86 protein-coding genes, 2 tRNA genes and 1 pseudogene (1 of these 89 running past the window's edge) are annotated in these 115343 nt (G+C 45.6%); 52 read left to right on the top strand and 37 right to left on the bottom strand.

All coding sequences use genetic code 11. The features are described 5' to 3' along the window. The 5 genes from QUA34_RS11505 to QUA34_RS11485 form a co-directional block, all read right to left on the bottom strand. Positions 1-470 carry the 5' end (the start) of a hypothetical protein gene (locus QUA34_RS11505; RefSeq protein ID WP_333386649.1) on the bottom strand. It extends 595 nt beyond the left edge of the window, so only the first 470 of its 1065 coding nucleotides appear in the window; it begins with the start codon at positions 468-470; the stop codon falls past the left edge of the window. A gap of 111 nt (positions 471-581) precedes the next feature. Further along, positions 582-1754 (bottom strand): RNA-guided endonuclease TnpB family protein, encoded by a 1173-nt coding sequence (locus QUA34_RS11500; protein ID WP_333386646.1) that lies wholly within the window; start codon positions 1752-1754, stop codon positions 582-584. A 326-nt stretch (positions 1755-2080) separates the two neighbouring features. Then, entirely contained in the window at positions 2081-2827 is a 747-nt protein-coding gene (locus QUA34_RS11495) for a hypothetical protein (RefSeq protein WP_333325481.1), read from the bottom strand. A gap of 208 nt (positions 2828-3035) precedes the next feature. Then, positions 3036-4061 carry an ABC transporter permease gene (locus tag QUA34_RS11490; RefSeq protein ID WP_333325476.1) on the bottom strand — a complete coding sequence of 342 codons (1026 nt, stop codon included), beginning with the start codon at positions 4059-4061 and terminating at the stop codon, positions 3036-3038. 222 nt (positions 4062-4283) lie between these two features. Beyond that, positions 4284-4628 carry a hypothetical protein gene (locus QUA34_RS11485; RefSeq protein ID WP_333386643.1) on the bottom strand — a complete coding sequence of 115 codons (345 nt, stop codon included), beginning with the start codon at positions 4626-4628 and terminating at the stop codon, positions 4284-4286. Positions 4629-5250: 622 nt separating this feature from the next. Between QUA34_RS11485 and QUA34_RS11480 the strand changes: the two genes are divergently transcribed. Next, the gene (locus QUA34_RS11480) at positions 5251-8664 is read left to right on the top strand and encodes a PAS domain S-box protein (protein WP_333386675.1); all 3414 of its coding nucleotides are present in this window, start codon (positions 5251-5253) and stop codon (positions 8662-8664) included. Between the two features lie 55 nt (positions 8665-8719). On the opposite strand, the gene QUA34_RS11475 is transcribed toward QUA34_RS11480, so the two are convergent. Then, positions 8720-9787: an ABC transporter permease gene (locus QUA34_RS11475; RefSeq protein ID WP_333386640.1), complete on the bottom strand. Its 1068-nt coding sequence runs from the start codon at positions 9785-9787 to the stop codon at positions 8720-8722. Positions 9788-9949: 162 nt separating this feature from the next. After that, positions 9950-11083: an AI-2E family transporter gene (locus tag QUA34_RS11470; protein WP_333386637.1), complete on the bottom strand. Its 1134-nt coding sequence runs from the start codon at positions 11081-11083 to the stop codon at positions 9950-9952. Between the two features lie 411 nt (positions 11084-11494). Here QUA34_RS11470 and QUA34_RS11465 point away from each other — a divergent pair, with 411 nt between their 5' ends. Next, positions 11495-13288 (top strand): efflux RND transporter periplasmic adaptor subunit, encoded by a 1794-nt coding sequence (locus tag QUA34_RS11465; RefSeq protein WP_333386634.1) that lies wholly within the window; start codon positions 11495-11497, stop codon positions 13286-13288. 693 nt (positions 13289-13981) lie between these two features. On the opposite strand, the gene QUA34_RS11460 is transcribed toward QUA34_RS11465, so the two are convergent. After that, positions 13982-17740 carry a chemotaxis protein CheB gene (locus QUA34_RS11460; RefSeq protein ID WP_333386631.1) on the bottom strand — a complete coding sequence of 1253 codons (3759 nt, stop codon included), beginning with the start codon at positions 17738-17740 and terminating at the stop codon, positions 13982-13984. Between the two features lie 829 nt (positions 17741-18569). On the opposite strand from QUA34_RS11460, the gene QUA34_RS11455 reads away from it, so the two are divergent. From QUA34_RS11455 to QUA34_RS11405, 11 genes are all read left to right on the top strand, one after another. Beyond that, complete coding sequence (locus QUA34_RS11455; RefSeq protein WP_333386629.1) at positions 18570-18779, top strand: hypothetical protein; 210 nt, start codon at positions 18570-18572, stop codon at positions 18777-18779. Positions 18780-18781: 2 nt separating this feature from the next. Beyond that, on the top strand, positions 18782-18985 hold the full coding sequence (locus QUA34_RS11450) for a hypothetical protein (protein WP_333386626.1): 204 nt from the start codon (positions 18782-18784) through the stop codon (positions 18983-18985). A 62-nt stretch (positions 18986-19047) separates the two neighbouring features. After that, positions 19048-19119: transfer RNA gene (locus QUA34_RS11445), tRNA-Gly, on the top strand. Between the two features lie 36 nt (positions 19120-19155). After that, positions 19156-20121, top strand: a complete 966-nt coding sequence (gene trhO / locus QUA34_RS11440) for an oxygen-dependent tRNA uridine(34) hydroxylase TrhO (RefSeq protein ID WP_445242815.1) — start codon at positions 19156-19158, stop codon at positions 20119-20121. Positions 20122-20345: 224 nt separating this feature from the next. Beyond that, complete coding sequence (locus QUA34_RS11435) at positions 20346-21002, top strand: glutathione S-transferase (RefSeq protein ID WP_333386623.1); 657 nt, start codon at positions 20346-20348, stop codon at positions 21000-21002. Between the two features lie 134 nt (positions 21003-21136). Continuing rightward, positions 21137-24535 carry a protein DpdE gene (dpdE, locus tag QUA34_RS11430; RefSeq protein WP_333386620.1) on the top strand — a complete coding sequence of 1133 codons (3399 nt, stop codon included), beginning with the start codon at positions 21137-21139 and terminating at the stop codon, positions 24533-24535. Between the two features lie 445 nt (positions 24536-24980). Then, entirely contained in the window at positions 24981-26885 is a 1905-nt protein-coding gene (locus QUA34_RS11425) for a response regulator (RefSeq protein WP_333386617.1), read from the top strand. A gap of 74 nt (positions 26886-26959) precedes the next feature. After that, the gene (locus QUA34_RS11420; RefSeq protein WP_333386614.1) at positions 26960-30394 is read left to right on the top strand and encodes a PAS domain S-box protein; all 3435 of its coding nucleotides are present in this window, start codon (positions 26960-26962) and stop codon (positions 30392-30394) included. Between the two features lie 57 nt (positions 30395-30451). After that, complete coding sequence (locus QUA34_RS11415; protein WP_333386611.1) at positions 30452-30832, top strand: response regulator; 381 nt, start codon at positions 30452-30454, stop codon at positions 30830-30832. 116 nt (positions 30833-30948) lie between these two features. Further along, positions 30949-31407 (top strand): hypothetical protein, encoded by a 459-nt coding sequence (locus tag QUA34_RS11410; RefSeq protein WP_333386609.1) that lies wholly within the window; start codon positions 30949-30951, stop codon positions 31405-31407. Between the two features lie 100 nt (positions 31408-31507). Beyond that, positions 31508-31888 (top strand): response regulator, encoded by a 381-nt coding sequence (locus QUA34_RS11405; protein ID WP_333386668.1) that lies wholly within the window; start codon positions 31508-31510, stop codon positions 31886-31888. A 536-nt stretch (positions 31889-32424) separates the two neighbouring features. Here QUA34_RS11405 and QUA34_RS11400 read toward each other — a convergent pair. The 5 genes from QUA34_RS11400 to gatB form a co-directional block, all read right to left on the bottom strand. Further along, entirely contained in the window at positions 32425-33657 is a 1233-nt protein-coding gene (locus QUA34_RS11400; RefSeq protein WP_333386606.1) for a pentapeptide repeat-containing protein, read from the bottom strand. Positions 33658-33765: 108 nt separating this feature from the next. Then, positions 33766-34404: a Uma2 family endonuclease gene (locus QUA34_RS11395; RefSeq protein ID WP_333331945.1), complete on the bottom strand. Its 639-nt coding sequence runs from the start codon at positions 34402-34404 to the stop codon at positions 33766-33768. Between the two features lie 81 nt (positions 34405-34485). Continuing rightward, complete coding sequence (locus QUA34_RS11390; protein ID WP_333331942.1) at positions 34486-35061, bottom strand: Uma2 family endonuclease; 576 nt, start codon at positions 35059-35061, stop codon at positions 34486-34488. Positions 35062-35104: 43 nt separating this feature from the next. Then, complete coding sequence (locus QUA34_RS11385; RefSeq protein ID WP_333386601.1) at positions 35105-36271, bottom strand: pentapeptide repeat-containing protein; 1167 nt, start codon at positions 36269-36271, stop codon at positions 35105-35107. 364 nt (positions 36272-36635) lie between these two features. After that, positions 36636-38138, bottom strand: coding sequence for an Asp-tRNA(Asn)/Glu-tRNA(Gln) amidotransferase subunit GatB (gatB, locus tag QUA34_RS11380; RefSeq protein WP_333080220.1), 1503 nt, complete (start codon positions 38136-38138; stop codon positions 36636-36638). Between the two features lie 542 nt (positions 38139-38680). Here gatB and QUA34_RS11375 point away from each other — a divergent pair. The 4 genes from QUA34_RS11375 to QUA34_RS11360 all read left to right on the top strand — a co-directional run bounded on the left by QUA34_RS11375 (position 38681) and on the right by QUA34_RS11360 (position 47881). Beyond that, positions 38681-41956, top strand: a complete 3276-nt coding sequence (locus tag QUA34_RS11375; RefSeq protein WP_333386597.1) for a PAS domain S-box protein — start codon at positions 38681-38683, stop codon at positions 41954-41956. Between the two features lie 363 nt (positions 41957-42319). Then, entirely contained in the window at positions 42320-45529 is a 3210-nt protein-coding gene (locus tag QUA34_RS11370; RefSeq protein WP_333386595.1) for an EAL domain-containing protein, read from the top strand. 546 nt (positions 45530-46075) lie between these two features. Further along, a complete protein-coding gene (locus tag QUA34_RS11365; protein ID WP_333080216.1) occupies positions 46076-47665 on the top strand; it encodes a glycoside hydrolase family 57 protein in 1590 nt (529 codons plus the stop codon). A 54-nt stretch (positions 47666-47719) separates the two neighbouring features. After that, positions 47720-47881 carry a hypothetical protein gene (locus QUA34_RS11360; RefSeq protein ID WP_333386592.1) on the top strand — a complete coding sequence of 54 codons (162 nt, stop codon included), beginning with the start codon at positions 47720-47722 and terminating at the stop codon, positions 47879-47881. A gap of 42 nt (positions 47882-47923) precedes the next feature. Here QUA34_RS11360 and QUA34_RS11355 read toward each other — a convergent pair whose 3' ends face one another. Further along, the gene (locus tag QUA34_RS11355; protein WP_333161268.1) at positions 47924-48256 is read right to left on the bottom strand and encodes a type II toxin-antitoxin system PemK/MazF family toxin; all 333 of its coding nucleotides are present in this window, start codon (positions 48254-48256) and stop codon (positions 47924-47926) included. Next, positions 48241-48435, bottom strand: a complete 195-nt coding sequence (locus tag QUA34_RS11350; RefSeq protein ID WP_333386589.1) for a hypothetical protein — start codon at positions 48433-48435, stop codon at positions 48241-48243. The genes QUA34_RS11355 and QUA34_RS11350 overlap by 16 nt, the downstream gene beginning before the upstream one ends. Before the next feature lie 89 nt (positions 48436-48524). Here QUA34_RS11350 and QUA34_RS11345 point away from each other — a divergent pair, with 89 nt between their 5' ends. Continuing rightward, positions 48525-48725, top strand: coding sequence for a hypothetical protein (locus tag QUA34_RS11345; RefSeq protein ID WP_333212265.1), 201 nt, complete (start codon positions 48525-48527; stop codon positions 48723-48725). Positions 48726-49335: 610 nt separating this feature from the next. Here the strand turns inward: QUA34_RS11345 and QUA34_RS11340 are convergent. Then, a complete protein-coding gene (locus tag QUA34_RS11340; RefSeq protein ID WP_333386586.1) occupies positions 49336-50409 on the bottom strand; it encodes a radical SAM protein in 1074 nt (357 codons plus the stop codon). Between the two features lie 447 nt (positions 50410-50856). On the opposite strand from QUA34_RS11340, the gene QUA34_RS11335 reads away from it, so the two are divergent. From QUA34_RS11335 to QUA34_RS11325, 3 genes are all read left to right on the top strand, one after another. Continuing rightward, the gene (locus tag QUA34_RS11335) at positions 50857-51651 is read left to right on the top strand and encodes an ABC transporter permease (protein WP_445242814.1); all 795 of its coding nucleotides are present in this window, start codon (positions 50857-50859) and stop codon (positions 51649-51651) included. A gap of 225 nt (positions 51652-51876) precedes the next feature. Then, complete coding sequence (locus QUA34_RS11330; RefSeq protein WP_333386583.1) at positions 51877-52740, top strand: aldo/keto reductase; 864 nt, start codon at positions 51877-51879, stop codon at positions 52738-52740. Positions 52741-52882: 142 nt separating this feature from the next. Continuing rightward, positions 52883-53560 (top strand): GIY-YIG nuclease family protein, encoded by a 678-nt coding sequence (locus QUA34_RS11325; RefSeq protein ID WP_333386580.1) that lies wholly within the window; start codon positions 52883-52885, stop codon positions 53558-53560. Between the two features lie 146 nt (positions 53561-53706). Here the strand turns inward: QUA34_RS11325 and QUA34_RS11320 are convergent, their stop codons facing one another. Beyond that, complete coding sequence (locus tag QUA34_RS11320; RefSeq protein WP_333386578.1) at positions 53707-54555, bottom strand: DUF3598 family protein; 849 nt, start codon at positions 54553-54555, stop codon at positions 53707-53709. 18 nt (positions 54556-54573) lie between these two features. Between QUA34_RS11320 and QUA34_RS11315 the strand changes: the two genes are divergently transcribed. Then, a complete protein-coding gene (locus QUA34_RS11315; RefSeq protein ID WP_333386576.1) occupies positions 54574-55383 on the top strand; it encodes an SAM-dependent chlorinase/fluorinase in 810 nt (269 codons plus the stop codon). Between the two features lie 211 nt (positions 55384-55594). Here the strand turns inward: QUA34_RS11315 and leuS are convergent, their stop codons facing one another. From leuS to aat, 3 genes and pseudogenes are all read right to left on the bottom strand, one after another. Further along, positions 55595-58153: a leucine--tRNA ligase gene (leuS, locus tag QUA34_RS11310; protein WP_333386573.1), complete on the bottom strand. Its 2559-nt coding sequence runs from the start codon at positions 58151-58153 to the stop codon at positions 55595-55597. A 249-nt stretch (positions 58154-58402) separates the two neighbouring features. Next, positions 58403-59125: pseudogene (locus QUA34_RS11305) on the bottom strand (Uma2 family endonuclease). A 100-nt stretch (positions 59126-59225) separates the two neighbouring features. After that, entirely contained in the window at positions 59226-59822 is a 597-nt protein-coding gene (gene aat / locus QUA34_RS11300; protein ID WP_445242813.1) for a leucyl/phenylalanyl-tRNA--protein transferase, read from the bottom strand. A 46-nt stretch (positions 59823-59868) separates the two neighbouring features. Here aat and QUA34_RS11295 point away from each other — a divergent pair, with 46 nt between their 5' ends. After that, complete coding sequence (locus tag QUA34_RS11295; protein WP_190740107.1) at positions 59869-60198, top strand: hypothetical protein; 330 nt, start codon at positions 59869-59871, stop codon at positions 60196-60198. A gap of 132 nt (positions 60199-60330) precedes the next feature. Here the strand turns inward: QUA34_RS11295 and rpsN are convergent, their stop codons facing one another. From rpsN to QUA34_RS11275, 4 genes are all read right to left on the bottom strand, one after another. Continuing rightward, a complete protein-coding gene (rpsN, locus tag QUA34_RS11290; protein ID WP_006633844.1) occupies positions 60331-60633 on the bottom strand; it encodes a 30S ribosomal protein S14 in 303 nt (100 codons plus the stop codon). A gap of 413 nt (positions 60634-61046) precedes the next feature. Beyond that, entirely contained in the window at positions 61047-61709 is a 663-nt protein-coding gene (nth, locus tag QUA34_RS11285) for an endonuclease III (protein ID WP_333386570.1), read from the bottom strand. 211 nt (positions 61710-61920) lie between these two features. After that, entirely contained in the window at positions 61921-63015 is a 1095-nt protein-coding gene (gene rseP / locus QUA34_RS11280; RefSeq protein ID WP_333386567.1) for an RIP metalloprotease RseP, read from the bottom strand. Between the two features lie 35 nt (positions 63016-63050). Beyond that, positions 63051-63212, bottom strand: coding sequence for a hypothetical protein (locus QUA34_RS11275; protein ID WP_333386564.1), 162 nt, complete (start codon positions 63210-63212; stop codon positions 63051-63053). A gap of 57 nt (positions 63213-63269) precedes the next feature. Here QUA34_RS11275 and QUA34_RS11270 point away from each other — a divergent pair, with 57 nt between their 5' ends. From QUA34_RS11270 to QUA34_RS11250, 5 genes are all read left to right on the top strand, one after another. Beyond that, complete coding sequence (locus tag QUA34_RS11270) at positions 63270-63947, top strand: ATP-dependent Zn protease (protein WP_333386562.1); 678 nt, start codon at positions 63270-63272, stop codon at positions 63945-63947. A 118-nt stretch (positions 63948-64065) separates the two neighbouring features. After that, positions 64066-64620, top strand: a complete 555-nt coding sequence (locus QUA34_RS11265; protein WP_333325260.1) for a hypothetical protein — start codon at positions 64066-64068, stop codon at positions 64618-64620. A 66-nt stretch (positions 64621-64686) separates the two neighbouring features. Beyond that, entirely contained in the window at positions 64687-65244 is a 558-nt protein-coding gene (locus QUA34_RS11260; protein ID WP_333386559.1) for a Uma2 family endonuclease, read from the top strand. 212 nt (positions 65245-65456) lie between these two features. After that, the gene (locus QUA34_RS11255; RefSeq protein WP_333386556.1) at positions 65457-66887 is read left to right on the top strand and encodes an MFS transporter; all 1431 of its coding nucleotides are present in this window, start codon (positions 65457-65459) and stop codon (positions 66885-66887) included. Between the two features lie 1039 nt (positions 66888-67926). Next, positions 67927-70284 (top strand): polysaccharide biosynthesis tyrosine autokinase, encoded by a 2358-nt coding sequence (locus QUA34_RS11250; protein ID WP_333325269.1) that lies wholly within the window; start codon positions 67927-67929, stop codon positions 70282-70284. 237 nt (positions 70285-70521) lie between these two features. Here the strand turns inward: QUA34_RS11250 and QUA34_RS11245 are convergent, their stop codons facing one another. After that, on the bottom strand, positions 70522-72981 hold the full coding sequence (locus QUA34_RS11245) for a CBS domain-containing protein (RefSeq protein WP_333386553.1): 2460 nt from the start codon (positions 72979-72981) through the stop codon (positions 70522-70524). Positions 72982-73248: 267 nt separating this feature from the next. On the opposite strand from QUA34_RS11245, the gene QUA34_RS11240 reads away from it, so the two are divergent. Then, positions 73249-73923, top strand: a complete 675-nt coding sequence (locus QUA34_RS11240; protein WP_333386550.1) for a HEAT repeat domain-containing protein — start codon at positions 73249-73251, stop codon at positions 73921-73923. A gap of 90 nt (positions 73924-74013) precedes the next feature. Here the strand turns inward: QUA34_RS11240 and QUA34_RS11235 are convergent, their stop codons facing one another. Genes QUA34_RS11235 through QUA34_RS11225 form a run of 3 tightly spaced genes read right to left on the bottom strand, consistent with a single transcriptional unit; the run spans position 74014 to position 74655 of the window. Continuing rightward, complete coding sequence (locus QUA34_RS11235) at positions 74014-74157, bottom strand: hypothetical protein (RefSeq protein WP_333386547.1); 144 nt, start codon at positions 74155-74157, stop codon at positions 74014-74016. Continuing rightward, positions 74144-74428 carry a PIN domain-containing protein gene (locus QUA34_RS11230; protein ID WP_333386544.1) on the bottom strand — a complete coding sequence of 95 codons (285 nt, stop codon included), beginning with the start codon at positions 74426-74428 and terminating at the stop codon, positions 74144-74146. Before QUA34_RS11230 ends, QUA34_RS11235 begins: the two co-directional genes overlap by 14 nt. Continuing rightward, on the bottom strand, positions 74428-74655 hold the full coding sequence (locus QUA34_RS11225; protein ID WP_194067282.1) for a hypothetical protein: 228 nt from the start codon (positions 74653-74655) through the stop codon (positions 74428-74430). The genes QUA34_RS11230 and QUA34_RS11225 overlap by 1 nt, the downstream gene beginning before the upstream one ends. A gap of 327 nt (positions 74656-74982) precedes the next feature. Here QUA34_RS11225 and QUA34_RS11220 point away from each other — a divergent pair, with 327 nt between their 5' ends. The 14 genes from QUA34_RS11220 (at position 74983) to QUA34_RS11155 (ending at position 87834) form a co-directional block, all read left to right on the top strand. Beyond that, positions 74983-75237 carry a hypothetical protein gene (locus QUA34_RS11220; protein ID WP_333080186.1) on the top strand — a complete coding sequence of 85 codons (255 nt, stop codon included), beginning with the start codon at positions 74983-74985 and terminating at the stop codon, positions 75235-75237. A 229-nt stretch (positions 75238-75466) separates the two neighbouring features. Beyond that, entirely contained in the window at positions 75467-76582 is a 1116-nt protein-coding gene (locus QUA34_RS11215; protein ID WP_333386541.1) for an inorganic phosphate transporter, read from the top strand. Positions 76583-76721: 139 nt separating this feature from the next. Continuing rightward, positions 76722-77063 carry a metalloregulator ArsR/SmtB family transcription factor gene (locus QUA34_RS11210; RefSeq protein ID WP_333386536.1) on the top strand — a complete coding sequence of 114 codons (342 nt, stop codon included), beginning with the start codon at positions 76722-76724 and terminating at the stop codon, positions 77061-77063. Positions 77064-77179: 116 nt separating this feature from the next. Next, a complete protein-coding gene (locus QUA34_RS11205; protein WP_333386533.1) occupies positions 77180-78208 on the top strand; it encodes a PstS family phosphate ABC transporter substrate-binding protein in 1029 nt (342 codons plus the stop codon). Positions 78209-78245: 37 nt separating this feature from the next. Further along, complete coding sequence (gene arsB / locus QUA34_RS11200) at positions 78246-79397, top strand: ACR3 family arsenite efflux transporter (protein ID WP_333386530.1); 1152 nt, start codon at positions 78246-78248, stop codon at positions 79395-79397. A gap of 6 nt (positions 79398-79403) precedes the next feature. Further along, positions 79404-80063 (top strand): arsenical resistance protein ArsH, encoded by a 660-nt coding sequence (arsH, locus tag QUA34_RS11195; protein ID WP_333325296.1) that lies wholly within the window; start codon positions 79404-79406, stop codon positions 80061-80063. Between the two features lie 64 nt (positions 80064-80127). Continuing rightward, complete coding sequence (arsC, locus tag QUA34_RS11190) at positions 80128-80523, top strand: arsenate reductase, glutathione/glutaredoxin type (RefSeq protein WP_190732266.1); 396 nt, start codon at positions 80128-80130, stop codon at positions 80521-80523. A 301-nt stretch (positions 80524-80824) separates the two neighbouring features. Then, complete coding sequence (gene arsS, locus QUA34_RS11185; protein ID WP_333325298.1) at positions 80825-81811, top strand: arsenosugar biosynthesis radical SAM (seleno)protein ArsS; 987 nt, start codon at positions 80825-80827, stop codon at positions 81809-81811. Beyond that, entirely contained in the window at positions 81808-82035 is a 228-nt protein-coding gene (locus tag QUA34_RS11180) for a hypothetical protein (RefSeq protein WP_333325301.1), read from the top strand. The genes arsS and QUA34_RS11180 overlap by 4 nt, the downstream gene beginning before the upstream one ends. After that, positions 82035-82760 (top strand): TVP38/TMEM64 family protein, encoded by a 726-nt coding sequence (locus QUA34_RS11175; RefSeq protein WP_333310074.1) that lies wholly within the window; start codon positions 82035-82037, stop codon positions 82758-82760. The genes QUA34_RS11180 and QUA34_RS11175 overlap by 1 nt, the downstream gene beginning before the upstream one ends. 295 nt (positions 82761-83055) lie before the next feature. Beyond that, a complete protein-coding gene (locus QUA34_RS11170) occupies positions 83056-85614 on the top strand; it encodes an ATP-binding protein (protein WP_333386525.1) in 2559 nt (852 codons plus the stop codon). 248 nt (positions 85615-85862) lie between these two features. Then, positions 85863-86762 carry a methyltransferase domain-containing protein gene (locus QUA34_RS11165; protein WP_333386522.1) on the top strand — a complete coding sequence of 300 codons (900 nt, stop codon included), beginning with the start codon at positions 85863-85865 and terminating at the stop codon, positions 86760-86762. A gap of 150 nt (positions 86763-86912) precedes the next feature. After that, positions 86913-87641, top strand: a complete 729-nt coding sequence (locus QUA34_RS11160) for an HAD family phosphatase (RefSeq protein ID WP_333386519.1) — start codon at positions 86913-86915, stop codon at positions 87639-87641. A 120-nt stretch (positions 87642-87761) separates the two neighbouring features. Further along, positions 87762-87834, top strand: a tRNA-Ala gene (locus QUA34_RS11155). Positions 87835-87850: 16 nt separating this feature from the next. Here QUA34_RS11155 and QUA34_RS11150 read toward each other — a convergent pair. Next, positions 87851-88027, bottom strand: a complete 177-nt coding sequence (locus QUA34_RS11150; RefSeq protein ID WP_333386516.1) for a hypothetical protein — start codon at positions 88025-88027, stop codon at positions 87851-87853. Positions 88028-88359: 332 nt separating this feature from the next. Here QUA34_RS11150 and urtA point away from each other — a divergent pair, with 332 nt between their 5' ends. The 6 genes from urtA to urtE all read left to right on the top strand — a co-directional run bounded on the left by urtA (position 88360) and on the right by urtE (position 94947). After that, the gene (urtA, locus tag QUA34_RS11145) at positions 88360-89679 is read left to right on the top strand and encodes an urea ABC transporter substrate-binding protein (protein ID WP_333080168.1); all 1320 of its coding nucleotides are present in this window, start codon (positions 88360-88362) and stop codon (positions 89677-89679) included. Positions 89680-89998: 319 nt separating this feature from the next. Further along, positions 89999-91153: an ABC transporter permease subunit gene (locus tag QUA34_RS11140; RefSeq protein WP_333386514.1), complete on the top strand. Its 1155-nt coding sequence runs from the start codon at positions 89999-90001 to the stop codon at positions 91151-91153. A gap of 27 nt (positions 91154-91180) precedes the next feature. Next, positions 91181-92323, top strand: a complete 1143-nt coding sequence (urtC, locus tag QUA34_RS11135) for an urea ABC transporter permease subunit UrtC (RefSeq protein WP_333386512.1) — start codon at positions 91181-91183, stop codon at positions 92321-92323. A 188-nt stretch (positions 92324-92511) separates the two neighbouring features. After that, positions 92512-93240, top strand: coding sequence for a TIGR00266 family protein (locus tag QUA34_RS11130; RefSeq protein WP_333080163.1), 729 nt, complete (start codon positions 92512-92514; stop codon positions 93238-93240). Positions 93241-93368: 128 nt separating this feature from the next. Further along, the gene (urtD, locus tag QUA34_RS11125) at positions 93369-94115 is read left to right on the top strand and encodes an urea ABC transporter ATP-binding protein UrtD (protein ID WP_333140587.1); all 747 of its coding nucleotides are present in this window, start codon (positions 93369-93371) and stop codon (positions 94113-94115) included. Between the two features lie 133 nt (positions 94116-94248). Further along, positions 94249-94947 carry an urea ABC transporter ATP-binding subunit UrtE gene (gene urtE, locus QUA34_RS11120; protein ID WP_333386509.1) on the top strand — a complete coding sequence of 233 codons (699 nt, stop codon included), beginning with the start codon at positions 94249-94251 and terminating at the stop codon, positions 94945-94947. A 288-nt stretch (positions 94948-95235) separates the two neighbouring features. On the opposite strand, the gene QUA34_RS11115 is transcribed toward urtE, so the two are convergent. From QUA34_RS11115 to QUA34_RS11090, 6 genes are all read right to left on the bottom strand, one after another. Next, the gene (locus QUA34_RS11115) at positions 95236-95973 is read right to left on the bottom strand and encodes a pentapeptide repeat-containing protein (RefSeq protein ID WP_333386507.1); all 738 of its coding nucleotides are present in this window, start codon (positions 95971-95973) and stop codon (positions 95236-95238) included. Between the two features lie 66 nt (positions 95974-96039). Further along, positions 96040-96516, bottom strand: coding sequence for a chemotaxis protein CheW (locus tag QUA34_RS11110; RefSeq protein WP_333386504.1), 477 nt, complete (start codon positions 96514-96516; stop codon positions 96040-96042). Positions 96517-96745: 229 nt separating this feature from the next. Beyond that, entirely contained in the window at positions 96746-99601 is a 2856-nt protein-coding gene (locus QUA34_RS11105; RefSeq protein ID WP_333386501.1) for a hybrid sensor histidine kinase/response regulator, read from the bottom strand. A gap of 332 nt (positions 99602-99933) precedes the next feature. Beyond that, positions 99934-105726, bottom strand: coding sequence for a PAS domain S-box protein (locus tag QUA34_RS11100; protein WP_333386498.1), 5793 nt, complete (start codon positions 105724-105726; stop codon positions 99934-99936). A gap of 90 nt (positions 105727-105816) precedes the next feature. Then, positions 105817-106320: a chemotaxis protein CheW gene (locus QUA34_RS11095; protein WP_333080154.1), complete on the bottom strand. Its 504-nt coding sequence runs from the start codon at positions 106318-106320 to the stop codon at positions 105817-105819. A gap of 254 nt (positions 106321-106574) precedes the next feature. Beyond that, entirely contained in the window at positions 106575-106940 is a 366-nt protein-coding gene (locus QUA34_RS11090; RefSeq protein WP_333080153.1) for a response regulator, read from the bottom strand. Positions 106941-107873: 933 nt separating this feature from the next. Between QUA34_RS11090 and QUA34_RS11085 the strand changes: the two genes are divergently transcribed. Together QUA34_RS11085 and QUA34_RS11080 are read left to right on the top strand one after the other, a co-directional pair. Next, entirely contained in the window at positions 107874-108608 is a 735-nt protein-coding gene (locus tag QUA34_RS11085) for a phosphoadenylyl-sulfate reductase (protein ID WP_333080152.1), read from the top strand. 294 nt (positions 108609-108902) lie between these two features. Next, positions 108903-109880: a class II fructose-bisphosphate aldolase gene (locus QUA34_RS11080; protein WP_333325330.1), complete on the top strand. Its 978-nt coding sequence runs from the start codon at positions 108903-108905 to the stop codon at positions 109878-109880. 55 nt (positions 109881-109935) lie between these two features. Here QUA34_RS11080 and QUA34_RS11075 read toward each other — a convergent pair whose 3' ends face one another. Then, positions 109936-110775, bottom strand: a complete 840-nt coding sequence (locus tag QUA34_RS11075) for a Uma2 family endonuclease (RefSeq protein WP_333325332.1) — start codon at positions 110773-110775, stop codon at positions 109936-109938. A 161-nt stretch (positions 110776-110936) separates the two neighbouring features. Between QUA34_RS11075 and QUA34_RS11070 the strand changes: the two genes are divergently transcribed. Continuing rightward, on the top strand, positions 110937-113147 hold the full coding sequence (locus QUA34_RS11070; RefSeq protein ID WP_333080147.1) for a Tex family protein: 2211 nt from the start codon (positions 110937-110939) through the stop codon (positions 113145-113147). Between the two features lie 274 nt (positions 113148-113421). On the opposite strand, the gene QUA34_RS11065 is transcribed toward QUA34_RS11070, so the two are convergent. Continuing rightward, positions 113422-114669 carry an MFS transporter gene (locus QUA34_RS11065; RefSeq protein ID WP_333080146.1) on the bottom strand — a complete coding sequence of 416 codons (1248 nt, stop codon included), beginning with the start codon at positions 114667-114669 and terminating at the stop codon, positions 113422-113424. Between the last annotated feature and the right edge of the window lie 674 nt (positions 114670-115343).

The following is a 115343-nucleotide window of genomic DNA, read 5'->3' as shown; positions in this document are numbered from 1 at the left end:
ATCAAACCGGCGGCGATACCGAAAGGAAGGGCATTTGTCAGGTGGCGAACAACTGGTTTGGTTGTTAGTTGAGATAGCGTTTGCTGCCAATTTTCACCAGTTTGTCGATCGGCATTCCCGCCATCGAGACAGGCCAATAAACCTAAACTTTCCGGCTGTTCGAGCAGACTTTGAACAGTTTTCCCTTCGCCGACGTAGAGATTTCTAGTTTCTGTGTCTAAAAGCAGCCAGTAGCGATCGCCCTCGCCGAGGTTGTACTCTTGTACCACAGGATCGACTAAATCGTGCTGCAAAAACACCAGCCAAGCCATATTATTGCCAGTGCCGACTGTTTTGCCGTCGCTGGAAATAAGTTGGTCGATGTCGGGTTCCCAGCGCCAAGCTACCCAGCGACTATCTCCTCGATAGCCCAGGGATTTTTCTAGTTGCGGATGAGCGGTTATTTGTAAGCGTTGAACTAAGTTTGACACTCTTATGTCCTCCTCAAGTGCGATCGGCTCTAGAGCAATTTTGTGGCAATTTAAAACAAATATTTTGCTCTTGACATCCTCCCGGCCGTGAACGACGGGGATTCCTAAACCTCACGATTTAGGTTTCTGTTTCTTAGCAGTCGCCTTCACAGATTTACTCTGTTGGGGTCTTACACTCGCTCCACAGACTGACACCGCAAGCCCTGCGGCCAAAATGTTTTTACTCGCGTTAATGTCACGGTCATGGTGAGTTCCGCACTCTGGACATTCCCATTCTCTAACACTTAACGGCAATTCACGGGCAATATGCCCACAATTACTGCACCGCTTAGAACTAGGAAACCATCTATCTATCTCAATATAGGTTCTCCCATACCAACGGCATTTGTAAGCTAATTGACGGGTTATTTCTCCCCAACTTACATCTGATATAGATTGGGCTAAATTGGGATTTTTGACCAGGTTTTTCACCGCTAAATTCTCAACTACAATCGTTTGGTTTTCACGAACTAATTGAGTCGTTAGCTTATGTAAATGGTCTTTTCTGCTATCGGTTATTTGAGCGTGAACCTTAGCTACCTTAATTCTTGCTTTTTCTCTATTTTTTGACCCTTTCTGTTTGCGATCAAGAGTTTTTTGGACTTTACGCAATCTTCGGTAATGTTTCTTAAAGTGTTTAGGATTAGCGACTTTATCCCCGTCGCTAGTAATCATAAGACTACTAATTCCTAAGTCAATTCCTATCACTTTGTCGCTAACAGGTAAGGGTTTAATAGTTGGATCATCAAATCTAATTGAGATATGCCAACGTCCTGATGGATGTAATCTAACCGTTACCGTACTAGGTTCACAATATGAGGGTATTTGTCTTGACCATCGAATAGGTAAAGGGTCTAAACATTTAGCTAAATAAATTTGTCCGTTTTTAAAATTAAAAGCAGACTTGATAAATTCTACACTTCCTCCTTGATGTTTTTTCTTAAAGTTAGGATACCTAGCACTACCAGCAAAGAAATTAGTAAAAGCTGTTTGTAAATGTCTCAAGCCTTGCTGTAAAGGAACACAACTAACTTCATTTAAAAAGTCTAATTCTTCTTGCTTTTTCCAAGACGTTAACATTGAGGAAGTTTGACTGTATCCTATTCTTTCTTGCCTTTCGTACCATGCTTGAGTTCTTTCGTGGAGAGCTTTATTGTAAACCAATCTTACACAGCCGACGGTACGCCGCAATAGCGACTCTTGTTCTGGCGTTGGGTAAAATCGGTAACTGTGAGCTTTTTCCATACCTCACATTTTAGCATATATTTGGTGAAATGTTAAAATTAAATACTAAAGCCGTCCTCGAACGACGAGGTTTGGGACCCCAAATTTTCGATGACTGCTTCTACCTGGTTGTCCAGTTTTAAAAGAGTGCTTGGCTAATAGCGTCTACAAGTTCTTAGCTTAACTTTTATTTTGCTACTCTGCTACAAAATATGCCGATCACACCTGACATCAATATTAAGCAGGCAAATAAATATTCCGGCTTTCTCGCGGGTGAACAATCCCTGAAAAAGAGACGGTTTTAGAGAAACCCGGTTTCTGTGATGAAAGTTCTGACACTTCGCCGATTATTGGCGGGGGCCATCAATCGCATCTCTAGTCGGTGCAAGGCCTCCGGGGCTAAAGGAACTCGGCGGCACTCTCGGAAGATTGAGATTGGGATTGGGAACTAAATCGCTGTTGCTATCACCAGCATTTCCACCCGTGGGAGACGCACTATTATTGGGATTGGTACTCGGTGAACTTCCCGGATTGAGATTATTGGGATTGGTATTCGGCGAAGTTCCCAGATTGGGATTATTGGGAGTGGTATAGGGCGAACTTCCCGGATTGAGATTATTGGGATTGGTACTCGGTGAAGTTCCCGGATTGGCATTGGGAGTACCTGCGGGCGAAGTTCCCGGATTGGCATTGGGAGTACCTGCGGGCGAAGTTCCCGGATTGGCATTGTTGGGATTGTTGGGATTTGCCGTGCCTGTAGGAGTAGTTATCGGCGTGCCGACAGCATCTCTGGTGAGGGCGTTGGGGTTCGGGGGAGGAGGCGGAGCAGCCCCATTGGGGTTATTTGCAGGAGCATTGGCGGGGTTGCCCGCAACCGGAGCAGGGTTTTGGGGAGCAGCATTGCTGCCACACAAGCTGACTAAATCAAAAGTTGTGCCGCCTCGGGTTTCGATGAAGCAAACCGGCACATTTACATCGGGGTTTGAGGCTCTGGGAAAATCGGCTGTTCCCGGCATGGGACGGCTAAAGGCAGCTTCAGCCATCAGTGGGGTCAAGGCCGCCGATAGAGCGGCGATTGTTCGCAATAATCTCATCAGCGTTTCCTCAAATGTATAATTTTATTTTCTCCAGTATTGCCCATAAATTGCCAAGTGTCGTCACTCTAAAAGCCGATCGATCTTTTTGACAACTGCTTCTACAGGCCCACCGCTGGCTGCAATATCTCGCGCAGACAGAAAGTACAGGTAGAAAAAGGCGAAAGTGCAACAGTCGCGCATCCGTTGCCCTTCTTCCTTGATATTTTTAGTACCGAATTCGCGGGTCAACGTAAGCGTTCAAAATATCAATTACAATGCTGGCAATTACGACAATTGCCGCAAAAAACACCACAATACCTTGAACAGTTGGATAATCCCGCAAGCTAATCGCTTCGTAAAGACGATTTGCCAACCCCGGCCAAGAAAAAGTAACCTCTGTTAAAATAGCACCGCCCAACAGTGCAGCAAAAGTCAATCCTAAGACAGTAATCACCGGAATTAGTGCATTTTTCAGAGCGTGAGCCCATAAAATCTGGAATTCTGGAATGCCGCGAGCTCTAGCTGCTTCGACATAATCTGCTTGCAAAGTTTGCTTGAGATTCACCCTGACAATGCGCTCGAAAATGCCGCTCAAAAGAATCCCCAACGTCAAACTCGGAAGTGCTAAATAATGCAAAGATGTGAGAAACTGACCAGGGTTAGCGCTCAGGAGACTGTCAATAGTGTATAGTCCTGTGTAGCCTTCGGGGGCGGGGAATGTGACGGGAAAGCGAGTTCCCAAGGGAAACCATCCCAACTGCACCGCGAAAATTAATTGCAAAACCATGCCGGCCCAAAAAGCGGGCAGCGAGTAAGTGATAATGCCAAACAAACGGCCGACAGCATCGAAAATAGTGTTGGGGCGGGATGCTGCCAGGGAACCGATACTGATGCCGACAATTAAAGCTATGGCCATGCTACAAAATGCTAATTCCACTGTAGCGGGGAAATAATCTCCGATAATTTGCCACACGGTTTGTCCGCGAGTGGTGATTGAGGTTCCCAAGTCGAAGCTCAACAAGTCTTTCATGTATTTGAGATATTGCTGCCACAGGGGTGCGTCGAGGCCGAGTTGAGTTCGCATTGCTTCTTTGGCCGCTGCGGGAGCTCGTGAGCCGAGAATGGCATCTATGGGGTCGCCTGGAGTAGCCCGCAACAATAAAAATACTGCTGTGGTGATTGTCCACAACATTAGCGGTGCCAGAAGCAAGCGGAGAAAAATATAAGATTGCAGGGCTTTGGAACGAGACATAATATTTGGGAATTGAGAATTGGAAATTGAAAATAGACAGTTGACTGGATTTTACTTATATCTTGCACTATTCTCAAGAACAGGAAAGATGCCTGTTCCACAACAGATAAATTTTATTTTAAACCGTTGCTCCTCGCCCGCCATGAAAGGATGATTGAGAATGGCGGAAGATATCAGTTTTAGCGAAAAAGTCGATCGACTTTTTCGCAATTCCCGATTTTCTTATTCCCCTAGCAGCGATTCAAATGCAGCTTGCAAAGACTTGATATCGCCTACTCTGGCTACTAACAAGTTTTCGCTGCCGGCATCCTGCAGCCTGTGTCTCCAATACTGGATGCTATCGGAGTTGTTCATCCAGAAACTAATCACGGTGTCTACAACTCGATCGACATCCCAGCCGCGGTTAGGAGAAACTGTCTCTACGGATGCCACAAACGCATCGAGAGTGCACTTTCGGTTTGCCAAGTATTCTACACCGGACGGCTGCTGTTGTTGCAGCAATTCCTGCTGCTGGTTGAAAAACGTTAAAGTTGGAGATACGCCCAGGAGTTCAAATGTATAGTTCATGTCATCCTCCAGAAGTATTATTTTGCCAAAATGTACATCGTCCAAAAAAGCCAACAACGCTTTACTTGGCTGGCGTTGATGAAATGCAGATGCTTCAATTATCCTCTTTGTAGTCGAGCGGGATTTTGGCGGCTTATCTTATTAATAGCAAATTTTTCAACACCAGATTGTCACAGAATTTACATTTGTCCTTGCACGGTAGAAAAAATTAAAATTAAATATTTATTAACCCGGCGTAAGGAAGACAATGCCCACCCGGAGAAATTGAGCTTATTTTAGATTTAAAAGTTTAGATTAAAAAATTGAATAATTGGCAATGACTGATGACAAGCAGGGTGTGGATCACGGGCATAAAATTGCTTTTTTTACCGGGTGTGACGTTTTGACAGCGAGTCCCCAGAGCGATCGCCACATTCAGGCAAGTAGTGGCATGATTAATGTTACAAGTTTTTACAGTAGCGGTGGAAACCTCAGCCCTGTTTTGACTTGCCGACCACTGCACTTCACTATTTGTGTACAACCTTGTAACTTATATCGAGGATCTCTTTTAAGCGACAAAGGATACGCAAACCTGGTAGGTGTCAAAATATTGATGTTATTGAAAAGTCTGAGCATTTGTGTGATGAAAAGCTCGCCCAAGATGTCACTAAGCCTAGTTTTGTTGATACCGCTGGTGGTGCAAATCTCCGTAGCAGTCGGCGTGACTGGATGGCTTTCGTTTCGCAACGGCCAGAAAGCTGTCAATGACCTTGCTACGAGGTTAAGCTTGGAAGTTGCAGCGAGGACGAAAGAAAATTTCCGCAATTTTGGGGATGTGTCTCATTTATTCCTGCAAATGAATACTGCTGCGATCACATCTGGCAACTTAGATCCGCAAGACTTCCCCAACTTAGAGCGCTATTTGTGGAACCAGACCAAGCTGAGCGATCGAAATACAACCATCTACTACGGCGACGAACAGGGCAGATTCCTATTGCTCAAGCGAGAAGCAGAACACTTAGTATACATCAGAGACGAATCAACGGCTCCAAACCGCCAAATTTATCGCCTAGATAGCCAAGGAAATCGCACTGAGCTAATCAAAACCGTCCCCTATGACCCCCGTACTAGACCGTGGTACAAAGCTGCCAAACAGTCAGGCAAAGCCACTTGGTCTCCTATCTACACCTTCGCAGCACCGCCAGTGCTCGGCATTACGCCGGTGATGCCCATCTACAGCCAAACGGGCAGCCTGCAGGGGGTATTGGCAATTGACCTGACTCTTTCTCAAATCAGCGATTTTCTCAAAAGCATCAAAATTAGCCCGTCGGGACAAGTTTTTGCGATCGAACGCAGCGGGGAAATAGTCGCCAGTTCCACAGACGAATTGCCCTTTGTCACCGACAAAGACGGACAAAAACGGCTGTTGGCGACTAGGAGCAAAAATTTGCTAATTCGATCGTCTTCCACATACTTGCAAAAACGATTTGGTAGTTTTGAAGAAATTGACAGCAAAGGACAGTTTACCTTCGAGATAGACGGCAAACGTCAATTCATTACCGTTGTTCCCCTGCAAGACGGTCGCGGCCTCGATTGGCTGATTGTAGTCGCCATCCCGGAAGCCGACTTTATGAAGCAAATTAACGCCAACACTCGCACAACTATCTTATTGTGCTTTTTTGCCTTCGTACTGGCGATCGGACTCGGAATTTTCACCTCTCGCTGGGTTGTCAAACCGATTACCCGATTGCTACAAGCTTCCAAAGCTTTAACAAAAATGTCCGAATCATCCGGCTTCACCTCCGCAGAATTAAACGGCGAAGTCGAAGTTCAAGGAGTCAAAGAACTGGGTCTCCTAGCTCACTCTTTCAACCAAATGGCGCGACAATTGCGATCGTCTTTTGTTGCCCTAGAACAAACCAACTCTAGTTTAGAACAGCGAGTAGCAGAGCGGACTGCCGAACTCGAAGCGGCAGAAGCGGAATTGCGGGCTTTGTTTGCAGCTATGAATGAATTAATTATAGTTTTCGACGCCAGCGGTCGCTATTTAAAAATCGCGCCCACAAATCTTTCTCTGCTCTACAAACCAATCGAAGAATTAGTTGGCAAAACAGTCACAGATGTGTTTCCGCAAGCTACATCAGACAATTTTCTCAAGCACATCCGAGCAGCTTTAGATACTCAGCAAACTGTCAGCATCGAGTACGATTTAACCATTAGCGACCGCGAAGTTTGTTTTGCAGCCAGCATTTCACCGCTTTCAGCAGAATCCGTCATTGTGGTAGCCCGCGACATTACCGAACAGAAGCGAGCCGAATCAGCGCGACGCCACAGGCAAAAACAATTGCTCAAACAAAATACGGTTTTGGTAGAATTGGCAAGAAATAAAGCGCTGTATCGAGGCGATTTGCAAGTAGCTTTGAGGCAAATCACCGAAGCAGCAGCTCATACCCTACAGACAGAAAAAGCTGGCGCGTGGCTATACGATGAGAGTCGATCGAAACTGCAATGTCTCGACCAATTTAGGCGCAGCAACCACCAGCATTCCCAAGGTAATGAACTCGCAGCAGCAGACTATCCAGCTTATTTTCAAGCTTTGGAAGAACACCGGACGATCGCAGCCGAGGACGCTCTCTCAGATATTAGAACCAGAGAATTTGCCGAATCTTACTTTGCAAAAGTGGGTACTACATCAACCTTAGATGCGCCGGTGCGACTGGGAGGACAAACAGTGGGAGTCATCTGTATCGAACAAGTGGGAACTACTCGCAACTGGACATTAGAAGAACAAAATTTTGCTGCTTCCCTGGCAGATTTGGTATCATTGGCGATCGAAGCCAGCGAGCGCGATCGTACACAAAGCGCTTTGCGTCAAGCAGAACAAAAATATCGTAGCATCTTTGAAAATGCCGTCGAAGGCATTTTTCAAAGAACCCCTCAAGGCCACTTCTTGAGCGTAAATCCAGCTTTAGCCCGCATCTATGGCTACGCCACTCCCGAAGAATTAACATCAAATCTCACAAACATCAGACAGCAAGCTTACGTCAATCCTCAGCAGGGCGACAAGTTTATGCAGGTGATGGAAGAATTCGGAGAAGTTTCGGGGTTTGAGTCACAAGTTTACCGCGTTGACGGCAAGGTAATTTGGATTTCCGAAAGCGCGCGTGCAGTGTGCGACGCCAACGGCGAGGTACTTTATTATGAAGGCAGCGTCGAGGATATTAGCGATCGAAAAGTCTTTGAATCCGCCTTGCAACTCGCCCTAGAAGCAGCCGAAGCAGCTTCCACCGCAAAAAGCGCCTTTTTGGCAAACATGAGCCACGAACTGCGAACACCTCTGAATGCCATCATCGGCTACAGCGAAATGCTCCAAGAAGAAACCGCAGAATTGGGTTACGATGAACTCACCCCAGATTTAGACAAAATTCGCACTTCCGGCCGACACTTGCTATCGCTAATTAACGACATTCTCGACATTTCTAAAATCGAAGCCGGCCGCATGGATCTTTACTTAGAAACCTTCGACATCGCCGCCTTGATTGAAGAAGTAGCATCTACTGCCACGCCGCTAATTGAGAAAAACGGCAACACTCTAAACTTGGATCAAATTACGAATATCGGCACGATGCACGGTGACATTACCAAAGTGCAGCAGATTTTATTAAATTTGCTGAGCAATGCCGCCAAATTCACTCAAAACGGTACAATTACCCTCACAGCCAGCCGAGAAAAATTTGCGCGCGACAGCAGCGAAGCAAAACAAGAAAACACTTCTGAACCTGCGGCAAGTTCTCAATCTTCAATTGCTAGTAAAGAATTTTTAGTTGTTAATTGTACAGATACAGGAATTGGGATGACTCCCGACCAGTTGCAGCACATTTTCCAACCCTTTACCCAAGCCGACGCTTCCACCACCCGCAAGTACGGTGGCACCGGTTTGGGACTGGCAATCAGCCAGCGTTTTTGCCTCATGATGGGCGGCAATATTTCAGTAAAAAGTCAGGAGGGTGTTGGTTCTACTTTTACCATTCGCTTACCTGTTAATCCGCCCAATTAGGGGGCGTAACTGTTACACCTGCTCTCCCTGGGAACTAGAAATTAATAACTCCCAATTACCTTTGAATGCTTCTCGGATCGAGAGCATCCCGCAACCCATCCCCCAATAAATTAAACGCCAAAACAGTCAAAATAATCAGTATCGCCGGAGGCCAAACCAACCAAGGCTGCAACACTAAAATCGAAGCATTAGTAGACAGGGATAGTAAATTTCCCCAAGAAGGATCTGGCTGTTGAATTCCCAAGCCAATTAAACTCAAAACCGACTCCGCCACAATAAAACCCGGAACAGCCAAAGTAGCAGAAATAATTACATAAGTAGCAGTTTGTGGCAACACGTGGCGGACAATAATATAAATTGGATTAGCGCCCATTGCCCGCGCCGCTTGCACAAATTCTCGTTGTTTAATTGACAGTACCTGACCGCGAATTACCCGCGCCAAACCCGCCCAATTGATAAATGAAGTAATCAGCACAATCAATATAAATCGCTGAGCACTTGTCAATCCTGGTGGCAATACTGCTGCTAGCGCTACTAATAAATAAAGACCGGGAATCGTCATCAATACTTCGGCGAAGCGCATTAAAATACTGTCAATCCAACTGCCGAAATAACCAGATATGCCTCCGATTAACAATCCCAATGGAAAAGAAATTGCTATTCCTACTAAACCGATGCTGAGGCTAATGCGGCTGCCGTGTACTAAGCGACTGAATTGATCGCGAGCTTGTTCGTCCGTGCCTAAAATGTTAATTTGACCTTCTCCTCTAGTACCAAACAGGTGCCTGTCTAATGGCAAAACTCCTAAAAATTTATAGGGGGAAGCTTTGACAAACAAACCGATAGCAGAGGGTTTTTGCCAGTCTACAATTACCTCACGAGCGCCGGTATTAGCATCCACTGGCCCCTGAGTAGTCGGATAAACGTGAGGCCCGATAAAGCGCCCGTCTTGGGTGCTTAAATAAATCTGAGTCGGCGGCAGCAATGAACCGTTTAATTGAGAGTCATAGGGGTCGTAAGGTGCCACAAATTCGGCAAAAAGTGCGACTGTGTAAAAAATTAACAGTAGCACGGCTCCTAACCGAGCTAGAGGATTTTTTCTAAGATTTTGCCACCATTTCATAAGTTTTGAGGTTTGAGATTTCAAGTGGGTTAGTAATCAAGACTAAAGTTCTTAAAGTTCTTTGTAGAAACTTTAGTTTTTTCTTAAGGGACTCAGCAGCCAAAAGTTAATCCCTGACTTATAAAAGTTTTCATTACTGAATTACTTACTACAAAAATTAGACTACTTTTGTTCATCTGCGACCAAGATTATTCTAGTTTCCTCTTCTGGTATTTTCCCCAATTCCTCGCCGCTAAAAGGATTGTAGAAAAACGAGCCTGTTTGGGGCGGCAATTTGGGATTGAGTACAATTTCTACTATACTTTTTACAACCCCAGTCAGCGGAATTGCCAGGATAACTCCCAACAATCCTCCCACTCTACCTCCTAAAAGCAAAGCTGTAAAAATAACTACCGGGCTCAATCCGGTGAGATTGCCCATGATTCGGGGAGCTACTAAATTATCCTTGATTTGCTGGAGACCGATCGCCACTACCAACACTTGCAGCGCCAGCCACCAATCAATAAACGCTACAATTATACTAACAGTGCCAATTCCCAAAGTTGCTCCAATAAACGGAATTATTTCCGTCAATCCTATAAACACGGCAAACAACAGAAAAAACGGAACTTGCAGCCACCAAAAAGCCAGAGTCAACGAGATGGCCATCAAGAGTCCCAGCAATAACTGTCCCGATACAAATCGCTGGAGGTTTCGCTGCAAAGTCTCTGTTAAAACATAGCGAATGTCTGGGGAAAAAATACTGGTCAAACCCTGCCAAACTCTTTGCCCGTCTAGGAGCATATAAAAGGAAATTACCACAATAAAAATCAAGTCCAAAAACCAGTTAACAGTACCGACAACTAAGCCTAAACTCGTACCGGCGAGCGCCTGCACTTGTTCCTGCACTTTCGCTGATAACTGCTGCTCCAATATTTGCACGTTAAACGGCAAATTGCGCTCGGCACTCCAGGCTTGAAATTCACCTAGCTGCAGCCGCCCCGACTCCAGCAATTCCGGCAACCTCACCCCCAACTGGCTCGCTTGGTTGAACACCGGCGGCACAATAGTTAAACCGATTACTACTACTATCACACCCGCAGTTAAATAAACCAGCCCCGCAGCTACTCCCCGTGGCAAAAATACTTGCAGTCTTTTTACTGCATAATTTAATAAAAATGCAATGAGTCCCGCTGTTACTAAAATGCTCACGAGTTCCCCAACATAACTGACAGCAGTCAGGGTAAACCATCCCGTCACTAGCACTAGCAGCCAAGTAATTAAAAACTGTTGGAGGGGAGAAAAGAGACTATTCATTTTGATTTTTTTTAAATAAAGTGGCACAAATTTTTTAGCAGATGTGCCGTATTATACAGTAAACACATGAGAGTATAGATTAGGAATAATCAGTTCAAGATTAGACTGACTTTTCTGAGCATTGATAGATAGGTGACGGCTAAGCCAGTTGGGGAGACACAATGCCAGCCCGATCGACCCCACGATCAGAAATCACGCTCATATTCAGTATGCCTCAGAGGCAGATCAAATTAAATGTCGATCGTACAAACTCGGATCAATTCGCCATTGTAAGGTGAAAGGGCACCACACTCACCCAAAAGGGGGACGCGGGACTGCTGAGGCTATCCGCTAAAATGAATCAAATATAAAAACCGCAATCTTTCTTTACAATAAAAAAACCAAAGGCTAATAGCGGCGAGAGGAACTACCGTGACCAATCAAGTTTTTTCAGAAGCGGAAGAAAAGCAACCCCTTCCCCCCGTGCAGAGCGGACGCGACAAGAACTCAGCAGTGGATGTACCTGAAAGTGGGGTCTCAGAAAACTCTCGCTGGTCATTCTCCGGTGAGGAAGATGAACGAGAAGTTGCCCTAGAATCTCCAGAAATGGAGGGGGAACAATCAGAAGTGTGGGAACCAGAAGCAACTGAAGTTGGGCCCCGTAAAGAAATCAGGTGGCCTGCCTTGTTGGCGGGCGCAGGGATTGGCGTGGCTGCAACGTTGCTAGCAGTAAACTTGACTGGGGGCAAACAGAGTTCGCGTCCCGCAGCTCCAATTCCCTCGGCAACTCAGCAGGCGACGGCTCAGACTGTGACAGTGGCGCCTGTGGAATCTGCCGAGGTGGGTGAAACTCTGGAAGCGACGGGTACCGTGGTGGCCTACGACTTGCTGCCAGTGCTGCCACAAGCCAACGGTTTGCAAATTAAGCAGGTGTTGGTGGCCGAGGGAGAGGCGGTAGAAAAAGGTCAGACGATGGCGGTTTTGGACGATTCGGTGCTACGATCGCAAATTGCCGAAGCGCTTGCGGGAGTACAATCGGCCAATTCTACGGTAGAACAAGCCCAAGCTCAGGTAGAGCAAGCCGAGTCAGCCCAACAAGAAGCCCAAGCCGGCGTTGCTCAAGCCCAAGCTGGCGTTGAAAAAGCCATCGCTGACGCAGCGCAAGCCCAAACAGGCGTCGGGCAGGCAAGGGCCGGTGTGGAACAAGCTAAAGCCGGTGTCACTCAAGCTAAAGCGGGCATTGCCTCCGCTCAGGCTAAATTAGATCAAGCTCAAAGAGAAGTAAATCGCACCCAAGATTTGGCTGCTCAGGGAGTAATTAGTCGGCAAGATTTGGAAAGGCGAAAGACGGAACGGCAGACTGCTGTTCAAGACTTGAACAAAGCTAAAGCTGACTTGAATACAGCTTTGCAAGAACAGAATAAAGCAGCGGAAGAAGTGCAATCTTCTATTGCTAAAGTAGCTACTGCGGAAGCTAATATCAGTACGGCTAGAGCGGCCCTCAGCAGCGCTCGTGCTAAAGTGAATACGGCCGGAGCGAGTGTCAGCAGTGCGAAAGCAAATGTCGGAAATAACGCAGCAAGTGTCCGCAGCAATGATGCACAAGTCAAACAGTTACAAACTCAACTAGAACAAACTATTGTTCGAGCGCCCGATAGTGGCACTGTGGCTGAAAGAATTGGTCGAGTTGGCGATGTTTCTTCGGGAAGTCAAAAACTATTTTCGATTATTCGGGGAAACAAGCTGGAACTGCAATTGAAAGTGCCGGAAACTCAGATTTCGCAAGTGCGGCCGGGAACAGCAGTGCAAATTACTTCGGATTCTGACAAGCGGATTAAGTTGTCAGGAACTGTGCGAGAAATTTCGCCGGTAGTTGACCCGCAAAATCGGCAAGCTACTGTGAAGATTGATTTGCCGGCAAGCGAGTTTTTGCGATCGGGAATGTTTTTGCGCGCATCCATTTCAACGGCAACGGCTCAAGGTTTGAAAGTCCCCGCTAAAGCTATTTTACCGCAACCTGACGGCAGTTCTATTGTTTATAAACTTGTCGGCGAGGACAAGGTGCAGGCTCAACCCGTGGAACTTGGGGAAATTTCCGGGGGTGCGGTGGGCGATTTGACTGCTGCTAAGGTGGTGGTTAAAAAAGGTTTGAAGGCGGGCGATCGGGTGGTTGTTTCGGGGACTGGTTTTCTTAAGGATGGCGCTGAGGTTAAGGTTGCTAAATAGGTTATTTAGAGTTAGGGTTATGTAAAGATTATTGCCTTTTTTTTACCGCAGATGAAGGCAGATAAACGCTGATGAACGCAGATAACCACTTTCAATATTTCGATTACGTAGGTCTACGGGCATTGCATAATTAAAGCGATGATATTGAGGTTAATCACCGCCTGATAGTGGATCTACTGATAACCAATCCTGGCTATAGAACTCATTTAGGATCTTAGCTCATACTCATTTTTTATGAGGCTGCATAGAATCTGATCCCCCCTAACCCCCCTTAATAAGGGGAGTAGGGGGTGGGACAAGATTCTTCTCAAAGTCCCCCTTCTTAAGGGGGATTTAGGGGGATCGAGATATGTGCAACTTCACCTTAAATGGGTATCAGGAGATAAGATTAGAAATAATATCAATTGCAGTTGCGCCGGAATGCTATCAAATCCGCGCTTCATCGTCCTGATTAAGTCGAATTAAGCTGCCAACAAATAACTCGCGCAATTTTCATTTTTTTGACTCACAGTCAACAGTCATACCAATTTTTTATGAGGTTGCATAGAATCCGATCCCCCCTAGCCCCCCTTAATAAGGGGGGGACAAGATTCTTCTCAAAGTCCCCCAACAACCAGGGGGATTTAGGGGGATCGAGATATGTGCAACTTCACATTAAATTGGTATCAACAGTCAACTATCAACAGTCAACTATCATGAGATATCTGTTCGTAGGGGCAACCTCACGGTAAACGTTGCCCCTTGTTCCTCACCCGCACTTGTGGCACTAACAGTACCGCCGTGGAGTTCTACTAAATGACGGACGATCGACAATCCTAGCCCCAATCCAGAGTCTCTGCGAGAGTAGCTACTATCTGCCTGACGGAAGCGATCGAACACATAGGGGAGAAAATCAGGCTTAATGCCTTTACCAGTATCGCTAACTTGGATTTGAGCCATGCCATCTATGTAGTCTAATGCGATGTCAATTCTGCCTCCGGCTGGGGTGAATTTAATCGCGTTTGAAAGTAGATTCCACACTACCTGTTGTAAACGGTCTGGATCGCCCAACACGCTTGGTTTTAAAGGACTTAGCCTGGATTCAATTTGAATATTTTTGGCTTCTGCTGCGAAACGAATTACCCCGATCGCATTTTCAACCAGTGGAGGGATCTCAATTTCAGAAGCATTGAGCCGAAATTGGCCTGTGGTAATCCGCGAAACGTCTAAGATGTCATCGATGAGCTGGTTTTGTGCTTTGGCGGCGCGCTCGATCGTTTTTAGCGCCTCCTCGGTTTTAGCCTCGTCAAATTTTTTTAGGCGCAGCAACTGTGCCCAGCCAATCATCGCATTGAGGGGCGTCCGCAGTTCGTGAGAGAGGATGGACAAAAACTCATCTTTGATGCGGTTGGCCTCCTCAGCAGTCGCACGAGCCGATTGTTCTTGCATCCGAAGGCTGCGTTCTATCTCGAACTGTTTTTGCTCCGTGATATCCTCGATCGCCAGCAGAATCATCTGTGTATCACCGATCGGAGGCATTTTGCGGGCATTGAGCAGCATTATTTTATGCCCGATGTGCTCAAAGTCATGCTCGACCTCAAAATCTTGAAACTTGGGATTGCCTGCCAGAATTTCTTTGAGGAGCGATCGCAACTGGGGAATATTCCACTGTCCATTACCCAGATCGAACAATGAGCGATGCTCAGTTTCGCTCTGCCTCACCTGAAACGTCTCGTAGAAAGAACGATTGGCAGTGATCGCCCGCAGGTCGAGATCTAACACTAGCAATGGTTCCCGCACGGTTTCCACGATTGTTTCGGCGTAATTTTTCGCTTCCATCAAATGCTGGGCGCTCACTTTTAGCTGGTTGATATCCACCAACATCAGCACAGCCCCATCAATCTTGTTGTCGATCGTCCGGTAGGGTCGAAGATGCAGATCGTACCAATGACCGTCTCGATCTTGAACCTCCTGAACTTTCAAATTGAGCGTGCGGATCACCTCTAAAATCAGTTGCTCTAAGTCCGGCACTATCAACTTGTGAGTGATGTCGCTCAAAGACCGCCCGACATCGCTAGAAATCAAGCTGAAGATACCTGCGATTGCGGGAGTAAACCGACGGATTCGCAGGTCGCCTCCCAGCATCAGGATCGGAATATTGATGCTGGCGAGCAGATTCTCTAAATCGTTGCTCACCTGAGTCGATTCAACATTGCGCCGCTGCAATTCGTCATTAATCGTGTTGAGTTCTTCATTGGTTGCCTGAATCTCTTCTTTCGCCGTTTCGAGTTCCTCATTCATGCTTTGCAACTCTTCGTTGCTCGACAAAATCTCTTCGTTGGCGGCTCTCAAATCTTGATTAGCAGCTTGATGTTCTTGGACGATCGCTCCGAGATGTTCTTTTGTAGTTTTCAGTTCCTCTAGCAGCCTTGCAATCTCCAGGCTTTCAGCCTGTGAAGCATCAGAGTTGACTCTACCATCGTCAGCAGCAGGCAGTGCACATATCGGGCACTCCTCTTTAAACAACACTAAAAAATAGTCTTTTGCCACAGCGCCGGCTTGGAATGGAATCACATTAATTCCGACCTGCCGGAGGATCTCGCCCTCTTTAAGTTCCAACCCTGCCCGTGCGATCGATTGCTTCTGGTGTGAGGCTTCTTGAATTGCAGTTTGCAGTTCCACGCGCAATCCTTCTTTTGCCATTCTCAGCAAGTTAAAGCTCGCTCTACCGGGAGCCAGTTCTAGGTAGGGATTCGTCTGTCCTCGAAATTGCAGAATCTCGCTGGCTGTGTTAATCACAACCCCGGCAGGGGCATATTGATTCAAAACAATGCGATCTGCCTCTTTCTCCATTTCGATTTCGTCCAATCTTTCCGTCTGCAGCGGTGGAGGGTTGGGGGGTGTCAGAGGATAGTTGCTAGCATTTAAATCCATGCTGAGCCAATGCGATAACAGCTTTTTAGTATAAATTTTATTCTTTTTGTCGAATAGCGCAAACAATTCTGAAAACTCACCAACCGTTTCCGAACTGCCTAACACCAAAAAGCCGGCGGGCCCAAGCCCATAGTGGAACAGTGGCAGCAGTTTTTTCTGCAACTGGGGCCCCAGATAGATCAGCACGTTCCGACAGGTAATCAAATCCATCCGGGAAAATGGCGGATCGGCGATCAGGTTTTGTCTAGCAAAGACGCAGAGTTCCCGCACGGGCTTAGTGATTTGGTATCCGCCCTCGACTTGGACAAAGAACCGATGTAGGCGTTCGGGTGAAACATCCGCGACTTGGGCGTGGGTATAAAAGCCAGTGCGGGCGATCGCGATCGCATTTTCGCTGATGTCTGTGGCATAAATCTGAATCGGCAGGTTAGTAGATCGAGCTGCTAAAAACTCTAGCAAGCAGATGGCCATCGAGTAAGCTTCTTCACCCGTTGAACAGCCGGCAATCCAAATTCGGATTGGTTTTTTCGGCGATTTATCTTTGACTATTGCAGGAAAAACAGTGCTGCTTAAGGCATCAAAGCTTTCGGGGTCGCGGAAAAAGCTGGTGACATGAATTAAGACATCGTGATACAGCGCCGTTACTTCTGCCGGGGTGTTTTGGAGATATTCGGCATAATCTTCGATGCGTTCCAGCTTGTAGAGCAACATCCGCCGATGCATCCGCCGCTTCAAGGTGGTTTGCTTGTAGTTAGTAAAGTCAACTCCTGTAGCCGCCCGCAGCAAACTGTAGATAATGGCGATCGCATCTTTACCTTTACTTGTGAGCGCATCTTCACTTGTGCTCGCATTTTCGGTGGTTGTCAATTCTGTCGAAGGCCGATCGGCAATGTAGGGATGACGGCCGATCTCTGCTATTTTCTGAGCAATTTTTTCCGGTGTCAAGATAAAGTCTACCTGACCCGTAGCCACCGCAGTATTCGGCATACTGCTGACTTGTGCCGATTCTTGACATTGGGCAAAAGTAATACCGCCGGCGGCCTTAATCGCTTTTAACCCTTGGGCACCATCGCTGTCGCCCCCGGACAAAATGACGCCGATGGCTTTGTTCCCCCGTTCTTCGGCGAGGGAAAACAGAAAAGTATCGACGGACATGAATACCCCCTTTCCTCTGCCGCGAGGCGTTAGCTTCAGCACTGAACGCTCGATGGTCATGCTGAAATTCGGGGGGATAACGTAGACCTGATTCGGTGCTATGAGCATCCCATCTGTCACCTCATGCACGGGCATCAGGGTCGATCGAGCCAGAATCACACTCAACGTACTTTCCTGATGCGGCAACATATGCTGAATTATGACAAACGCCATGCCGGTATCGATCGGCAAATGGCTCAGTAATTGCATAAAGGCTTCCAATCCACCTGCAGATGCTCCCATTCCGACTACAGGAAATAAGTCGTTTGGATTGTTTGGCTGCTTTCGATCAGCTTTGATACCAGCTTTAGGTTGAGATTTCTTGGAATACTTATTATGACTCATTTTTTTTACCAGATATATTGCTGGCAACGTATTATAGTGAGATTGCTATTTATATTTAATATATATATATATATATATATATATATATATATCAAAATGAATAATGAGTCATCTACCTGCCGATATAATCTCTACGCGAACTCAGCCAGTGCGCTCCAGCGATTTTAAAATCATTATTTTGGAGTTCTCCCTTTCCTAGGGGGGGACAAGATTGCAACGGGAAATCCCTTAAAAATTATACTAAATTGTACTGTTAAGAGTGGAGAATCAGTGAACTTTCCAGATTCTGCGATTGTCGCAATTCTATGAATGTTTGCGATCGAGTGGAGTTCACTAAATGCCCCAAGTCATCAATAAACTTCCAACCGGAATCTTTTGGGCCCTTCTCAAGCAGTGGGGCTAGGGAGAATCTGCGGGGAAAGAAAACAGTACAATTAAGTAGATAAACCTAAACAAACAGAACACCCTACATAACCGTAATTAATCTCGTTTTTATGCAGGTTGTGGCGATTAAGAGCGGGATAGCTTCGCTTCACGCAAATTCGCTAGCGCCGCGTCGATATAAACTCTCTCTGGATTATTTTTTTTAACTGCTTCATAACTTCTTGCTGGGGCATTTTTACCTTTTGAGTCATTTCCAGAGTATCGTCGATTAGCGGTTGCCAATATTGCTCAAATTCTCCAATTACTTTCTGAACTTTTTCTGGTGTGGAAGTTTGATGCTGTTAATTTGCAGACACAATCTAATAACTGAGTTTTTTATTTTGCCACAATCCGGCACTTTTTGCTAAATTATTAAATAAAAGTAACAAAAATATATTTTAATGGGGTGAGGGAAATTAGGGAAATCCAAGCAGCGCTGCAAAGTTCGGATTCTCAAGACAGGCTGCTGGGGGTAAGGGCTGTGAGAAAGGGCGATTCTGCGGTGGCGCTACCGATGTTGCCGAGGAAAGTGAAGGATGGGGAGTTTATGGTGCGATGTTCGTGGCGATGGGATGGCGGCAGACTCAAACTGCGGAAGCTTTGGCCGCGGTGTTAAAAATGATGCAGTTCGTTGATCGCGATCAGAATGTGCGCGCAGAAGCCGCTAACTCTTTGTCAAGGTTCGGGCAAGCTTTTCGTCGCGATGACAATTTGCTCGTCCGCCGTAGTTCATGGCTCCGCTGTGCGATCGGCTGCCGCCCAAAATTGATTGTCAAAATGCTATACTCAAAATCTGAAAATAGTTGTACAATGTTTTTCTAGTGGTTTTTTACCGATCGGCCTCCAAAGTGAAAGAAGGTGAAAGCAAGTAAAAAACACTAAGCGCGGGCGTAATTCAGTGGTAGAATGTCAGCTTCCCATGCTGAACGTCGTGGGTTCGAGTCCCACCGTCCGCTTTGACTGAATTTTCATATAATTATGAAAATTAATTAGTGCTATCAATTCAATCTATGGCTTATTTCTTAACCGCTGCTTTATATAAGTTCGTTGAACTACCTGATTTTGCTGAGCTGAAAGCACCGCTACTCAATTGTTGCAACAACAACAACGTTAAAGGCACTATCTTGCTGGCCCAAGAAGGCATTAATGGCACGATTGCGGGCTCATCTGAGGGCGTACACGCAGTGCTGGCATTCTTGCGTAGTGACCCGCGTTTTGCGGATCTGGTACACAAGGAATCTTTCTCGGAAAAAGCACCTTTTTACCGCCTGAAAATACGCTTGAAGCGCGAAATAGTCACGATGGGTGTACCAGACATTAATCCCCGCCTCATGGCTGGCAAATATGTTAAGCCTGATGAGTGGAATAAGCTGCTTGACGATCCCGATGTTGTTGTGGTTGATGTGCGTAACGACTTCGAGGTATCTATGGGTACTTTTGAAGGCGCTATTAATCCCAAAACAAAAAGCTTTTCTGAGTTACCTGAATGGGTGCTGCGGGAAACTGCTTTACGCAATAAACCCAAGGTGGCAATGTTTTGCACGGGTGGTATTCGCTGCGAAAAATCTACTGCTTTTTTGCGTACTCAAGGTTTTGAGGAAGTCTATCATCTCGAAGGCGGAATTTTAAAATATTTGGAAACAGTGCCGGAAGCAGAAAGTCGTTGGGAAGGTGAATGTTTTGTCTTTGATGAACGGGTTTCTGTTGGTCAGGACTTAAAGCCGGGAAACTATGAACTTTGTCGCGGTTGTCGTCACCCGATTAGTCAGGAAGATAAGGCTTCTGAATTATTTGTACTTGGTGTGAGTTGTCCTCATTGTCATGACTCAAAAACGGAAACCAAAAAAGAAGCTTTATATGAACGTCAACGTCAGATTGAGCTTGCTAAGCGTCGCAACCAAGTACATATAGGCGCGCGCTACGATGCGAAGGAAAAAGTCGATGGTGCGATCGACTAATAGTATTATTTACTAAGCTCAAAGAAACCCGGTTTCTACGAAAAATCTTGTTTGGCGACGAGAAATATCGAAAGAAACCGGGTTTCTGACCCGAAAAACCCGATCGCGCGGTCGACTAATTATATCGTTCCCGGTGCCATCGGCATAATAAAATCGAGTCAACAGTCAACAGTCACCAGTCAACAGTCAACAATCACAGACGGTGCAACCGGAATTGATATTATATGTCAGCAACATACCCGATTTTGTATTCCTTTCGCCGCTGTCCCTATGCTATGCGGGCGCGCTTGGCCTTGATGGTTAGCAATCGGGTGTGTGAGTTGCGGGAAGTTGTTTTGCGAGACAAACCACCAGAGATGTTGGAGGTATCTGCCAAAGGTACAGTACCAATATTGATTGATGTTGACGGGCGCGTACTCGATCAAAGTATCGATATCATGTTGTGGGCATTGAGGCAAAATGATCCTGAAAAATGGTTGATACCACAGCAAGGTTCTGTTGCAGAAATGCTAGAACTAATCGCTCTATTTGATGATAGGTTTAAATATCATCTTGACCGTTATAAGTACCCCGATCGTTATCCCGGTGTTGATGCCCAAGTACATCGTTATGAAGGTTCTTTATTCCTCGACAAACTCAATGCACAGTTAAGCGCCACTAAATATTTATTTGGTAACAATGTAGCATTGGCTGATATGGCGATCGCACCTTTTGTCCGTCAATTCGCTCATACCGATCTAAATTGGTTTAACGAACAGCCTTGGCCTCCGCTACAAGCTTGGTTAGCAGGGTTTACAGACTCAGAAATTTATACCAGTGTTATGCAGAAATACCCGAAATGGGAATCCGGTAATCCAGGCGTTATTTTTCCTGCCTCGTAATTACTTATTCTTATTCGCTGCTAGCATATTTATTCAATTACCAAAATGTTATTTGCCATGCTAAACTTATTGTTTTCAGAATACTAGATTGACTGTCACTGAACTAGAAAAGTGACGCAGCAAAAAATCGCATTTTGCTAAAATTTTTAACTGGAAAAGGTTTACTGTATTCTAGTAAGTATTGTCAGGCTGAAATTATGATTGATGTTGGTTCGTTAGTTCGATCGCCCAGAAACGATTTGGGAGTCGGAAAAGTTGTCGAGGTATCGCGTACCGATGCGGTAGTTGAATATTTTTGCTCAGTTAAAAACCGCATCCGCAAAACTGTGCCATTGGGTTTGCTGCAAGAAGCGAGACTTCAGCGCCAAACCCGCTGCTACCTCTGGAGTACCACTCAGGAAAGATGGATAATCGGTCGAGTTTATGACTGGGATGAAGATAAATTAGAGTACGAAATTGACCTCCCCGACAGCCAAAGTTTGCAAGCTGTTGAAAGCGAACTTTACGTTCGCTGCAATATCCCGATCGCCGATCCGATCGACATTTTAGCAGTCAAAGGTCAAGAAACGCCGTATTTTCACGATCGCCGATTGGCATTCGTTCAATCTGCGATCGAACAGCGGGCCGTCAGCCGCGGCATGACGGGTTTAATTTCTGCTAACATAGACCTCTATCCGCACCAAGTTGAAGTCGTCCGGCGCGTCCTAGAAGACCCAATCGTGCGCTATTTATTAGCCGACGAACCAGGACTAGGAAAAACAGTAGAAGCCGGGACAATTCTCCGCCAATTTCTGCTAGATGAACCCAACGGACGCGCTGTGGTGCTGGTTCCGAAATACCTGCTCGAACAGTGGCGGCAGGAGTTGGAAAATAAATTCTATTTGTCTCATTTTGCTGACAGAGTGCAGCTTGTTGCTGTTAGCGAAATCAATCAAGTTAGCCGCAATGCTAACCTAGATTTTCTGATTGTGGATGAAGCGCATGATGTGGCAGCAATGGCAAATTCGAGCGATCGGGCTCAGCAGCAGTCCTTTGAACTCTGTCAGAAACTAGCTCAAAAAAGCAAAAATGTATTGTTATTATCTGCAACGCCAGTTCTCGGCCACGAGCAAGATTTTCTAACGATGCTGCACTTGCTAGACCCGACAACCTACCGTCTTGATGACCTGGAAAATTTCAAAGAACAGGTACAAAACCGTCAAGAAATCGGTCGCGCTTTGCTAGATTTTCGAGAAAATGCCAAGCCTGCTGTTTTGGAAACAAAACTCGCTCAACTCCGTACTATTTTTGCCAAAGATGATTATTTAATCGGATTAGCAACAGAGTTAGAAAGTTGTTTGAAAACTAAAGAAACAGCAGAACAGGCTGGGCTTGTCCGAACTATTCGCACTCACGTTAGAGATACCTACCGCCTGCACCGCCGCATCCTTCGCAACCGCCGGGATGCGGTTGAGGATGTGATTTTCGACCGAGATGCTGTCCCAAAAACTGAGTATGATCTGAATGATGAACAGTGGTCGGAAATTCAAACCGTACTCGATAAATGGCGCACAGTCGCTCCTAAGTCGAGCGAATATCAGAGAATTTTTCTGCTGTTTTTCCGCGCTTCTGGTACTTGGCTGAATGTTTTAGAACGGGTTGTCAAAGCTCGCTTGCAGAAAAAATCTACTCCAGAACTCGATCGCGAATTTGGACAAAATGACACAGCAATTTTGACCAAAACGGAGCTGTTTCCCGAAGAAAGGGAAATGCTGGAAACCTTGCTCAACACCCTGGAAAAGCCCCAGGAAGGACTCGATCGACTGAGTTTGTTACGAATCGCCATTCTCCGATTTTTGGCAGTTGCTTTGAAGGTTCCGCGCGAGTATCACAGCAAACCTCGCGATTTGCTGTCGAGAATTCAACAGCAAATTAAACGGCCGATTCCAGGCGAGCGTTTTCCGAAAATTGTGATCTTTACCAGTTTTACTGCAACTTGTAAAGAGATTGCGGAAAATTTAACTAAAATCTTTGGTAAAAATGCGATCGCCAGCCATGACACGACAAAATCGGCTGATGAGGTTGAGGCTAGTCTCAAGCGATTTAAGACTGAACCCCATTGTTTTATCTTAGTGTGCGATCGATCGGCAGAAGCAGGGGTAAATCTGCAATTGACAGATTGGTTAGTTCACTTCGATTTGCCGTGGTTTCCCCATCAGTTAGAACAAAGACTCGGCAGAGTCGATCGCATTGGTAGCAAAATGGGAGTGCAATTTTGTTTGTTTGCAGGCCCGGATATGCCGGAGAGTCCCCACGAAGCTTGGTTCCAAGTTTTAAAAGATGGGTTTGATATCTTCAACAAATCTATTGCCAGCCTTCAGTTTTATGCTGAGGAAAAACTTCTCAAACTTGAAGAAAAGTTGTTTGCTGAGGGAGGCAAGGGCTTATCCAGCGAAATTGAAGCGATTAAAACTGAAATCGAACAAGAGAAAATCAAAATTGATGAACAGTACGTTCTCGATGAAATTGATACTCTTGATGACAGCGCATCTCAGTATTTTGAATCTCTCGATAACTGCGATGCTAAGCATAAAGAAATGCAGCGGGCTACTGAAGGTTGGATTTGTCAAGCTCTTCACTTCAAACAAATAGAACATCCGAGTGTATCGGGGTTGATGCGTTATAAACCTACTCAAAAAACGTTAATTCCCTCGAACGATTTGATGACCAGATTGGTTCCTTATTGCCAGCAATATGGTAGTTACAATCGCCGGATTGCTTATCAGAATGCGGATGTCGCTCTTTACCGAATTGGTGAGGGATTGATCGATGCACTTGGCTCTTATATTCGCTGGGACGATCGCGGTCAAGCTTTTGCTATGTGGCGGCATGATGAAAGTTGGGATGCGGAGCCCGGGAAGGAGTGGTTCGGCTTTCAGTTTAATTATTCCATCCAGACTGATGTGCAGCCGGCCGAGCAAGTTTTGCAAGCACAAAATATCGAAAATTACAACTTGAAAGCTTTGCAGCGCCGCGCTGATGCTCTGTTTCTGCCCATTTTTGAAACTGTGTTTGTAGATGCTCGCAGCGAAGAAATGTCACTGGTGGAAGATGCGGAAATTCTAGCGATTTTGCAGCGGGCTTATAAGGGGAAAGGCGGGCCGAATCGGGATTACAATTTGTCGAAAAATCGCACATCGCTGATTGACAGTTTTGTCGATCCGCTAGAATGGGATGATTTTTGTCAAAAGGGACGGGTGGTATCGGAGAAATTGTTGCGCGGGCGATCGGCTTTTGTGGAAATGTGCAATAGTTTCGCTGTCACTGCTGCAATCCAACTCGAAAACCGGGTGAATCAATTGCAGTTGCGCTTGAATCGACTTTCTAAATCCGAACAACTTTTAGAATCGGTTTTGGCTGATGAAATCAATACCGAAAGTTTGTTGAGTCAAGCGGTTTTAGCTGGTATTCGCCGCCCGCACATGACTCTTGAGTCTGTGGGATTTATTGTGATTTCTGGGCGTCCTCCTGTAAAGTCGGAGGATGAAGGATAGTTTGTTTTTGAGGGCGATCGCTCTTTTTGGGGGCGATTCCCTACCCTTCGGGATAGCTTCGCTTCACGCTTTTTTGAACCGCAGATGCAGGCAGATAAACGGGGATGAACGCAGATGAATGAAGGGGCGATCGGTTTTATCTCAATACGCTTGGGTTAAAACTATTTATTCCTCGGAGATCCCCCTAAATCCCCCTTAAGAATGGGGACTTGGAGTAAGCTCTTGTCCCCCCCCTTTTTAAGGGGGGCTAGGGGGGATATAGCTTAACTTAACCGTATTGTGTTTTATGTAACCTGGGGAAGTGACAGCAATTTTTAGGTGATGGGACTGCAAAAATGCTAAGATAAAAGCAGTAGTAATGAGTAGCATTGATTTAGTTAAAAGCCACGCTTCGGCCTGACATTAAAGCGCGTCGATCGCATGGGAATTGAACCGCACAGCCAAAATGAAGAAGTCTCCGATAAAAATTCTGCTCGTAGAGGACGATGGAGGGCTGAGTGCAACACTGGCACAGGTGTTGGAAGCAAATCATTACGGGTTTGATAGGGCAAATGATGGACAAGCGGGCCTAGACTTGGCAGCGGCAATTGAGTATGACCTGATTTTGTTAGATGTGCAGGTTCCCAAGCCAGATGGAATTAGTCTATGTCGGCAATTGCGATCGCAAGGCTGCTGCAAACCGATCCTGTTAATGACGGCAAAGGATTCAGATGCGGAGGTGGTGGCTCTTTTCGATGCGGGAGCCGATGATTACATCAGCAAGCCTTTTGCTACGGAAGTATTACTGGCAAGAATCCGAACTTTGTTGCGACGGAGTAAAGCACTTTCCCCAGGAGATTCTACTCATAATTTAGCGGCTAATACATTGACTTGGGGAAATCTTTGTTTAGATTTAGAGTCTGGTAGAGTGACTTTTTCCGAAGAAATAATTTCACTGACAGCGACAGAATATAATCTGCTGGAATTATTACTCCGAAATCCCGATCGCATCTTTAGCCGCAGTACCATTTTGGATCGTCTGTGGGGATTTGATGACGCACCCACCGATCGCGCCATTATCACTCATATTAAGGATGTCAGAAAGAAATTGAAGGCAGGTGGCTTAACTGAAGAAATCATTGAAACAGTTTATGGCATGGGCTATCGACTTAAACCGTACCCCCAATCTGCGTCGTCTAGTTCAAATAATCCTCGGATTGCTCGCACCCAAAAATATCAATCTCGTGGGGTAGATAAGTCCGAGAGCGACAAAATTTTAGAGCGGTTTCGGGGAGGCTTCAACCAACAAATTGCTGTATTGGAACAGGCAAAAACTGCTCTATTAGCAGGAAATTTAGAAACAGAATTACAGCAAGCGGCAAAACATGAAGCTCATAAATTGGCAGGCTCTCTGGGATCTTTTGGTTATCCAGAAGGCTCGAAATTGGCACGCTCGGCAGAGCATTTGCTAATCAAATATCCCTCTTTCACTGCTGAGGAAATTACCGAATTCTCGGAATTGGTGACAGGATTACAGCAGGAATTAGCCCAAACACCGATTACACCAACGGCTGTACCAGTTTCTACTATTTCAACTTTCAACGATCGGGTTTTGGTAGTTGATGATGATGCTGCATTAACGGAGCGATTGAAAGTAGAATCCGAAGCTTGGGGATTGCGGATGAAAATTGCGCCGAATATTACTGCTGCCCGATCGCGTCTTGCTTTGTCAATGCCCGATGTGATGTTACTAGATTTAAGCTTTGCAGAGACAGAGGAAGATGGATTGACGCTACTGCGAGAATTGACCGAGCGATCGCCTACTCTTCCTATAATTGTTTTTACGGGACGAGATAGCCTTGCCGATCGCTTGGCTGTATCGCGCTTAGGTGCTAAGCAATTTCTCCAGAAACCTGCAACCACCGAGCAAATTTTTCGAGCCATCGCCCGTGTTCTACCCAGTCCCAAAACTTCAGAAGCCAAAGTCTTAATCGTAGATGATGACCCTGTGATGCTGGTTAAATTATCAGCGTTACTGACTCCTTGGGGACTTGAGGTGACAACTCTCAAAGAACCACAGCAATTTTGGGAGGTGTTAATTAGCACTGAACCCGATTTAGTAGTGCTGGATCTAGAAATGCCGATCGTCAGTGGCTTAGAATTGTGTCAGGTCGTCCGACAGGATATCCAATGGGAAAATTTACCGATTTTGGTGGTGACAGCCCATACCGCTCCAGAATCTCTCCAACAAGCCTTTGCAGCCGGAGCGGATGATTTTATTACCAAGCCGGTACTAGGGCCTGAATTAGTCACGCGGGTACTCAGCCGAATCAAGCGCTCTCGTCCTTTACTTAATCCTGGGAATAGTTAAATAGAACTTACGCACGAAGGCTAAAAACCCGCTTTCTGCCTCAATCTAAAAAATGTAATTAAGTAAGTAGATTAATGATAGAACATACTGATGAAAATTATGGGAAATGGCAACAACAGCCACAGCAAGTCCTGGCTAAAACAGCACTTTCTCTCTCCGCATCCCTCAAACTAGAAGATATTCTCAACACTACGGTCACGGATCTCAGAAACATTCTGCAATGCGATCGCGTAATTATCTTGCAATTTGCTCCAGACTGGAGCGGAAATGTGGTGGTAGAGTCAGTTGGTTCAGAATGGACAGCAATCTTATCCACTCAGATCCACGATCCTTGCTTGGGTGAAAGCTATATCAAACCCTTCAAACAAGGCTTATTCACCTCTAAATCAGATATTTATACTGCCGGGATTGATACTTGTCACCGGGAATTCCTGGCATATTTTCAAGTTAGAGCTAACCTGGTTATTCCTATCCTTAAGGGAGAAGAACTTTGGGGATTATTGATTGCCCATCACTGTGCAGCACCTCGCGAATGGCAAGCTTCAGAAATTGAACTCATGGGACAGCTAGCAACTCAAGTTGGAATTGCCATTCAGCAAGCTGATTTATTTCCTCAAGTACAAACGGAACTGAGGGAGCGCCAACAAGCAGGAATTTCCCTACAACAACTCCATACTGAACTCGAACAACAAGTCATAGAAGGGACAGCAGAACTCAGTGAAGTCAACCATAGCTTGCAACCCTATATCAATCAAGTTGAAGACCTCTATAATAATGCTCCCTGTGGCTATCATTCCCTAGATGCAGCAGGAACAATAATTATGATTAATGATACGGAACTGAAGTGGTTAGGCTATACCCGCGATGAAATCGTGCATAAAAAGAAATATGTTGATTTAATGACACTTGAAAGTCAAAATATTTTTTATCAAAATTTTTCCCTATTTAAAAAACAAGGCTGGATTAACAATTTAGAACTTCAGATTTTGAATAAAAACGGAAAAATCATTTGGATAAACTTAAATGCTACAGCAATTTATGATGAAGCAGGTAATTTCATAATGAGTCGTTCTAGCGTATTTGATATCACCGATCGCAAATGTACTGAAGCAGCATTCCGCCAATATGAACGCATCGTATTCAATACAAGAGATGGGATTGCGCTGATGAATATTAACTATATTTATCAAATAGCCAATCAAGGTTATTTGACTTGGTGCAACAAAACTGAAAGCGAAGTTATCGGAAATTCTGTTAGGAATATCCTGGGTGCAGAGTTGTTTGATAACTTCATCAAGCCTCGCTTAGATAGATGTTTGGCGGGAGAAACAATTCAGTATGAAAAGTGGTTTGACTCTCCCAATTTAGTACCGCAATTTTTGAGCGTTACCTATACGCCTTTCCGTGATGCAGGTGAAAATATTTCCGGCGTCCTCGTCAGTCTGCGCGATCTGACTAAACTCAAACAAACCGAACAAATGCTGGAGCTTCAGGCTGTTATTACCCGCAACATGGCGGAAGGAATTTGCTTAGTAAGAGCAGAGAATGCAGTTATTGTCTATGCCAATCCTAAATTTGAGCAGATGTTTGGCTATGACTTTGGCGAACTCAACGGTCAGCACGTTTCGATTCTCAACTATGGCAACGAATCGGTCAGTCCTGAAGATGTAAATCAAGCCATTCGGTCTGCCGTTTTACAAAGGGGTGAATTTAGCTATGAAGTTCAGAATGTCAAGAAAGATGGGACTCCATTTTGGTGCAGTGCAACTTGCTGTGTGTTCAATCATTCCGACTATGGCGATGTTCTAGTGGCCGTTCATCAAGATATTACCGTAGCGAAACACCTCGAAGAAGTTCGACAAGAGGCGGAAGCAGCCTTACTACAGAAATCCCGAAAGGAACATTTGCTATGGAGGATTACTCAAGGGATTCGCCAATCTTTGGATCTGAATGCGGTTCTAAATACTGCTGTTACTGAAATTAGGCAGACATTACAAACTGATCGCACTGTCATTTACCGCTTTAATCCTGATTGGAGTGGTGATTTTGTCGTGGAGTCAGTTGGTGAGGATTGGGTAAAACTGATAGGGAGCGATATTCAAAAAAATTGTGTAGATACCTATCTGCAAGAAACTGACGGCGGTCGATTCCGCAATCATGAAATTTTGGTTATTAATAATATTTACAGTGCTGAACTTCAACCCTGTCATATCGAGCTAGTGGAACAATTTCAAGCAAAAAGTTATGCAGTTTTCCCGATATTTTTGAGAGAAAATCTATGGGGTTTGTTAGCTATCTACCAAAATACAGCACCTCGTCAATGGCAATCGTGGGAAATAGAATTACTTGAACAGATTGCCAGCCAATTGTCGATCGCCATTCAGCAATCCAAACTCTACCGACAACTTCAGGTCGAACTGCAAGAACGTAAGCAAGCCGAAGCCACGATCCGAGAAGCCGAACGACGCTGGCGATCGCTCTTGGATAACGTGCAGTTGATTGTTGTCGGACTTGATATAGAGGCAAATGTCAATTACGTTAATCCTTTCTTCTTAAAAATTACGGGATATACTCACCTAGAAGTTATCGGAAAAAATTGGTTTAAAAAATTCTTGCCTTCTTCTAATCAAGAATCGGTTCAAGTTGTTTTTTCGGAAGTTTTAGCCCACAACTATCATCCATATTATCAAAATTTTATCTTGACAAAATCGGGTGAAGAACGATTTATTGCCTGGAACAATACCATGCTGCAAGATTCAGAGGGGAACATTATTGGCACGATCAGCATTGGGGAAGATATTACCGAACGACAAAAAATCGAACACATTAAAGATGAGTTCATTGGCATTGTCAGCCATGAACTTCGCACTCCTTTGGCAGGAATTCAAATGTCATTGGGACTAATAAAAAGTGGAGTTTATGATAAAAAGCCCGAAAAATCTAGACGGATGATTGAAATTGCCTTCCTCGATACCAATCGATTAGTGAATCTGGTCAATGATATTTTAGATTTGGAGCGCCTAGACTCCGGGCGGGGAATTATGGATAAAACCGTTTGCAAAGCCGCCGATTTGATGCAGCAAGCAGTAGATAGCACTCAGGCGCTGGCTACTCAACAGCAGATCTCATTAATCGTTACCCCCACCGCTGCCGAAGTCTGGGCAACAGGAGATGCGATCGTCCAAACCTTAACAAATTTGCTCAGTAATGCAATTAAATTCTCGCCTGCCGATTCCACAATTCATCTGAGTGCCCAAAACCAGACAGACTTTGTGCTGTTCCAAGTTAGCGATCGCGGGCGAGGCATTCCTGCCGATAAACTAGAACTCATTTTTGGGCGATTTCAGCAAGTCGATGCCTCCGACTCCCGTGAAAAAGGAGGCACCGGTTTAGGTTTAGCAATCTGTCGTAGTATTGTTGAACAGCATGGCGGCAAAATCTGGGCCGAAAGTATCTTAGGTGAAGGCAGCACATTTTGCTTCACCCTACCCTTAGCAATCATTGAATAACGCTGAGATTAATCTGTAGCATCAATCCCAAATCCAAAATCTCGAATCCAAAATCCCATGACTGACAGACAAATTCTAGTTGTTGACGATGAAGAACACCTTCGGGAACTTGTGCAGGCTTGCTTAGAAGATTTAGGCGGATGGGAAACAGTGGGGGCAGGATCGGGAGAGGAATGTTTACAAATACTGCAAATAGAACAACCCAACGCCATTTTGCTGGATGTATCTATGCCGGGGATGGATGGGTTTGCTGTGTACGAGCTCCTGCAGTCCGATCCGATTACCCGATCGATTCCAGTGATTCTGCTGACAGCGAAAGTCTTGCCCAGCGATCGGGCTAAATTTGCCCAGATGGCGGTAGCTGGGGTAATTGCCAAACCGATCCAACCCATCACCCTGACGGAAGAAGTAGCAGAGATTTTGGGATGGGATGAATAACTTTCACCATTTTTGTGAAGTTTTGTAACAATAACGGAATCTTTACCAATTCCTTACCGTTGTTATTTAGTCTTCTGTTATGCAGTTAAAAGTTCTTTGCATTAGGAGGAGAGTCAATGAATGCTTTTCAGGCTTTGAATGATATAAATCAGGATCTCGCAGGTTCCTTTTTCGGTTTGCCCACTGATTGTCAGCAATCCACACTTTGGATTGCTCATACAGAGGAAAAACCGATCGCAGGTATTAAAATTCAAGAAAAGGATGTGACACTGATACTTAAAGTTCACATTTATGACATTCATCTTGTCAAATTGAATCTCCACATCACTCCAGAAACTGTTTTAATTAAAGGTCAACCTACCAAAGCTGCAGGAGTAGAAGGTTATTTCCTTCCTAGTGGATTTCAAAGTCTCATCCCGTTGCCCCACCGCGTACATCCTGAAACCTATGAAACTGAAATACACCAGGATGGTTTAACAATTCAGCTTGCTAAAGAGTTGAGAGTTCAGCCATCCCAAGTTCGGATTCAACTCTCAACTGCCAATTTTAGCGATTGCTTAAAGATGTGTATTTGAGACCCAATTGGCAACCGAAAAATTGATTTATAATCAACAAAAAAAAATGAACGCTTTGCAAGTAGCTAATTATGATCGCAGTCTCCTGCCCGAAAACAAGATGAAAGGGAAACAAATTCTCATCGTTGATGACCAAGAACACCTCCGCGAACTGGTACAGTTGTGCCTGGAAGACCTCGCGGGATGGGACACCCTGGTGGCCGAATCAGGACAAGAATGTTTACAAATCCTACAAACAGAACGACCTAACGCTATTTTGCTGGATATATCAATGCCGGGAATGGATGGGTTTGCTGTGTACGATCGCCTCCAATCCAATCCCATAACTCGATCAATTCCAGTGATTCTGCTGACAGCAAGAGTTATGTCAAGCGATATGGCTAACTTTGCCGAAATGGGTGTTGCTGGGGTAATTCGCAAACCATTTGAAGCCACTACCCTGCCGGGAAAAGTGGCAGAAATTTTGGGATGGGATGATTGACACTCCCCGGTATGGCAGACGCAGGATTCTTAAGACTTTACAATCTTAATATCCTCTCTGGAAATCTGGGGATTGTTGGATACAATTTCTCTCAGTTATTGCTATTTTTACGAAATATTTCGATTTGCCTCAATTCCTTAACAAGCTTGTATTCTTTACCAAATCTTTACTTCTTACCTCTACATTCATAGAGTTGCTGCTTCCAGCCAGCTTACAGCGCTTGGCAACAAGAGACAAATACACTTTCCTATAAAAAAGAGGTTTTTATGACAGGCTGTCCTTGCTGCACGAATCAAATGCTGCGTCACGTTCGTCAAAGTCAAGTATACTGGTTTTGCCGTCAGTGTTGGCAAGAAATGCCTGTTTACAGTCTTAACAGCTACGGTTCATCGCCATCTATAAATGTAGTTAGAGAGTTAAGGATTAAGAAGCAACTTTTTTCATAGGCGATAGTTTAAAGGTGAAATTCCATCGCACAGGCGACACGCCCGTGCCACGATGGATGCAGATGGAGGAAAGGGATTCGCACTTACGGGCTAAACCTCTTCAAAAATTGCGCCTCGCTGCTGTAAACTCACCTGCATCTCCTCATCGATTCCTGAATTGTTCCCGAATCTGGCTGACTCGACTTTCGCACCACTGAAATTAGTATTTGTTAAGTTCACTTCCAGCAGATTGGCGCCGCTCAAATTGGCACCGCTGAGGTTAGCTAAAGCTAGACTTGCTTTGTGCAAATCTGCACCGCTTAAATCAGCATTTCCTAAGAAAGCCCCACTCAAATCTGCACCGCCGAATTTGGCATTTTGCAGGTTGGCGTCGCTGAAATCGGCATCGTTTAAGGTTGCACCCCGGAAATTTACCCGATCGAGATTTGCGCTGCTAAAATCCACTGCACTTAAAGTCGTTCCACGCAAGCTACCACCTGCGAAATCTAGTGCTGGGTTGAGATTGGCAATTTTTGCCAACTCCACAAAGTTGTCGGTTTCAGCGGAAATAATGCGATCGACCATTTCCTGCAATTCCGATTCAGCTTCCGGGATAATTTCCACTTCGCGCGGTTCAACCGGAGGTAAATTGTAGGATAATAGCGCCCAACTGAGAGCCGGTTTGAGTTTATTTTCTTGCAGGTATACAGTCAGGATTCTTTCTAAAACCGAATGTTGATTGGGCGTAATTTCGTGCGGCCACAAACCCTCAGCATCTGTGAGATTAATATCTTCTTTAGCCACTTCAAAAGCCGCCGCCATCCGAAATTCTTTGGCAGTAATTTCTCCCAGCTTAGCACTTTTTAGCAAACCTTTTAATACTGATTTGCCTTGTTCTACTGCAAAAATCCAAGCTGGCGTTGTATCATCGCCGATTGTGGAAACCTGACAAAATATGCTCTCTGTCTCCTTAGTTTTTTCCGCCTTTTCCCCGCCCTGAACTCCCGGCTGACTTTCGGTTACTAAAATTTCTGCACTGCTTTGAATAGCCAGGGTTTCTCCTATTGGCAAAAGCTTGAAAGAACCGACTAACTGACGTGATGCTACGGGTATTTCGCAGTTTTCTAGATAGAGTTTGAGCGTTCCGCCTTGCAGACCAAATTTGACGCGACCACCTAGCAGGGGTTCCCAATGCTCGTTAAAATTCAGGCTCAAGTGAATGTCGAGCTGCTGGGTTTGGGGTGCAACCGATGGAACTGGAATTGCTTCAAATTGCATCCACAAGCAATCTGGGTATTTGTTGTGAGACTCTAGCGATCGCATATCGGGTAGAATTGCTGGCACTCCCAGCCTGTAATTGATATTTAAATTAGTTTATCATCTCTATTTTATCACAACACAGCTTTTTTCCCTGGGGTAAAATTGTAAACTTTGTTTAATTTGATCCGCCAGTCATTGATTTGGCTTAATTTGGCTTTTTACCCAATTCCGAAATGCTTTCACTAATTCCAAATACTCCATTGTTTCTGCTTGTTCCAAAAATATGACAATCTCTAATATCGGTAAGCTGGGAAATGCTAAACTGATCTCGCACTCAACGTATTCTCCATTTTCCAATCTGTTGATTCTGAGTCGCGATCCATTATAAATCCAAACTTCCGGCACTCCCAAATCCGCATAAACCTGCAAGCTATTTTCCGAACGGCTGGTAATATCAATTTCCACCACTAAATCCGGTGGCGGATCTTGATTCATGTCCAGTCTTTTTTTGCCTTTAACTGCACTAACATTTTGGATGTAAAAACATTCATCAGGTTCTACACCGCTAAGTTCAGGACGCTTGAAAGTTGTGGAACCCCGGGGGGCAATGTTGAGTTCCAATTCTTCTGCTAGGGTTTCAACAAATCGACCCATTACTTTTTTGTAAAGTTCGTGTTCTGGAGAAGGTACCATAATTTTCAAATTGCCACGATTATATGTCAGTCGAATTTGCCGATCGCCGATTTCGGCAAGCAAAGCTTCGTAGGTTTGCCAACTGATACCCGATAGCTGGACAATTTGTTCCGGTGGAGCGAGAGTTTGAGCAGTCATAGTGCTACTTTGGTGAAGAGTTCGTAGGCGCAAGCCGGGGTGTAGCCATCGCAATGAGTGCATTATATCATCGAAGGAAGCCTAGACTGGAAATACGGAAGACAAATCCAGAGATAACTCTGGAAAACCCGGAATTATCACCGTCTGATTTGGCAAAACAACTCGTTGCAATTGATAACTATAACTCCCGTTTTGTTTCTGATAAGGTTCGCTGTGCATTTCCAGTTGATTGTCAACCAAATTAAATATCCAATAATTAGAAATCCCAGTCTCAGCATAGAGAGACAACTTGGTTGTGCGATCGTACTTCAACGTAGAATCGGAAACCTCAATTACCAACAAAATATCAGCAGGCTGCGGGTGAGAAGATAAATAACGATCGGCTCGATTGCGGGCAATCACAACATCAGGCTCTGGTTCGCTATCATCAGACAAAATAATCGGCTCTTGTACGCGCAAGCGAGCGCGTCTTGCCAGTAAAATGACTAACTCCTCAAGTAAAAGACTGTTGCAAACAGAGTGAAGCCTACCTTTAGCAGCCATAATGATAATTTCTCCGCGAATCAATTCAACTCGCTCATCGGGGGCGAAAAATCCCAGTTCTCCCAAACGGTGATATTCGGCGATCGAGAATCGTTTTGCAGTTACGGCAGTCATAGCTTTTCTTACCCTCTACAATTACCAACCTTTCCAATTAATTCTACTCAAAAATCCCGCCCCGTGCCATCAATTCAACCTTCACGGCTTCCGAAATTCCGACACAACCATAAAAATTCGCCTTTTTAACCACCGTATTTTTCAAATCAGCGCGGCTCAAATCAGCACCGTTTAAATTCGCGCCACTCAAATTAACACCGCTTAAATCAGCATTTTTTAAATCAGTATTTGTCAAATTTGCATTTACTAAAATCGCATTCGGTAAATAAGCACTGCTCAAATTAGCGCCGGTTAAATTTGCACCGCTCAAATTCGCACGGGGCAGCTTTGTCCGCAAATCAGCACCGCTCAAATTGGCGCTGCTGAGTTCAGCATCCCGCAAATTAGCATTGCACAAATTAGCATCAATTAAAATAGCAGCGCTCAGCAAAGCACCGCTGAGATCGGCCAAAGTCAAATCGGCGCCTCGGAGGTTGGTTTCGCGCAAATCCGCACCGTTAAAATCAGTGTAGTGCAAGTCAAAACCGCTTAAGTTAGCCCCAGCAAAATCCTCAATCGGATTCAAACCCACTGTTTCTGCAAGTTGTACAAAACTCTTATTTTTATCAATTAAAAACAGTTCCCGGACGATCGCCAATTGCTGCTGTCGGTACTCGTCGGCCTTCTCGTAATCTGCTAAATACTTGTAACCGAGCTTCAAATACTTGAGAGCATTGCGCTCAATGCGATCGTCCTTGCTGGTGCGCGCGATCGACAACTGCTCGTGATAGCATTCGATCGCACCAGGCAAATCTCCATTAGCATCGTAAGCTAGCGCCAAATTGCCCAAAGTTTCCAACTCAGAGCGCCCGTCGCCAGTGTCCCGCGCGATCGCCAAACGCTGTTGCTGGTAATTAATAGCACCAGAAAAATCCTCAAGAGCACAGCAAGCATTGCCCAGATTTCCCAAAGCATTTGCCTCGCCCCGGCGATCCCCCATTTCCCGCGCTAACGCCAAATGCTGCTGGTAGCAGTCGATCGCCTGAGCATAATTTCCCAGCGCTTCGTAAGCTACGCCCATATTACCCAGCGCCGCACCCGATCGGCGCTTATCGTCCATTGAGCGATACAGCGCCAGCGCTTCCTGCCAAGAACCTAGCGCCGCCTCAAATTGGCGTGCCTGATATTGCGAAATCCCCTGCTTGATTAGCTCGCTAGCTTGTTCGCTCATAATGTCAAAATTAGTTAATAACTAAAGTTGATATTAATCGACTCAAAGCGGTAATTGCTAATCGGTAATCAGTAATCGGGAATGGGTATGGCCAACCCCCCTCTCCCCCATCCGTATTTTCACGTCCGTGCAAAAAAAAAAGACCAAAAAAAGAGAGAGCTACCTAAGTAACTCTCTCTGCCATCAGGGTGCATCTACATAACACAATATAACATGATAGGGATGAGGGGTGTCACCCCCAAACGTGAAGATGTTGTAAAGAAATGTAGATTAATTATAAAGTTACGATCCCGCCAGAAGGGCGAGATCGGGAAAAACCGATCGCCCGCCGCTGTATCCGCTACACGATCCCCTTAATAATTGCTTAGCTTGGGCCGTTAAGCTTCGCCACCAGCAGCTCATTCGTCAGTTTGGGATCAGCCCGGCCGCCCGTTTCCTTCATCACCTTGCCGACAAAAAAGCCCAGCAGCTTAGTTTTACCGGCTCGGTACTGTTCCAGCTCCTTGGGATTGGCTGCCAACACGGCATCGATCGCCTGATCGATCGCCCCAGTATCCGAAATTTGAATCAAACCCTTGCTTTCAACAAACTTCTGAGGCGAACCACCGTTTGCCAGCAACTCCGGCAAAATATCCTTAGCGATTTTGCCACTGATCGTACCGGCCTCAATTAGCCCCAGCAGTTCGGCTAAATCCTGCGGTTGGAAAGGAATTTCTGCGATCGCCAGCTTTTCATTTTTCAGATAAGCAGTAATATCGCCCATCACCCAATTGGCAGCTTGTTTAGCCACAGCACCGGCGGCGATCGATTTTTCAAAATACTCCGCCACCGCTTTGTCGTCAGTCAGCACCCGCGCGTCGTAGGGAGAAAGACCGAGCTCAGTTTCGTAGCGATTGCGCTTCATTGCCGGCAATTCCGGCAGTTGAGCTTGCCAATCCTGCAATTGCTCGGCCGAAACTTTGATCGGAGGCAAATCCGGTTCCGGGAAATACCGATAATCGCTCGCACCTTCCTTAACCCGCATACTGAAAGTACACTGCTTGTTTTCATCCCAAAGCCGGGTTTCTTGGATGATGGTTTCGCCATTTTCCACAGCTTGAATTTGCCGCTCGATCTCATAATCGATCGCCCGTTCGATCGCATTAAAAGAGTTCATATTTTTAATTTCCACCTTCGTGCCGAACTCTTTTCTGCCCACGGGGCGAACCGAAATATTCACGTCGCACCGGAGCGAACCTTCCTGCATATTCCCGTCGCCAACACCGATGTAGCGCACGATCCGGCGCAATTCTTGACCGTATTCGGCAGCTTCCGCGCCCGATCGCAAATCCGGTTCCGAAACAATTTCGATTAGAGGCACACCGGCGCGGTTGTAATCCACCATTGAATAAGTGGAACCGCTGAGCCGATCGCTACCGCCGTGAACCAATTTTCCGGCATCTTCCTCCATGTGCAAGCGAGTGATCCCGATTTTTTTTCTAGTAGAATTTCCCGTCTCATCCACGAGTTCAATTTCTAGCCAACCGTTAGTAGCGATCGGCAAATCGAACTGAGAAATTTGATAATTTTTCGGCAAATCGGGATAGAAATATTGCTTGCGGTCAAACTTACTGTAAGGTGCGATTTCGCAGTTGAGAGCCAGCCCTGCTTTCACCGCATACTCCAGCACTTTTTGATTTAATACGGGCAAAACTCCCGGCATTCCCATACAAATTGGGTCAATGTTAGTATTTGGGGCATTGCCAAATTCTGTAGAAGAACTGGAGAAAATTTTAGTATTGGTACTTAATTGACAATGAGTTTCGAGGCCGATAATGGCTTCGTACTGAGTTCGGTTTTTTATCGAAGAGGGTGCAGAAGCAGTCATAAGCAATTTAAAAGACTGAATAACTTTAGATTTTATTTTAGCTTTTTATTGACCAAAGTGATTGGAGAGTATTTGGAGGTAGGGGCGGTTTCATTGGTGTCAACAAGCGCGTCAAACCCTGAGTTCGGCAGGTTTAAACCCCTGACGGACTTGGGGAAAGCGTGTTTAGTTGAGACAAATGGGGATCTGCATAGGCAACGCCCTGCTACAGATTCGCGATCGACCCAAGCCCGCAGCCACGCCGATCTCCTTTTGATCGCCCCCAAACAACAACTCTGTGCAAAAATATACTTAGGGTCAGCTCCTGCCCGCACCCTTCCCTTACCCAGGAGAGTTTTAGATCCATCCACCACAATTGCTGATCAATCTACGCCCCAAATCCTTTTACTGGCAGTATTTAATAACGCCCGCCGCCTCCAACGATCGGCTCCACGCACAGACTAAAAATTAAAAATGTATAATTTAACAGGAAATTACATATTTTTATTTTTTAAACTTTAATTTTGAATTCTAAAAGTAACACTTGCCTAAGTGTCAAAACTATGCGTGAAATTCCAGTTAAAAGTGCCACACTGTTTCCGAACAGCATCACTGAGCTAGAGCAGGCGGAATCAGCCCTCGAACTCGCTTGGAACGAACTCGAAAAACAAACAGCAGAAACCATTGCTCACCTTGCCAACGCCGGCTCAGCAAACACACAGGAAATTAGCGATCGCTTGACCGAGGCTAAGCAACTCCGCCAGCAACTTCAAACTCAAATAAAAAAAGCCAACTCGCGGCGGGAATTTCATATAGAAAACTTACCAATGGCAGTTGTAGAGTGGGACAAAGAATTTCGGGTAGTGCGGTGGTCGCCAATGGCAGAACAAATATTTGGCTGGAGTGCAGCAGAAGTAATCGGCAAATACTGGCACGAATGGTCAATAGTTTATCAAGAAGACTTCGAGGAAGTGTGCGCCGCCACAAATGAACTGTTACACAGCAGAGAAACCCGCAACGTTTGCCGCAACCGCAACTATACCAAAGATGGCTCGATAATTTACTGCGAATGGTACAATTCTGCACTCATCGATGAATCGGGAACAGTAGTTTCAATTCTCTCTTTTGCCAGAGACATAACCGAGTTCCAGCGCGCTCAAGAAGAACTGCATCGGCGCGAACAAGCTTTCAGCGCCATCGCCGAAAATGCGACCGATATTATCGCCCGGTTCGATCGCAAACTACGCCTCCTTTATATCAACCCAGCAGTAGAATCAACTATTGGAAAAAATGCCGAAAAATTGATTGGCAAAACCCACCAAGAATCAGGAATGCCACCGCACTTATGCAGCCTGTGGGATGAGGCTTTTATGAAAGTTTTTGGTAGCGGTAAACAAGAAACTATAGAATTTGAGTTTCCCACTTCCGAGGGCATAAAATATTACCACTGTCGAGTCATTCCCGAGTTTGCTGAAGACAATTCAGTAGAAACAGTTTTATCCATCTCCCGCGACATCACAGAACTAAAACAAGTCGAAGATCAGTTGCGACAAAGCGAATCCAAATTTAAAGCCATAGTTGATTCTAATATGATCGGCTTAATTTTTTGGGATCTTGACGGCCGCATTATAGATGCCAACGCCGCTTTTTTAAACACGGTAAATTATACGCGGGACGAGCTGCTTGCCGGAAGAGTTAACTGGCAAGAAATGACACCACCAGAATACGTGAGTATAGATACAGAAAAAGTTGCAGAACTGAAGGATAGAAATACGGTTGTTCCCTTTGAGAAAGAATTTATACGCTCCGACGGTAGCCGCGTTCCGGTGATGTTGGGTAGCACATTTTTAGAACAAACGCAACAGTTTGGCGTCAGTTTTGTGCTAGACGTAAGCGAGCGTAAACAGGCAGAATGGGAACTGCAAAAACATCAAGAACTTTTAGAAAGCATTCTGAAAACAATCCCCAACTTTCTTTACATTTACGATGCAGTAGAAAACAAAAATATTTATGCAAATGAATCTGTCACCGCCATACTCGGCTACACTCCTAAAGAATGGCAAGATTTGGGTATAGATGCTGTCGCTAACTTAGTTCATCCCGAGGATCTGTTAAAGCTAATTACAGGTATGGATCGACTAAAACACAGCAGCAATCCCTATGAAACGGATGACAGAGACTACAGAATTAAACACAAAAATGGGGAATGGCGCTGGGTGCACGATCGCTCTACAATCTTCAAAAGAACGCCCGACGGACAAATGAGGCAAATTATCGGTTCCGTACTCGACATCAGCGATCGCAAACAAGCCGAAGAATTATTAAAACAGCAAAAAGAACTGCTGCAAACTATCTTCGACAACGTGCCGATCATGCTCGCTTTCTTAGATAAAAATGGTCAAATAAACTGGGTCAACAGCCACTGGGAACAAGTGCTAGGCTGGAGTTTGGCAGAAATCAAAAACCGTGATATCTTGGCAGAATTTTATCCGCAGCCAGAATACCGTCAATATGTTTGGGATGAAATCCAAGCAGCAAATCAGAAGTGGAGCGACTTCAAAACACAAGTTAGAGACGGGCGAATTATCGACACTTCTTGGGCAAATGTTCGTCTTTCAGACGGCAGTTGTATCGGAATTGGTCAAGATATTACCGAACGCAAACGAGTAGAATTTAAACTCAAAGAACTCAACGAAACTTTAGAAGCTCAAGTCGCTCAGCGTACGGCAGAATTAGAGACTTTTTTTGATGCTTTGCCCGATCACATTTTTGTGGTAGATCGCGAGAATATGCGACTGTCTTTTGTTAACCAATCGGTTGCCCAAACGGCTGGATTAAATAGCAGGAAAGAGATGCAGGGCAAAACGATTTGTGAATGTTTTTCCCCAGGCAGAGCCGCACAATTCTGTAGGGAAAACTCCCAGGTATTTGAAACAGGCGAAACTATGCACTTGCAGGATAAATTTGTAATGGCTGGCGAGACGACTTACTACGATACTTTTAAAATTCCCCTCAGAAATATAGACGGCAAGGTTTATGCTTTAATTGGCACTTCTCGCGATATCACTGAGTTGGTAGAGACAAAACAAGCTTTGTCAGAACGCACAGAGCAATTAGAAGCTGCCAATCAAGAATTAGAATCTTTTTCTTACTCAGTTTCCCACGACTTGCGTGCACCTTTGCGACATATTTCAGGTTTTGTAGAAGCGTTGAAACAGCGGCTAGAATTAACTGAGGCTTTGAGCGATCGCAAAATACTTCACTATATGGAAGTAATTGAAGACAGCAGCCAAAAAATGAGCCTGTTGATTGACGGTTTGCTCGCCCTGTCGCGGGTGAGTCGCACCGAGTTGAGGCAAATTCCGATCGATCTGAGCCGTTTGGTACAAAATGCGATTAAATTGACTAAACCCCCAGCCGTCGCCGATCCGGCCCAAACTCCCCACAGCGTTGAATTTGCCGTCGGAGATTTGCCGACAGTAATGGGAGATCCAACCTTGCTGCAACAAGTGTTCAGCAACTTGATTAGCAACGCCGTCAAGTTCAGCCGCGGACGCACTCCGGCTACAATAGTTATTGAGGGTTTACCGGATGGGACGATTTTTGTCAAGGATAACGGGGTGGGTTTTCCGATGGAATACGCCGATCGCCTGTTTGGAGCCTTTCAGAGGCTGCACTCCCAGAGAGAATTTGAAGGTACGGGCATCGGTTTGGCGATCGTCCAGCGGATTATTCACCGCCACGGCGGCACGGTTTGGGCCGAAAGCCTACCTAGTCAAGGAGCCACGTTTTACTTTAAACTAGCGCAAACAATCTCAAACGGTAATATAGATTCATAAGTTAAGTGTATAAGAGTTTTAAATTTTGAATTTAAAACTCTTATACACTGAAATAAGTCACAATCGGTGAGAGCATCCGAATTGTGGTGTGACAGAAGTGTTCACTGTCAGGGATGAAAGCGAAAGAGCTAGGCATAGCGGTGCACAAGATGCTCGTACTCCTAAAAAACGCTCTTTTAAAAATTGGGATGAGCCCCAATCGGTTCGGTCAGCCCTCGACTGCCGGTGCTAAATAAAGGTCTTGCGAGTAGAGTATATAATTGATTTTGCTAAAAATATCGAGATAAAATTAATAACCAAACTCAGTCTAAAAAATTACTAGCAAAAACACGAATAACCAATTGAAAACCTCCCCAATACCTTATGTTAGATATAAATCAGACCAACTATCTACTAAAAATGGTAGCGGAATCAACATTAAAATTGTTGATTATCGAAGACATGGCAGAAGATATGGAATTAATAGTGCTCGCCTTAGAATCGGGGGGGGTAAATTTTAAGTGCGACATGGCAGAAACAGCAACAGAGTGCAGAAAACTGCTGGAGAATTGCAAGTACGATGCTGTACTCTCAGATTACCGCCTCCCAGGCTTCAACGGTTTAGAAGTGTTGAAATTAATGCAGGAATTAGGGCAAGACATACCCTTGATTTTAGTAACGGGAAGTTTGGGAGAAGAAGCGGCAGTTGAGTGCCTCAAAGCCGGAATGACCGATTACGTATTAAAAGGGCGGCTGTTTAGGTTGCCAACAGTGTTAGAACGATCGCTCCAAGAATACAAAATGCGGCGCCAGCAACAAGAAGCGATCGCCCAAATTCAGCGGCAAGCTCAGCGAGAAGCGATCGTCAACCGCATCCTCCAAGCCATGCGCTTCACCCTTGTACTCGACGAAGTGCTGCAAACCACAGCAGATCAACTGCACGAAGCTCTCGAAATCACCGCCTGCGCCATCTTGCAGCCAGATGCTGAAGGCGGAATCAGAGTTCGCTACATCAGCAAAGCATCCAAAAGAGAACGGTTCGTCGGGCTAAATTGCAAAGTGGCCGAGCACTACCGATCCGATCTCGCGGCTGGGGAAACCCTGATCATCGACGAGTTATCGACACTGTGCCCGTCGCTGCAAGAATCAGCACAGTTGGTAGGGTTTCGCTCCGTCGCGATCGCCCCACTGCTCTACCAGCGGTCATTTTTGGGAGGAATTAGCCTCTATCAGTGCGATCGGGCGCGCTCTTGGAGCGCCGAAGAACTGTCGCTACTCAAAGCCATAGCCGATCAGTGCGCGATCGCGATCCACCAAGCCGAACTCTACCAACAAGCCCAAACCGAACTTGCAGAACGCAAGCGCGCCGAAGCAGCAGTCTGCGGCATCCAGCAGCAGCTAGCCACAATGGCAGCCAACATTCCCGGCTCAGTCTACCGCACCGTGCTGCATTCCGATGGCACAATCTCCATGCCCTACATCAGTCCGGGCGTGCGCGAAGTTACTGGGTTCGGGGCCGAAGAAGTGATTTCGCACCCGGAACTCTTGACCGAAATCATCCATCCAGAGGACAAAAGCTTGTCTGACAGCCTCGTAGCAGCATCGAGAGCGAGTCTTTTGCCGTGCGATCGCCAGTACCGCATCGTTCTGAGATCTGGGGAGGTCAAGTGGGTTCAAGACAGCGCTAAATTTTCCAAAAACGAAAACGGCGACGTAATTATAGACGGAGTAGCCCTCGACATCAGCGATCGCAAACAAGCAGAATCAGCACTGCGCCAAAGCGAACAGCGATTTCGCTCGCTGATTGAAAACGCCACAGACATCACGATCATTCTCGACGCCGAAGGAATCTTCCGCTACATCAGCCCTTCCGTCAAGCGAATTTTAGGATACGCGCCCCACCAGGCGATCGGCCGCAGCGCCTTAGAAATAGTTCACCCCGACGACAGCGCCACGATCACCGAAACCCTCCACAAAGCCATTAAAAACCCCAAAAGAAGCCAGTGCCCAGTTGAGTACCGAGTCCGCCACCGCAACGGTTCCTGGTGTTATGTAGAAGCTGTAGCCACCAACTTGCTGTACGATCCCGCAGTCAAGGGAATCGTGATTAACTGTCACGACATCACTCAGCGCAAACTCGCCGAAGAACAACTGCTGCACGATGCTTTTCACGACGCCCTCACCGGATTGCCCAACCGATCGCTATTTACCGATCGGCTCGAACACGCTCTGAGGATGGCAAAACGGCGCAAAGACTACTTGTTTGCCGTGCTGTTTCTCGATTTAGATAGATTTAAAGTAGTCAACGATTCCCTCGGCCACGCCATCGGCGATCAACTGCTAGTATCGATCGCGCGGCGTCTGGAAGCTTGTCTGAGGGTCGGAGATACAGTGGCCCGCCTTGGAGGAGACGAGTTTGTGCTGTTGTTAGAAGACATCGAGGGCATCAATGAAGCTACCACCATTGTCAACCGCCTGCAAAAGAAAATCACCTCCCCTATCCTTCTAGACGGACACGAAGTATTTATCACCGCCAGCATCGGCATAGCTTTGAGTTCTGGCGAATACGTGGAACCGACAACCCTGCTGCGCGACGCCGACACAGCAATGTACCGCGCCAAAGAACTCGGCAGATCCCGACACGAAGTTTTCAACAGTTCCATGCACGCCCACGCTTTGCGGCTATTGCAGCTAGAAAACGACCTGCGGCGGGCGATCGAATCAATTAGAGAGCCGGCCAGAGAAGAAGACTTTCCCCCATCCCCCGCCTCAGCCTTACCTCCCTTATCCCCAGCGCCCCAGTTTATTATTCACTACCAGCCGATCGTGTCGATCGCCAATAACACAATTACCAGTTTTGAGGCCCTAGTGCGCTGGCAGCATCCAGAACGCGGCTTAGTTTCCCCCGGTGAATTCATCACCATCGCCGAAGAAACCGGCTTGATCGTACCCCTCGGCCGCTGGGTACTTCGCACAGCTTGCCACCAAATCCGCCAGTGGCAGCAGCTATTTCCCAGCCACCCCCCGTTGAGCGTTAGCGTCAACATTTCTGTCAAACAGTTTTCTCAGCCAGATTTAATCGAATACATCGATCGAGTTCTCGCAGAAACTCACCTCGACGGCAGCAGTTTAAAACTAGAAATTACCGAAAGCGTACTCATAGAAAATTCCGACTCAGTAACAGCAATGCTGGTGCAGTTGAGAACCCGAAACATAGACTTGTGCATTGACGATTTCGGCACCGGCTATTCCTCGCTTTCCTACCTGCACCGCTTCCCCACCAATACCTTAAAAATAGACCGCTCTTTTGTTAGCAGGATGGGAGGTGAGTTCGATTTCAGTAAAGGAGGCATTGACCCGACCGAAATTGTGCGGTCGATCGTTACTTTGTCCCACAATTTAGGCATGGATGTAGTAGCTGAAGGAGTCGAAGAAGCCTCGCAACTATCTATACTAAAAGGGTTAAAATGTGAGTACGCCCAGGGATTCTTTTTCTCAAAGCCAGTAGACTCTCAAACAGCAGCAACCCTAATCCGACAGCAAGCAGAAAATCAGAATTTGCTGACATTTAGTTTGTTAGAGAAAGGTCATTAAAAAAACACGGCATTTTGTGAGTCCCGTTTCAGCATAAAATCTTAAAATATTTTAAAGCTGTGCCTAACTGGCGTCAGTTAATAACTACGGCATCCAAATCAATGTCAATGACCCCGGTCTCTAGATACGCTTCTTGCTTCGGGCCTAAGACTTAAACCATAGTTGACCAGAGGCGTACCTGCGTACTACGTTAACGGTAAGAGTTAAAGGCCTACCAGGGAATGCTCTCGCTAGTTCCTTGCCAAGCGAAATTTAGGATTAAACAGACTTATTGGGTTAAATCAGTTTCCTAGATATAGTATCGGCCCTTAACTAAGGCGCAAGCTAACATTACCCCTCTCATAGAGGCTCATAAAGGAGCGAACATTATGCGATCGCCGATTGCGAGGTTGGATGTGGTAATTGTCCCACTGACAGTACATTACAAAAGTACACTCCCATCTAGCAATCCCCGTGTAATGGAAAGATTCACGGCGGTTGAAACCGCCTAGCCGTTTCCCTCTCAGGTCTAAAGACCCGCTCGTTTCCCACTTACCAAATTTTTTTATGACTATTGGCTACCTCGCACTCGTTCTCCACGCCCACTTGCCTTTTGTCCGCCACCCCGAAAGCGACTACGTTTTAGAAGAAGAATGGCTGTTTGAGGCGATCGCGGAAACCTACATTCCCCTGCTGCAAGTCTTTGAAGGGCTCAAGCGCGACGGCATCGACTTTAAAATTACCATGAGCATGACGCCGCCCTTGGTTGCCATGCTGCGCGACCCCTTGCTGCAAGACCGCTTCGACGACCACTTGGCTAAACTCGAAGAATTAGCGGATCTCGAAATCGAACACAACAGCGGAAATGGTCACCTCCGCTATTTGGCAGAACATTACGCCGCCCATTTCTCTCAAGTCCGCAACTTTTGGGAAAAGTACGATCGAGATTTAGTCAAAGCCTTCAAAGAACACCAAGATACCAACAACCTCGAAATCATCACCTGCGGTGCCACCCACGGCTACCTACCGCTGATGAAAATGTACCCCGAAGCAGTTTGGGCACAAATTCAAGTAGCTTGCGACAACTACGAAGCAAACTTCGGCCGCCGACCAAAAGGCATTTGGCTGCCCGAATGCGCCTACTATGAAGGCTTAGAACGGATGTTAGCCGACGCAGGCCTCCGCTACTTTCTCACAGACGGTCACGGCATCCTCTACGCCCGCCCGCGTCCCCGCTACGGCAGCTACGCCCCAATTTTCACCGAATGCGGAGTCGCAGCCTTCGGTCGGGATCACGAGTCCTCGCAGCAGGTTTGGTCTTCCGAAGTCGGCTATCCAGGCGCCGCCGAATACCGGGAATTCTACAAAGATTTGGGTTGGGAAGCTGACTACGATTACATTAAGCCCTACATCATGCCCAACGGCCAGCGGAAAAATACCGGGATTAAATATCACAAAATCACCGGTCGCGGATTGGGTTTAGGCGATAAACAGTTGTACGATCCTTACTGGGCAAGGGAAAAAGCAGCCGAACACGCCAGCAACTTTGCTTTTAACCGGGAACGGCAAGTCGAGCACCTGAACGGGATTATGCAGCGTCCGCCGATTATTGTTTCACCTTACGACGCCGAACTTTTCGGTCACTGGTGGTACGAAGGGCCTTGGTTCTTAGATTACCTGTTCCGCAAGAGTTGGTACGACCAAAATACTTACGAGATGACGCACTTAGCCGATTATTTGCGGGGAAATCGGACTCAGCAAGTTTGTCGCCCGTCGCAGTCTAGCTGGGGTTTCCGGGGTTTCCACGAGTATTGGTTGAATGAGACGAATGCTTGGATTTACCCGCATTTGCACAAGGCTGCGGAACGGATGATTGAGTTGGGAAGTATGGAACCGGAAGATGAGTTGCAATATCGTGCTTTGAACCAGGCGGCGCGGGAAGTGCTGCTAGCTCAATCTTCTGACTGGGCATTTATCATGCGTACAGGGACGATGGTGCCCTATGCAGTGCGGCGGACTCGATCGCACTTAATGCGCTTTCACAAGCTGTACGATGAAGTGAAAGAAGGGAAAGTTGATTCGGGTTGGTTGGAGAAGGTTGAGGAGATTGATAATATTTTCCCTGAAATTAACTATCGCGTTTATCGATCGCTTTAAGTCTCGTTTCCCTTTTCATCCTGTCCCCCCAGCCCTGCTTAAGGGAGGGACAGGATGTTAATTAAAATTATAGGTGATGGGGCGATCGCCAGGAGTGGAATGAGAAGGGCGATCTTTGGTTGGGAGTGTGAGTGCGATCGCATTTTTAGTGTGGAAAGGTTGATCGCACTTTATCTCTTTTTCTCAACGCGCGGGCGATCGCACAACACAATCTAGTCAAACAGCATTGTGAGCTGAGGAACGCTTGACAATAGAGAATTACTGGTGAAGAATTTCAACTATCTTGGCGATCGCCTCGTTCAACTTCTCAGGTTTAAGCTTACCAGCTTTATAAAGTATAATTTCTCGATCAGCGGTAAACAAGCGATTAGGTCTAATGTTGCTCGTTTGGTTAAGTCCGCCCTCGCTAAAATCACTACTTTCAAGGGTAATAGCATAGCGATCGGCGAGCGTCTGGCTAGTAATCTGACAAAGAATTAGATCGTCTCCTGCCAAAGTTGCTATGACTAAAGCCGGTCGGCGCTTGGCTTGTGTTAAATCTGAAAATGGGAAAGGAACAACTATCACATCACCTTTTACAAATTCTGCCATGCTTCATCCTCCTCTAATCTTAACCAGTCTTTTTGCAAAGAAGATTCACTGAGCAGGCTTGCTTCTAACTTATCTTTATCATACTTGGCTTTGAGAAATTGCAGAAAATCCCACACTTCTTCTAATATAAATTCGGGGATATTATCCACTTCTTTAAGGAGCAATTCTTTAGCGTTCATGTTATTTACCTATAAAGACATAGTAACTGTTAATCTATGATAGCATCCTTGAGATTAGCAGCGCTCAGTTGCGATCGCTCCCCATCTTCATGACCGACGGACAACCGCAAGCAGCCCGCCAAATTCCGGCTGACGCTCAATCCATCCTCGCTTACCTACCAGATCGCATCCGCATCGCCCTCATTACCCGCGCGGCGGCTATTGAGTATCCCATCGAAGCTGTCGTTGAAATGGCGATCGCACTTTATGTCTTTTTCTCAACGCGCAGGCTATCGCTCTTTTTAGCCTGAAAATGGCTATCGCCGATGCCAGCAAATAGCCAGCGAATTAGAAAGAAAGCTGCCAGAATTCACTCAAATAGAAGCGGAACCAAATCGAGAAATTTAACTCGCGAAGTTAAAGCAATTGTTAGTTGAAATCAGAACCCCAATATTTGATTGTGCTAAATAATTGCAGCATTTGCCAGGATACAGCAATACTGTTGATATTAATGCGAAAAATTATATCGAAAGTAATCCTAAAATCAAAACTTTTTCCATTGAAGGTGGCAACTGGTGTTTTTGCCGAAGTTCCTGAGTTTGTGATCGCGCAAATATAAAAGCCAAGTTGCAAAATTCTTAAACTACCTGATTGCTAATCAAGATTTGTTCCAGGAGACAACATCCACAATTTGCGGGATGATAGAAATCGAACAGGTGGAATTGAACCGGAATAAGAGAGGGCACGTCAGCGCCATCGCGAACAACTAGAATTATACAAACAAAAGGAACAAGAGCAGAAATATCGCACTCAAGAACAAATGGAAATCGACAGCAAAAACGAATACAAATAAATTAAAAACCGGGTTTCTGATAAAACCCGGTCCCCATAAACCCAAGCAAGACTAACACAGATCAAACCTCAATTTTTTAATAATTTCACCCCCATTTTTACCTTGTCCAAAATCGTCTTTTGCGAGACACAAGTAATCAGACACAGCTTGCCGCAATTCAAAGTATCGCGACGGACTTCCTGAGCTTTTTCTCCGTACCAAATCTCGCGGGCGCTGGCATTTTTCACATTACCAATTACCGGGAACTCATCGCACAATTTCACATCGCCGCGCGTATCAATCCAGTAATTGCGGAGTCCAACGCGACAAGGACGAGTTGAATCAGGAGCTGTTTCTTCGGCAAAGTGAGGAATCATCAATCGCAACACTTCATCGCTGTTCATAATCGGAGCACCGTTGTTCTTCATTTCAATTAGCTGCTCGATTACTTGTGCAAATTCCTCCATGTCTTCTTTTTCAATCCACAATTCCTCGTATGTTTCTGGTGTCCAGCGGTTGACTGGTTGGAAGTTCACCGTCGTCGCCCCAATTCCCTGAGCCCAGGAGACTATTTCCGGGAGGTGGCGGAAATTGAGTCGGTTCATTGTCGGTTTGACGTTGATCGGAAACAGGACGTTCTGTTTTTCTTGTTCTTCGCGCAGATAACCGATTCCTTTAGAAAGCCGATCGAACAATCCCGGTTGACCCCGCAAATAATCGTGCAGTTCTGCATTCGGCCCGTCAACTGACATATTCACATTAAAAGGACGAGCAGCGACAGTTTTGGCTGCGTTTTCCCTGGTCATGCAATAGCCGTTGGTGGTGACGCCGGCGTGAATGCCATTTTTATTCGCAAAGGCAAGTAAGTCTAGAAAACCTTTTTTAATATAAGGTTCGCCGCCGCTAAAGTTGATTGAAAATTCGCCCACAAATTCTTTGACGCTCAAGAGGGCATTTTGCCATTCTTCGATCGTCATTTCGTCTTTATATTCTTTGAGCCGCCAATACTCGCACTGCCGGCATTTTACATTGCAGCGCTCGTTGACAATCCCGTAAAAAGTGACTGGGCTTGTCACGTCGTATCCTGTATTGATCCGCAGCGATTCGGCCACTGCACTCTTGGTGTGCTTGACGCCCAGTCTCGATAATGTTAAAGCATCCATGTCTTTTTTCCCTTACGTGTTGTTACTTAAGTCAATTTCTCGATCCCTCTTTGCTACGTATGATTACGTATTTTGGATTACGTATTTCTTTTGAGTACGTATGCCCCATCCTAAGTGTTCAGTTTGGGTATGGCTAGATGTTTGTCAAATATTTATAATATTAAAACTTGTAACATATTAGTATTTCCAATCAGTTAAGCAGATTTTTGTGTCAAAACATGAACGATGCTTAATAATTGCCAAAATATAGGGGCTTAAGATTGACTTAATTTAATAATTGTAGTTTTTGTTTAAATTGTGTTAAATAACTTAATACCCTTTCTCAGTAAAACTACTTACGTAAACGGTATCAATAATTTATTGTTATAGTGAAATGAGCAGCCACTACAGCAGTTAACTTCACACAAGCTTTACAATATGGGAATTTAAGTATTTACACGGCAAAAAATGGCGACAAACATGGGACGATATTTGCACGTACTGAAATTGTTCTGGGGTGCGGCGATCTCCGCGGAACTAGAATACCGAATCAACTTTGTCCTCGCGGCCATCAGCAGCCTCGGAAATCTTGCGGGCAGCTTGTTTGGGCTATTTTTGTTTTACCGTACCGGTTACACGTTTTCTGGGTGGAAATGGGAAGAAGCCTTAGTTGTACTCGGTATTTTCACGATTTTGCAGGGGTTTTCGGCAACCTTTCTAGCACCTAATCTCAGCCGTATTGTCGATCGAGTCCAGCAAGGTACTCTCGATTTCGTACTCCTCAAACCCATCAGTTCCCAATTCTGGCTATCTGCAAACACAGTTTCGCCTTGGGGAATCCCAGATTTAATCTTGGGCACCGTATTGCTGCTGTATGCTGCTAACAAATTGGGAGTAACAATCGGCAACTATTTTTTAACAGCAATACCGCTGTTATTCGGAACTATTACTCTTTACAGTATATGGTTTATGTTAGGGGCAACCAGCATTTGGTTTGTCAAAATTTACAATGTTACCGAAGTTCTCGAAGGATTGTTAGAAGCGGGTAGATTTCCCATGGCAGCTTATCCTGCAGCTTATCGATTTTTCTTCACTTTCGTAGTTCCCGTTGCCTTCTTGACGACTGTGCCTGCAGAAGCCATGCTGGGGAGAGGTGAAATCGTTTGGATCGCAGGGGCGGGAATATTGGCGATCGGGCTGTTATTTTTCTCCCGCTACTTCTGGCAATTTGCCCTCCGCTTTTATACCAGCGCTTCCAGCTAGTTAAGTAGGTAGGTAAGCTGCTGCAGATCTAGATTGTCTATTATGTTTGAGAGGGAGAGGATTTGACACGTGGGGAATAGGGAATTTAAATATACATTTAAAAGGCAAAACAGCTTATCTAAAAAATATTTTCTTCTATTTACTTAGATAGTTAAATAAATGTAATATTTCAACCTATCCTGGAAATGTAAACTGGAAATAAACCACGCAAACGCAGGCAAACCAATGAAAAGAAAAAAACTGGGTAACAGTAATTTTACTATCAGCGCGATCGGTCTTGGAGGTATGCCAATGTCCTTAAGTGGCCGGCCGCCCGAATCGCAATCAATTGCGGTAATTCACCGCGCCCTCGATTTGGGTGTCACCCTAATTGACACCGCAGATTCCTACTGCCAAGATCAATCCGACAAACACCACAACGAACACCTGATTGCCAAAGCTTTGCAACAGTACAGCGGAGATGTTAGGGCCGTTACAGTGGCCACTAAAGGCGGCTTAATGCGGCCTCAAGGTGCGTGGACGCGCAACGGCAACCCCCATCATTTACGCAAGACAATTCGGGAAAGTTTTGAAGCATTGGGCGGCAAGGAACCGATCGACCTTTGGCAATATCACTCACCCGATCCCGCTTATACCATCGAAGCAGCCCTAGCACCCGCAAAAGAAGCCGTAGAAGCAGGAATGATTCGATTTATTGGAGTTTCCAACTTTTCTGTAGAGCAGATCAAACGCGCCCGCGATACAGTAGAAATTGTCTCTGTTCAGAATCAATATAATCCTTGGCACAGACAGCCAGAATCAGACGGCGTACTGGAATATTGCGAAACCGAAAAACTGACATTTTTTCCTTGGAGCCCTTTAGGAGGAAGCCGCCGCGCCACAAGCTTGCAAGATATGCCCGCGATCGCCAAATTAGCAGCAGAAAAAAACGTTTCAGTTTACTGTATAGTATTAGCTTGGTTGATTGCCCAATCGCCCTGCATAGTTCCGATTCCCGGTGCGACCAAAGTATCGAGTATTGAGGACTCTGTGCGGGCGCTCGAAGTTAAATTGACTGACGAGGAATTGCAACAAATTGCCGTAAGTTAAGTAGATAAGGCCCACAAAAACAGTAGAACAGGCAAGATGCCTGTTCCACAAAGATAACTTAATTGTGGGGTGGGTTTTTCAACCCGCCCCTGAAAGTGGGATTTAATGAATAAAGTTGACATTTTTTGAGGAATTGAATTTAATGGAAGCTAATCAAGTGAATGCCGATCGAGACGTAGCAATTGAACATCAAAACGTACCTGTCGCCCATGAAGGACTGCACAATTTTTTATACAGTTCCGACTCAGAACACAGCGCAGCAGCCACTATTACTGAATTAGAAAACGACGGCACGCAAGTAATGTCGATCGATACATGGCGCGATTTGGCAACTAACGCGAAAGTCGCCGGCGTTTACGCTGTAATGGACACTTCCCGCAACACTCAGTTTATAGGTTATTCGCGAAATATCCTGCTTTCAATCAACGGTCACATTGCCCAAAATGGCGTTGAAAATTGCGCTTTCCTGCGTGTGCAAACTTTCAAATTCCCAAAGCGGGAAGAAATGGAAAGTTTGCGCGATGCTTGGATAGCAGAAATTGGCAGCATTCCGCCGGGCAACGGTGCTGAAAGCGAAATGTGGGCGGCTACGGTAGGCCAAGCAGCCCGCGCTGCTATGTCTGCTGAGGAACAAAAAGGTTATGAGGAAAAGAAGCTGAAATTACGCAAAGCAATGGCCGATTCCACTCTTACCAAAGAGTTAGAAACAGCCGCCGAAAATGATAGCGAACGACACCAACATCTGGAAGCTGCTGTTAACAATGATGATTGGAGTGCGGTGATTCACTCGCAAACTCAGGAAACAAAATCCGATTCCTAAATCGGAAAAATGTTTGTAATTCTGAGATATTGTACTATTTTTAGAACGGGCCCGATGCCCGTTCTACAATACATTAAGTTTATTGTGGGGCGTTGCTCATAGCCCGCCCAAAATACTCAATCTTAATCATCAACAACTGATCGGGATTAATGACTAACTTTGCGTTCAGTAACTAAAGTCAAACTTACCCATTCACCCCGATCGTTGTAACTGCGAATCATCCGAAACCGCAAGTCAGGTTCTACCAACCAACCTGCCTCGAAAAATATAGGTTTTCTGGATTCAATCTTGACAGGTAAAGTGCAAGAACCACCGTCAGGAAGCAGCACAACTTGCACGGGCATAGCACCTTCGTTAAAATTTAATACAGAACCGTCAATGCTGGCGCTAGAACTGATAACAGTAGCATTACTGCCAAAAGTAATTTTCTGCACTAGGCGATCGCTACTTTCCAAATGCAATTGCAGTTTGGTAGAATAAAAGTCTGGAGAACGCAAATCTGGATACATTGTCACCGCCTCGCCCTCCCACTCTCCCAGCAAATCGTCAACAGTTAAAGGCGGACGTTCGGGGACATTTTTATCAAGCTGCTTTTCCCGAATTAAGATAAGTGTTGATAAATTGCCGTCGGTATTGTATGTCAGAGGGAAGCGCAACCGACGATAATTGTAGATAAAACCAAACTCTGCACCGCACTCAGAATAAGGCGCTAGTTGAATAGTTCCCTGACAAAAAGCTCCATTCTCAAAAAATAGGATATCTCGTCCCAAACTTTGATATTCTCGAACAAGTTCGCTCACTTCCGGTTCGCCGACACCGCTAGGATTTGGGGAAAATCGACGGAGTTTCAATCGCACATTTTTGTTGTCATTGAAACCTTCGATAGAAATAATGCTAGGAGTATCTTGAAGTACCTCTCCTCGTGGCGATAACTGGGTAAAAGAACCGTGCCATTCTCCCAAGTTTTGCAGAAAGTTTTCCCATTGTGATACCATATTTTTACCGTTGGATATATGTCTAAAAATAGAATTATAACTCTGCTGACGGATTTTGGATTAAGCGATGTTTATGTGGGAGTGATGAAAGGTGCGATCGCCCAAATTAACCCGCAGTTAAAAGTCATTGACATTACGCACCAAATACCATCTCAAAATATTGCGGCGGCGAGGTTTTGTTTGATGACTGCTTTTGCTTATTTTCCGCCGGAAACCGTACACGTTGCTGTCGTCGATCCGGGTGTGGGAAGCAAGAGACGCGGGGTGGCGATTAAATGTGCTAATTGCTTTCTTGTCGGGCCGGATAACGGGTTGTTTAGCGGGGTGTTGAGTCGGGAAAGTGCGATCGCATCTGTCGAACTCACCAACCCCAAATACTGGCGCACACCTCAACCCAGTAGCACTTTTCACGGTCGCGATATTTTCGCTGCAGCGGGCGCTCACTTGGCGAACGGGGTGGCGTTGGAAGAGTTGGGGGAGGATCTCGACCCTGCAAGTTTAGTAGAGTTAGAGATACCAAATTGTGCCGTTACAGCCACAGGTGCAGCAGGCTGCATTCAATATGTCGATCGCTTCGGCAATCTCCTTACTAATATCCCGAATAATTGCATTATAGGTAACAATTGGTCATTGACAATTAGCAATAGTTGTGAGGCAATTCGCATCCCCAGCGGTAAAACCTACAGCGACAGCGAACCGGGCGATTTAATTGCCATAACTGGTTCTGACGGTTGGGTAGAAATTGCCGTTAATGGCGGCAGCGCTCAATCAGTATTAAAATTGGAATGCGGAGCGATCGTGCAATTGCTTTTTGAAACTAACAATTAAATAGGACTTACGTATGGGTGTTCAGAAACCTGGTTTTTCACGAAAATACTTTGTTAGAATCAGCAGATGACGTGGAAAACCCCGTTATGAAGGCGGAGTGCGTAAGTCATAGTCGGGAATTTTTTTTATTACTCATTTTTGGACTGGCTAATTTTTTAATGCAAGTATTAAAAACCCGGTTTTTTCAATAAATAAACCGGGTTTCTCATCTTTATCCAGCTACCACGAAATTCACCAACTTTCCAGGCACCACAATTACCTTTTTAATCTCCTTACCTTCAAGGTGACGCTTAGCCAATTCAGACTCGCGAGCAAACTTTTCCAACGCAGCTTTATCAGCACCAGAAGGCACTTGAATTGTGCCGCGAGTCTTGCCCATAACTTGAATTACCAGCGTAATTTCATCGGTAATTAATGCAGATGGATCGACACTAGGCCAAGTTTGCGTATGCACCGATTCACTGTTACCCGTATTGTGCCATAACTCATCAGCAATATGCGGCGCAAAAGGCGCTAACAATCGAATCAAAGTGTTAATTCCTTCTGCATAAACTGGCGAATCTTTACATTTAGCATCATTCAAAGCATTGCTGAGTTTCATCATTTCCGAAACAGCAGTATTGAACTGATAATCACCCTCCAAATCGTCGCTCACTTCCTTGATTGCAGTGTGAATTGCCCGCCGCAAATCCTTCTCAGGTTTACTTAATTCAGCATTCTCTCCTGCTTGAGCGGGGGTCGCAGGGACTCGTCCAGCAAACTCTGTAACCACGCGCCAAACGCGATTTAAAAAGCGAAATTGCCCTTCCACATCAGCGTCGTCCCACTCCAAATCCTTCTCTGGTGGCGCTTTGAATAAAATAAACATCCGCGCCGTATCTACCCCATATTTGCCCATAACTTCCAAGGGGTCAACGCCGTTATATTTGGATTTTGACATCTTCTCATAGAAGACTTCTAAAGCTTCACCCGTTTGAGGATCTTGGGGATTTGCGGGGTCTATATCTGCTGGGGGAACGTATTTGCCAGTAACAGGATTTTTGTAGGCCATTGCTTGTACCATGCCTTGAGTTAACAGGCGTTTAAATGGTTCGTCACAATTGATTAAACCCCGATCGCGCAAAACCTTGGTAAAGAACCGCGAATACAGTAAGTGCAAGATTGCGTGTTCGATGCCGCCCACATATTGGTCTACGGGCATCCAATCATTTGTCTTCGCCGAATCGAAGACTTGCTCTTGATTTTGAGCATCGGGATAGCGCAAGAAATACCACGAAGAATCGATAAAAGTATCCATCGTATCTGTTTCCCGCTTCGCCGGAGTGCCACAACTCGGACAAGGAACGTTTACCCATTCTTCCATCTTTGCCAATGGCGAACCTTTGCCCGTAAATTCTACATTTTCCGGCAACAATACGGGCAAATCCGATTGGGGTACGGGGACTGTTCCGCAGGTGGGACAGTGAATTACGGGAATCGGAGCGCCCCAATAACGCTGTCTAGAAATTAACCAATCTCTCAAGCGGTATTGGATTCGGGCTTTGCCATAACCTGCATTTTCGGCATGGTGAATAATTGCGGCTTTGCCTTTAATTGAATCCATGCCGTTGAAGCTTTCGGAATTAATCATAATTCCTGGTTCGGTGTAAGCTTCGGTCAGCGGAACTTCATCATCATCCACAATTACTACTTTAATTGGCAGTTGATATTGATTGGCAAATTTGAAATCTCGCGTGTCGTGGGCTGGTACTCCCATAACTGCGCCGGTGCCGTATTCGTACAGCACATAATCGGCAATCCAAATGGGGATTTCTTCGCCGTTGAAAGGATTGATTGCTTTGCCGCCTGTGGGGATGCCGCGCTTTGGTTTGTCTTCGGCTGTGCGATCGATCTCGCTTTGGGCAGCGACTTCTTTGATGAAGGTTTCTACGGCGGTTTTTCTATCTTCGGTTGTTACGCGCTTAGTTAGTGGATGTTCCGGCGCTAAAACAAGGTAACTGACGCCGTAAACTGTATCGGGACGTGTGGTGAAAACGGCGATTTTTTCATCCATTCCGACAATCGGAAATTCTAAGTAAGCGCCGACTGATTTGCCGATCCAGTTGGCTTGCATTAATTTGACTCTTTCTGGCCAATCTGGCAATTTGTCTAAGTCGTTTAATAACTGTTCGGCGTAATCGGTAATTTTGAGGAACCACTGCCGCAATAATTTGCGCTCGACTTTTGCACCGGAACGCCAGGAACGACCTTCGTTATCTACTTGTTCGTTTGCTAAAACTGTTTGGTCTATAGGGTCCCAATTAACTGCGGCTTCTTTTTGATAAGCTAATCCTGCTTCTAAAAATTGCAAGAAAATCCATTGAGTCCACCGATAATAATCGGGAGAACAAGTTGTAACTTCTTTTGTCCAGTCGAAAGAAATACCCAGGCGGCGAAATAAGCCTTTCATTTGGGCAATGTTTTGATAAGTCCATTGTGCAGGGGGAATTCCTCGCTCGATAGCTGCATTTTCTGCGGGCAAACCAAAAGCGTCCCATCCCATCGGATTCAATACCCGATAACCTTGCATTCGCTTGAGTCTGGCAATTACATCGATGATTGTGTAGTTGCGGACGTGTCCCATGTGCAAGTTTCCCGACGGGTAGGGGAACATGGATAAGGCATAAAATTTAGGCTTTTGCGTATCTTCTGGCATCTGGTCTAAGTTTTGCTCAGCCCATGTCTGCTGCCATTTTTCTTCTATGGATTGGGGGTTATATCTGGAATCCACAACAATTGCTCCGTGTAGGATTTACTAATGTTTGCTTGAACATTTTGGCACATTCAAGGGGCCTCGATTAGGATTTTTCTGAGCACCAAGGATTTTGGCTCGAATATCTGTATTATATATTGTAGTATAGGTAATTTGAGCTGGGGGCGATCGACCAAATATCCCCGTTCGCCCTGAAAAAAGTAAATAACTGCAATCCCCAGAAACCCGATTTCTTTGACAAACCGGGTTTATTCTCCTAGTTAGAGCTTAGATGCTATCAGGATCGATGTTCAATTCGCGCAGTTTGGCGGCTAAACGTTCGGCTTTTTGAGCTTCTTGTTCGGCACGCTGCGAGGCTTCTTCGGCGCGCTGCGAGGCTTCTTCTGCACGCTGAAATTCTTGTTCGGCGCGCCGTCGCTCTAATAGCCGCTCTGCATTTATTTCGGAATAGGAAAGAAACTTTTCTCCATCAGGGCGATGGATTTCTAACCCTTCTTCTGGTAACTCAAACCGCACTCCCAGTCTGGGACTTATCCCTCCCTCCATCGGTTCAATTGGTTCTAAGATTCCTTCAATTCTTTGCCAACCTTCTAACTGATTTCTTTCTGGATCGTAAAGGTAATACTCCTCGACTCCATAACGATAGTAAAATGAAAGTTTCTTGTTCATTTTTGTGTTACTATCGTTGTGGGAGCGAATTTCAAAGACGACTTGGGGAGCAATATTATCTTCGCGAGATTGTATGTAGGAACGTCGCTAGCCTTTTGGTCTACCAAATATCACCATCGTATCCGGCGCTTGAGAAATATCTGGTCTACCTTCAACCGGATACCACAGTAAATCGGCGGCTACAAACACGTTGGGGTCATCTTCAAACAGCGATTCGCAACCTTCTTTGATTGTGACAATTAATTTGTATTGTATTGTGCTGTCGGCCATTGGTTGACCGTCGCTGGATGGATAAATAATTTCTTCGGTTGTGACTTGCATTGTGGTTGTCTCCGAGAAGTATCTGAGCTTAATTATACTATTGTTTGAACCAACTATTCGAGCCTAAAATGGCAAGGCCATTTCCCTACTGACTTAATATTCAAAATAGCGTGCAGCGACGCTTCAAAGCTGCTTGCAAAAGAGTGTTGTACAGTTTTTCCTTAACAGTATAAGCGCCGAATCTTTCCAAGTGCGGATTGTTCATTTGAGCGTCGAAAAGCAGATAAGATCGATCGCGCAATCTCTCCACCAACTTCACCATCGCCACCTTAGAACCCTCGGGAATTCGGTAAAACATCGACTCCCCAATAAACGCACCGCCGATCGACAATCCGAGAATACCGCCCGCCAATTCGTCCCCGCACCAAGTCTCGAAGCTGTAAGCCCAACCGGCCTCATACAAACCCCAGTAAATCTTCTTGAGTTCCTTAGAAATCCAAGTCGTTTCGCGATCGGCACAACCCTCAACTACCGCCCCAAAATCGCGGTTTACAGCCACCGAAAACCGATTTTGATTGAGTTGGCGACGCAGGGATTTCGGATAGGTAAATTTTTCATCCAGGGGAATCAGCGCCCGCTGACGGCTCGAATACCACCCCAAACTTTCCTCGCCGTCATTTGCCATCAAGAAATAGCCTTGCGCGTATCCTTGTATAATTGTCGGTATATCATATTGCATATATTTATCAGTTGTCATTTCTCAGTTAACTTTTCAAAGTCAACATTAGCAATTAGGAATAATCATGTCTGAAACCATCGAACCTATTACCTTACCGCCCGCCAAAAACCCCGAACAAGAAGGCCAATGGCTCCAACAAACGCTGCTGGCATGGCTAGACTCCGAGTTTATCCCAGAAGCAGCCAACCAGCAAATAGCTAAAAGAGCTGCCCAAATCTATGTCCGCCAGCGCATGGAAGGCGAAAATGACGTGGGCAGCCTTGTAATTGCGATCGTCACCGAAATGCAGGCCTATGATTTTTCTAAAAGCTTCTACGGCGAATTTGCGATCGCCAATGCCGTCAGCGACTTGTTACTCGAAAGTCTCGGCATCGATAAATGCTGTGGCCAGTGAAGCAAGAAGGAGGAAAATTTAACTCATAAGTCTGAAACAAAAATCAACCCCAAACCTAATCCTGCCGATTAATTGTGAGTTTTTTCCTTCTTTCTTCCTTCTTCCTTCTTCCTTCTCCCTTCTTCCTTCGTGCTACCAGCTAGACTTCACAACACCGGGCAAAAGACCTTCGTGAGCCATTTCTCGCATCATGTTGCGAGACAGTCCGAAGTCACGATAGTAACCTCTGGGCCGTCCAGTTGCCCAGCAGCGGTTCCGCAAGCGAGTCCGCGAACTGCTGCGGGGTAGCTGTTGTAGTTGGCGGTGAATCGCCATTTTGTCCATCTGATTGTTAGCCTGGTCAAACTGGTCTTTCAGGTCTTCCCGCTTGTCGGCGTACTTGTCTACGAGTCTCTGGCGCTTTTTCTCGCGCTCGACCATGCTCTTCTTAGCCATAATCTGTTGATATCCTTAGATAAATCACAATCTACTATTGTACTATATTTTGGTGAGTTCGGATCTCTTTTATTTGAATTATTTCTTTTGTTAACAACATTTTTAGCAACAGGCAAGATGCCTGTTCCACAATAACTCAACATTTTTAGCAACAGGCAAGATGCCTGTTCCACAATTATTCAAGGTTTTTAGCAACAGGCAAGATGCCTGTTCCACAATAACTCAACATTTTTAGCAACAGGCAAGATTCCTGTTCTATCAAATCCGTTAGCATCGGAATAGTAAATTCGAGTTGACAGTTGACGGTTCACTGTCAACTGTCAACAGTCAACCGTCAACATCATTCCGGTATAACCGGAAATGATATTCCACAATCACTCCACATTTTTGTGGTACAGGCATCTTGCCTGTACTTAACCTTGGCGCAACACCAAACTATTAGCAGAAGGGCACAAATCTGCAAGTTCGCAAATATTGCAAACCGGATTTCTCGCATTACAAACTGCCCTGCCGTGATAAACCAACCGAATCGACCAATTTTCCCAATCTGGCTGCGGTAACAATATCATCAAATCCCGCTCGATCCTTATAGGATCGGTATGTTCGGTCAATCCCAACCGCTGAGTCAAACGTTTGACGTGAGTGTCTACCGTCACGCCCATATTAATACCAAAGGCGTGGGCGAGAACGACATTAGCAGTTTTGCGGGCAACTCCGGGCAATTCTAGCAGCAGTTCCATCCGCTGCGGCACTTGATTGTTAAATTTATTGACGATCGCCTGACAAGCACCTTTAATGTTTTTAGACTTATTCCGGTAGAAACCAGTCGATCGCACGAGACTTTCCAATTCTTCTAAATCAGCATTTGCCAAAGCCTCCGCATCGGGAAAACGCTCAAACAAAGCCGGCGTTACCAGATTTACTCGATCGTCCGTACACTGAGCCGAGAGAATCGTCGCCACCAGCAACTGCACGGGAGTTTCGTAGTTAAGAGTGCAAGGAGCTTCTGGATAGAGGCGTTTGATGCGAATCAGAATTTCTAGCGATCGTTGTTTTAAACTTAACTTTTTAGTCATTAGTCATTAGTCATTAGTTATTAGTTATTAGTTATTAGTCATTTGTTTTTAACTGCTTCCCAGGCACGACCGGGGAACCCATAAACAGAGGCTGTGCCTCGCTTGCGTAGAAAAAAAAGAAGAGGGAAAAATAGGAAAATATGAAAACGGAAAACTAGACATAATTCTTCCTTCTTCCTTCTTCCGTCTTCCTTCTTCCTTCCTTCATTTACTATTGCATGAAATTTCGCAAATCAAACCCAGCCAAATTAGCAGTATCGCGAATAATCAAGAACACTCCCAAACCCAGCAACAACACCAAACCAGTCTGCATGACATTTTCCTGAATGCGGTTCGGCAGAGGCTTGCCCCGCAGTCCTTCGATTAACAAAAAAGCTAGCTGGCCACCATCTAAAGCAGGTAAAGGCAAGATATTAATCACAGCCAAATTGACGCTAATTAGCACAGCATACTGAAACAAACTCGCAGCATCCGATTTGGCAATCCCTGCACCAATCGCCACAATCGCCACAGGCCCAGACAACTTGTCGGCAGTCTGGCTGAAATTGCTAAGTAACTGCCCGAAACCTTGAACCGTCAGCACCACAATCCGCTCAAATTCTTTGGCGGCCTTGCTAAACGCCTCTACAAATCCGGCCCTCTGACGCACGACAGTGCCGTTAGAAGTTAGCTGCACGCCAATGCGACCTTTGCCGTCGGGCGACTCTTCAGGAGTTACTGTCACCAAAAATTTTTGTTCTTGGCGCTGAATTTCCAACGCTAGGGGTTGGTTGGGATGATCTTGGATTGCTGTGACCAACAATTTGATTGCTTCGCGGGAAGCGCCCAATTCCTTGCCGTCAACAGACAGAACAACGTCGCCCGATCGAATTCCGGCTTGTTTCGCGGCAGAACTGACTTCTGCGGCGACTTCCGGGACTTTAACTCCCGGTAGGTAGTTCATTTGTGCAGCGCCGACAGTGCTCAATTGCACCACCAGCAGGAAATAAGCAAAAATTAAGTTGGCAATTACCCCTGCACTAATGACGATCGCCCGATCGAGCACGGGGCGATTTTTGAGCAAATTCGGGTCATTTGGGGGAATTGTACTGTCGGGATCGTCGTCCGGAAAACCCACGAAACCTCCCAGGGGAAAGGCGCGGAGGGCGTATTCAGTTTCCGGGCCTTGGTACTTCCAGAGGATGGGCCCGAAACCGATAGAGAAGCGGTTGACGTGGATGTGTTGAAGTCTCGCCGCCAAGAAGTGGCCGAGTTCGTGAACGACAATCAAGATACCTAAAACTGCGATCGCTGCCAAAACTGACATGAAGGATTCCACTAACACTTTTACTGGACTTTGATTTATTTTAATATCTTTTTAATATCGGTGGCTTGAGAGCGACAATTTTCAGTCAAACTGGAAGATGGAGTTTTTGTCGGAAGTCCCGGCTGCTGCGATCGACCCGACGCTGCCAAACCGATCGCGCGATCGTACCTGAGTTTACCTCTAAAACCAATTCCCATTACCAATTCCCTATTACAAATTCCCCATTACCAATTCCCAGTTACCAATTCCCCATTATGAAAGACACTTCTTTGAATATTATTGCTATTTCTATCTTTGCCATCACCGTTTCAATATTGTTGGGGCCCCTATTCAACTTGCCAGAAGCCGTACCTGCGATCGCCACTTTTTGCCTGTTGGGGCTAGCCACCCTTGACAGTTTCCAGTGGCAAGGTCAAGGCGGTACTATTTTATTAGATTGGCTGGGGGGAACTTCCAAACAAAAGCGCGATCGTATCCTTCACCACGAAGCCGGACACTTCCTAGTCGCCCACCTGTTAGGAATTCCCGTAACCAGCTACGCCCTCAACGCTTGGGAAGCATTTAAACAAGGTCAAACAGCCCAAGGTGGCGTCCGATTTGAAGACGAACAATTAGCATCTCAACTGCAAAAGGGCACTCTTTCCTCCCAACTTTTAGACCAATACTGCACCGTGTGGATGGCCGGAATAGTCGCCGAAAAATTTGTTTACGGCAGCGCACAAGGAGGAGCAGAAGACCGCACAAAAATTAGCGCAATTTTAACACAACTGCGCCGCCCCAGTTCCGAAATTCAACTCAAACAAAACTGGGGTTCGCTGCGAGCAAAAAACTTGATCGAAAGCCACAAATCAGCTTACGAAGCCCTAGTATCAGCAATGGAAGAAAGAGCAACTGTTGCCGAATGCTGCGACATCATCCAGCAAAATTTATAGGAAAAAGATTACGCACTCTTGCCTTATAAACCCGGTTGCTGTGTAGATTTATTATTACTAAAACCCAGATTTTGCGTAGAAACCGGGTTTAAGAGCGTATTATAGGGATTACAAATTCATGTCAGAACCCAAAACTTTGCCAACAACACTGCAAACAGCGAACCCAAATACAGAAAAATTGTTGTGGCTGTTCGGTTTCCGGATCGACCCCGGCACCGAAATACCAAATCTATATACTCTAATTGTCTATGGAGAACAAGAGCCGCCCTTAATAGCCGGCGGTCAACTTGTATTTTTTACCCGTCCAGAACTAGCTATTAACGCTCTCCAATTGTGCAATATCGATGTCAGCGAACTGGGAAAGCCACCCACACAAATAGACGCTATTTGCGACATTGCAGAAACGCTATACTTGCTCGATGCCGAAGATTTTGACGAATCAGCTACTATCCTCAACTGTTTGAACGCGCTTTTCGATTTAGTGAAAGCTACTTTAATACCGATGCCAACTGAATACAAGCGCATACTTTATGATTTGGCAGACCATTTGAATATTGAGGAAGAGTTTGCAAGTTTTTTAGACGCAGAAGATATTCAGCGATCGGAAATTGTTAATGCCATTTTGTGGTGTGTGGGAGCAATTACAACAAAATCTAGATTGTTGACCGAGTAATTTAAGAAAAACTAGAATGTGAATCGATAATAGATAATAGATAATATCGCCCAAGGAAATTGTGCCATGACTGTAACAGATTTACGCTTGTGGACTGTAGAGGAATACCGCCGCATGACCGAAACAGGCATTCTCAATCCCGATGAACGAGTCGAATTAATTGACGGGCTAATTATTTCAAGGAGTGCAAAAAATCCTCCCCACGCAGCAACTAACCTCTGTGCAGCCGACTATCTCAGAAATCTGCTGGCAGGACTTGCTTTAATTCGCATTCAAGACCCGATCGCTCTAAGTTATAATTCAGAACCAGAACCGGATATTGCTGTAGTGCAAATAGACCCTCGACTGTACCAAGATTTTCATCCCGCGCCCGACAATATTTTTTTATTAGTAGAAATAGCTGACACGACTTTAGAAACAGACCGCAAGCGAAAAGCATCGGCTTATGCTAAGGCGGGAATTACTGATTATTGGATACTTGATGTTAACACGCGGCAAGTTTATGTTTTTCGCGAACCGGGCGAGGCAAACTACCGACAAGAAACAGTATTTAATGAAGATGATGTTTTGTCAATGCTGGCATTTCCCGAAATAGAAGTTCAGATTTCGCAACTGTTTCCTTAAGTAGGGGCAGGTTTTACCAAGAATAATTGCCTAAAACCAAGAATCTCGTAAACCTGCCCCTACCCACCTATAAATTACCAATTATCAATTACCAATTACCAATTCTTCACAATAATCCCGATCGCTACAAAAAACTTAGTATTAGGGCGTAGCGTGAGTTATACTCCTACTGGAAAGACTGTCACTGCAAAAACATCCTGAAATCAAAGTTTATGAGCAACACTTCCCCGCCTCAACCAGCCGCCAAAAATCCCGCAACACAAAAACTCAGTTTATCAACAAAATTAGCTTACGGTGCCGGCGACCTCGGCCCGGCAATTACCGCTAATGTTTTGGCATTTTACCTGCTAGTTTTCTTTACCAATGTCGCTGGTTTACCTGCTGGCTTAGCCAGTAATATTTTAGTAGTTGGCAAGGTTTGGGATGCCATAAATGACCCGATTGTGGGGGTTTTGAGCGATCGCACTTCTCATCCTTGGGGCCGCCGATATCCTTGGATAATATATGGTGGCATTCCCTTCGGCATATTCTTCTTATTGCAGTGGATTGTACCTAGCACGGATCACACAGTGTTATTTTGGTACTATGTTGCAATCAGCATTTTGTTCAACACCGCCTACACGGCTGTCAATCTTCCCTACACTGCCCTGACTCCAGAACTTACTCAAGACTACAACGAACGCACTAGCCTTAATAGTTTTCGATTTGCTTTCTCCATTGGCGGCAGCATCCTTTCATTGATCTTAGCTCTAATTATCTTTCGTGTATTTGAAAAAGACCCGAATCAACAATATTTAGTATTAGGTGCAATCTGTGCAGTTATCTCTGTCTTGCCTTTGTACTGGTGTGTTTTGGGAACTCGCAAGCACGTCGCAGCCCAACTATTAGAAAACGCAGACCTAGATAATTCTACATCCTTGCCACTGAAAGAACAGTTGCAGATTGCATTTAGCAATCGCCCTTTTTTGTACGTCATTGGAATTTATCTTTTTTCTTGGCTGGGAGTGCAGTTGACTGCTACTATTATTCCCTACTTTGTTGTTAACTGGATGCAACAGCCACAGTACGTTTTTAGCTTGGTGGCGATCGCAGTTCAAGGCACTGCATTAATCATGCTCTTTGTTTGGAGTAAAGTCAGCGAGAGATACGGCAAAAAAGCCGTATATTTTATGGGCATGAGTTTGTGGATTATTGCCCAAGCTGGACTGTTTTTCCTCCAACCAGGACAAGTATTGCAGATGTACATATTAGCAGTCATGGCAGGTATCGGAGTTTCCACGGCTTATCTAATACCTTGGTCGATGATACCGGATGTGATCGAACTCGACGAACTGCAAACAGGAGAAAGACGCGAAGGCGTTTTCTATTCATTTATGGTACTGCTGCAAAAAATCGGATTGGCAGGGGGTTTGTGGTTGGTAGGCCAAGCATTAGAAGGAGCTGGATTTCTCTCTACCGTTCCCGGACAGCCGGCCCCCGTACAGCCAGATTCTGCACTGTTTGCGATTCGAGTTGCGATCGGGCCGCTGCCCACAATTGCTTTAATTGCTGGCATGATTCTTACCTATTTTTATCCCATAACCCGCGAAGTTCATGCAGAAATATTGTTGAAGCTGCGAGAAAGAAAAGCACAAAATCAGTAAGCGCTAATAAAAAGTAGTTGGTAATTAGTAAAATCAAAAAACCACAACTACCGATAGCTAATCCGGGCGAGATTAATAGCAATCCTCCCATCCTGTGCGAACTCTTTTTGTATTTAACAATGTGTCATCTTCTTATGGCATCGGTTAATTCAAAAAAAGTCCGTTGCGCGTTTACCGAAAGGATTGCTATAGCTGGCTCGGAGGGCGAATCAAAGCGATAGTTTTAGTAATAGCTCCGGAACCCAGAAACCTAGTTTTTTTACGAAAATACATAAATCGCGCCGCGCCATCCGCCCCGGTAGAAAAACCCCGAAGGCTGGAGTTGTTCGAGATGTCGATCGAGCTTGAGAACACAACTTATTAAATTTTATGTCTGTCGCGCACTATAGAGATGAGTTGGTGATATAATCACCACGGTAAACTAAGTATATACACTTAATCAGTCATCCAACTCCTCAAAAAGTTTATAATTAAAAGAAGAAACAGATTTTTCTCGGAAATTGATTGGATTAGTTGCCGTTCCAAAAAATCTGCTGAATGTGGCTAATTATATCGACATGGGAAATGCAAAACCTTTTAGCCGGTCAGTTAGCGCATAAGTTAATAAGTGCTTCTGCCGTTGACTCTGAACCGAAAAATGGCATAGAGGACAAATCAATACCAGCGCAAGCAGCGGCTGAGGTGTTACGGTCAATTGTAAAAGTTTGGTAAAGTTATGGAACCCCCTGTCGGGAAGCTGAGCGACACCTGAAAAAGTTTGCTTCGTCGCCCGGAAACCCGAAATACAAGCACAACGCAGCAGAGCCAAATGCAGTCTGATATAACTCTCCAGCAGTTGTAAAAGAACTTTTACTGCCGGCCTAGCATAGGGATTTAGTTATTTTTGTATACTATGTGAAAGTAGTGAGAACTATTAGAAGGAAGTGGGCTCAACCAACCCATAATTTCGTGTGATATCCTTAAGCCAATGCTCAAAGTATCAATCCGAAGGCTCGCAGAAGAAAGCTGATTTTACCCACAAAATATCCAAGAGGTCAACATGGAAAGAGAACAGGACGCTCATATCGTACCCATTAGCAACCAGAGCCGACAGGTGCAGCAATTTTCCGTTGACGAGGGAGAAGATTTAAGCGCGCAGCCTCAGAAAGGATTGAATGTAAAGCCGTTGTTGAGGACTTTTCAGCGACAAGCCCTAATCATTATTGGGATTATAGGTCTAGTAGGCACTGGAGCTGTTTATCAGATCAAGGGAGGCAAGAAAACATATCAAGGCGATTTTCGGATGCTAGTGGAACCCGTGACAACGGAGGCCAGAATTGCTGATCCCTCTGCCCTAGCCAATCGCGGCGAGGGGGGGGCAGTGCCTAATCGAGATTTTTTTAGTTTGGACTACGCAACTCAACTTGAAATTCTCAAGAGTCCTCAGATGCTGTCGGCTATTGTTAAACAAGTCCAAAAACGATATCCAAAAGTTACCGAAAAAATTCTTGAAAAAGAATTAATCGTTTTGCGGATAGGAGAAGATGAGAGGACGCTGACTAAAATTTTGGAAGTTCGCTTCATGGGGAATGATACTAAATTAGTTGAGTTCGTTTTACAAGAAACTAAAAAGAAATATTTAAAGTACAGTCTTGATGAACGCAAGACTCGGATTGGTGAAGGTGTTAAATTTATTGAAGACCAGCTTCCGGGACTCAATAAGCGCGTAAACGACCTGAAATCGGAGTTACAGTTGATACAGCAGCAGCAAAAGATTACCAATCCTCAAGAACAAGGCGCGCAATTAATCCAGCAAGTTCGTACCGTAGAAACTTTAGAGTTAGAAACTCAAAGGCTACTGCAAGAACAGAAAACGCTGTACGCTAACTTGCAAAAACAATTAGATTTTACACCAAATGAAGCTATTGCCGCTTCAGCTTTAAGCGAAGAGCCTCAATATAAAGAGTTGCTGACCAAGGTTAAGGAAGTAGAAGGTCAGATTGCTGTAGAAACAGCTCGTTTTAAATCTGCTAACCCTATAGTGGAAGCTTTAGAGCGCAAGCGGGCAAATTTAGTAGCTTTGCTCAACCAGCAAACTGATCGAATTTTGGGGCAAAATTTAGTCGGCACCCAAGCTAATTCTAAAGTTCAAAATTTTCAAAATTCTATTCGCATAGGCTTGATTAAACAATTGGTTGATACTGCTAACCAAGTTGAAGTCTTAGAAGCTCGCCTTCAGGCAATCACTCAAACTAAAAACAATTTAAACAGGCAAGCAACAGAATTCCCCACCATAGCCCGCCGCTACAACGAACTGCAACAGCAATTAGAAGTAGCCGCCCGCACCCGCGATCAACTTTTAAGCCAGCGGGAAACTCTGCGCGTCCAAGCAGCTCAAAGCCAAGTACCTTGGGAAATAATTTCTGAACCACGGATACCGCGAGATGAGAAGGGCAACCTAATGCCAGTTCCATCGAAAGCTAAAAACAAATTAATGATGGCAGTTGTTGGAGCGCTAGTTTTGGGTCTGGGAGCTGCTATCCTCATTGAAAAGTTCCGCAATATTTTCTACTGTGCTGATGACGTTAAAGATGCGGTTGATGCGCCTTTATTGGGAGCAATTCCTCTGGACAAAAATGCTAGAAAATTGCCGCCTTCTATTGCTAATGCCTATGCTTATATTGAAGGAAAAGAGGGTAATAAGAAAATTGCTGCGGAATTTATAGAAGCTTTTGACTCTCTTTATACTAATATCCGCTTTCTTTCTTCAAATCGAACGATTAGCTCTGTGGCAATTGGTTCGGCTACAGTTGGCGAAGGCAAATCTACCGTTGCTTTAAACTTAGCTCACGTGGCAGCGCTGGCGGGTCAGCGAGTGCTGTTAGTAGACGCTAATTTGCATTCCCCCAGTCTGCACTTGCTGTTGGAACTGCCTAATGTCAAGGGATTGAGCAACTTGCTCGACCATAAAAACGAACCCAATGAAATTATCCAACGATCGCATCTAGCAGATAATCTTTTTGTATTAACTGCCGGTCTCCCGGATCCTGGTACTGCCAGACGGCTGGCATCATCTCAGATGCAGTATTTAATGGAAGAACTTCAGGCAAAATTTGACTTAGTTATCTACGATACGCCGCCGCTAGTTGACAGTAAAGATACGAATTTTTTAGCGGCGCGCACCGATGGCATACTGATGGTTGTAGCAATTCAGCAGGTTCCCTTTTCTGTAGTCAAAAAAGTTTTCAGTCAATTAGAAAATTTTGGCATACCATGCTTGGGCACAGTTGCGAATCATGCCCCTAAACGCAAGAAGTATCCAGCATCGAGATCATCAGTTGTTGAAGATAAAAATGAATATTTGAATTTGACGCCAGCACCGTCTCGTATTCAAAAACTAGCTCCTAAAAAAGAGTGACACCCAACAAAGATGACCCCCAAAAAAAGGATACAAGCCTCCGATAGTAGTCATGGAACTCCCAAAATCTTAGACTCTTGTTCAATATCCCAGATTCGTCTGTGGAGTAAATCGAAAATCTAAAATCGTTGGACTGAGCGCGACTTGACGCTCGCGCTCGCCGAACCTCTTAGGCCGAAGTCTAAAATCTAAAATCTAAAATCTAAAATCTAAAATCTAAAATTGACTCAGGGCGGACTAATTTCCATCTGGGTTGGTAGGAAATGTGACGATAAAATTAGTCCAGCCATTGCTGCTTTCAACCTCAATTTTTCCCTGCAACTGTTCCACAAGTTTTTGAACCAAAGCTAAACCCAAACCTGTACCTCCTTGTTTCCAAGGATCGGCGTTGGGAACTCGATAAAATTTCTCAAAAATTCGAGGCAATTCCTCTGTGGAAATCGACGATTGATTGCTGAGTGTAAATTGGATTTCTGAAGCCACAGCACTTGCTTGTCGCGAATTTGTCCTTTGTCCTGCTTGTTCGCCGTCTCCGTTTTTGCACTCAACTTTCAGAGAAATTTCGCCGTCATTAGCCGTATATTTGCAGGCATTGTTGAGGAGTTCGGCTAAAATTCGTCCCAAACTAGCGCGGTTGGAACTGATCGTGGGGAGGTGACGATCGCACTCTACTCGCAAATCCTGGTGGCGGTCGTGGGCCCGGGTGTAAAACGGGTCGATAATAGTAGGCAGCCAGACTTCTAAGTTTACTGGTTCGAGGTCGATCGGACAAGTTGCGGCTTCGAGCCGCTGCAAATCTAGCAAAGCATTAATCAAATCTGTTTCTCTAGTACATTCTGTTTCTAAAATTTCTAGATAAATCTGGCGCCGATCTAGCGTGGGAGAAATTCTCAGCATATGAATAGCCATTTTTATATTAGCTAAAGGCGTCCGCAGTTCGTGAGAAACGGTGCTGAGGAATTCATCTTTGAGGACGTTTAAATGCTGGAGTTCGTGAACTTTTTGCTGTAATTCGGCGGTGCGTTCTTGGACTTGGCGTTCGAGGTCGGTGTTGAGATTTTGGACTTGCTGATAGAGTTGGGCTTGCTGAATCGCGATCGCGATTTGAGTTGCCAGTTGCAGCAGCAAATCCACTTCCGAAGGTTGCCACTGACGGGATTGGGAACACTGATGGACACACATCATTCCCCACAAATTGCCGTCTTGCAAAATTGGTACAATCAAATAAGCTTTGATTTGCGCTTGCTGGAACCGCGCATATTTTTCGGCGCTCAAACAGGCTTGGTCGAGGTCTGGAACCGCATAAATTTCCTGTTCGATCACGGAAGCAGATTCTTGCCAAATATTATCCGGCATGATTTCTCCCAATATTGAAGGCCAATTTTCGGCAACGGATTCTGCCACTACAATGCCGTAATTGCTGGACTCTAAATGCAGGATTGCTACTCGGTCAGCTTGCAAAACTTGGCGGACTTCATCGACGCTGGCGTGGAGAATTTCTTCGAGGTTTAAGGATTGATGAATCCGCAAGGAAATGTGAGTTAACAGCCGATCGCGCTGCAATTGTTCGTGGAGTTTTGCAGTCCGTTCCCGCACCTGCTGTTCCAGTTTGGCGTTGCGGCTTTGCAACAGTTCCACTTTTTCGGCTTGCAATTGATAAACCGACTGCTGCAACTGTTTGACAACTCGGTACATTTCCGTGGGGTCGAGGACTCTGAGCAAGCTGGTCTGAGTAATAATTCCCAACAGTTCTCCGCGCCCCCCGCACACGACCAACCGCTGCACTTGTTGCTGCTCCATTTCTTTGTGCGCCGTCCATAGGGAATCGGAAGGTTGAAGAAATTGCAGGGGAGTTCTCATGACTTTTTGAGCTGGGGTTTGCTCGAAATTTAGTTCGAGAAACTGTGCCTGCACAAGGTCATATTCGGTAATAATTCCCAGGGGTTGGTGAAAGGAATAGTGAAAAATGGAGGTATAGTCATCTTTGGGCTTCTCCATTGTTAATTCTTTGTTTTTTGTAATCACTACACAACTGACTTGATGCTCTGACATCAGTTCGGTTATGCTCAGCAGTGAGGCGGTGTGGGGCGCTGTAATTGGCGTAGTCATTAATTCTGCTACCCGCCGCAATTTAAGAATGTTTGAAGGCTGCAATACTTGGCGAATTCTTTCCCGTGTCAGCACTCCTACCAAGTGGCGAAATTGATTGACGATCGGCAAATAGCGAATCTTGTGCTGGCGAAATAAGGATAAAGCGGTAAACACGTCTTGGTCATCGGATTCTGTGAGGGATACCGACACCGGGGACATCACTTCGGAAATTGGTATTTTGTGCAGGGCTACTTTGTGCTGGCTGTCTATTTTGCCAGAAGCTATCAGCCTCACTAGGTCGGCGGGTGTTAATATGCCGATTAACAGCCCGCGGCTGGGGTTTTCGGATAAGTTGCCTGTGGTAATAGTCTGCTGGTTCTGCACGACGAACACGCACCGGGCGCGCATCTTTTCCGGCGCCGATGTTTCGGTTATCGCCCCCCGGTCTGAGGGTACAGGTGTTTTGACTAGGGGGCAACTGTTTTGCAACTGACTCATCAGGGCGATCGCCACTGCTAAGGAAGTTTCTGGCCCGGCAGTGAGGGGGTAGCGATCGATCGCTTGTTCTAAGGCTGAGGAGTAAAAGGGCGGGTGGTAGAACGGCATAGTTGATCAGGTTGTCAGAGGGCGGCTAACTATCGGGCAAAGCCTTGGGGAACGGCAGAAACACCTCGCCTGTGCTTGGGATTTAAATAATAAACTTTCTCTTTGATTATTTCCACGCAATCTGAACTTTAGATTAATCGTCTCACTAATCCGCAATCTTACTCATCTCAAATACGCAGGGCGGTTTTTACTGCCTGTTTTTCCCCTGAGACTCCCCTATAATCAAAATAACCCGAATGTAAAGTTTTACTACAAGATTTATCCATAATGACAACTTTAAGCTTAGAGCAAATTGCAGCCAAGTTAGAAAGCGAAAATTCCGCCGATCGAATGGTGGCTTTGGCCAACTTGCGGAATGTGCCTGCTGCAGAGGCGGTGCCTTTGATTAAAAAGGTGTTGAACGACGAAAGTTTGCAGGTGCGATCGATGGCTGTGTTTGCTCTCGGGGTAAAACCGACAGCAGAGTGCTATCCCATTCTAGTCAAATTGCTAGAAACAGACCCGGATTACGGCATTCGTGCTGACGCTGCGGGTGCTTTGGGCTATCTGGAAGATATCAGAGCTTTTGATTCTTTGGTGCGGGCTTTTTACGAAGATACTGAATGGCTGGTGCGCTTCAGTGCTGCTGTTTCTCTGGGAAATCTCAAAGATCCCCGGGCCCGCGATGTGCTGCTAAAAGCTCTCGACAGCGAGCAAGTGGTGATCCAGCAGGCGGCAATTTCGGCTTTGGGGGAAATTAAGGAAATTGGGGCGATCGATCGCATCCTCAATTTTGCTCAGTCGGAAGATTGGCTGATTCGCCAGAGGCTGGCTGAAGCTTTGGGCAATTTGCCGAGTGTTAAGAGCGTTTCGGCTTTAAAATACTTAGAAAAAGACAGCAATTCTCAAGTATCTCAAGCGGCAACTATTTCTCTCGATCGCCTGTCACAAGCAGAAGGATAACAGATACCGATATTTTTGTTGTAAGTGTTTCATTTCCGCGCTTTTAAGGCGGGGATGAAACACCGATCGCCTAATTTATTCAGCCCTCTGCTAGGTCAACCGATTTCTCCGTTCTTGAGGTGACAAAACGGGAATCGGCGACTCTGCGAATCCATTCACATCCCGAGTAACGATCGCCTCTAACTCTAACTCGATCGCACACGCTATCTGCACCGCATCTTCAAAATCCGGCAATCAAGGGCGCGATCGCTTGCTCCAGAACCTCTCGATCCACCCCACAAATTTCCATCAATGCCAACAGTCGAGTTACCGCTGCAATCGCAGCTTCAGAACTCTTGGTTTGTCGTCCAACCAAATAATGCACATCCGTAACCGTTTTCGCCGACATAAACCCTTCAACTTGCCCCGATTCAACGGCATTCAGTAAAAAAGCAGCATCCGCTACAAAAGGTTCGCGGGCCAGCATTGCATCCAGTAAAACATTGGTATCAAATAAAACTTTCATCACAGATACTTTTGGACTAACCGCTCATCCAACATTGCCTTTACTTCTGCATCTGTAGGTGGTGGCGCGTCCGTTTTCGCAATGCCAATTAAACTCGCGGCTAAACCCTTCGGTTTCACCTTCGATCGGGGTTTCGGTTGGAGCGATCGCATCAAAGCATTAATTAACTGCCATCGCTCCTCGGCAGACAACCTCAGTGCTCGGTCTTGAAGTTCGCGTAACGTCATAGTAATTATCTTTGACAGAAAGCATTGGACAAGCAGGCAAGTATATAAATACCCCAGCTTCAAAATTTTAGCGCCTCAAGTGATATAATCTTAGCTTCTTAAAAACACTTAATTTTTCACAACGGGCAGTATCTGGAAATTTTTCAAATTAGAAGGAATTGCGATCAAGATTGACACCAGCGAATATTTTATTAATAATGTTGGTAAAATTCTCGGTATCTTAATAAATTTTATAGAGTTTTGAGTGAAACCAGAAGGTATTATTTAACCAGCAAGGGCTAATCGCAAGTTAAAATAGTTGTTGATCTCGTTTAACCAAAGCCAGCCATGAATCAAGCGCCCAATCCCTTTAACTCAAATCCCTCCAATCCGCTAGACCCCTTGGAGCAAGAAGTTGACGATCAAGGTGAAGCATTGCCGAGACAGTACCACCCGGCAACTAAAAAAACTCTGCAAAAAGTCTTTATCATTCTGGTAGTTGTCGGGGCAATTATTGGGGGAATTTTATCGATAGGGGTGATTTCGCTGATGCAAAAAGCCGGACTCACTGATGTGCCGGCCCGGGTACAGACTCCCAAGTGAATCGGTGGGTTGAGTGTACCGGAAGCGATCGCCGAGCCTTAATTAGAGTATCGTTCAATATCGTGCCCATCTGGCGCGAAATTAAGATGCGATCGCTCGCCTTCCAAAGAAATCTTAATATTTTCATTATTTTATTTGAGGCAGCTGTGTCTATACAATCAAATTCGGTGCTGTAGGGGCACCGACCAAAAACTGTTTTAAATAAACCACACTTATTCTGAGTAAGATAATGTTACTTGTTGCCCTATTTATCGCCACGTTTTTTTTAGCATACTGCAATGGTGCTAATGATAATTTTAAAGGTGTTGCGACACTGTTTGGCAGTCAGACGACGAACTATAAAACAGCAATTGGTTGGGCAACAATCACAACTTTTGCAGGTTCAGTATTTTCTATTTTTCTAGCAGAAACTCTGGTAAAAAGCTTTTCGGGAAAAGGGCTAGTTCCCGACGATATCGCCAATGGCTCAGATTTTCATTTGGCAGTCGCGATCGCTGCGGGTTTAACCGTTATTCTTGCTACCTTAACTGGATTCCCTATTTCCACAACTCACGGTCTTACAGGTGCTCTTGTTGGTGCAGGTTTAGTAGCAATTGGTAATCAAGTTAATTTTACTGCCTTGCAGAAAAATTTTCTACTGCCTTTGTTGCTGAGTCCCATGATTGCGATTCTATTAGGAGCTTTAATTTATGGACTGTCTCGCTACCTGCGAGTTTATTTAGGAATCCAGAAAGAATGGTGTATTTGCGCTGGTCAAACTCAACAAATTATTCCCATTCCCCAGCCCGATGCAACTAACATACTCAAGTGCATCACAACCGCTGATGTCGCGGTAGATTCTCTAGATAAATGCACGCAAAGATATCTGGGAAATTTCTTACAAATCCCCAGCCAAAACTTAGTGGATGCTTGCCATTTTATGAGTGCGGGAGTCGTCAGTTTTGCTAGAGGATTGAACGATACGCCGAAAATTGTTTCGCTGATGTTAGTCGGTCAATCAATCTCTGTTCAGTGGGGAAGTTTAGCAGTAGCTTTGGGAATGGCGATCGGCGGTTTATTGAATGCTAAAAAAGTGGCAGAAACAATGAGCAAAAAGCTGACAGCAATGAATACCGGTCAAGGGTTGGTGGCCAACTTAGTGACGGGATTTTTAGTTATTGCTGCCAGTCGCTATGGGCTCCCAGTTTCTACTACCCATGTTTCGGTAGGTTCAATCTTTGGTGTCGGATTGATTTCAAAAAAAGCTAATGTGGGCGTTTTCTATCAGATTCTACTATCATGGATTTTGACCTTGCCAATTGCTGCGGCAATCAGCGGCTGTGCTTACTGGGTGTTGCATCGGTAAGAGAATTAATCGTTAGTCCTAGAAGATAAAGATTTCGGAGTTGATTTGGAATGGCCATCACAGGATAACCTTATGGAATCTAACGGTAAAAACAAGAAATCGCGCCGGGAGTTTTTGAATAAAATTTTAAGGGTAATTTATGGTTAAAAATTATACGATCGCGCCACCTGTTGCAGATAAATTGACTGCTGCTGGCTTTCACGCTCTTTCTGACCCCCTGCGGCTTCAGATTTTGGAGTTGCTGCGGGAACAGGAGTTGTGCGTGTGCGATTTGTGCGATCGCCTGTCTGTCCCTCAGCCTAAACTCTCTTTCCACCTCAAAACCCTAAAAGAAGCCGGTTTAGTTCGCAGCCGCCAAGAAGGGCGCTGGATTTACTACAGCCTCAATTTAGCTCAGTTTATCGCCCTCGAACAGTACCTCGCCGAATACCGCCGTTTCAGCCAGATCCTGCCGGCGCGCCCCTGTTCGGACGCAGATTAACCCATCAACATTTCTTAATGTGATTATGGGCTATTTGTCTTCCCTCATACTTGACATATCAAATTTTATTGATATGATTCCAGTGTACCCCTTAGTTATGGCATTGGGTGAGGTCAATGAACCCAGCAGAAAAGCCCAAGGTTTTTGCACTAAGTATAATTGCTTTGACCATAGGTGCGATCGGGCTTCTCAACTCCTGCGGACAAGTCCAGTCTCCAGAATCGCAAAGCATTAAAATAGACGGTTCCAGCACTGTGTATCCAATTACGGATGCGATCACGAAAGAATATCAAAATACCAATCCCAAAAAAGCATCAATTACTGTTGAATTCTCCGGTACAGGTGGAGGATTTAGAAAGTTTTGTGCTGGCGAAACTGACATCAGCAACGCCTCGCGCCCCATCAACCCAGGGGAAATGGAAGCCTGCAACAAAGCTGGCATCCGCTACTACGAATTACCTGTCGCATTCGACGCTCTCACAGTAGTAGTCAATCCCAAAAATAGCTGGGCAAAAGACATTACTGTAGCCGAACTAAAAAAACTTTGGGAACCCGCCGCCCAAGGAAAAATTACCCGCTGGAATCAGATCAGACCCAGTTGGCCAAACCAACCCATCACCCTCTATGGTGCAGGTCAAGATTCCGGTACATTTGACTACTTCACAGAAGCAACAGTAGGTACTGCGAAAGCTAGTCGTACCGACTACACAGACAGTGAAGATGATAATGTTTTAGTCCAGGGAGTTATCAAAGATCCAAATGCCTTGGGTTACTTTGGCTTAAGCTATTACGAAGTCAATCAAAATCAATTAAAAGCATTAGGAATAGACAATGGTAAAGGGCCAGTTATACCCAGCATCGAAACTGTAGAAAAAGCTCAATATCAACCCCTCGCTCGACCTCTTTTTATCTACGTCAGTTACACCGCTGTCCAAAATAAACCAGAGGTGGGCGAATTTGTGCAATTCTACATGAAAAAAGCACCAACTTTAGTCCAGTCGATCGGTTACATTCCACTACCAAGCGAAGGCTATCAACTGATTTACAAGAATTTCTACAATGGCAAAGTTGGGACTTTTTTCGATGGTCAAGCTAGGTTTGACTTAACCATTGGAGAGTTATTACGAAAAGAGGCTAAATTTTGATTTTTTCTCATAAATTTTCACTTACCAGTTAACTAAAATGAACCATCCTCAAGCAACTAACTCACCTGTCCAAGCAGGAAGCAAGCTCAGTTTTTTTGAAAGATACCTCACCCTTTGGGTATTTCTTTGCATTTTAGGCGGTATTATTCTCGGTAGACTATTCCCCAGCGTCGCCGTCACCCTTGATGCTCTCAGCTTTTATCAGGTGTCAATTCCTATTGCCATTTGTCTATTTTTTATGATGTATCCCATCATGGTAAAAATTGACTTTACCCAGGCGGCTAATGCAGCGCGAACGCCCAAGCCCGTGATTTTAACATTAGTCGTCAACTGGCTCATCAAACCATTTACAATGGTAGCATTTTCTCAGTTTTTCTTAGGTTGGCTATTTCGCCCCCTCATTACCGGCACAGAAATAATTCGTGGCAGTGAAGTCTCCATCGCTAGTTCCTACATTGCGGGTACAATATTATTAGGAATTGCCCCCTGTACGGCGATGGTTTTAATGTGGGGATATCTCTCCTACGGCAATCAAGGACATACCCTCGTTATGGTTGCCGTTAATTCCCTAGCAATGCTGTTTTTATATGCACCATTAGGCAGATGGCTGTTAGCAGCAAATGATTTAGTTGTTCCTTGGCAGACAATAGTATTGTCTGTATTCATTTATGTCGGTTTGCCATTAGCCGCCGGAATGTATAGCCGTTTCTGGATTTTCAAACATAAAGGGCGAGAATGGTTTGAACGAGAATTTATGCAATATTTGAGTCCAGTTGCTACGGCTGCCCTTTTGATTACGCTAATTCTTTTGTTTGCCTTCAAAGGAGAGTTGATTGTTAACAATCCTCTGCACATTCTTTTAATTGCTGTGCCTCTGTTTATCCAGACCAACTTCATTTTCCTGATTTCTTATGTAGCAGCTTTAAAACTAAAGCTGTGCTACGAAGATTCAGCACCTGCCGCGCTGATTGGGGCCAGCAATCATTTTGAGGTAGCGATTGCTACGGCTGTGATGCTGTTTGGCTTAAACTCAGGTGCAGCCTTGGCTACAGTTGTCGGTGTTTTAATTGAGGTTCCAGTGATGTTAATGTTGGTAGAATTCTGTAAGCGAACAGCATTTTGGTTTCCCCGAAAACCAGAAACTGCCTCGCTGCGAGACCCTCGTTGTATTCCCCATTCCAATTGCTAGAATCTCATGAACAAATTTACTCATAAACCCCGAATTCTCTTTTTATACGGCTCTTTAAGAGAGCGTTCTTACAGCCGCTTGTTGGCGGAAGAATCTGCTAGAGTGATCGAGGATTTCGGTGCCGAAGTTAGGTTTTTTAATCCTCTAGAATTGCCGATTTATGGTAGCGTTCCCGATACGCATCTGAAGGTTCAGGAATTGCGGGAATTGAGCCTGTGGTCGGAGGGTCAAGTGTGGTCGAGTCCTGAAATGCACGGCAATATTACCGGCATTATGAAAAACCAAATTGACTGGATTCCTTTAAGTATTGGGGCCGTGAGACCGACTCAAGGTCGAACTTTGGCGGTGATGCAGGTTAGCGGCGGTTCGCAATCTTTTAATGCTGTGAATACTTTGAGGATTTTAGGCCGCTGGATGCGGATGTTTACGATTCCGAATCAGTCTTCGGTTGCTAAGGCTTATCAGGAGTTTCATGATGATGGGACGATGAAGGATTCGCCTTATCGCGATCGCGCGATCGACGTGATGGAGGAACTGTACAAGTTTACCCTGCTGTTGCGGGAGCAAGCCGACTATTTGACCGATCGCTATAGCGAACGCAAGGAACAAGCAGCTAAAGAGGCGATCGCCCTAGCAAATCGCGCCCTTGAATTACCGGGCGCTTAGAAACCACCGGAACCCCGACAACAAGCCATAACCAACAACTAACAACCAACAACCAATAAAAACCATGAAAAAAGTAATGTTTGTTTGCAAAAGAAACTCCTGCCGATCGCAAATGGCAGAAGGATTCGCTAAAACCATCGGAGCCGGCAAGATTGGAGTCACCAGTTCCGGGTTAGAATCAAGCAGAGTTCATCCGACAGCAATTCAAGTCATGTCAGAAATCGGCATTGACATCACAGATCAAACATCCAACCCATTAAACGAATTCAATGCAGAAGACTACGATGCAGTAATTTCTCTCTGTGGCTGCGGCGTGAATTTACCCGAAGCGTGGGTATTGCGAGAAGTGTTTGAAGATTGGCAACTCGACGATCCCGACGGACAACCCATCGAAACTTTTCACCGCGTTCGAGATGAAATTAAAGCACGAGTTGAAACATTAGTGGACTCTCTAAAGTAAGATTAATATAGCAATCCTAAATCATTTGTGAATTTCTTACTCCCTCCCCTTGGTAAGGGAAGGGTTGGGGTGGGGTAAAAAATTTACGACTCATTTAAAATTGCTATAGTCCTACAGGCACGGGTGCCCAGAAACCGGGTTTTTTGCCCAGAAGACGCCATGCAACCCGCAAAAAAAGCAAAAAACCCGGTTTATTTGGTTTTGATGCGTCCAGAACTATTAGAATTAGTGCTAAATTATCAGAGGCGTTCCGTCAGAACGCCTCTACATTCGTTGCGAGCATAGACCAAAAGGTTAGCACATGATTCAGACAGCAGTCACGCCTTTCAAAAACAAAATTCACTCAGCTTTAACTAAAAAGCAGATTACAGTTTTACAAATTAATCTCGGCAAACGCTGCAACCTCGCTTGCACTCACTGCCACGTTGAAGCTAGCCCGAAACGAACCGAAGAACTTTCCCCGGAAATTGGCGACCAATTAATTGAAATCATTCGCCGCTTTCCTCAAATTCAAACTATTGACCTCACCGGCGGTGCTCCCGAAATGCTTTACGGTTTTAAACCGCTAGCGGAAGCTGCCAGGGCGGCAGGTAAAGAGGTAATTGTTCGTTCTAATTTGACGATTTACTTTGAAAAAGGTTTTGAAGATATTCCCGAATATTGCGCGCAGCATCAACTCAGAATTGTGGCGTCGCTTCCCTGCTATCAAGCTGACAATGTGGACAAAATGCGCGGTAACGGTGTTTTTGACAGTTCGATTCGGGCGCTGCAAAAGCTAAATGAGTTGGGATACGGGAAAAACCCAAATTTAATTCTGGATTTGGTGTACAATCCACAAGTGCCGGCAACAGACAAGTTTTCGCTAACACCGGAACAAGGCAAGTTAGAGCAAGATTACAAGGTTTATTTAGCCGAACATTTTGGGATTTGTTTTAATCAATTGTTCGCGATTACTAATTTGCCGGTGGGACGGACTAAGTTTCATTTGGAACATAAGAAACTTCACAAGCCTTATCTGGGGTTTTTGGAGGATAATTTTAATCCCGGTACTCTGGAACATTTAATGTGCCGCAACGAATTGTCGATCGACTATTTGGGCAATGTCTACGACTGCGATTTTAACCAAATGGAAAATCTGCCGGCGAAAACTGGCAGCGGGGAAAAGATAACTGTTGCTAAATTGCTCGAATCTGGCAGTTTAGATGTGATTCAAGAGGTGCAAACTGCTGCTTATTGTTACGGCTGTACGGCCGGTTGCGGTTCTAGCTGCGGCGGTACTTTGATTTGAGAAGGAAGAAGGAAGTTCGGCAACGGATTCGCTCGACGGATGTAACGGATGTAACGGATGTAACGGATGTCAGTCCGATGCAAGTCGGAAGAAGGAAGAAGGAAGAAGGAAGAAGGAAGAAGGAAGAAACTATATTCTTGGGCCCGATTCCCGATTCCCGATTCCCCATGCTTTTGGGCCCAATGCCCCATGCCCATATTATTGAGAGTGGAGAGTTTAGGTAATGAATGATTCGCGATCGCCAGATGAAAATCCGCCGCCATCAAATAGGTGGAAGCTGATTTTAGGGATTGGTTTAGCTGTGGCTTTGATTGCAGCGACCCAGTTTTTCAACTTTCAAGGAATTCTGAAAAATGCGCTGGAGTCGATCGCGAGTCTCGGCCCTTGGGGCCCGGCAGCTTTTATTCTAATTTACATTGTCGCAACGGTTCTATTTATCCCCGGTTCTTTGCTGACTCTCGGTTCTGGGGTTTTGTTCGGAGTCGTTGGCGGTTCGGTTTGCGTTTCCATCGGCTCGGTTTTAGGTGCAACTTGCGCTTTTTTGGTAGGGCGATATTTAACTCGCGACTGGGTTTCCAAACAGATAGAGGGCAATCAAAAATTTAAGGCCATCGACTCCGCAGTTGCTTCTGAAGGATGGAAAATTGTGCTGCTGACGCGACTTTCTCCCATTTTTCCGTTTAATTTACTTAACTATGCTTTTGGAGTCACGCAGGTATCTTTAAAAGACTATTTTTTGGCATCTTGGATCGGCATGATTCCGGGAACTGTCATGTATGTTTATATCGGTTCCCTGGCCGGGAGTTTGGCTGCACTCGGATCTAGCGGGCGATCGCGCACTGCTGCTGAGTGGACTCTTTACGGCATTGGTTTGCTAGCAACGATCGCCCTCACCGTTTATGCAACCCGCTTGGCCAAAAAAGCTTTAGACGAAAAAATTTCCCCTTGAAACCCCAGCACAAATTAGTAAAATTGTCAAGAGAGTTTTGCTCATACATTATAATACATTGGTAATCTAAAAAACTCCGTATTTTCTCTGTGTTATTTACAATTATTTTGTTATACAAACGAGATAGATATTAAAGATATCGTAAAGCACAAACCTCAAATAGGTAAATCGAAGGTCGAAATATAAAATTGATGCCAAAATAGAAGGCGAGTGCCCAACCATAAGAAAAATTGTTTGCAATCCGGAATGTAAGTCATATTATTTTAAATTTTAGATTTTAGATTTTAGATTGCGAATGACTGATGACTACGAGGGTTTGAATCTTGGCTACAGTTGCATTCTTTTCTTAAACTGTCTCACTACTTGCCTGATATTAAGTCTGCCGAATGACGAAGACCGTTTGATGAAGTTGACTCTGAGGGAACATTTGATGATGCAAAACCCAGCAAATCAAGCCGGATCTGTGTCTGCGCCGCCGCCACAAACAAAAAAGCTGCGCCGCTTTTGGCAAAACATCAGCAATTCGACTCAATCGCGGTGGCAGCAAGCGCACAGTCTTTGGCAACACAGACGGCAGCGCCGCCATTTGCTGACCCTGCTAATTCTGGCCACCACCGCTTTAACCATTAGCACAACTGCTTGCGTCAGCTATTTTTTTGTACGCGGACTAATCCTTGACAATTTAAAGCAAATAGCACTATTAAAACTAGAAAAAGGCACCGATGAAATCGACCGTTGGCTAAGCAGCCGCAAAGCAGAAATAGAAACCATTGCTTACGATCCTACGGTTAGCACTCTCAATTGGCAATTAGTCGAACCCCGGTTGCAAGGAGAAATATACAGATTAAAAGAGTATTTCATCCTGTCATTAACTCAATCGGACGGCTCATTTATCAACACTTTAGGCAACCGCGCGAACAGTAAAGACCGCCAACACTTTCAAAAAGCAATGGCCGGACAGCTCAACGTTTCCGACCCGCTGATAGGCCGCAGTACAAAAGTTTCTACGATTATTATTTCAGCTCCTATTTGGGCATTGCCCCCCGCTCCAAATCAAGTAATGGGAGTCCTTTCGGGCAGCATTAAATTAGACCGAGTAACATCGGTCGCTAACAGCTTGCTGTACGGTTCCGATAGTTATGCTTTTGCGCTCAATTCACAAGGAGTGCCAATTGTTCATCCCAACAATAACTTAATCGGAAATATCGACCGGGAGGCCCCAAGCTTTTTACAGTCAAAAGACCCCGCACTCTCCACAATTGCGCGGCAGATGATCGACCGCCAGACGAACATCGAACTGGTAAAAATAGATAACAAATGGGTGTATGTGGCCTATGCTCCCCTCAAGGAAGTTAACTGGTCTATGGCTTTAGTAATTCCCCGCGAAAATATTGAATCCAAACTGCAAGCATTAAATTTGCTGACATCCGTAGTCGCCGGACTGCTCATCCCGGCAATGCTAGCAGCAATTTGGCTAATTTACTCCTCCGAAAATAATCGCGCTCAAGCGGAGCGAGAAGCCATGCTCAACCGGATTGCCGGACGCATTCGCGCTTCCCTGGAATTAGACAAAATTGTGCAAAGTACAGTCGAAGAAATAGTAAGTTTGCTGCACCTAGAACGGGCGGCTTTTGGATGGTACAAACCCCAAGAAAAAACTTTACAAATTCTGTGGGAATGTTGTCCATCTGATTCTCCGACACAAGCCATAAAGTTTGAGTCTTACTTTCTCGAAAATGTGTTAGTACGGAGTGGTCAAGGCGAACCAATTATTCTTTCGAGCGACACTTGGGCGAAGGGTGTAACTCAACCGCCGGAACTTAAAGCTAATAGCTATTTAGCCGTACCTGTTCAGACTCAGAACCAGCCGCAGGGTTATTTAATTTGTAGCCATGTTACTCATTGGCTTTGGAGCCGGGAGGAAATCCAACTGTTAAAAGCTGTAGCAGACCAATTGGCGATCGCAATTACTCAAGCTCACCTTTACAGTCAAACCCAAGACCAAGTAAAACTGCTTAATAGTGCCTTAAATGAACTGAAAAAAACTCAAACTCATTTAGTGCAGAGCGAAAAAATGTCATCCCTCGGTCAAATGGTGGCTGGAATAGCGCACGAAATCAACAACCCCGTTAACTTCATTTCGGCGAATTTGCCTCACACCAGCAAATATACTAAAGATTTATTAGAGTTGGTGAGTTTATACAAAGAAGCCTTCCCAGAGGTTCCCCAGGAAATCGCAGATTTTACCGAAGAAATCGAGTTAGAATTTATCGAGGAGGATTTGCCGCATATATTGGATTCTATGAAAATAGGAACCGAACGCATTCGCAGCATAGTTCTTTCTTTGCGAAACTTTTCTCGCCTTGATGAATCTGACAAAAAGCAGGCGGACATTCACGAAGGTATAGAAAATACCTTGCTGCTGCTCTCCAACCGCATAAAAAATAGAATTTATATAGTTAAGAAATACGGAAAAGTGCCTTCAGTCGAATGCTATCCGTCTCAGCTCAATCAGGTGTTTATGAACTTGCTGAGCAATGCGATCGATGCTTTGAACGAGATCGATCGCCTGGATAAAATTATTACTATTTCCACGGGGGTAGTTCGCGAACATGGGGCTAAATTTCTGAAAGTGGCGATCGCCGACAACGGCCCCGGCATTCCCGACAGCGTTAAAGATCAAATTTTTAACCCATTTTTTACGACTAAAGAGGTGGGCAAAGGCACTGGTTTGGGATTAGCAATTAGCTACAAAATTGTAGTGGATGGACACGGCGGCAGCATCACAATTTCTCAACCTCCGGGCGGTGGCACGGAATTTTTGGTCAAAATTCCTATTAGTAACGGGAAGTAAGACGATTTGAGATTTGAGATTTGAGATTTGAGATTGGGGAAGGACTGATGAAATAAGAGTTTAGAGCTTGTAGATAGTTGCATTTATTTGGGAAACTTCTCTAAGAAGGAAGTGGGAAAGGAAGCCCAGGGATTTTGTAACGGAGGTAACGGATACAGGGAAAAGAGAAGAGGGGCTCAACAATTTTAATTAATGCTAAATTTACGGCCTTTGGCTAAAATTAGAAGAGTTTTTGTTAAAGGTGTTTTATGGCTGTTGGCAAGGATACAATTTTCGAGCGCTTTTTGTCGCCCCTGATTCGACTGGCGATCGACGAAGAAGCACTGAAACGACTCTACGAAGGTATTGACTGGGAAACAGCGGGCGATCGCTACCGACAACCAAACCTAGTTTATCCCGAATATTACAGCAGCCAAAACTTTCACGGCATTAAATGCGGCTACCTCAACCCCAGTGCCGCCGTTTCCTACGATCCAATCACGCAATATGTTTTGCCTCCCCACGAAACAGTCGTCAGACAAGGCTTAATTGACGCTGTGCGGGTGAAACCGCGCCGAATTATCGATTTGGGATGTGGCACGGGTTCGACAACGCTCATGCTCAAGCAGGCTTTTCCAGAAGCGGAAGTTGTCGGGCTGGACTTGTCGCCTTATATGCTGGTAGTTGCCGAAATGAAAGCGCAAAAAGCAGGCTTAAATATCCAGTGGTTGCACGGAAATGCCGAAAGCGTTGCCTTTGCCGATGCCAGCTTCGATTTAGTCGCAGCTTCCTTGCTGTTTCATGAGACGCCACCTGCTGTATCGCGGGCAATTTTGCGAGAAAGCTTCCGACTGCTGAAGGTTGGGGGACAATTGGCAATTTTGGACGGAAACCAAAAAACTTTGCGGCAAACAGAGTGGCTGACTGATATCTTTGAGGAGCCTTATATTAAGTCTTACGCGGCTGGCAGCCTCGATGCTTGGGCGGGGGCGGCTGGATTCGCGGCGGTGCAAACTCACGAACACTGGTGGGTGAATCAGGTGACGCAGGGCGTGAAACCTTTGCCTGGGGAAGATTTGGAACAGGCAAATGTGGCGAGGGGGTGGAATTGGGGCGATCGAACTCCTGATTTTGATGGCGATTTACCGGGCATTCCAGCTCCTGCTTGATGTATTGTTGAGGTGTATTTTTCGCCCTTTGGGGGCGGGTTTCATAGATGGTTAGTTTTAGGTTGAGATGGTTGGTAAAACCCGCCCCTACTAACTTACTAATGACTGATGATTAATAACTAATGATTGATGACTAATGACTAATGACTAATGACTCTAAAAGCAGTTTTATTTGATTTTAATGGCGTGATTGTTAATGACGAGCCGATTCACGAGAAAATAATCGAACAATTGATGCTCGATGAAAATCTCCAGCTCAAACGTGGGGAGTTTCGAGAAATTTGTTTGGGAAGGAGCGATCGCGCTTGCATTACCGAACTGCTCAAGCGCCGAGGAAGATATCTAACAGAAACATATCTCGATCGACTGCTGCAGGGCAAGGCAGAAGCTTACAAAGCTCAAATAGATACTTTGGAGAAACTGCCGATTTATCCCGGTTTGGCAGAATTTATTGATAAAATTCGGGTTGCCGGACTGAAAATGGCCGTTGTTAGCGGGGCAATGCGATCGGATATAGAATTGGTGTTAGATCGGGCCGGTTTGGCAGCAAACTTTGAGTTAATTGTCGCAGGCGATGACTTGACGGCGAGCAAACCAGCACCGGATTGCTATTTATTGGCTGTGGAACTTCTCAACCAGAAATATCCCGACTTTAACCTGCAACCGATCGAGTGTTTGGCGATAGAAGATACTTTTGCGGGGATTGAAGCGGCGAAAAAAGCGGGGATTCAGGTTGCGGGTGTGACTCACACTTACCCGTTTCACATGATCCAGCGCCAAGCTAATTGGACGGTGGACTATTTTGCTGATTTAGAGTTGGATAGAGTGGCGGCACTTTGCTCGATCGCCCCCACTGAGCCGGCCGCGGAAAACGCTTGACCTTTTTAGCAGTTACGTGCTAGTGTAAGTGACGGTCTGCGAACGTGAGAGCCAGCAAGACCTGTAAGCCTTTTAGATTCGGCAATCCGGCATCTAAAATGCTAAATTAAAACTCAATCAGGGGAATTAGCTCAGTTGGTAGAGCGCTGCGATCGCACCGCAGAGGCCAGCGGTTCGAGTCCGCTATTCTCCATAAATCAGGGGCATTTCTACAGGTGACGATCGTACTTAAAGCGAAGTGCGATCGTCACCTGCTTTGATACTCGCTTATGAGTGTGCGATCGACCCGTTTGCTGCCTAAGTTTTAGCATCAATAACTTGTCGAGAGCGAGAAACCCGCTTTCTATTTTGTGCGATCGACCCGTTTGCTGCCTAAGTGGTACCATCAATAAGATAATTTATGTAAAGAAACCTGGTTTCTAATTACACACTAATTGCTGAAAAGACGTATTTTGGTGTCTAAACCTGGTTTCCAAAAAAAATCCGGTAAGCCCGTGATCCCAACCCTGATGTCATCAGTCAATCTAAAATCTAACAAGGTATCAGCCCGGTTTCTGCCGCAGTTGCCCTCAATCCCCATAAAACATTCACTTTGTCAAAAACAATAAGTTTTGTAGCTAAAAATACAACAGTCTGCTGAAGCTAGTCTTAATATCAAGTCGCTATGTGTTATTATTCTCAATCATCTGACTCATCTATTCAAGAGTAACAAGAAAAAATGACAAAGCGATTCGATCGGCGGAAATTTCTTTTATACGGTTCTGCTACCCTAACATCAAGTTTATTTCTAAAAGCTTGTAGAACTCCCACTCCAACAGCAACTCCCGCAGCTTCTCCCACATCAACAGGAACTACACCAGCAGCAGCCGGGGGCGGAAACACGATCAAAGTAGGAATTTTGCATTCCTTGAGCGGCACGATGTCAATCAGCGAAAAAAGCGTTGTCGATGCCGAACAATTAGCGATCGAAGAAATTAATAAAGCTGGGGGCGTCCTCGGAAAACAAATCGAAGCAGTAATAGAAGATGGCAACTCAGACTGGCCAACTTTTGCCGAAAAAGCCAAAAAATTGATCGACCAAGATAAAGTTGTCACCGTCTTCGGATGCTGGACTTCCGCTAGCCGCAAAGCAGTATTGCCAGTATTTGAAGAAAAAAATCATATGCTCTGGTACCCCGTACAATACGAGGGTCAAGAGTGTTCCAAAAATATCTTTTATACCGGGGCGGCGCCGAACCAGCAAATCGAACCAGCAGTAGACTGGCTGCTAGAAAATAAAGGTAAAAAATTCTTCTTGGTCGGGTCTGACTACGTTTTTCCCCGCACGGCAAATACCATTATCAAGGCACAGCTAGCAGCCAAAGGCGGCGAATTAGTTGGGGAAGATTACATTCCTTTGGGCGGGACAGAAGTCACGCCAATTATTACTAAAATTAAGGCAGCTTTGCCAGACGGCGGCGTCATTTTCAATTCCCTCAACGGCGACAGTAACGTAGCATTTTTCAAACAGTTGCAGGGTGCCGGTTTGGGCCCGGACAAATATCCGTCAATGTCTGTCAGTATTGCAGAAGAAGAAGTAAAGGCGATCGGCGTAGAATATCTTAAAGGCCATTACGCCGCCTGGAATTACTTCATGACTGTGGAATCTCCGGCTAATACAAAATTTGTGGAAGCTTTCAAGGCCAAATACGGCAAAGATAGAGTGACAAATGACCCGATGGAAGCAGCTTACATCATGGTTTACCTGTGGAAGCAAGCTGTCGAGAAAGCAGGGACAGCCGACGATTTGGAAAAAGTGCGGGCAGCAGCTTTGGGTCAAACCTTTGACGCGCCAGGGGGCACAGTAACGATGGAAGTTAATCATCACCTTTCTAAATTTGTGCGCTTGGGCGAAGTGAGAGAAGACGGTTTGTTTAACATCGCTTTTGCTACACCAGAAGCAGTGAAGCCGGTGCCTTGGAATCAATTTGTCGCTGAAACAAAAGGCTTTGCTTGCGATTGGTCAGACCCCGCAAAAGGTGGAAAATTCAAAGCTTGATAAGTAGGTAATACTAATTTTGTTAACGTTGGCAACCTATCCTCGATTCCCCTAGGGTATGTCTTTAAACCCGGAGATCCCCCCGGCCCCCCTTAATAAGGGGGGAGTAAGAGCATTCTTTCGTCAATCCCTACTCCCTTAATAAGGGGGAACTGGACTCTTCAAAGTCCCCCTTATTAAGGGGGATTTAGGGGGAGCGAGACTTGGCTACAAGCGAAATATACAGAGGGTTTTAGTTCTAAGTTGACACCAATTGGATAAAATCCGCCCCTAATTATCCGCGAACAAAGTTGACTGACTTGATGCAGGAGTAACAAAAGTGGCGATATTAGATGGTTTATTTAACGGCATTAGCATCGGCGCAGTTTTACTAATTGCAGCCTTGGGATTAGCGATTATTTTCGGGCTGATGGGCGTGATTAATATGGCTCATGGCGAGTTGATGATGCTGGGGGCTTATACAACTTTCGTAGTGCAAAATGTCTTCAAAGGTATCGGAGGATTTGCTTTTGAAACCTATATTTTATTTGCAATTCCCCTAGCTTTTTTAGTAGCTGCATTGGTAGGATTAATTCTCGAACGCGGAGTGATTCGCTATCTTTACGGGCGACCGCTAGAAACTCTGCTGGCAACTTGGGGCGTAAGTTTAATTTTGCAGCAGTTTGTCCGCAGCGTTAGTTGGGTGATGGTAATTGGCATTGCGGTGTTTTGTTTGCTGTTTTTTGGCGGTTTGCGGGTGCTGAAATCTCGCCCGGATTTCGATCGCATTCGCAGCCAAATTATTGCCATAATTTTGCCTTTATCTTTGGGTATTTCCTGGGCGGTGAGCGCCTTTTTAGGGCAAACTTACAAACTGGCAGTAACTCAACCTTGGTTTGGCGCTCAAAATGTGGACGTAACTGCACCGCAATGGTTGCGGGGTGGCATACCGCTGGGCAATTTTCAGTTGCCCTACGCCAGAATTTTTATTATTGTGCTGACAGGAATTTGTTTGGCGGGAATTTACCTATTTTTGCAAAAGTCTGTGTGGGGATTGCGGATTAGATCCGTGACACAAAATCGCAGCATGAGTGCGTGTTTGGGAATTCCTACCGAACAAGTAGACGCGCTGACTTTTGCTTTGGGTTCAGGCTTGGCTGGTGTCGCTGGGTGTGCGATTAGTTTGATCGGTTCGGTAGGGTCAAATACCGGACAAAATTATATAGTCGATACCTTTATGGTGGTGGTTGTGGGCGGTGTCGGCAAGATTGTGGGGAGTGTCGTTGCTGCGATGGCGATCGGCACTGCCAATTACCTGATCGGTTCTGGAACATTAGCATTAATGTTCGCTCCTATCAAGCCTTTAGCCGATTTCTTCACATTTTTCGCCACAACTAGCATGGCAAAAGTAATGGTATTCGCCTTAATTATGGCTTTTCTGCAAGTGAAGCCGGGAGGGATTTTCCCGCAAAAAGGGCGGACGGTAGAAAATTAAAAATTACAACTGCGAGTGTAGCGAAAAATGCAGAAAACACATCAAAAACCCTGGCTAAAAGAAGCGATAATTGTCAGCGCGATCGCCCTCACATTCATCTTACTCCTCCCAGGAATACTCCCAGACGTTCGGCTCAATCAATTAGGGCGATTTTTAGCACTAGCAATTGCCGCCCTCGGCATAGACTTAATTTGGGGATACACAGGTTTACTTAGTTTAGGGCATGGGGTGTTTTTTGCGATCGGCGGTTACGCTTTCGCCATGCACCTAAAACTGCAAATTCCCCCAACCGCCAGCAGTCAATTGCCAGAATTTATGAACCTCTACGGCGTTACCGAACTCCCCTGGTTTTGGCAACCATTTTATTCATTTCCTTTTTCAGCATTAGCAGTAGTTCTCATCCCCGCTATCTTGGGCGCACTTTTAGGTTATTTAGTATTCCGCAATCGGATTCGAGGCGTTTACTTTTCAATTCTTACCCAAGCAGCAACCATTGTATTTTTCAACTTCTTTAACGGTCAGCAAAAACTGATTAACGGAACCAACGGACTCACAGACTTTAAAACCTTGTTCGGGGCCACAGTAAATGACCGAGATACTCAATATATTTTCTACATTCTCACCATACTATTTCTAGCAGCAACTTACGGCCTGTGTCGATGGCTGACCAGCGGGCGTTTCGGCCGCCTGCTAGTAGCAATTCGCGACGACGAAGTGCGGCTGCGTTTCTCAGGTTACAATCCCACAGGATATAAAGTTTTAGTCTTTGCAATTTCCGCCGGTTTAGCCGGAATTGCAGGCGCATTATTTACCGTACAAACCGGAATCATTTCGCCAAAAGCAATGGATATTGCCTTTTCAATTGAAATGGTAATCTGGGTCGCAGTCGGAGGTCGCGCCACATTATCGGGAGCAATATTGGGAACACTGCTAGTCAACTTTGGCAAAAGTTTCTTAAGCGAACAATTCCCCGAAGTGTGGCTATTTTTCCAAGGTGCGCTATTTTTAATAGTAGTAACAGTCCTGCCCGACGGCATAGTCGGATGGCTGCAAGATCAAAGTTTCGACCAAATCCGCAGCTTGTTCAGAAAACCGAAGTACGTATCTACTTACCCCAGCCTGGAACAAGACCCCCAAGTGCAGCTCGAAAAAGAAGAACTTGAACATTGAGTGCCAAAATATCGTGTAATTTATAAGTAGGGGGAAATAAATCAATTTCACCTACAACAGACAAACAAAGCAATCGCAATAGACTTGACAAACGCTGCGTTTATCTCTGTCTGAGGAAACGTAATATATATGTACCTACTTAGATATTCGTAGCAAGTAGCTTCGTTCTTTAACTTGAGGGGCAACATATGGCAGATATTATTGACTACAAAATCTACGGCGACGATTTGCAACTCATCGAGATTGAACTCGACCCCAAAGAAGGCGTCAGGGCTGAAGCTGGAACCATGACATACATGGAAGGCGACATCCAAATGCAAACATCCACAGGCGGCGGCTTATTTCAAGGTTTCAAACGAATGCTGACAGGAGCGGGTTTTTTCATTACCACCTTTGTCAACGCCGGAAATCGCAAGGCCCGCGTCGCTTTTGCCGCCCCCTATCCGGGTAAAGTAATTCCCCTAGATTTAGGCCAACTTGGCGGTAAGTTTTTGTGTCAAAAAGACTCATTCCTCTGTGCGGCCAACGGCATTGAAATTGAGGTAGCATTCACCAAGCGGCTGGGTGCCGGTTTCTTTGGCGGAGAAGGTTTTATTCTGCAAAAATTGCAGGGTGACGGGCTAGCTTTTGTTCATGCGGGAGGGACAATAGTTGAGAAAAATTTGGGAGTTGGCGAAGTGTTGCGAGTAGACACCGGGTGTTTAGTAGCTTTTGCAGCGAGTGTAGATTACGATATTCAGTTTGTTGGCGGGTTTAAAAATGCTTTATTTGGAGGTGAAGGCTTGTTTTTGGCAAAGATGACTGGGCCTGGTAAAGTATATGTGCAAAGTTTGCCACTCTCGAAGTTAGCTGAACGCATTTTAGCAGCCGCTCCACCTCCAATGTCGAGCAGTTCTAGCAGTTTTAGTTTAGAGTAAACTGCCAGCAAAAAGTAGTAAGTATGGTGTCAGCCAAGGGAAAAAATCTCCTTAATAAGGGAGGATATTTGCCTGCGTAACCTACAAGAGGTATGGGTTGTTGTTTATTAGTGAGTGAATTGTTAATGATGAATGGAAAAGTATTAGAAATAGAAAACTTGACTGTGAGTTTTGATGGTTTTAAAGCTATCAACGGTTTAAATTTCAGCATGGATGCGGGCGAACTGCGAGTTATTATTGGCCCCAATGGTGCGGGTAAAACAACTTTTCTCGATTCCATTACCGGAAAGGTCCAGCCGACAGAGGGCAGGGTGTTATTTAAGGGACAAAATTTACGGAAGTTGTCGGAAGATAGAATTTCGCGCTTGGGAATTGGTCGCAAGTTTCAGACGCCGCGAGTTTACTTGAATTTAACGCCACGCGAAAATTTGGAATTGTCTTGCAGCCGCCATAAAAATGTTTTTTCGACTTTGTTCAAGCCTGCTTCTGCTGCTGAAAAACGCACGGTTGCGGGTTTGTTAGAAACAATTGGTTTAGTTGCTAAAGCTGATATTTCGGCGGGTTTGCTTTCTCACGGGGAAAAGCAATGGTTGGAAATTGGAATGTTGGTGGCTCAATCTCCTGATTTGTTGTTGGTAGATGAACCTGTGGCTGGTTTGACGGATGAGGAAACGATGTTAACTGGAGAGTTGCTGATTTCGTTGGCCCAAAGTCATTCGGTGTTGGTAATTGAACACGATATGGAGTTTGTGCGGCAAATTGCGCGGCAGGTGACGGTGTTGCATCAGGGTGCGGTTTTGTGTGAGGGGACTATGGATGAGGTGCAAAATGACGATCGGGTAATTGAGGTATATTTGGGCAAACCGGAAGAATAGTCAGTTGTCAGTTGGCAGTTGACAGTTGGCAGTTGTCATTAGAAGTCTAAAATCTAAAATCTAAAATCTAAAATCTAAAATTGCTCAATGCCCAATGCCCGATGTCCAATGCCCTATTACCAATCTAAAGAATATGCTGCAAGTTTCTAATTTGAATGTTTACTACGGCGAAAGTCACATTTTGCGCGATGTCGATTTAAGCGTCATGGCGGGGCAAATGGTTTGCTTAATTGGCCGCAATGGTGTGGGCAAAACTACTATGCTAAAAACGATTATGGGGTTGCTGCAACCGCGCAGTGGCACTATTGCTTTTGGCGGAGAATCGATTGCTTCTAAGTTGACTTACCAGCGGGCTAGATTAGGAATTGGTTACGTCCCTCAAGGGCGTGAAATTCTTCCACGTTTGACGGTAAAAGAAAATCTTTTGTTAGGTTTGGAAGCGAAACCAACCAAAACCAAAAATCCTGAAGTTCCTGATGAAATTTTTGAGTTATTTCCTGTTTTGAAAACTATGCTCGATCGCCTGGGAGGTGATTTGAGCGGGGGACAGCAGCAGCAGTTAGCTATTGCTAGGGCTTTGATGGGTGAGCCGCAGTTGCTGGTTTTGGATGAACCTACGGAGGGGATTCAACCATCGATTATTTTAGATATTGAAGCTGCGGTGCGCCGTGTGGTTGCTACTAGGGGAATTTCTGTTTTGTTGGTGGAGCAACATTTGCATTTTGTGCGGCAAGCTGACTGGTATTATGCTATGCAAAAAGGCGGGATTGTGGCTTCGGGAAGCACTAGCGAGTTAAGTGATGAGGTGATTCAGAGGTTTTTGGCTGTTTAATTCAGAAGGAAGTTCGGCAACGGATTCTGTAACGGATGTAACGGATGGAAGGAAGAAGGAAGAGGGAAGAAGGAAGAGGGAAGAGGGAAGCAGGAAACGAGGCAACGAGGCAACGAGGCACAGCCTCTAGATATTTATTCCCAGGCAGAGCCTGGGAACAAGGAATCAAAAAACTTGTATTCAGTCCCCGTAGACGGACAAAAGTTTGACAATAAGCGATTTCAATCGCCCAGGAAACGAGGCATTTTCCTTCTTCCTTCTTCCTTCTTCCTTCTTCCTTCTGCTATATTATTGATTTTTTCTGCCGTCTGGCATTGTGGTGCCGGCCATACTTGCTCGATCGATACTAGCGCCATCTATATTAGCATTGCGGAGGTTGGCATCGGAAAGATTGGCATCTCTCAAGTCGGAAAATCGCAGGTCTGCACCGTCTAGATTTGTCTTTGTCAAGTTAGCTTTTCTGAGGTTAGCGTTGCTGATTCTCGCTCCTACTAATTCGGCTCCGCTTAAGTTTGTGCGAGCTAGATTGGTGTTGACAAAATCTGATATCTCGAAGCGACTACCGCTGAGGTTGGCATCTGATAAATCTGCTCCTGTAAGGATGGGATTTTTTAAGTTAATGTTAACTAATTTTACGGCTCGGAGGTCGCAGCGGGAGCAGCTTTGAGTTAGCAGCAACGTTTCGACGTTGGCGTTGATTTGGTCGATTTGTTGCTGGGAGAAATTTTCGGCAAATTCTGGGGAGACGTAGCCGAGGTTTTTGGGGTCGGCTGCTTTTGGTTGGGGTGTTTGGATTGGGGGTGTTTGGATTTGTTGGGGTGTTTGGATTTGTTGGGGTGTTTGTGGTTGGGGTGTTTGTGGTTGGGGTGTTGGGATTGATTGGGGTGTTGGGATTGATTGGGGTGTTGGGATTGGTTGGGGTGTTTCTATTTGCCCGATCGCACTTAGTTGTAGTCCCACCTTCGGCAGTTCGAGAGTTGCTGCAAAAATTAGTAGGGCGATCGACATTATTGTGAGTTTTTTCATAAATCAATAAGTTTTGGTTTGCAAAAATACCATTTATATGGTACAATACCTCGAAAAGTCAACCCCCTACATTTCGCTAAATAGATCAAAATTCAGATAAAAAACTTCGGAACCATCAGGTGCGCGAATTAACTTTTCTATTACCGGAGGCAGTTGCTGTTGACGGTACAATTCGGGAATCTCGCAGAAGCTTTCTTCGGTAATTTCCAAAATTTTTGGCATATCAGGAAGAGGAATCCCCAACCGATCGCTTTTATTTAAGGTACAAATAATCAGGTATTTGCACTCAGCAAGGCTCGGACTGCTGGGAAATATTGTGGATAAATTAATTATGGTAATCAGTTCTTCTTGATGTCGCAATAAACTATTACCGTTAGGTAAAATGCCGTAGACATTAAAGTTTTTAACAATGCGCTCCACTCGTTCAATAGGAACAGCATAGTAAATATTTCCTAGTTCAAAGGAAACAAATTTTTTAGGGGAAACTCTAACAGTGGCTTGTTTCTTGCTCCGAAATCGGCGATTGTAATTGGCGTGAGTCATTCGATTTTAGATTTTATATTTTAGATTTTAGATTGAAGAATTATTTGATTGAAGATTGAAGATTGAAGATTGAAGATGGAAGATTATTTGATTAAAAATTGAAAATTATTGGATTTTAGTAGGTGCGTCTGCTGCGTAGCTTCGCACTATAATTCGCGGATGGAATTATTTTTTGCCTAAGTTTTGTTTGAGATTAGAGATTATTTGATAGCAAATTTGAGATGGTGGATTAAATTATTGATTGGTGGATTAATTTGGGGATAGCTTGTAAAAGTTGGGCTTCGCTGTAAGGTTTGGTGAAATATTGATTTGCGCCTAATTCCATTGCCATTTGCCGATGTTTTGCCCCGCTACGGGATGTCAGCATGGCTACAGGAATCTTAGCAAACCGCTCGGTCGATCTGATCGATCGCAACAATTCAAATCCATCCATCCGAGGCATTTCAATATCCACGATCGCCAAACTGCAATCAAGACCATTTTGCAACTTTTCCAGGGCATCCACACCGTCTTTAGCCTGTACCACCCGGTAGCGAGCACGAGTCAGCGTCAGAGATAGCAACTGGCGAATTGTATAGGAATCATCCACTACCAAAATCTGCGGTGACTGGCTCGAACTCGGCGGCATCTCCTTCACTTTACCTGACACAGCGGCGATCGAACTATTTACCCCAGGTTGGCCCACCAAATCATCCACATCCAGAATATTCACCACGCGCCCGTCCCCCAAAATCGTAGTCCCCAAAACGCCGCGAGGCTTGGATAGAGGCGGCGGCAAAGGTTTAACCACAATTTCCTGCTGACCGATCAGCCGTTCCACGGCCACCGCCAGCATTCCTTCGGTAGAAGCCAAAACCAGAACCGGAATTTCCTCTTGGGTCAAAGGGTCAGGAGAGGGGGCATCCGGCCCGACGACGCTGTATTCGAGCAAATCTTGCATTCTCACCAAACGAATAAATTCCTCCCGCCACCACAGCATCGGCTGATTGCCGGCAATGTGAACTTCCGAGGCTTTAATGTGCAGAATTTCCTCGACTGCATCCAGCGGCACTGCTATTTTATTGTGATCGGTCTTCACCATCAAAGCATCAGTAATCGACAGCAGCAGCGGCAGTTTGATGATAAAACTCGTACCTTTTCCCAGGCGAGAGTCTACCTTCACAGTCCCCCGCACAGTCCGCAAATTTGTTCGCACCACGTCGAGTCCTACTCCCCGCCCCGAAAGGTCGCTGACCCCTTCTGTAGTGCTGAAACCCGGCCAAAAGAGAAAATCGTAGAGTTCGGCAATGGAAAATTCTTGAGCTTGTTCCTCCGTAGCCAAACCCTTTGTGACAACTTTACGGCGAATCATTTCCGGGTCAATGCCTTTGCCGTCATCGGCGACAGTAATAATAGTTTGGCCACCTTGGTGGCGGGCTTCTATTTCAATTTGACCGCTGGCCGGCTTGCCGCTTGCTTTCCGAACTTCGGGCATTTCGATGCCGTGGTCGAAAGCGTTTCTCACTAAGTGTATTAAGGGGTCGCGCAAAGCGTCGAGCAAACTTTCGTCAATTTTGGTATCTCTTCCCACTAGCAGCAGGTTGACATCTTTATCGTATGTGAGGCACATCTCCCGCAGAGCTCTGGGCAAGTGATCGACGGCGCGACTGAAACTCACGACTCGCAACTGCATGACGCGGCTGCGTAGTTGTTCGGTAATGCGGCGCAGTTGGTCGGTACTGCGCTCGAATTTCATGGCTAAGGTGTCTAATTTGGTGGCGGAGTGAGAAATTGCTTGGGCAGTTTCGATGACTTCGGCGGCTGTCGAGTGGAACTCTGTATAACGATCCATCTCTAAGATATCGAAGTGAGCATGAAGCGGAGAGGATTTGCCGTTAGCAATCATGGGCAATTCTGTTTCTGCTGCTGCAAGTTTTACCAATCCAGAGTTCCCGTTTCCCCCTCTCCACTCTGCAAAGCTCAGTCTGTCGTATTCTTCTCGCAACTGACCGCCGAATTGGTTCAAATCTACGATATTGCGGCGGATGCGCTTGACTTCGCCGCGCAGTTCGGATTCTTGAAGTTCTAAATTTGTACGGTTGATGACTAATTCCCCGACTAGATTCACCAATTCAGTTAAACGTTCTAAGTCTACCCGGATTGTCGGCCTTTGCGGGTTGGCGACTGGGAGAGTCGGGGAGGGGGGGACAGTTGGGGAGGGGGAGGGGGAGATTTCCGGGGGAGTCGGGGAGTCGGAGAGTCGGGGGGAGTCGGGGGGAGTCGGGGAGGGGGAGATTTCCGGGGGAGTCGGGGAGGGGGAGATTTCGGGGATGTCGATAGCCCTTCCTTCCAATATTTGTTGGCGTGCGGTTTGCAAGTTTTGGGCGATCGCCCAACCCTCGGATTGCAACCGTTGTAGAGTCAAGTTTGGAGAGTCGATCAAATCTCTGAGGGCTGCGGCGACTTTCCCAAAATCCGGCAATTGCAGCATTCCAGCCAAACCGGAGAGTTGGTAGTAAACCTGCTTGAGGGCGGTGACGGTTGTTGCCAAATCTGCCTCGGGAGCTTGGGAAAGCTCGGTTTCTAGGCGATTGAAGAGTGCCGGCACTTGGTGTTCAAAAATCTGTTTCAGGGTTTCCGGGGCGGTCGATTGGCTGACTGTGGGGACTGGCGACGGTTCTGAGTTGCCGTACTTGGCCTGGAACTGATCGAAAATTTGGGCGATCGCCTCCAAGTTTTCCGTTTGATCCGGAGTTGTGACATCCGAGTGTTGAACTGATTCGATCGTAATCTTTTTGAGAGCATCCACCCCCTGCAGCAAAACACTCACAGTAGTCGGTTCCAGGGCAGCCAAGTCTGTGCGATCGCGCAAAATGACAAAACAGTCCTCCAGCGTGTGAGCCGCCGCCGACACGTTTTGAAAGCCCAACATCGAACCCGCACCTTTAATCGAGTGAGCCGCCCGAAACATTTCTTTAACTGCCGCTTGTCGCTCTTTCAAACCCGCCGATTCCATCGCCAGCAGATTCGTCTCCATTGACTGGAGAAACTCTTCGCATTCTGCGGTAAAAGCATCTATTAATTCGTTTAAATCGTCATCATTCATATTAGTTTGTTGTCTGTTGTCTGTTGTCTGTTGGCAGTTTTTTTTATATATGATGTCCGGTTAATTGACTGTAGTTATTGTAGGGGCGGGTTTCACCGACAATAATTGCCTAAAACCCACAATCTCGTAAACCCGCCCCCACAGGAAGCAAATTGCAATCTACTTCTTTCAAGATACAAGGTGCGGGTTTACGATTATCAAATAAATCCGGCATTCTTAGTCCGCTAGCAGTGGACTTCGTTTGTTTAGTAGCGATTTCAATCGCCCAATTATCTAATCTGACAACTGTCAACTGTCAACTGTCAACTGACAACTGACAACTGACAACTGAACTAACTACGGAAATTCGCCACCGACTTTTGCAATTGGCCCAGAGAACCTGACAACTCGTCCAAAGATGCTTTGACATCCGCACCTTTTTGTGCAGTCGTATTAGCAATCTCGTTGACTTGCTGCATACTGTTAGCAATTCCCTCAGCCGAAACAGTTTGCTTGGCAGATGCGATAGTAATATTCTGCACCAAAGCATTCATTTCTCGACTAACTTCGATGATGGCATTGAGGTGAGTTTTAGCTTCGCTTGCCAGCTTAGTGCCTTCCACTACCTCCAGCGTCCCGGATTCCATTGCCTTCATCACGCGACTGATTTCTTCTTGAATTGTACCGACAATTTCGGAGATTTCCTCCGTAGCGCCGGCGGATCTTTCTGCTAATTTCCGCACTTCTTCGGCAACAACTGCAAAGCCTAAACCTTGTTCGCCGGCTCGCGCCGCCTCAATAGTAGCATTCAGAGCTAATAAATTAGTTTGCGAAGCAAGTTGAGAAATCGAAGTCACAATTTTGCCAATTTGCTGCGAAGATTCGCCCAAACGCTTCATCATTTTCGAGGTAGAGGCGATCGTCAACCGGAGCCCGTTAATGCCTTCGACAGCGCGATCGACCGCCATACCGCCGACTTCAGCCGTTTGAGAAGACTGCTGAGCCACTGTTTCCGCCCGCACCGAAACATCTCGCACGTCGCGGATCGAATTCACAATCCGCTCGATTTCGCGCATGATAGCAGATATTTTTGCTGCTTGAATTTCCGCCTGTTGGGTGAGTTGACTGGTATTGTTAATTGACTCGTCGGTGGCAGATGTTACCTGTTCGGCTAAAGTTTGAATTCCCGTTACCACTTTCCGCAGAGAACCGATTAAGAAGTTGAAAGAGTCGGCGACAGCACCTAAAACGTCGTTAGTCACTTCCGCCCTGACTGTCAAGTCGCCTTGAGCCGCGCCTTTAATTTCTCCCAACAATTTAAGGACTTGCTGAGTCAGAGAATCAGCTTCTGCTTTACGTTCTGCTGCCAATTTTCCTAGTCGTTCTTCTGCTTCTTTGCGCTCGGTGATGTCAAAGCGAATGGCGATATATTTGACTATTTTGCCACTGGTATCAAAAATGGGGGAGATCGTCGAATCTACCCAGTAAAACGAGCCATCTTTGCGTCGGTTTTTGATTTCCCCTTTCCACACCAAACCACGAGAAAGTGTCACCCACATTTCTTCAAAAAATGATTGGGGATGGTAGCCGGAATTGACGAGGCGGTGGTTGCGGTGCAGGAGTTCTCCCATGCTGTAACCGGAGATTTCAATGAATCTGTCGTTGACGTAGGTAATCATGCCTTGGAGATCGGTTTCGCTGACGATCGCCGATTCGTCTAGGGCATTTTGCCGCGTTTTGAGTTCTTGCAGCAAGCGTTCCTGTGTCTCGGCCAACTGCTGCATTTGCTGCTGGGATGCTCTTTGTTCGGTGACGTTGCGACAAACGACTACGCCGCCTTTAAGCGCCCCCGTTTCGTCTTTGAGTGGGCGGCCGTTAACTTTCACCCACACACCCTCTGGCTTGCCTGCGTGGCGGGTGAAAAGGTCTACGTCGTCAACTACTTCTCCTCGAACCGTGCGCGCTAAAGGTATGTCGGCTGGGGGATAGGGAGTTACGGTATCGGGCAAGAATAAACCGTATCTTGCTGACCATTCATTGAGAAGAGCATCTGTCGCACCCATGCCAAAGATATCTTCGGCGGCGGGGTTGAACAAAATAAAATTGCCTGTTTCGTCGGCAGCAATTATGCCGTCGCCAATGCTGTTTATTAGCAGTTGCAAGAGATTGCTTTGCTGCCGAAATTGGTCTTCGGAACGGGCTAATTGGGCTGTTGTTTCTTGTAATTGATTAAGTGCCTGTTTGTTTTCGGTAACGTCGCGAGCGACTGCATACATGAGCTTTTGTTCGGTTTCCGGTCGCACTTTCCACGACAGCCACTTGTAGGAACCGTCTTTGCAACGGTAGCGATTTTCATAAGACTTTAATTCGGAGCCACTGGCTACTTTTTCCGCTTGTTCTAGGGTAGATTCGCGATCGTCTGGATGGACTAAATCGATATAATAGTTGTCTTGGAGTTCAAGCGCCGCGTAGCCGAGAGTTTTTTCCCAAGAGGGATTGACGCGCTTGAATTTGCCTTCAAAATCTATAATACAAATCAAGTCTAGGGAAAGGGTAAAAAATCGATCGCGCTCTTCTTCTGCTTTTTTGCGATCGGTAATTTCGAATACCACACCTCCGACACCGATGGGTTTGCCGTCAGATCCGGGCAAAGGAAAGTATGAGGCTAGCCAATCTCGGATAACGCCCGGTTGGTTGAGAGTTGTACCCGAAACCTCAATGTTTAAAAACGGTTGGTTGGTGACAAGAACTTGCTGCAACATCGGCTCTAGGGTTTCGAGCATTTCGGGTACCACTTCCCTCACCGTCTTGCCGAGGTGTTCGGCAATTGAGGGGCCGGTGGTTTCCGCTAATTTCTCGTTAACTTGCACGAAGCGCAACTGCTCATCAAAAATAAACATTGAGGCCGGGGCTGCTTTGAAAAAGGCGTCAAAGCGGGTTTGACGCAAAACTAATTCTCGTTCTAGGGCTTTGCGATCGCTGATGTCGCGGCCTTCTGGAATTAGCATCAAGACTTTACCACTGTCGTCTGTGATGGGTTTGATCGAGAAGTCAACGGTCGCCACTGCACCGTTGGCAACTAGCACATCCACTTCGTAACGGACTACCTCGCCGGCTGCGGCTGCGGCGATCGCTTCTCGTATCTGTTGCTTGGTTTCTGGGGAAATCTGCCACCACAGGGTCTCGGAAAACGGAGTACCTATTATTTCTTCGCTCCGCAGGCCTGCGGCGGCGAGTGCTGTTTGGTTAGCCTCCAAAACGGTGCCGTCCGGTTTGAGCAGACCTATGAATTGGAACGATTGGTCGAAAATGGCTCGGAACAGTCTTTCGCGATCGCGCAGCATCTCTTCTGCGCGTTTGCGATCGCTGATGTCGCGAGTAACTGTTGCCAACCCGATAGGCTCGCCGGTTTCTGGGTTTTTGACGGTAAATATGGTGAAGTCAACCGGAATGTTTTCGCCGGTTTGAAAGTTCCTCAAGCGGAATTCACCCTGCCAAAAACCGTCTCGCACAGTAGGCGGCAGGATTTCTTCTTGGAAAAACTTAACATCTTCTGCACAGAAGAACTCATAAACACTTTTATTTTTGACTTCTTCAATATTTGGCAATCCTACTAATTTCATTCCAGCGGGGTTCAGGTATGTTGCCTCTCCCTCCAGGGTTGCCGTGCCGATAAAATCTGAGCTGCTTTCTACGATCGCAATCAATCTTTGTTTTTCGATTTCGGCTTGCTTGCGCTCCGTGATATCGTTGTTAGTTTCTAAAATAGCTTTGGGTTTTCCATGTTCGTCTCGCTGCAAATTCCAGCGACTAAACACGGTGATCTTGGTATCATAATTGGTGGTGTGAATTACTTCTCCTTCCCAATAATTTTGCTCTTCTAACTGTGCCGAGATAGCTGCTAAAGGCTGAGGGAAAATGCTGTGCAATAGAGTATGGGTGAGTTGCCCCAAGGCTTCTTTTTTTGTCCAGCCGTACATCCGTTCGGCTCCCTGGTTCCAATAATTAATCGTGCCGTCCATATCCCGAACGATCAAGGCGTCGCTTGCCAGATCCAGCATTTGCAAGTTCTGCTGCAAGGCTTGTTCTACGCGCTTGCGTTCTGTAATGTTGCGGGCGATTGTTGAGATAAATTCAATTTCTCCCTTCTCGGATTTGTGAGCAATAATTACTTGAGAAACAGGTATTTCTTTGCCGTCTAAAGTTTGCCAAATTGTCTCGCCGCTCCACGCCCCCTCCCGGCAAGCTGCGGGGATGCCGACGTTGATAATAGTGTCGATACTTTTGGGGGATGTCAGGTCGGAAATGCTGACTCCGGCTAAATCTGAGTCCTCGCCAACTTTCAACATTTCTCTGGCTGCGCGGTTGATATAAATGGTGCGCTGTTGGGTGTCTGCCATGCCTACCCAGTCTGTTGTGGTTTCTAAAATTGCTTTGAACCGCAATAGTTCTTGTTCAGATTTGCGGCGCTGTGTGATATCGCGCGCGAAGCCGAGCATTCCTAAAATGTTGCCTTCTGCATCTTTGAGGGGCAATTTCTGGGTGTCGAAGGTGTGTACTTTGCCGTCGGCTAAGGTGCCTAAGTCGTTGGAACCGGGCGCGAGGTGCTTGTCTGCCCGGAAGTTTTGGATTTGGTTTTGGGAATCGGTTTCGGCGTGGAAGTTGGGGAAGATTTGATCGACCGATATGCCTATTTCTGCGTCGTCTTTGCCGAGAATTTCTGCTTGAGTTTTGCCGAAGGCGGTGGCGAAACCTGCATTGACTAGGGTATAGCGCGAGTTTCGATCTTTGACAAAGATGCAGTCTGGCGTAGCGTCAATGACTGTCCGCAGCAAGCTTTGGGAGCTTTGTACTTCTGCGAGTGTGTGCCGCAGTTGTTCTTCCATTTGCACGCGCTTGGTGATATCTCTCATCGCGGAAACGAGAAATTTCCTGCCGTCGGTATCTACAAAAATAGATTTTTTGGCTGAGAGAAAGCGGGTGTTTCCTGCTGGATCTTGGATGGTTTTTTGGACTTCGCTGCTGGTATTTGTCAAGAAAACTAATTCGTCTTTTTCTCGATATTTCTCTGCTTCCTCTTTGGGCAAAAACTGGTCGTAGCATTTGCCAATTAGTTCTTCTCTGCTGTGACCTATGTATTGACAAAAGGCATCATTTAATGTTATCCAGCGGTGCTGTTGGTCTTTGACGTAAAGCGGGTCGGGGATGCTGTTGAGGATGTTGTTTAAGAATTGTTCTGAGGCTTTTAATTGCTCTTGGGCTGCGGTGCGATCGAGAATTTCCTGTTCCAATTGTGCGTTAGTTTGCAGTATCTGCTCGGTTCTTTCATTCACTCGCTGCTCTAGTTCTGCGCTTAGCTGCTGCAAGGCGGCTTCGGCCTGTTTGCGCTTGGTAATCTCCCGGCCTTCTGCGAGTATTTGAAATACTTCTCCTGTTGCATTTAACAGCGGCTTAAACGACAAGTCAATTACTGTTACCTGGTTGTTAGCTCCGGTGATTTCGTATTCTTCCCGGACAAAATTCCCGACCGAAACTTGTTGAATGTTCGTTTTTAGGCGCTGCTGGTTTGTTGGGGATGATGCCCAGCCTGGTGTCAGCCAAAATTTCATTCCCAGCACTTCTGATGCTGGGAAATCGCCCAATTTTAGCGCTGTCTGATTGGCTTCGATCAGAGTACCGTCTGCATCCAATAATGCGATCGCTTGAAAAGCTTGGTCGAAGATTGCGTGAAATCGCTGGGTAGTTTCGCTCAGCGCTTGTTCTGTTTCTTTTTTAGCGTTAAAAATACGGGTGGAACCTACTAAGAAGCCGTAGCGGTTGGACAAACTCAAAAAAGCGATCGCCGCAATGACAGTGATCCAATCGAACACAGTTTGCACCACCGGAGAGTGCGGCAGTCCTAGGTATTCGGCGGCGTGGCCGCTGTGGCCGAAAGCGCAAGTCCAAAATATGCCTGCTGTGACTGTGGCGAAGATGTCGAACCCGAATTGACGGTTTCGCCACAAACCTAAGCTGATTAGCCAAGCGATGGCAAAGTAACATCCAGAAATGATGACATTAGCCGCCCCAGCTACCAGCGATGGGGACAAGTCAGGCAATGTCAGGGTGAAAGTTGTTGCGAGCCAAGTATAGAGAAGTTTGATCATAAGATTAAGGATTGGCAAATCGGATGCGGGCGATCGTTAGTTAATATTATTGATGCACAGCCGTTGCAGACTTATGTGTATGGCGGATTTTTACCAGCGTTCGGAATGGGCGATCGCTTCTACATCGACAATCATTAGCAAGCGTCCTTCGGAATTGTACAGACCTTTTAAGAATGGAGCTAGGTCGGGACTGACATCTAGTGCTGAGACAATGCGATCGGGATTGAGAGGTAAAACTCCTTCGACGCGGGAGACGGCTAATCCCAGGCGCATTTTCGACAACAATCTCACGTCTCGTGGATCAGGCGCTTCTACCACTAAGATGCGGCTGTTTGGGTGGTAGGTGTCAACAGACTCAATACCGACAAACAGTCCAAAGTCTGCTGCTGCTAAGATTTCGCCCCGCAAGTTGGTTAATCCCAGCAAAAATGGCTGGGTATTGGGAACCAGGGAAATCGGTTGTTCCTTGAGTGAAAGGACTTCCCGCACTGCATCTAATTCTATGCCGAATAGACTGCCTCCTTGACCGAACAAGAGAAATTGCTTTGTTGCACTTGTCTGATTCCCCCCAGCGGGGGGAGCCGTTATTTTCATGGCTTATTTTTAGTTTATAGTGTAGCTTACCAATTAGAGTTTTGCGACCCTAAAGCCGATCGCCGATCAAGTTTTTCAGCATCACTTTGGGTGCCTCAAATGTTTCCGTTAAATAAATCGCGGCTGGGCAAATAAGTAGGTTTCTATCATTAAACATAAACTTTTATGGAATTCAAAAACCCAGTTAATTTTAAAAAAACAGGGTTTGTCGGTATAATATTTTTTGGGAAGTGGCCGATCACTTTATATTCGGCTTACGCGGAAAGCAAGCGCTGCACTATGTGGACGAGTTGCTGAGGTTCAAAGGGTTTGCTGACGTAAGCGTCGGCCCCTAAATCAGTTCCCCAAGCTTTATCGATCTCGGTGTTTTTATGAGTACAAAATACTACGGGCAATTTTGCAGTTGTGCGATCGCCCCGCAATTCTCTGATCACTTCAAACCCGTTCATTCGTGGCATCACTACATCTAAAACGACCAAAGCCGGAGGAGTTTTGCGGATCATGGCGATCGCTTCTTCGCCGTCGCCTGCCCGGATCACATCCAGTCCGGCATCTTGAAGAATGCGGCAGATGATTTCTAGTTCGCTCTTTACGTCGTCCACTACTAAAATTTTTGACATAATTCCACACTTCCTTGCTGTTACTGACAGCGGACTACGTTTATTCAGAAGCTGGCGCGACCGGCGGCGATGGGACTATACCGCTTTGCGGACAAATTAATGTACTTCTAAATACAATATAGCCGATCGTATGGCTGAAGGTTAGCTGTAAGCGATAAAAAGCGATAAAAATTTACTTTGCTAACGGAATCGCTCTGAATAAATTAATCGGCAATTAGTAATTGATTTTTGGTGATTCGCTGTGTTGAAACCAACAGCTCTTAGTAGAAGGAGCGCTTGGGGTACTAAAGCGATATTTTCTACGTATATTTTTGAAATTTGTTCCCAACTATCTAGTTAATTTCATTGCCTAAATAATGCTAGTTAATGGATTTAATTGGCGTCAATAACAGTCACTTAAAAGTAGCTATGGCGGGGTAAATTATGGTATTGAGAAAAACTTTGTTCACTTAATATACAGCGCTATATTTCTGAGCTAGCGCTATTTTGTAATTAATAATACAAGCTTAATTTTAGGAGGGTAACAATGACATTTAAAGAATTTTATTGTCTGTAATTTATAATTCGGGGGCAAAATAAATTGACCGCGCGATAGTCCCATTTTACCCAGTAGAGGAGTGTTGAGTTCACCAAAACTACTGCCAGCAGGCGATACCAATCCTTGAGCTTGATTGTGAACCCCGCCGAAAAGACTGCTGGAAGATGCGGTCAATCGATTTTAGATTTTAGATTTTAGATTTTAGAATTGAAGAAAGTGCTCGCACTGATAAATCCGGGGGCGGGTGATGAGCAGTCGGAGCTTTTTCCTCGCTTCACGGATGAATCCGGAGGCCCCAGACGACATTGCTTGATTGTCAAATTAGTCGGCGAGGGAGAGACGGCGATCGGCTATAATAAAGGGCTAGAGGAAAAGAACACCGAAAACCCGAAAATATGGTTGCCATCCAAAGAAATCTCAACATTGCCGCCCTAGAAGCAGAATACAGTCAAAAAACACCGCGAGACATTCTCAAATTTGCCCTTGAAAATTTTGACAATATCTCTATTTCTTTCAGCGGGGCTGAAGATGTAGTTCTGATCGATATTGCCTCAAAAATTACCAAGAATTTCCGCGTTTTCACCCTAGACACCGGACGATTGCACTCGGAAACTTATCAGTTTTTGGATCAAGTCAGAAAACATTACGGCATTAAATTAGAAGTAATGTTTCCCGATGCAGCCGAAGTACAAGCCCTAGTAGAAGAAAAGGGATTGTTTAGTTTTTATCAAGACGGTCACAAAGAATGCTGTGGCGTGCGGAAAGTCAAGCCGCTGCGCCGCAAATTGAATACTCTTGATGCTTGGATTACCGGTCAGCGGAAAGACCAAAGTCCCAGTACCCGCAACGGTATTCCGGTTATTGAAGTTGACACTGCATTCTCAACTCCTGACCATGAATTAATTAAATTCAACCCCTTAGCAAACTGGTCTTCGGCAGAGGTTTGGGAATACATTCGCGCTTTGGATGTGCCTTACAACAAGTTGCACGAACGCGGTTTTGTAAGTATTGGTTGCGAACCTTGTACAAAGCCGGTATTGCCGAACCAACACGAACGCGAAGGTCGCTGGTGGTGGGAAGAAGCGACCGTAAAAGAGTGCGGTTTGCACGCTGGTAACGCCCAAAAATAGTAAATCACTTAGTAGGGTGCACCTAGCGCACCCTACTATTTGTTTGGTGCGCCTAGCGCACCCTACCCAAGAATAAATGCACTTCACAACATAAATAGTAGCGGAAGAATTCGCAATTAAAATAAACAGAAATTACGCTGAGCTTGCCCTTGAACTTTAATAAAATGATCGACAGTCAGAATAAATAGTAGCGGAAGAATTCGCAATTAAAATAAACAGAAATTACGCTGAGCTTGCCCTTGAACTTTGATAGAATGATCAACATTCAGAAAAGTTTTTAAAGCAGGTACTATTATGCTTGTCTCAACTCGCGAATTGCTGAACACGGCCCGGAGAAAGGCTTATGCGATCGGCGCTTTTAACGTCTACAACCTCGAAGGAGTAAAAGCCGTCATCAATGCCGCCGAAGCGCTGGACAGTCCAGCGATACTGCAAATTCACCCCAGCGCCCTCCTATACGGAAAGTCGCCTTTAGTCGCGCTGTGCATCAAAGCTGCCCGCACATCTTTAGTACCGATCGCAGTACACTTAGATCACGGCACCTCAGAAAAAGACATTCACATCGGTCTAGCCGCCGGCATTAAATCAATTATGGCAGACGGTTCTCCTTTGCCCTACGAACAAAACTTAATATTTACCCGGGAAATGGCTAAATTATCCCACGCTAACGGTGCGGCAGTTGAAGCAGAAATCGGCAGAATTAGTGGCAGGGAAGAAGGTTTGACAATCGATGAGAAAGCCGCAAGGATGACCGATCCAGTAGCAGCAGTAGAGTTTATCAAAGAAACTAAGGTGGATTTTTTAGCCGTAACAATTGGTAACGTTCACGGCAAATATTTAAGCCAACCCAAACTCGATTTTTCGCGTCTGGCAAAAATCCGGGCTGCTGTTTCAGTGCCGTTAGTGATGCACGGGGCGAGCGGTTTGCCGAACTCAATGATTCATCAATGTATTAAATTCGGAGTATCTAAATTTAATGTGAATACGGAAGTTCGCGAAGCTTATATGGACGTGTTAAAAAGTAACATTTCTGAGCCACATCCGGATTTGTTGGAAATAATGGAAAAAGCTATCGATGCCATGCAATCGGTCATTTCTGACAAACTGCAACTTTTCGGTTCTGTCGGTAAAGCTTATTTGCATCAATCTCCCTACGCGGATGACTTGACTGCCAAGAGTACCAGCAACAAACAAATAAGCCGCAACCAATCAAGTTTTGATCAAATGTTAAAGCCTGCGTATAGTGAGGCCTTCAGTCTTATGTTGAAGTAAAAAAAAACTAACGTCCTGACGGCGAACCAGTTTTTAGTCAGGACTTTAGTCCTCTTTAACCGTTTAAAAATTTATCAGGATCGATGCCAGATTCCCGCAGCCGCCGAATTAAAGACTGCAATTGAGCTTCCGCTGACTCAGCCCGCTGCCGTTGCTGTTCCGCTTCAGTGAGAATCCAATTACCATCAACATCATACCAGCGCAACCACAGTCGATCGATTCCCTGAAACTCCCCTTGCCACAAACCCAAGCCCAAACTTAGGTCAGCAATCCACAACCGCGAGTCAGGCAATTCTAATTCTTGATAGTGTCCGCCCTTCAATTCAAACACTCGCAATTTGTTAGTATAGCGACTGAAAACGGCATAAATAGGAACCCGCAAAATCTGCTCGTAAACCTCCCATTTTCTAGGCGGTTCCTCCTTCGTCTCCGCCTCCAAAAGTTGCCCGTTACCCGCACTGTTTCCCGACTGAGGTGGCAACTTTTCCTCATCGGTATTGTCGCCTAAATCTTCTTTTTCCGTTCCCGGCGAAAGCAGTTCTACAATTACAAAAGGATTCACGCCTTCCTGCCAAGTAACGTAACTCATCCGCAGTTCGGATCGATCGTAAAGTCGGGGAACTCCCACAACTCCAAACCAATCCGGCCGCTTGTGCCACAGAGTGTGATGCACGTCATAATAAAGGTTCATGTCGGTGCCGCTAAATATCTCAGAAGCTGCATAATTCCGAGGCCGAAACGTCAGGCTCAACAACTGCGGCTGCAAATGGTGAAATTCGTCAGGCAAACCAGGTTTCTCCGGGTCTTCGCTGGGTAAATCGTACATCGTCGGCAGCGTTTCTCTGGGCGATCGCGGCGGATCGGTTTGCGGCACAGGATATTTAAAAGGAAACATATAATATTGAGAAATGACTGCATTTATGCTAACATCATTTTAATACTTGCAGGACGAGCGCCAACACCCTGTAAAACGTTTATTTCACACTTTTTTTCCTCTCTTCCGTGAAGTCAATCTCACCTCTTAAATCTCAAGCGACCGATCCGAAATTCTGCACTATGATCGACATTCCTCAACTGATTGCTCAAGAACTTTCCATTAATCTGTCTCAAGTCAATAATGCTCTGGAACTTTTCGCAGAGGGAGCAACAATTCCGTTTATTGCCCGCTACCGCAAAGAACGCACGGATTTGCTGAATGAAATTCAGTTGCGGGATATCTCCGATCGCTTCACCTATCTGACGGAAATTGAAGAGCGCAAAAAGTCGATTCTAGATACGATTAGCTCTCAGGGAAAACTCACTGAAGAACTGCAAGCAAAAATCGAATCGTGTTTGCAAAAAAACGAACTAGAAGACCTTTATCTGCCTTACAAACCAAAGCGGCGGACGCGAGCAACAATTGCTAGGGAAAAAGGTTTGGAACCGCTGGCGAATTTTATCAAATCTCTGAACTTGCCAACGGCTAAACCAGCCGATTTTGAGGCGGAAGCAGCTAAATACATTTCGGAAGAAAAGGGAGTAAAAACAGCAGAAGAAGCTCTCAAAGGTGCTGCGGATATTTTGGCGGAAGCGGTTTCGGAAAAAGCAGAATTGCGGGCTTATTTGCGAGAGTTTTTGATGAAAACAGGAGTTTTTGTCTCGAAAATTAAAGATGATTTCCCGGAAGGAAGCACTAAATTTGAAATGTACCGCAATTACCAAGTTGCAGCCAGAAGCGTTCAATCGCACAATATGTTAGCGCTGTTTCGGGGGGAAACGGAAGGGGTTTTAGATTTGGAACTGGCTTTTGATGAATCCGCAGTGATGGCTTATTTGGAAGCTCAGGAAATTAGAACTAGGATACCGGAAGTTAAAGAGTTTTATCGATCGACTTTGAAGGATGCCTTCAACCGACTGATGAAGACTTCGTTAATTACAGAAGTACGATCGCACAACAAAGCCGTCGCTGATATCGAGTCCATCGCCACTTTTGAAACCAACCTGCGCGAGTTGCTGCTGTCGGCGCCGGCGGGAATGAAACCCACCTTGGCGATCGATCCGGGATTTCGCACGGGCTGCAAAGTTTCCGCCCTCGATGAAACCGGGCAATTTTTAGAATATCAAGCCATTTTCCCCCACCAAGCGGCCGCTCAGAGACAGCAAGCTGGTAAAATTGTCAAGCATTTAATTGAAAAATATAAAATTGAATTAATCGCGATCGGCAACGGTACAGCTTCCCGCGAAACAGACGAATTTGTTTCGGAAGTTTTGGCAGAAATGGACAGGAAACCGATTAAAGTCATGGTGAATGAATCCGGTGCATCGATTTATTCCGCAAGCGAAGTGGCGATCGCCGAATTTCCAGATCTCGACATCACCGTTCGTGGCGCAGTCAGCATCGGACGGCGCTTGCAAGACCCCCTCGCAGAACTCGTGAAAATCGACCCAAAATCAATAGGAGTCGGTCAATACCAGCACGATGTTGACCAAAAATTGCTCAAAAAGAAACTCGACGAAACAGTCGAAAGCTGCGTTAATTATGTCGGAGTTGACTTAAACACAGCCTCGAAAGAACTGCTGACATTTGTATCAGGAATGACGGCAACAGTTGCCAAAAATATCGTTAATTACCGCAACGAAAACGGCGCTTTTAAAAATCGCCGCCAACTGCTGAAAGTTCCCAAACTTGGCCCAAAAGCTTTTGAACAAGCAGCCGGATTTCTCCGCATTCGCGGCGGCGAAAACCCCCTGGACAATACCGCGGTTCATCCCGAAAGTTATCCTGTCGTGCAGGCGATCGCCAAGGATTTAGACTTGCCGCTGACAGGAATAACACAAATATCGGAAAAAATCAAGACTGTAAACATCAAGAAATATGTCACAGAAAAAGTCGGTGAACCGACACTCCGAGACATTATTTCCGAACTAGAAAAACCGGGAAGAGACCCGCGTGCCGAGTTTAAATATGCCACTTTCCAAGCAGGAATTAAAGAAATCTCCGACTTGCAAGTTGGGATGGAATTGGAAGGCATAATCACGAATGTAGCTAACTTTGGAGCCTTTGTTGATGTGGGAGTGCACCAAGATGGTTTGGTTCACGTTTCTCAATTAGCCGATCGCTTCGTAGATGATCCCAAACAGATTGTCAAAGTCGGACAAGTTGTGAAAGTGCGGGTTTTGGAGGTGAATGAGAAGTTAAAGCGGGTTAGTTTGACGATGAAGCTACAAGAAAAACCGCAACCGCAAAATGGCAATAGTGCGAGGCTTCCGGCCCCGCGCCGACGTTAAAAGTTTGGGGGAAAGGTGAAAAAGGGCGATGGCGTCCCGCCCCGCAAGCTACGGCTATAATACAATACGCTTGGGATAAGAATAATCTGATTTCGTTTCACAAGTCTGGAACTCTCATAAATGCGTGGAATGAAATTCGTCTGAAAGCGCTAACCCAAGCGTATTGCTCTATAGATGCTCTACAACAGAACAGTATCAAGAGCGTCCTCACCACCAGTGAGCGCAATGATTTGAGCAGTATTAATGTATGCAACATTGGTTTGGGCAACAGTCGCTAACCCCGTAATCGAGAGGGGACTTCCTGCCAGAATAGTGGGACTGCAATCAAACCAGTTATCAACTGAATGCCACCAAAGATAGCGAGAGAAGGCCCAAATCCAAAGCGCAGTAGCTCTCCAAATATGAAACTGCCTACACCAAATCCAGTAAAGAGAGTAAATACCTTCAGTCCCATCGTTTGCCCCAAATTGTTGTCATCTCCGAGATCCGTCACAATTCCGACAAACAACGGTTGAGTCAGGTCATACCCTAAAGACAAAATAAGAACTGCGATCGTCGTTCCCATTGGCGGAATCTCAAAAATCATTGCAATCCCAGCCACAGCAGCCATTACCAACCCTGCTGGAACGAGCCAACGCCGTCCCCACCGATCAACAGCTTGACCAATGAAAGAGCTCAGCAATAAACCGGGAATGCCGTACCCAAGAATGTTTAACCCAATGCTCAACGCATCCATGTTGTACCGTTGCGATAAATACAACCCTAGCCATGTATATACCCCAGAGTGGTAGATACCATTCCACAGAACATAAGCATATGTACGCTGCCCCCGAAAGGTGGCTAATATCTGGCTGTATCCCCTAAATATTTGCCGAATAGGCGGTAATTTGGTGACTTTTGGTGTATCAAATAAAGAGCCGTAAGGATGAAGTCGCCAAAGCACAACAGCAGCAAGCACAGCAGTACCTAGAAAGAGCGATCGCCAACCTACAAATGGCTCAAGAATCGCTCCCCCCGCAGAGCCTGCTGCCATCCCCCCTTCCATTGCTGCAAACACCAATCCTAGCTTGGCACCTCGCTGATCAAACGGGAATAAATCGCCAATTAAGGCGAAGGTAAGGGGAATCACACCACTGGCTCCAATCCCGGTTAATAGCCGCCAGGTTGCCATCTGCGAAGCATTTTGAGCAGTGGCAGTTAAAGCCGTGAAAATGACAAAAAGAGCAAGCGAGATGCGAATAATAGACCATCGACCAAAGCGATCGGACAGGAGGCCGAAGAATAATGCCATCAGTGCATAGGACAGCATATAGGCTGGAACGATAAAGCCGATTTCCTGAACCGGAACATTAAAAACTTCAGCCAAACGTGGAATCAGGGGAGCAATCATGTACCCCTGTAGAAAAATTAGCCCCGCAGCGATCGAAAGCCAGGAAAACAGGTCTTTATGCTGCTTTAGGCGAATCGTGGCATCGGCTGGTTCGGTATGAGGGTGATTAAAAGATTCTTTGAGTTTCGGCATGGATTTAAGAGATTTCAACTCATATCACATTTCACAGACGACTAAAATCTGAGAACTTAGCTGGAGTCCCAACGCCAACAACCAAGGGCGATGGAGTGGTGAAAGCTTGGAATACCTTCTCAACTCTGGAGGTTACAAATTTTGTAGGTAAGGTGTGGAATCTAGCCCTGAATGTCAGGATAACTTGATAAATGTCATGATTTATACAAAAAATGTATATTTAGATACAGAATTTTTTATAAGACTTATTAGTTGAGGCTATCAACAAAGCTAGGATTTACGCATTGACAGAAATCTTTTAATCCCACAAAGTTGTTTGTTTGATGGCTCTGCGATCGCATTCAATTTGCCCATGAATCGAATGTGTGGCGAGAAAACCTACACATTAAACAATACGCTTGGGATAAGAATAATCTGATTTCCTTTCACAAGTCTGGAACTCTCATAAATGCGTGGAATTAAATTCGTCTGAAAGCGCTAACCCAAGCGTATTGGGCTATAATTGTGTAATCCTCACCAACCTTAAAATTATATGGTTGCAAGTAAAAGCGACACCTACAGCAGATTCCATATTTATGAAGTACACCCGCCTCTAGTTAGGGTTTGCTGAATAATTGATCGCAGACCACTAGCAGGAGCGATCGATATATTCAAGGTGAGTTAAATATAAGTTT

It is taken from the genome of Microcoleus sp. POL10_C6 (assembly GCF_036701585.1).
In the GTDB taxonomy this organism is placed as follows: Bacteria; Cyanobacteriota; Cyanobacteriia; order Cyanobacteriales; family Microcoleaceae; genus Microcoleus.
This window is presented reverse-complemented; position numbering and strand designations above follow the sequence as displayed.

Excerpts from the sequence above, each read along its gene's own strand:
- QUA34_RS11500 (WP_333386646.1), bottom strand. The coding sequence starts at position 1,754 with ATGGAAAAAGCTCACAGTTACCGATTTTACCCAACGCCAGAACAAGAG.
- QUA34_RS11495 (WP_333325481.1), bottom strand. The coding sequence starts at position 2,827 with ATGAGATTATTGCGAACAATCGCCGCTCTATCGGCGGCCTTGACCCCA.
- QUA34_RS11490 (WP_333325476.1), bottom strand. The coding sequence starts at position 4,061 with ATGTCTCGTTCCAAAGCCCTGCAATCTTATATTTTTCTCCGCTTGCTT.
- QUA34_RS11485 (WP_333386643.1), bottom strand. The coding sequence starts at position 4,628 with ATGAACTATACATTTGAACTCCTGGGCGTATCTCCAACTTTAACGTTT.
- QUA34_RS11480 (WP_333386675.1), top strand. The coding sequence starts at position 5,251 with ATGAAAAGCTCGCCCAAGATGTCACTAAGCCTAGTTTTGTTGATACCG.
- QUA34_RS11475 (WP_333386640.1), bottom strand. The coding sequence starts at position 9,787 with ATGAAATGGTGGCAAAATCTTAGAAAAAATCCTCTAGCTCGGTTAGGA.
- QUA34_RS11470 (WP_333386637.1), bottom strand. The coding sequence starts at position 11,083 with ATGAATAGTCTCTTTTCTCCCCTCCAACAGTTTTTAATTACTTGGCTG.
- QUA34_RS11460 (WP_333386631.1), bottom strand. The coding sequence starts at position 17,740 with ATGAGTCATAATAAGTATTCCAAGAAATCTCAACCTAAAGCTGGTATC.
- QUA34_RS11450 (WP_333386626.1), top strand. The coding sequence starts at position 18,782 with ATGATGCAGTTCGTTGATCGCGATCAGAATGTGCGCGCAGAAGCCGCT.
- QUA34_RS11435 (WP_333386623.1), top strand. The coding sequence starts at position 20,346 with ATGTCAGCAACATACCCGATTTTGTATTCCTTTCGCCGCTGTCCCTAT.
- QUA34_RS11425 (WP_333386617.1), top strand. The coding sequence starts at position 24,981 with ATGAAGAAGTCTCCGATAAAAATTCTGCTCGTAGAGGACGATGGAGGG.
- QUA34_RS11420 (WP_333386614.1), top strand. The coding sequence starts at position 26,960 with ATGATAGAACATACTGATGAAAATTATGGGAAATGGCAACAACAGCCA.
- QUA34_RS11415 (WP_333386611.1), top strand. The coding sequence starts at position 30,452 with ATGACTGACAGACAAATTCTAGTTGTTGACGATGAAGAACACCTTCGG.
- QUA34_RS11410 (WP_333386609.1), top strand. The coding sequence starts at position 30,949 with ATGAATGCTTTTCAGGCTTTGAATGATATAAATCAGGATCTCGCAGGT.
- QUA34_RS11405 (WP_333386668.1), top strand. The coding sequence starts at position 31,508 with ATGAAAGGGAAACAAATTCTCATCGTTGATGACCAAGAACACCTCCGC.
- QUA34_RS11395 (WP_333331945.1), bottom strand. The coding sequence starts at position 34,404 with ATGACTGCTCAAACTCTCGCTCCACCGGAACAAATTGTCCAGCTATCG.
- QUA34_RS11390 (WP_333331942.1), bottom strand. The coding sequence starts at position 35,061 with ATGACTGCCGTAACTGCAAAACGATTCTCGATCGCCGAATATCACCGT.
- QUA34_RS11385 (WP_333386601.1), bottom strand. The coding sequence starts at position 36,271 with ATGAGCGAACAAGCTAGCGAGCTAATCAAGCAGGGGATTTCGCAATAT.
- gatB (WP_333080220.1), bottom strand. The coding sequence starts at position 38,138 with ATGACTGCTTCTGCACCCTCTTCGATAAAAAACCGAACTCAGTACGAA.
- QUA34_RS11375 (WP_333386597.1), top strand. The coding sequence starts at position 38,681 with ATGCGTGAAATTCCAGTTAAAAGTGCCACACTGTTTCCGAACAGCATC.
- QUA34_RS11370 (WP_333386595.1), top strand. The coding sequence starts at position 42,320 with ATGTTAGATATAAATCAGACCAACTATCTACTAAAAATGGTAGCGGAA.
- QUA34_RS11365 (WP_333080216.1), top strand. The coding sequence starts at position 46,076 with ATGACTATTGGCTACCTCGCACTCGTTCTCCACGCCCACTTGCCTTTT.
- QUA34_RS11360 (WP_333386592.1), top strand. The coding sequence starts at position 47,720 with ATGTTAATTAAAATTATAGGTGATGGGGCGATCGCCAGGAGTGGAATG.
- QUA34_RS11355 (WP_333161268.1), bottom strand. The coding sequence starts at position 48,256 with ATGGCAGAATTTGTAAAAGGTGATGTGATAGTTGTTCCTTTCCCATTT.
- QUA34_RS11350 (WP_333386589.1), bottom strand. The coding sequence starts at position 48,435 with ATGAACGCTAAAGAATTGCTCCTTAAAGAAGTGGATAATATCCCCGAA.
- QUA34_RS11345 (WP_333212265.1), top strand. The coding sequence starts at position 48,525 with ATGACCGACGGACAACCGCAAGCAGCCCGCCAAATTCCGGCTGACGCT.
- QUA34_RS11340 (WP_333386586.1), bottom strand. The coding sequence starts at position 50,409 with ATGGATGCTTTAACATTATCGAGACTGGGCGTCAAGCACACCAAGAGT.
- QUA34_RS11335 (WP_445242814.1), top strand. The coding sequence starts at position 50,857 with ATGGCGACAAACATGGGACGATATTTGCACGTACTGAAATTGTTCTGG.
- QUA34_RS11330 (WP_333386583.1), top strand. The coding sequence starts at position 51,877 with ATGAAAAGAAAAAAACTGGGTAACAGTAATTTTACTATCAGCGCGATC.
- QUA34_RS11325 (WP_333386580.1), top strand. The coding sequence starts at position 52,883 with ATGGAAGCTAATCAAGTGAATGCCGATCGAGACGTAGCAATTGAACAT.
- QUA34_RS11320 (WP_333386578.1), bottom strand. The coding sequence starts at position 54,555 with ATGGTATCACAATGGGAAAACTTTCTGCAAAACTTGGGAGAATGGCAC.
- QUA34_RS11315 (WP_333386576.1), top strand. The coding sequence starts at position 54,574 with ATGTCTAAAAATAGAATTATAACTCTGCTGACGGATTTTGGATTAAGC.
- aat (WP_445242813.1), bottom strand. The coding sequence starts at position 59,822 with ATGACAACTGATAAATATATGCAATATGATATACCGACAATTATACAA.
- QUA34_RS11295 (WP_190740107.1), top strand. The coding sequence starts at position 59,869 with ATGTCTGAAACCATCGAACCTATTACCTTACCGCCCGCCAAAAACCCC.
- rpsN (WP_006633844.1), bottom strand. The coding sequence starts at position 60,633 with ATGGCTAAGAAGAGCATGGTCGAGCGCGAGAAAAAGCGCCAGAGACTC.
- nth (WP_333386570.1), bottom strand. The coding sequence starts at position 61,709 with ATGACTAAAAAGTTAAGTTTAAAACAACGATCGCTAGAAATTCTGATT.
- rseP (WP_333386567.1), bottom strand. The coding sequence starts at position 63,015 with ATGTCAGTTTTGGCAGCGATCGCAGTTTTAGGTATCTTGATTGTCGTT.
- QUA34_RS11275 (WP_333386564.1), bottom strand. The coding sequence starts at position 63,212 with ATGGGAATTGGTTTTAGAGGTAAACTCAGGTACGATCGCGCGATCGGT.
- QUA34_RS11270 (WP_333386562.1), top strand. The coding sequence starts at position 63,270 with ATGAAAGACACTTCTTTGAATATTATTGCTATTTCTATCTTTGCCATC.
- QUA34_RS11265 (WP_333325260.1), top strand. The coding sequence starts at position 64,066 with ATGTCAGAACCCAAAACTTTGCCAACAACACTGCAAACAGCGAACCCA.
- QUA34_RS11260 (WP_333386559.1), top strand. The coding sequence starts at position 64,687 with ATGACTGTAACAGATTTACGCTTGTGGACTGTAGAGGAATACCGCCGC.
- QUA34_RS11255 (WP_333386556.1), top strand. The coding sequence starts at position 65,457 with ATGAGCAACACTTCCCCGCCTCAACCAGCCGCCAAAAATCCCGCAACA.
- QUA34_RS11250 (WP_333325269.1), top strand. The coding sequence starts at position 67,927 with ATGGAAAGAGAACAGGACGCTCATATCGTACCCATTAGCAACCAGAGC.
- QUA34_RS11245 (WP_333386553.1), bottom strand. The coding sequence starts at position 72,981 with ATGCCGTTCTACCACCCGCCCTTTTACTCCTCAGCCTTAGAACAAGCG.
- QUA34_RS11240 (WP_333386550.1), top strand. The coding sequence starts at position 73,249 with ATGACAACTTTAAGCTTAGAGCAAATTGCAGCCAAGTTAGAAAGCGAA.
- QUA34_RS11230 (WP_333386544.1), bottom strand. The coding sequence starts at position 74,428 with ATGAAAGTTTTATTTGATACCAATGTTTTACTGGATGCAATGCTGGCC.
- QUA34_RS11225 (WP_194067282.1), bottom strand. The coding sequence starts at position 74,655 with ATGACGTTACGCGAACTTCAAGACCGAGCACTGAGGTTGTCTGCCGAG.
- QUA34_RS11220 (WP_333080186.1), top strand. The coding sequence starts at position 74,983 with ATGAATCAAGCGCCCAATCCCTTTAACTCAAATCCCTCCAATCCGCTA.
- QUA34_RS11215 (WP_333386541.1), top strand. The coding sequence starts at position 75,467 with ATGTTACTTGTTGCCCTATTTATCGCCACGTTTTTTTTAGCATACTGC.
- QUA34_RS11210 (WP_333386536.1), top strand. The coding sequence starts at position 76,722 with ATGGTTAAAAATTATACGATCGCGCCACCTGTTGCAGATAAATTGACT.
- QUA34_RS11205 (WP_333386533.1), top strand. The coding sequence starts at position 77,180 with ATGAACCCAGCAGAAAAGCCCAAGGTTTTTGCACTAAGTATAATTGCT.
- arsB (WP_333386530.1), top strand. The coding sequence starts at position 78,246 with ATGAACCATCCTCAAGCAACTAACTCACCTGTCCAAGCAGGAAGCAAG.
- arsH (WP_333325296.1), top strand. The coding sequence starts at position 79,404 with ATGAACAAATTTACTCATAAACCCCGAATTCTCTTTTTATACGGCTCT.
- arsC (WP_190732266.1), top strand. The coding sequence starts at position 80,128 with ATGAAAAAAGTAATGTTTGTTTGCAAAAGAAACTCCTGCCGATCGCAA.
- arsS (WP_333325298.1), top strand. The coding sequence starts at position 80,825 with ATGATTCAGACAGCAGTCACGCCTTTCAAAAACAAAATTCACTCAGCT.
- QUA34_RS11175 (WP_333310074.1), top strand. The coding sequence starts at position 82,035 with ATGAATGATTCGCGATCGCCAGATGAAAATCCGCCGCCATCAAATAGG.
- QUA34_RS11170 (WP_333386525.1), top strand. The coding sequence starts at position 83,056 with ATGACTGATGACTACGAGGGTTTGAATCTTGGCTACAGTTGCATTCTT.
- QUA34_RS11165 (WP_333386522.1), top strand. The coding sequence starts at position 85,863 with ATGGCTGTTGGCAAGGATACAATTTTCGAGCGCTTTTTGTCGCCCCTG.
- QUA34_RS11160 (WP_333386519.1), top strand. The coding sequence starts at position 86,913 with ATGACTCTAAAAGCAGTTTTATTTGATTTTAATGGCGTGATTGTTAAT.
- QUA34_RS11150 (WP_333386516.1), bottom strand. The coding sequence starts at position 88,027 with ATGGTACCACTTAGGCAGCAAACGGGTCGATCGCACAAAATAGAAAGC.
- urtA (WP_333080168.1), top strand. The coding sequence starts at position 88,360 with ATGACAAAGCGATTCGATCGGCGGAAATTTCTTTTATACGGTTCTGCT.
- urtC (WP_333386512.1), top strand. The coding sequence starts at position 91,181 with ATGCAGAAAACACATCAAAAACCCTGGCTAAAAGAAGCGATAATTGTC.
- QUA34_RS11130 (WP_333080163.1), top strand. The coding sequence starts at position 92,512 with ATGGCAGATATTATTGACTACAAAATCTACGGCGACGATTTGCAACTC.
- urtD (WP_333140587.1), top strand. The coding sequence starts at position 93,369 with ATGAATGGAAAAGTATTAGAAATAGAAAACTTGACTGTGAGTTTTGAT.
- urtE (WP_333386509.1), top strand. The coding sequence starts at position 94,249 with ATGCTGCAAGTTTCTAATTTGAATGTTTACTACGGCGAAAGTCACATT.
- QUA34_RS11115 (WP_333386507.1), bottom strand. The coding sequence starts at position 95,973 with ATGAAAAAACTCACAATAATGTCGATCGCCCTACTAATTTTTGCAGCA.
- QUA34_RS11110 (WP_333386504.1), bottom strand. The coding sequence starts at position 96,516 with ATGACTCACGCCAATTACAATCGCCGATTTCGGAGCAAGAAACAAGCC.
- QUA34_RS11105 (WP_333386501.1), bottom strand. The coding sequence starts at position 99,601 with ATGAATGATGACGATTTAAACGAATTAATAGATGCTTTTACCGCAGAA.
- QUA34_RS11100 (WP_333386498.1), bottom strand. The coding sequence starts at position 105,726 with ATGATCAAACTTCTCTATACTTGGCTCGCAACAACTTTCACCCTGACA.
- QUA34_RS11095 (WP_333080154.1), bottom strand. The coding sequence starts at position 106,320 with ATGAAAATAACGGCTCCCCCCGCTGGGGGGAATCAGACAAGTGCAACA.
- QUA34_RS11090 (WP_333080153.1), bottom strand. The coding sequence starts at position 106,940 with ATGTCAAAAATTTTAGTAGTGGACGACGTAAAGAGCGAACTAGAAATC.
- QUA34_RS11085 (WP_333080152.1), top strand. The coding sequence starts at position 107,874 with ATGGTTGCCATCCAAAGAAATCTCAACATTGCCGCCCTAGAAGCAGAA.
- QUA34_RS11080 (WP_333325330.1), top strand. The coding sequence starts at position 108,903 with ATGCTTGTCTCAACTCGCGAATTGCTGAACACGGCCCGGAGAAAGGCT.
- QUA34_RS11075 (WP_333325332.1), bottom strand. The coding sequence starts at position 110,775 with ATGTTTCCTTTTAAATATCCTGTGCCGCAAACCGATCCGCCGCGATCG.
- QUA34_RS11070 (WP_333080147.1), top strand. The coding sequence starts at position 110,937 with ATGATCGACATTCCTCAACTGATTGCTCAAGAACTTTCCATTAATCTG.
- QUA34_RS11065 (WP_333080146.1), bottom strand. The coding sequence starts at position 114,669 with ATGCCGAAACTCAAAGAATCTTTTAATCACCCTCATACCGAACCAGCC.